Raw genomic sequence first — 115,343 nt, 5'->3', positions numbered from 1 at the left:
TATCCGTCTTGATCGTCAGCATTTCGTTCGCTCGACCTGTGTCGAGAGAGACGATGAGACGTTTAAACGAGCGATCTCCATCCGGGATCGTTGCGCCTGGAGCGATGGCGACATCCTGATCAGGAACCCTGATAATGTTTTGCGTCAAACCACCGATGGTCCCTGCAGTCATTGTCGGCCTCCTGGCGGGCATTTTCTCGATGAAGCCGAAATCTGGAAATGCTTCATCTTACGTTGCGATTAATCTATATAACTTTATAATATTGCAAAAACAAAAGACTTTTCTCACCCGCAGAGAAAAGCCTTTCTTTTCAACAGAATCCCGGCAAATGCCTAGCCCATTGAGGCCCAGGCGGCCCCTGCTCTCAGGACACGCAGATTTGGGGAGCGGCCAGGAGTACCGCTCCATCTCATGTCAGCACCAAAAAAGCCTTGGAATCGCTGACCTTAAAATACGCATTCCGCAAAGGCGGGCAGGACCGAACCGCCCCAGCCGCCATGATAGCGCTCCAGCAGCCGCTCGGCTTGCGTACGGCCCGAGGAGACGATCTCCTCGGCGTAAACGAGATGCTTCGCCTCGTCCTGCCCTGCCCCATCATGATAAGCGCGGCGCTTGAGGCCTTCGCGCGACAAGGCTAGAGCATCGCGCGCGACATCCTGCGCGGAGCGTCCCGCAATCGTCGCCTTCAAGGCGAGTTTCGGCACATCGGCGCGCAATTGCTCGCGCTCAACGGCACTCCAGCCTTTCACCAGCTCCCATGCGCCATCCAGGGCCGTCTCGTCGTAAAGCAATCCGGTCCAGAACGCGGAAAGCGCCACGATGTGCTCAATGTTGCCTACATCCGCACCGCGCATTTCGAGATAGCGCTTCAGGCGCACTTCCGGAAACAGCGTGGAAACGTGGTTCGCCCAGTCGGAGCGCACGGCGCGCTCACCCGGCAATTGCGCGAGCTTGCCGGCGAGAAGATCGCGGAACGATGCGCCGGCGACATTATGATAAGTTTCGTCGCGCTTGACGAAATACATCGGCACGTCGAGCGCCCAATCCACGTAGCGCTCGTAACCGAACCCATCTTCGAAGGCGAAAGCCATCATGCCCGTGCGGTTCTTGTCCGTGTCCAGCCAGATGTTGGAGCGCATGGACAGGAAGCCGTTGGGCTTGCCGTCTGTGAAGGGCGAGTTGGCGAAGATCGCGGTGGCGATGGGCTGCAATGCCAGCGACACGCGAAGCTTCTTCACCATGTCGGCCTCGGACGCATAGTCCATGTTCACCTGCACGGTAGACGTGCGGTACATCATGTCGAGACCAAGCGTGCCGACCTTCGGCATGTAACTCGTCATGATGCCATAACGCTTCTTCGGCATCACAGGCGTCTGCCCGCGCGTCCATAACGGGCTCATGCCGAGCGTGAGGAAATCGATGCCGAGCTTCTCACTGACCGCCTTCACATCGACGATGTGCTGCGCCGTTTCTTGAGCCGTCTCATGAAGCGTCTTCAGCGGCGCGCCGGAGAGTTCGAACTGCCCGCCTGGCTCAAGAGAAATCGCACCGCCGCCCTTCTCGTCGAACAGGCCGATGGGATGGTCGTCCTCCATGATGGGAGACCATCCCGTGCGATCCTGAAGGCCTTCGAGCAGCGCGCGAATGCCTTTGCCCCCGTCATAGGGAACGGGAGTCGTATCGGCCTTGTAGAAAGGAACCTTCTCGTGCTCGGTGCCCAGCCGCCACGCCTCGCGCGGCTTCTCACCTTCAGCGATCCACGCAACAAGCTCGGAACGCGCGCCAATGGGGGTCGTATCGGATACGTCCCGCGCCATACATCACCTCATCCAATAAGCGCGTTCAAGGCGCGCCGACTCAGTTCGGGACTAGATAGGCGTGTTAAGGCCAAGCTGCAATGAGGGGCGGCCCCACAAAATGTGAGACCGCATATGGTGCCTCAGTGGCGGACGACCAGATCCCCGACCGTCTCGGCCGAAAGCCAGTCGACGACGCCGGCGAGGGCATCCCGGCTCGACAGACCGCGTCCGACGGCCTCCGTATAGAGGGTGAGCTGCCGGTCGGCGCTGGTGCCGCGGGCCACGATCCAGCGGGCAAGATCCACCTCGCGCTCGCAGCCGAGCGCCTTGGCATCGCCCTCGATCATGTCGAGAACCTCGTCGAGCAACTCCCGCACGGGCTTGGCGCTGCGGGTCTTCTCGTCCACGAAACTACCGTGGATGCCGTAGCGCATGGCGCGCCAGCAATTCTCATCATTGATGGCGCGGGACGCGCCGGTCTGTCCGGCATTGAGCTTGGTGTCCAGGCTCAGGCGGCGCACGAGGCAGCGATAGAGCGCCGCGATCGCGATGGTGTCGTCCACCCGCGTGCAGCTGTCGGCCACGCGCAGCTCAAGGGTCGGATGCTTGAGCGAGGGACGGATCACCCACCACACATAGCTCGAGTTCTCGATGGCGCGGGCCGCGACCAATGTGTCGATGTAGCGCTGGTAATCCTGAGGCCCCTCGAACAGATCCGGCAGGCCGGTGCGCGGGAGTTCGCGATAGGCAGCAAGCCGATAGCCGAGAAGTCCCGTGCGCTGCGCCTGCCAGAACGGCGACGACGTTGAAAGCGCAAGCAGCAGCGGGAGATAAGGCTGAATGCGGTTCATGATGTCCACGCGCGCGGCGAGATCCGGCACCTCCACATGCACGTGCATACCGCACAGGACCGTACGGCTGCCGAGCATCTGCAGGTCGTGCATTACCTTGCCGTAGCGCGGCTGCGCATTCGGGCGAACCCGCGACCAGACGGCGAGCGGATGCGTTCCGGAGGCCATGATGGACATGTTGTAGTCGCGGGCGATCATGCCCACCGATGAGCGTAAGCTGGTGAGCTGCGAACGGGCCTCGGTAAAATCGACCGACGGCTTGGTGGCGATCTCGATCTGCGGCTCCAGCATCTCGGGCTGGATGTCGTCCGAGAGCTGCTCGCGGCAGGAGGCGAAAAACTCCTTGATTCTTCCCCGCGCCACATCCCGCTTGGCCGCATCATTGACGAAGTATTCTTCCTCGATGCCGAACTTGAAATCCCAGCTCATTTCCCGGTTCCCTCTATTTGTTATTCAGGAATGACCCTTGCGCGCCTGAGGCAGGCCGGATGTCGCACCAAACTCCGCCGGAATGGGGCGCGAGTGGGGCGAATCGGCCTAAAACTGCTAAGCTTCTGGTGCTAGAGGCGTTTCAGCGCTGCGCATTGTCGGGCGTGCGCGTCAGTTCCAATCGCCGAGCATGGACTGAACGATTGCGAGGGCAGCCACTGCGGCTGTATCGGCTCGCAGGATGCGCGGTCCCAACGATACGCAAACACATCTTTCGTGGGCGGCGACAAGCGCTCTCTCCTGATCGGTGAAGCCCCCCTCGGGGCCCACGATAACGGCAACGCCTGATAGATTGTTCCCAAGCTTGGCAGGAGCTTGAGCAAGAGCTTCGACCGGGTTGGAAACGGACGCATCCTCATCGCAGAACACGAGAAGGCAGCCTTTATCCAACCCTTTGATAAAGCTCTCCAAATTCTCTTCTTCCCGCACTTCCGGAAGAGTGATGATCCCGCATTGCTCCGCTGCCTCAATGGCATTACTTCGCATGCGCTCCAGGTTCACCCGCGTGCTCTGGGTCCGGCGGGTGATGACCGGCTGAAGAACGCCTGCCCCCATCTCCACGGCCTTCTGGACCATGTAGTCCAGACGGGCATGCTTGAGGGGAGCGAAGGCATAGACGAGATCGGGCCGGACCGTCTGAGGGCGGGTCTGTTCCGCGCAGACGAGATCGGCGGACTTGCGCCCTTCCACGGAGACTTCCGCGCGCCACTCCCCATCCTGACCATTGAAGATCAGCACGCTCGCGCCATCCTTGAGGCGCAGGACGTTCAACAGATAATTGGCCTGGGCCCGATCGAGAGCGACCCTCGCATTCATTTGAAGCGGCGAATCGACGAACAGGCGGGGAGCGTTGAAATCGTAACCGGCCATAGGACGCTTTGGAGTTGAGCCTTGGGAGTTGAGCCCTGGACCTTTAGCAATTTACCCCTGCCCAGGGGAAGGGACCGATGTCTTCCGCTAACCTGCCGTTCAGGTGCGCCATGGCACAGCTTGGGCCCAAGCGACCAATCGCCCGACCAATCGCCCCTTGGCCTTGGGGGCTGTTACCTGTTAACAGAGCACAGGCCGGCGAGACGTCGCGGGCTTTTTGAAGGGTTCTTGCCATGACGCACATCCGTTTGACCTTGATGGCCACGCTTGCCGCCGTTGGCTTTCTCGCATCCGTTCCTGCCTCCGCGCAGTCGAGCGCCTGCCAGGAAGGGCAGAAGATCCTCATGGAGCGCCAGAGCATCGTCAAACAGATCAGCGTGCTCACCGGCGACGGCAAGAAGAAGCAGATCGATCCCCGTGCCGCCTGCACGGTGTTCGGCAAGCTTGTAACCAACGGCGATGCCGGCCTGAAATGGATGTCCGTCAACAAGGATTGGTGCCAGGTTCCGGATCAGATGATCGAGGGCTTCGAGCAGGACCACAAGCGCGCCCAGACCTTCAAAGGCCAAGCCTGCGGTGCTGTCGCGAAGATGGCCGAGGCCGAAAAGCGCGCCAAGCAGCAGGCTCAGCAGCAGGGCGGTCCCCGCATGGGCGGCGGCCTGACCGGCACCTTGAGCGTTCCGAAGGGCGCCCTCTAAGCAGGACTGATTCCAAGCCATGGAGCGCCCTGGGGCGTCGTCTCTTCCCGATGCCGTTAGCGGCCATTGGGCCGACCGGTGGGCTCCGGTCGGCCTTCGTCCCTATTTGCGCCTCGCGCGGATCGAGCGGCCCATCGGCTGGTGGCTGCTGCTCCTCCCCTGCTGGTGGTCGGCGGCTCTTGCCGCCCTCGTGATGGGGCAGCCCTGGCCCAACCCGATCCATTGCCTGCTCTTCCTCATCGGCGCGGTCGCCATGCGGGGTGCCGGCTGCACCTATAACGACATCGTCGACCGCGATCTCGACATCCGCGTCGAGCGCACCCGCCAGCGCCCCCTGCCCTCCGGCCAGGTGAGCCTGAAAGGTGCCCTCGCCTTTCTGGGGCTTCAGGCGCTCATCGGGTTTCTCGTTCTCCTGCAGTTCAACGGCTTCGCCATCCTCACAGGCTTCGGCTCGCTTGCGGTTGTCGCTCTCTATCCCTTCATGAAGCGCTTCTTCTGGATGCCGCAGATCGTGCTGGGGCTTGCCTTCTCATGGGGCGCGCTGATGGGCTGGGCGGCCGCCTTCGGTTCCTTAAGCCTCCCCCCGCTCCTGCTCTACTTCGCTAGCGTCGCCTGGGTGGTGGGTTACGACACCATCTATGCCCTGCAGGACATCGAAGACGACGAGATCGCCGGGATCAAGTCCTCCGCCCGTTTCTTCGGCGAGCGCGTGAAGATGGGCGTGGGCATCTGCTACAGCCTGACCCTCGCCCTCATGATTGCGGCCTTCATGCAGGCTGGCGTGGGCATCGTCTCCTTCATCGGCCTCTTCCTCTTCGCCCTGCATCTCGGCTGGCAAATCGCCCGCATCGACCGGGCCGACGGCGCGGGCGCCCTGCGGCTCTTCCGCTCGAACCGGGACGCGGGGCTGATCCTGTTCGCGGCCATGGTGATTGATGCCCTGCTGTGAGAGGCGCGACTTTTTCGTGAAGAAACAAGGTTTCTTTGCCTCTCTCCCTGGTATCCCGCACCCATCTCTCCCATCTTGAGACCGATGTTTTCTCCGTCCGCCGATTCCCTTTCATCCCTGGCCGCAGCCATGCGCGATGCGGCGCGCCGGGCTGGCGACTTGGCTCTTCCCTATTTCCGTGCCGGAGAGCAGACGGCCGCGCGGCTCTGGTACAAGGGACAGAGTTCCCCGGTCACCGAAGCGGACATCGCCCTCGATACCTTTCTCAAGGATCACCTGACCGGGCTTCTGCCCGAAGCGGGATGGCTGTCTGAGGAGACGGCGGACGATCCCTCCCGGCTCGAGCGCAGCTATGTCTGGGTGGTGGACCCCATCGACGGCACCCGGGCCTTCGCCTCGGGCCATCCGGACTGGGCAATCTCCATCGCTCTCGTGAAGGCCGGTTCCCCGGTGCTGGGAACTCTCCTCGCCCCCATTCACGACCGTCTCTACGAGGCCGTTCTCGGCAGCGGGTCCTGGTGCAACGGAGAAAGGCTCCAGCTTTCGGACAAAGAGGCTTCGGCTACGCCTCGCGTCGCCGGCCCCAAGCCCCTGATCGACCGTTTCGAGCGTAAAGCCGGGCGGGTCGAGCATCTGCCCAAGGTGCCTTCCCTGGCTCTCAGGCTCGCCCGGGTAGCGGAGGGCTCCATCGATGTCGGGCTTGTTTCCCACAATTCACAGGACTGGGACATCGCCGCCGCCGATCTCATCCTGCGGGAAGCAGGCGGCCTTTTGACGGATTTGTCAGGCGCACCACCGACTTACAACAAGCCCCAGCCCAGCCACGGCGAGATGATTGCCGTTGCGTCACAGTTGCATCCTCGTGCTATTGGAGCCATGAGGACCTGAACAAGGTTTGCATCGCAACGACTATCCCTTTCACACCTCGGCAGAAGAGTTTCGAATTCATGACCGACACGCCTGGCAAGCAGCTCCTTCACCTGGTTTTCGGCGGCGAGCTTGAGAACCTTGAATCCGTTGACTTCAAAGACCTTTCCAAGCTCGATATCGTCGGGATTTTCCCGAACTACGCATCGGCCCATGCCGCCTGGAAGGCCAAGGCTCAGGCCACGGTGGACAATGCGCAGATGCGCTACTTCATCGTGCATCTGCACCGCCTCCTGGAGCCGCAGGCTTAAAGCCTGAAAGGCCACGATGGGTCTGTTCAAACGCATCACGCGCTCGCGACCGGTTCAGGAGACCTTGGGCCTCCTGGTCGCGAGCTATCTCAAGTTCGTGCAGCGCACGAACCGGTTCGTCATGGAACCGGCGGATGCCTATGACCGGATCGAAATGCCCGTGATCGCCGCCATGTGGCACGGGCAGCATTTCATGATCCATTTCGCCAAGCGGCCCCAAGACAGGGCCGCGAGCCTCGTCTCCCGATCCGGCGACGGCGAGTTCAATGCCATTGCGCTGCGCCATCTCGGCATCCGCGCCATTCGCGGTTCGGGCGCGCGCGGTCGCGACATCCGCAAGAAAGGCGGCGTCCAGGCCATGCGCGGCATGCTCAAGGCGCTGGCAGACGGCGAGATGGTGGTCATGACAGCAGACATTCCCAAGATTTCGCGGGTCTGCGGTCAAGGCATCGTGACGCTTTCGCAGATGTCCGGCCGCCCCATCGTGCCGGTTGCCGTGGTGACGAGCCGCCGCATCGATTTCAACAGCTGGGACAAGGCCAGCATCGGCCTGCCCTTCGGGCGCGGCGCGATCGTGCTCGGCGAGCCGGTCCATGTGCCGCGCGATGCGGGTCCTGAAGCGATCGAGACCCTCCGTCTCCAAGTGGAGCGAGAACTCGATACCATTCATGAGCGGGCCTATGCACTCGTGGGCTCCCGGGACCCCGGCGCGAAGCCGGCGACGGCCCTTGCGGGAGGCTCGCGCGCATGAGCATACCGATGCTGTTCAAGGCTTACCGCACCACAACGGCCCTGCTCGAACCGGCTGTGCTCGGACTTCTGTTGTGGCGTCAGCGGAAGGGCCGCGAGGATCGCTCGCGCCTGGGCGAGCGCCAGGGCTACCCCAGCCGTCAAAGACCGAAGGGCCACCTGATCTGGGTGCATGGCGCCAGCATCGGCGAAACCCTGTCCCTGCTTCCCGTCATCGAGCGCCTGACCCAGCGTGGCCTCGCCGTGCTCGTGACCTCCGGCACCCGCACCTCGGCCTCGCTCATCGCGCGCCGTCTCCCCCCAGGCGCTGTGCATCAGTTCGTGCCCCTCGACGTGCCGCGCTATGTGCGCCGCTTCCTCGATCACTGGCAGCCGGACCTCGCCCTCATCGCGGAATCCGAGATCTGGCCCAACACGGTCATGGCTCTCGATGAGCGGCACATTCCGCTCGTGATGGTCAATGGACGCATGTCCGACCGTTCGTTCCAGCGCTGGCAGAAGTTTCCGCGCATCATCAAGAGCCTCCTCGAACGCTTTGCCCTGTGCCTTGCCCAGACCCAGGACGATGCTGAGCGTCTCGCCCGCCTCGGCGCGCCGCGCGTCGTGGTGACGGGCAACCTGAAATTCGATGCCGCTCCACCTCCTGCCGATCCGCGCGTGGTGGCGCATCTTTCCGGCCTCATCGCGGGCCGCCCCGTATGGCTTGCCGCCAGCACTCACGCGGGTGAGGAAGGCGTAATCGCCGCGGTGCATCGCGCGCTCGCGAAGCGGCACCCGCATCTGCTCACCATCATCGCGCCGCGGCACCCGCATCGCGGGCCAGAAGTTGCCGCGATTGCCGCACAAGCAGGACTGCGCGCCAGCCGCCGCTCGGAAGGCATTCACCCCGACCGCGCCACCGATGTTTATGTGGCGGATACGGTGGGCGAAATGGGCCTTTTCTATCGCCTCTCCTCCATCGTCGTCATGGGCGGATCGCTGGTGGCTCACGGCGGCCAGAATCCCATCGAGCCGGCGAAGCTCGGCGCCGCCATCCTGCATGGGCCGCACGTCCACAATTTCGAGGACGTCTATGCCGCCATCGATCTCGCGCGCGGCGCGCTGATGGTGAAGGACTCGACGGCGCTTGCCCGTGCCGTCAGCGAGCTTCTCACAAATACCGCTTTGACGCGCGACATGTCCCGCGCGGCGGGCGAAGCCGTGCAGGCGCTGGGCGGCGCGGTGGAACGCACCATGCAATCGATCGAACCCTTCATCGTGCAGGCCAAGCTCGGAGCACGACGCTGATGCGCGCGCCGGGCTTCTGGTGGCAAGACCGCTCCTCCTTCCTTGCGAAGATCTTACGTCCGATAAGCTCGATCTACGGCGCCATTTCCGGTCGCCGGATGCGCCAGTCCGGAGAGCGCGCATCCCTGCCCGTCATCTGCATCGGCAATTTCACGGCCGGAGGCGCGGGCAAGACGCCCACGGCGCTCGCCATCGCAGAGATCCTGGACGAGGCTGGGGAAAGCCCGGCCTTCCTGTCGCGGGGCTATGGCGGCACACTTCGTGGACCTGTGCAGGTGCAACCACAGCACAAGTCGCTTGAAGTCGGCGACGAGCCCATATTGCTGGCCGCCATGGCTCCCGCCATCATCTCCGCCGATCGTGCTGCCGGCGCGAGACTGGCCCACGAGATCGGCTCCACTGTGCTGATCATGGATGATGGTTTGCAGAATCCATCTCTCAGGAAGGACTGCGCAATTGCCGTCATCGATGGTGCGATCGGCATCGGCAACGGTTTGACACTCCCTGCGGGACCGCTACGTGCGCCCATGGAAGCGCAATGGCCTGCCGTTGATGCGGTACTGATCGTCGGCAAAGGCGCGCCCGGAGAAACCGTTGCGCATCAGGCTGAGCGTTTGGGCAAGCGCGTTTTCAGGGGCGGACTTTCGCCCGATCGAATGCTTTCCGAAAAACTGCAGGGGCAAAAGGTTCTGGCTTTTGCGGGCATCGGACGACCGGAGAAATTCTTCGACACCTTGCGCGCCTGCGGCGCCATTGTCGAAGAGACACGCACCTTTCCCGATCATCACCCTTACAACCGGAGCGACCTCGACAGCCTTCGCAAAGTGGCAGAGGCACGCGGTCTTCAGGCCGTGACGACGGAAAAGGACTTCGTGCGCATCGCCAGCATGAACGGCTCGGAGATCTGGAGGAACCTCATGGTTCTGCCCGTCCGCCTGGAGCTGGACGACGAGATGGGATTGCGCAACTTCATCCTGCGCAAGATCAGCGACAGGCGCCTGCGGCGTCCTTAGTGATTGCCGGAGGACTTCGCGCCGTTGACGCGCGTCATCACCGCCTCGGGAGAAACGTAGGCCTCCTGCAGCTCCACGCTCCAATACTTCAGCTCGTCGAGAGGGATTTCCGCACCCGTGACGGCGCAGCGCACGAAAGCGCCGGGTTTGACGACGCGGAGATTGCTGTCGAGATATTGCACGACGGCCTCGCCGCCGCTGCGATCAAACTTGTTCATCATGCAGGCCAACAGAAAACTGAATGCACCTTATAAGGGCTTGGGCGACGGCTTTTTCAATAAGGGCTCAAAATAATGCGCCCTGCTCTTCCTTCACGACAAGCTTGGGCTTGACGGGCTTCGGCCGCGAGCCGATGCGGCCGCCGGTGGCATCGACCTTGCCGTCCGCGAATTCGAGCACGAGGGGCTGCCCGTCGAGCACCGCATCGGCCGAGCGCAGAGGCTGGCCATCCGCATCGCGCACGAGCGCGAAGCCGCGCTTGAGCACGGACTTGTAGTTCAGGCTGTCGAAGAGCTTCGACACCGCCTCCAGGCGATCGGCCTTGCGCGCGAGCTGGCCCTTCAAGGCCGGAGCCAGACGCTCAGACACGCGCTGCGTGAGTTCGGTCGATTGGGCAAGGCGCGTACGCTCAGCGCGCAGCAGCGTCTCGCGTGAGACGACGAGACGGCGGTCGAGCTGTTTCAGCGTCTCCTCGCGCAATGTCACCAGGCGGCACACAGCGTTGTAGGGACGTGAGCCCACCGCATCGAGCTTAGCACGCATGCGCGCCACGTTCGCCACCGGCGACACATGCGCAAGCTGGCGCGCCACTTTAAGCAGCCGCTCCTCATGGCCGCGTGCATTGCGCGCAAGCGCCGGATAGAGCTTCGCCGCAGCGAGGTCGAGCCGCTGACGCTTGGGCGAGAACAGCGCTTCCGGCGTCGGCAAGGCACGCGCCGTGGCACGTAGGTCCGAGCGGCGGCGCTCGATGAGGCGCAGCATCGTCTCCGTGTGACGGCGGGAGAGATCGTTGACGCCGGCCATCAACTCGACGCGCACCGGCACCACCATCTCGGCAGCGCCCGTCGGCGTCGGAGCGCGCATGTCGGCGGCGTAGTCTATGAGCGTGGTATCGGTTTCGTGCCCCACCGCCGAAACGAGCGGAATATCGCTCTCGGCGGCGGCCCGCACCACGATCTCTTCATTGAAGCCCCAGAGGTCCTCGATGGAACCGCCGCCGCGGGCGACGATGAGCACATCGGGACGCGGAACCCTACCGCCGGGCTGAAGGGCGTTGAAGCCGCGAATGGCGGCGGCGACTTCCGCCGCGCTGGTCTCGCCCTGCACGCGCACGGGCCACACCAGCACGTGACGCGGGAAACGATCCTCCAGCCGATGGAGAATGTCGCGGATCACCGCGCCCGTGGGCGACGTGACGACGCCGACCACCTGCGGCAGGAACGGCAGGCGGCGCTTGCGCTCGGCGGCGAACAGCCCCTCGGCGGTGAGCTTGCGGCGGCGCTCCTCGAGCAGCGCCATGAGCGCACCGATGCCGGCAGGCTCCAGGCTGTCGACGACGATCTGGTACTTGGACGAGCCAGGGAAGGTGGTGATGCGCCCGGTGGCGATGACCTCCATCCCCTCCTCGGGTCGGATCTTGAGCTTGGCGAAAGCGCCTTTCCAGATCACCGCATCGATGCGGGCGTTCTGGTCCTTGATGCAAAAATAGGCATGGCCCGAGGAATGAGGTCCGCGATAGCCCGACACTTCGCCTCTCAGGCGCACGAAACCGAAGGCATCCTCAAGGGTGCGCTTGAGAGCGCCCGCGAGATCCGAGACGGACCATTCCTGAGCGTTGGAGGGTGCTTTTTCTGCAGCGAACATGAGGAGAACCTAATCGCTGCGCCCCTCCTCTGCCAAGGCCAAGAACCTCAGTTGACGCCGCCAATCCTCATGGAAAATTCCGCTATCCACTGCCTGAACGACGCAGGCGGTTTTCGGCCAAGGCTCAAGGCGACAGAAAAACCCAACTCTTCATTTTGCATTCCCCTACGGCATATGGTCGCTCGTAAAGTAATTAGTTACGTTACAGCTTTTAGATACGTTGTATCTTTTCTTGCAGTGCGGTAATGGCATGACAACAAGCCTATGTCTTGGGGAGTTCTGTCATGCCGACGCCCATCACCTCGATCGGCCCCGAGACACGGGTCAACGTCACCACGGCCTCGGACCAGAGGGCCCCAAGCGTAACCGGCCTCGCCGATGGCGGCTGGATTGTGACTTGGCAGTCCGATAACCAGGACGGCAGCGGGTTCGGCATCTACCAGCAGCGCTATGACAAGACAGGCGCGCCCGTCTCCGCCAGCGACATCCGCGTCAACCTCACAACCAACAACCACCAAGCCGATCCGAGCGTCACGGCCCTCCCCGATGGCGGCTGGATCGTCACCTGGGTTTCCCAAGGCCAGGATGTGAGCTGGAACGGCGGCATCTATCAGCAGCGCTACGACAAGAACGGCGTGGCCCTGTTCGCGACGGACAAGCTCGTCAACGGCTCCGTCACGTTCGATCAGTCCCAACCGAGCGTCACGACCCTGTCCGACGGCGGCTGGGTTGTCACCTGGGTGTCAGAAGGACAGGATGGCTCTGGCCCGGGTGTCTTTCAGCAGCGCTACAACGCCTCGGGAACGGCAATCGGCACGGAAGCCAAGGTCAATGCGCTGACCGATGGGAATCAGAACCGTCCTGTCGTCACGGCCCTGAAGGATGGCGGCTGGATCGTCACCTGGGAATCCCATACCACCTCAGGGGCTCATGCGATCTATCAGCAGCGTTACAGCGCGAGCGGTGTCGCCTCCGCAGCCACAGATCTCCCTGTCGAGACGACGGCCTCCGATTACAAAGTCTATCCCAGCATCACGGCACTCGCCGATGGCGGCTGGATAGTCACCTGGACCACCTACAGTACCGGCGGCGATATCGTTCAGCAGCATTTCAACAAGGACGGCGTAGCGCTCTTCTCTGCGCCGCAACGCATCAATGCGACGCTCAGCGGCCTTCAGGAGCCCGCCATCGTCACTGCCCTGAAGGACGGAGGCTGGGTGGTCGTATGGCAATCCGCAGGCCAGGACGGCTCGGGCAACGGCATCTATCTGCAGGCCTTCGACAAGGACGGCAATGCGGCAGGCCCCGCCGACATGCTCGTCAACACCACTACCGCCGGCAATCAGGAGATGCCGAGCGTCACGGCGCTGAGCGACGGCTGGATCGTCACATGGCAATCCGCAGGCCAGGACGGCGACGGCTACGGCATCTATCAGAAGCGCTACTTCACCAACTCGCCTCCCACCGACGTCACTCTCTCGCGCACGATCGTGAACGAGGACGTCACAGGCGTGGTCGCCACGCTGGATGGCGTCGATCCCAACGCGGGAGATACGTTCACCTTCGCGCTGACGGAGGATACAAGCGGCAAATTCGTCGTTGTCGGCAATGAACTTCGCCTGAAGGACGGCGAAAGTCTCGATTACGAGACCGCTACGTCGCACACGATCAAGATCACCGTGACGGATCAGACGGGCCTCTCCTACACGAAGTCCATCACGATCACCGTGAAGGATGTAGCCGAGAACCGCGCGCCCACCGGCGTCACGCTCTCGCGCACATCCGTGGACGAAGACGAGACCGGCCTCATCGCCACGCTCGACGGTGTCGATGCGGATTCCGGAGACAGCTTCACTTTCACGCTCGCGGAAGACGCAAGCGGCAAGTTCGTTATCGTCGGCAATGAGCTCCGCCTGAAGGACGGCGAAAGCCTCGATTACGAGACTGCCAAGACGCATACGATCAAGATCACCGTGAAGGACAAGGCCGGCGATTCCATCACGAAGACGGTTCTGATCACCGTCAACGACATTGCCGACACCAACGATGCACCGACGGACATCCGCCTGAACGGCGGCCTCGGCACGGCCATCGCGGAAGATGCGACCATCGACACCTTCATCGGCGTCCTGAGCGCGACGGACAAGAACGGCGATCCGGTCACATTCCATTTCTCTCCCAGTGGCGATGCGGGCGGACTCTTCGTCATCGATCCCCTGACCAACCAGATCAAGCTCGCGCCCGACACCGTGCTCGATTACGAGGCGCTGGCCTCGGGCAAGAAATACTACACGCTGACGGTCTATGCCGATGACGGCAGAGGCGGCGTCAGCGCTCCGCAGACGATCACCATCGGCATCACCGACGTGAACGAGCGGCCCGATACGGTCATCACGGGCACTGGCCCTGCGGGTGCACTCGTCGTTGAGGAAGGCGCTGTGACCGGGACGCTCGTCGCGTCACTGGCCGGCTTCGACCCGGAAGGCGATGCGATCAGTTACGCGCTTGTCGACAATGCGGGCGGGCGCTTCAAGATCGTCGGCAACGAGATCCGCGTAGCGAACGGCACGCTCCTCGATTTCGAGGACCCCGATGGGGCCGTTCACACTCTGACCCTGCTCGTGATCGACGCCAGAGGCATGACCCAGGTCAAGACCATCACCGTGGGCGTCCTGGGCAAGAACGACGCGCCGACGGATATCATTCTCTCCAAGACAGTCATTGCAGAGAACACGACTGACGGTACCGAAGTCGGCATCTTGAGCACCGTCGATCAGGATGCGGGCGACACGCATACCTATACCCTCGTCGACGATGCCGGCGGCCTTTTCATGCTCGATGCCACCGGCACGAAAATCCTGGTTGCAGACGGCTCCAAGCTCGATTTCGAAGCCGCCTCCTCGCATACCATCCGCGTGCTTGCCACCGACGAGGACGGCCTGACCTACGAGAAGAGCATCGTCATCACCCTGACCGATGTTCCCGAGGAACCCGTCAATCACGCGCCTGTCGACATCACCCTTTCCGGTGGAGCTAAGGGCAACGCTTCGGTGGATGAAAACGCTGGCGAAGAAACCGTGGTCGGCACCCTCGGCGCCATCGATTTCGACAGCGGCGACAGCTTCACTTACACGCTCCTCGACGACGCAGGCGGACGCTTCAAGCTCGACGCCACCAAGACCAAAATCGTTGTCGCCGACGGCAAGCTCATCGATTACGAAGCGGCAACATCCTACACCATCAAGGTCGATGTTGCCGACGGCAGGGGCGGAACCTACACGAAATCCATTGTTATCGCCGTCAACAACATCAATGAAGCGCCGACCGATATCGTCGCCATCGGCGGCCCGGTGGACGAAAACACTTCCAACAATGTCTTCGTCTGCTCGCTGGGAGTCATCGACCAGGATTCTTCCGGCACCTACCTCTACGAGCTTGTCGACAATGCCGGCGGGCGTTTCAAGATCGGTCCGGATGGCAAGTCGATTCTGGTCGCCAACGGCGCGCTTCTCGACCACGAGACGGCCCCCTTCCACGACATCACGGTGCGTGTCACGGACGGCAGCCACTCCATCGAGCGTGTGATCCGCATTACCCTCAACGATATTGCCGAGGCTCCGCCGAATGCGGCTCCGACGGATATCGCGCTCTCGTCGAGATCCGTTCTCGAGAATGCCGGCAACGGCACGATCATCGGAGATTTGAGCGCGACCGACCCGAATGCCGGGGACACGTTCACCTATACCCTGGTCAATGATGCAGATGGGCGCTTTGAGATCTTCGGCGGCAAAATCCGCGTCAAGGACGGCTCCCGCCTCGATTTCGAGAATGCGACATCGCATGTCATCAAGGTCCGCGTCACGGACAAGGGCGGCCTCTCCTTCGAGAAGGAGTTCGTGATCGAACTCACGGACGTGGATGAGTCCACGAGCGGGCCGGCCAATCGCGCGCCTGTCGACATTACCCTCTCCGGCGGAGCCAAAGGCAACGCTTCGGTAGACGAGAACGCCGGCGAAGAAACCGTGGTCGGTAGCCTCGGCGCCGTCGATCCCGATACCGGAGACAGCTTCACCTATACGCTCCTCGACGATGCGGGCGGACGCTTCAAGCTGGATGCGACCCAGACAAAGATCGTGGTCGCGGACGGCAGCCTCATCGACTATGAGGCGGCGGCCTCTTATACGATCAGGGTCGAGGTTTCCGACGGCAAGGGTGGAACCTACGCCAAGTCCATCACGGTTGCGGTCAACAACATCAACGAAGAGCCGACCGGCATCGTACTTTCCGGTGGCCCCATCGATGAAGGAGCAGCCAACAACATCTTCGTCGGCTCTCTGAGCGTCATCGACAGGGATACGAGCGGCACCTATCTCTATGAGCTAGTGGACAATGCCGGGGGGCGCTTCAAGCTCGGAGCGGACGGAAAATCGATCCTGGTGGCGAATGGAGCGCTTCTCGACTATGAGACCGCCTCCTTCCACGACATCACCGTGCGGGTTACGGACGGCAGCCATTCTATCGAGCGTGTAATCAGGATCACTCTCAACGATCTTCCCGAAGCTGCTCCCAATCGTGCTCCGGCCGACATCAGGATTTCCGCGCGCTCCGTCCTGGAGAATGCCGGCAATGGTACCGTGATCGGCCTGTTCGATGCCGATGATGCGGACATTGGAGATGTCCTGACCTATTCCCTCGTCGACGATGCAGGCGGGCGCTTCGAGATCTTCAATGGCAAGCTGCGCGTAAAAGACGGAAGCCGCCTGGATTATGAGGCGGCCAGCTCACACACCATCACGGTGCGCGTCACCGACAAAGGTGGGCTTTCCTTCGAGAAAGAATTCATCATCGATCTCGTCGACGTCGATGATGGCCCCATGGGCGTCCCCGCCAATCGCGCGCCCGTCGACATCACGCTCACAGGCGGCATGAAGGGCAACGGGTCGGTCGATGAGAATGCCGATGCCAATATCGAGGTGGGCAGCCTTGGTGCCATCGACCCGGATATCGGTGACAGCTTCGCGTATGAACTCCTCGACGATGCGGATGGGCGCTTCAAGCTCGATGCCACCAAGACCAGGCTTCTGGTCGCAGACGGCAGCCGGATCGATTACGAATCCGCCACGTCCTACACGATCAAGGTACAGGTCTCGGACGGCAAGGGCGGAACCTTCGTGAAGGTCATCGCCATTGCCGTCAACAATGTGAACGAGGAACCTCTCGACATCATCCTCTCGAGCGGTTCGGTGGACGAAAATGCCAGCAACAACACGTTCGTCGGCTCGTTGAGTGTTCTCGACCGCGATGCCACCGACACTTACACCTATGAGCTTATCGATTCCGCAGGCGGGCGGTTTAAAATCGGAGCGGACGGCAAGTCCATCCTGGTCGCGAATGGCGCTCTCCTCGATTATGAGACGGCGCCTTTCCACGACATCACGGTGCGCGTGAAGGATGGTGGTCATTCCATCGAGAGAGTGATCCGCATCTCTCTCAACGATGTCGCCGAGGCACCGGCCAACGTCTCCCCGAGAGACATCACCCTCTCGACCCTCTCCGTCAATGAGAACGCCAAGAACGGCACGCTCATCGGCTTGCTTGGGGCTGTGGACGATAATATCGGCGACACCTTCACATATACGCTGGAAGACGATGCTGACGGGCGTTTCGAGATCTTCAACGGCAGGCTGCGCGTGAAGGATGGCTCTCGCCTCGATTACGAGGCGGCCTCTTCCCACACCATCAAGGTGCGTGTCACGGACAAGGGTGGCCTTTCCTTCGAGAAGGAGTTCGTGATCCGGCTGAACGACGTGGATGAGACACCGGTCAACCACGCTCCCACGATCCCAACTGTTCCCGGAGACAAGAAGGTCACCAATGCGACGGATAACGGAACGGCGGTAAACCCCTTCAAGGGCGTAACCTTCGCTGACGCGGAGAATGACACACTGACTGCCACCATCAGCTTCAATGCAGCGGATGGTGATCTGGTCGTTCCGGCGGATCTCGTCTCTGGTGGTGGAAGCGCAAGCATATCGGGCGGCATTAAGACCTATACCTTCACCGCCAAGGCCGATGCCCTCGCGCTCGTCATGCGCATGGTCCAGTTCAACCCGACGGACCGGCCGGATGCAAAAGCCGGCACCCTTGTGACGACGACGTTCACGATTAAGGTGAGCGACGCGGCTCATGCGGCAATGCCTTTCGTCAATGAGGATGTGTCGGTGCGCACGATTGTCGCGAACCGTGCGCCGAGGGACATTGGGCTTGACGGCGACAACGCTGTGCGGGAAGCAACCGCCGGCGATGTGGTGGGCACTCTGTCAGCTTCCGGTCAGCCGGGATCGGCCTTCAATTTCACGCTCACCGACTCCGCCGGTGGGCGCTTCCGCCTGGATGGAAACACGATCGTCGCCAACAATTCCCTGCTTATCGATTATGAGCAGGCCACTTCCCACACCATCAAGGTGCTTGTCAGCGACGGCATGTTCACCTTCGAGAAATCCTTCGTCGTCGGCGTCACCGACTGGATGGGTGAGAACGTCACCGGCTCGGCGGGCAAAGACACGATCAAGGGCGGCATCGGAAACGACGTCATCTCGGGCGGTTCCGGCGACGACTTCCTCTATGGCGGCGTCGGAAACGACACCCTGCGCGGCAATGCCGGCAAGGATGCGTTCGTGTTCGACAGCAAGCTCGACAAGAGCAGGAACGTCGACAAGATCGTGGACTTCAACGTGAAGGACGACACGATCCGGCTGGAGAATGCGATCTTCAAAAAGCTCACCAAGACCGGCACGCTGAACAAGTCATTCTTCACCATAGGGCCGAAGGCGAAGGATGCGAACGACTACATCATCTACGACAACAAGAAGGGCATCCTCTATTACGATGCCGACGGCTCGGGCAAAGGCGCGGCGGTCAAATTCGCGACCATCACCAAGAACCTCAAGATGACCGCCGCTGACTTCTTGGTCATCTGACCCCTCCACAGGCCGGACCGGTTCTCCGGAACTGTCTGGCCTGACGCATTTTCGGGGTAGGCGAAAGGCGCCCGAGCAGCTAAGAGCCGGATCGTCTTCACGGAGGGCTTGAAGCCATGAATATCCTTCTCATCGGTTCGGGCGGCCGCGAGCATGCCCTGGCGCGCTCCCTGTCGGCCAGCGCCCTCTGCCAGCGCCTTTTCATCGCCCCAGGCAATCCCGGCACGGCGCAGCACGGCACCAACGTAGTCCTGGACGTGACCAACCATCAGGCGGTGATCGATTTCTGTCGGACGATGGCCATCGGTTTCGTCGTAGTGGGTCCCGAAGCGCCCCTCGTTGCCGGGCTCGTGGACGACCTGACGGCTGCGGGGATCAAGACTTTCGGCCCCAGCAAGGCCGCCGCCCAGCTCGAAGGCTCGAAAGCCTTCACCAAGGATCTGTGCGCCGAGTTCAACATCCCCACCGCCGCCTATCGGCGTTTCACGGACGCGGAAACCGCCAAGACCTATGTTCGCAATTACGGCGTTCCCATCGTCGTGAAGGCGGACGGCCTTGCCGCCGGCAAGGGCGTCGTGGTCGCCACCTCCTTCGAAGAAGCGGAAGCCGCCATTGACATGATGATCGGCGGCGGATTGGGCGCTGCCGGAGCCGAAGTCGTGATCGAGGCCTTCCTCGAAGGCGAGGAAGCGAGCTTCTTCGCGTTGTGCGACGGCGCCAACGCCATTCCGTTCGGCACGGCGCAGGACCACAAGCGTGTGTTCGACGGCGACGAGGGTCCGAACACGGGCGGCATGGGCGCCTATTCTCCTGCAGCCGTCCTCACCCCTCAGTTGCAGGCGCGCGTCATGCTCGAGATCATCGAGCCGACATTGAAAGGCATGGCCGCGCGCGGCATGCCCTACAAGGGCATTCTCTATGCCGGTCTCATGCTGACGAAGGATGGGCCGCAGTTGATCGAATACAATGCCCGCCTTGGCGACCCTGAAACACAGGTGCTGTTGCCGCGGCTGAACTCCGATCTCGTCGAGGCTCTGCTCGCAGCCGTTGACGGCAAACTGAATAGCGTTTCGCTCAACTGGTCCGACAAGGCTGCTCTCACCATCGTCATTGCAGCGAAAGGTTATCCCGGAACGGTGGAGAAAGGCTCCGAGATCCGCGGCATCGACAAGGCCGAAACGCTCGATGACGTTATCGTCTTTCATGCAGGCACAAAGCTTGATGCTGACAAGATCGTCGCGAATGGCGGACGCGTGCTGAACGTCACTGCGCTCGGGTCATCGATCACAGATGCGCAAGCGAGAGCCTATGACGCCGTTTCCAGGATCGACTGGCCGGAAGGTTTCTGCCGCAGCGATATTGGCTGGCGCGCCGTGGAGCGTGAGCGGGGCTGACAAAAGCTTCGTCTCCCCTAAGTTCAGGAATGCTTCCTCTTCACAACCAGTGAGCGGCCATTTCATGAGCAGCGATCTCTTCCCCGGTTTCGAAAGTCACTGGATCGACACGGATATCGGACGCATCTTCGCGCGTTCGAAGGGGGACGGTCCGCCGCTGGTGCTGCTGCACGGATTTCCGCAGACGCATGCCATGTGGCATCACCTGGCGCCGACGCTCGCGGAGACGCACAAGGTCGTGTGCATGGATCTGCGCGGCTATGGCTGGTCCACCGCGCCGAAGGGCGACGCGAAGCACGAAACCTATTCGAAGCGCGCCATGGGCCAGGATGTGATCCGCGTCATGGAAGCTCTCGGTCACGTGCATTTCGCCGTGATCGGTCATGATCGCGGCGCGCGGGTGGGCTACCGTCTGGCGCTCGACCATCCTGGCCGCGTGGAGCGCCTTGCGCTGCTCGACATCCTGCCGACGTACCACGTGTGGGAGCAGATGCGCTCAGGCAAAATTCCCGAAGCGCATTGGGGCTATCTCTCGCAGGCCTATCCGCAACCGGAAGAGGAGATCACCCGCGATCCCATTCCCTATTTCGAGGGATTGATGAAGGCCTGGTCCGCCGCGGGCGATCTCGACGCGTTCGATCCGCGCGCGCTCGATGCCTATTGGCAGAGCTGCAACGAGCCCACTCGCATCCACGCCTTCTGCGAGGATTACAGGGCCGGAGCCACGCGCGACATCGAAGCGGACGAAGCCGACCTCGCGATGGCTAAGAAAATTCAGTGTCCGACCTATCTGATCTGGAGCGATTACGAACTCGTCAGCGGGCCTGTCGGAGACAGCCAGCAGCCTCTTGAGATCTGGCGCAAAAGTTTTGCCCCGCATGCCCACGGCCTCGGCGTGACCTCCGGTCACTTCGTAGCCGAGGAGAATCCAAGCGCGACGCTGGAGGCCTTGCAGGAATTTCTGAAGTCTTAAACGTCCTCCCGGGGCTGCGCAGCAGAACCCGGGATCGCACGACGAGAATGGCTCTCCATTCTGCACACGATCCCGGATCTGCGCTTCGCTTCGTCCGGGATGACTGTCTCCTCAGCGTCGCTCCTCGAAGAACTCCTTCAGCAGCGCCGCCGACTCGCTTTCGCGAATGCCGCCATACACCTCCGGCGCGTGGTGGCAGGTAGGCTGGCCGAAAAAGCGAACGCCATTGTCCACCGCGCCGCCCTTCGGATCGTGGGCGGCGTAATAGACCCGCCGGATGCGGGCGAAGGAGATCGCACCCGCGCACATGGTGCAGGGCTCAAGCGTCACATAGAGATCGCAGCCGGAGAGCCGCTCATCATCCACAGCCTCGCAGGCACGGCGGATGGCGAGCATTTCCGCATGGGCAGATGGGTCGCGCAGCTCCCGGGGTCGGTTGCCGGCCGAGGCGACGATGCGGCCGTCCTTGACGATGACGGCCCCAACCGGCACTTCCCCGCGCCCGGCGGCGGCGCGGGCCTCCTCGAAGGCCACGCTCATCGGGTCGGGCCCGGCTGGATCGGATGGCTTGCGATCGGCGTTTCTCATGTCACTCGCTTCTGTTCCCTTCCTCTGCTATCAGGCTCCTATGACCGACAGCAACGACGATAATCGCAAGGGCCGTTCCTCGGGACGCTCCGACCGTGGCCGCACCTCCGGTGACCGGCCCTTCCGCAAATCCCGCGAAGGCGGCGAGCGCCCCTTCCGTGCCCGGGGAGAGGACGACCGCCCGCGCAAGCCCCACGCCGCAGGCGACAAGCCCTTCCGCAGCCGCGACAACGACGAGCGCCCGCGCCGCCCGAGGCCTGAGGGCGATAAGCCGTTTCGTGCCCGCCGCGAAGATGGGGACCGCCCCTTCCGCAGCCGTTCCGAGGGTGGCGACAAACCGTTCCGTGCTCGCAGCGAGGGCGGTGACCGTCCTTTCCGCAGCCGCTCCGAAGGTGGCGACAAACCGTTCCGCGCCCGCCGTGAAGACGGAGATCGCCCCTTCCGTAGCCGTTCCGAGGGTGGCGACAAGCCATTCCGCCCGCGCCGGGACGAGGGCGACAGGCCTTTCCGTGGCCGTGGCGGCGACGACCGCCCGCGTCGTTTCGACCGCTCGTCAGAGGATCGTCCGCGCCGTCCGCGCGAGGAACGTCCCGAAGTCGCCGTCGAAGCCTCGGAGCCTTCCGAGGAGCGCATCGCCAAGGTGATTGCCCGCGCGGGCGTCGCTTCCCGCCGCGACGTGGAGGCGATGATCGCGGAAGGCCGCGTGACCCTCAACGGCAAGGTGCTGGAGAGCCCGGCCATCAACGTGACCGCTGCCGACCAGATCACCGTGGACGGCGAGCCCCTGCCCACCAAGGAACGCACGCGCCTGTGGCTCTACCACAAGCCGCGCGGCCTCGTGACAACCGCCCGCGATCCCGAGGGCCGTCCCACCGTGTTCGAGAACCTGCCCGAAGACCTGCCCCGCGTGGTGGCTGTGGGCCGTCTCGACATCAACACGGAAGGCTTGCTGCTGCTCACCAACGACGGTGGACTTGCCCGCGTCATCGCCCATCCCGAGACCGGCTGGCTGCGCCGCTACAAGGTGCGCGCCCATGGCGACATCACGCAGGCCGATCTCGACGGGCTTCGCGACGGCATCACCATCGACGGCATCGAGTACGGTCCCGTCGAAGCACGTCTCGACCGCATGCAGGGCGACAACGTGTGGATCACGATGGGTCTGCGCGAAGGCAAGAACCGCGAGATCAAGCGCATTCTCGAACATCTCGGCATGCAGGTGAACCGCCTGATCCGCATGTCCTTCGGACCGTTCCAGCTCGGCGATCTCGAGCAAGGCCTCGCCGAAGAAGTGAAGACGAAGATCCTGAAGGATCAGCTCGGTGCGGCACTCGCCGCAGAAGCCGGCGTCGATTTCGAGAGCCCGGTGCGCGAGCCCATCGCGCCCTTCGGCTCATCGAAGAAAGACCACCGCGAGGAGCGCGACGAGCGCCCTGCCCGCGTCAGTCGTGACCGCGATGAGCGCCCGCGCCGCCGCGACGAGGACGAGAAGCCTTTCCGCGCACGCGGCAAGGAGCGTTTTGGCAAGGAGCGTTTCGAGCGCGAAGAGGAAGAGCCGAAGAAGCGTCCTTCACGTCTCGAAGCGAAGAAGAGCGTATGGCGCGCCGGCGAAACCGACGAGGATGCACCGCGCAAGAAGGCTCCGCGCCGTGGCGCCGATCCGCGTGAGGCGCGCGCCGCCAGCGCGGAACGCAAGCGCGAACGCGTCGGCGCGATTTCTTCGTCCGAAGGCCGCAAGGTCGTGGTGGAGCGCCTCGTGCGTCAGCCGCAGGAACAGGAAGCTCCCGCACCGCGCAGAGGCCGTGGCTCATTCGGCGAGGATCGCCCGCGCCGCCGTGACGACCGCGACGCAGGGCCCGCGCGCCGTGGCCGTGACACCGGCGAAGGCCGCCCTCGTCGCGACGATGGCGAGCGCCCGCGCCGTGGCGGCGACCGCCCGTTCCGCTCGCGCGAAGGCGGTGAGGACCGTCCGCGCAAGCCACAGGGGGATCGCCCGTTCCGTGCACGCAGCGAGGGAGGCGACGAGCGTCCGCGCCGTGGCCCTCCGCGTGGCGATGGCCCCTCGCGCGGCGGACCGCGTAGCGGTGGCTTTAAAGGCGGTCCCCGTGGTTCATCCAAGGGCGGCTTCAAAGGCGGCTCGAAGGGTGGCCCCAAAGGCGGCCCACGCGGCCGTCGTTGATGAGGACTGAGCCATGAGAATTGTGGGCGGGCGCTGGCGCGGCCGCTCGCTCAAGGGGCCGAGCTCGGACGTGATCCGTCCGACATCGGACCGCCTGCGCGAGACACTCTTCAACATCCTGCAGCACGGTTACGATGACCCCATCGAGGGCGCGCGCGTGCTCGACCTCTTCGCAGGCACCGGCGCGCTCGGCCTCGAGGCTCTATCGCGCGGTGCCGCCTTCTCGCTCTTCGTCGATGACGGCGCGCAGGCGCGCGGCATCATTCGCGAGAACGTGGAATCACTCGGCGCCGGCGGCGCAACTCGTCTCTTCCGCCGCGACGCCACCAAGATGGGCGAAGCCACCCCTAACGCACCCTTCTCCGTCGTGTTCTGCGACCCGCCCTACGGCAAGGACCTCGCGCCGAAAGCTCTGCGCTCCTGCGTGGAAGGCGGATGGCTGACACCCGATGCACTCGTGATCGTGGAAGAAGCACAGGGCGTCGAGGTGACGCTGCCGGAAGGCTTCGAGGAGATCGAACGGCGGGATTACGGGGAGACGAAGGTAATGTTCGGGCGGTTCAAAGGTTGATTTGTCTTTAGTTCGGACAGATACGAGGCGAAGCCTCTCTCAGCTTTCAGCTTGGCCTAGCTGTGTATGAATAAAGCTGGGGCATGGTAGGGCGTCATTAGCAGTGATGCCCTAAGCTTGACTGTAACAATAAAACAATAGAGTGTTTTCCTAAGATCATAATCTGGGAAACCAACATGTCACTAGACAACAACCTATTTTCTCTGACTACGGGAAATACAATACCTAACGTATTGATCCAGATCGACCCTTCTCTCGGCGTGCCATTCGACACGAAAGTGTTCAAACCTTTCTTCGGCTCCTATGTTTACGATCCGGATGCAGGTGATGAGATCACGCTTACCGTCAAAATCGACGACCCTGCTAAGGGCACCTTTCTCGGCTATACGGTGGGCTACTACGATTCAACGACCGGAATTTATACGTTCACGGGAACATCGAGCGAAGCATCCGCTGCCTTATCCAGCTTATGGTTCGATCCAAGGGATCGCAATGGCGTTGGAGGTGTCGAAGAAGTCGCCTTCACCGCGACTGTTGTCGACAAGGTTGGCGCGACCCAGACTTCTTCGACCATCCTTAGGGTAAAGACGACAGCGGATAAGCCGCCGACTATCACGCTTCCTGCGGATAGTCCGGTTGTTCCAGATACAGCTCTCGCCTCCCCGTTCGCCGGGATAAAGATCGTTGATCCTGAGAATGCGGTCCTAACAGTATTTCTCTCTCCCTACAGCGCTTCAGATCCCTTTTTCTTCAAGCTTGAAGCAGACGGCAGTCGCACACCTATAGACCGACTGACAGGGACGGCGGCGGAGATCATGGCTGGTCTAGCAGAGATAAAATTCGATCCTGCAGGTCGTAATACATCTGGAAAGTTTCTCGAGACCTACACATTCAGCCTCTGGGTCCAAGACGGAACGCATAGTATCAATCAACCGGTTTATTTAAGTGTCACATCGGCGGGTGGAACTCCCAGTGCCATTCCAAATTTGACGCCTCCTGCTGTAAAAGAAGTCACGATTGCGGACACAGATCTCGCTCGGCCCTTCGCCGGTCTTGCGCTGACAGACGACAGTGCCCTCGTTACGGTAGTCGTCACCTTCGATCCAGCTAAAGGCAAGCTCGTGCGGGGCCTTGGTGAAGAAGACGGAAACTATGATCCCGATACAGGCACGTTCATCGTAACGGCCTCTGTCTCTATGGTAGAAAGAATTCTCCAGAATTTGCAATTCGACCCAAGAGCCCGCCCTGGCTCTGCAGCTGGATCCGTCGAGACCACCACCTTCACGGTCAAGGTGCAGGACGGTGAGCACACGGTCACAAACTCTGAGCTGAAAGTTCATTCGGTGTCCGGAGGCAGCACTTTACCGGATCCTGCCGCTCCTACGAACATCGTGCTCGGCACTACATCGGTTCGCGAGCTCTCTGACAATGGTACCGTTGTGGGTGAGCTTTCAGCAACAGATACCCCAGGCAGCACTCTCACCTACACTCTTGTCGGAGATGGCGCGGGCGGCCGTTTCATGATCCAGGGCAACCAAGTAAAAGTTGCCAATCGTCTTCTTCTCGATCATGAGCAGGCTCAATCTCACACGATCCGCATCAAAGTCACGGATGAAGGAGGCCTTTCCTCCGAGAAAGATTTCACTCTCAATGTGACCGATTGGGTCGCGGAGAAGGCGATCGGCTCCGCTGGCAATGATGCGATATTCGCGAACATCGGCAAAGATACTCTCTCTGGCGGCGCCGGCCACGATACGCTCTCCGGCGGCGCAGACAATGACCGACTTAGCGGCGGCTATGGCAACGACGTTCTCACTGGCGGCAAGGGCAAGGATATCTTTGTGTTCGATGCGAAACTCGGCACGGACAAAACTGACCGCAAGGTGAACTTCGATAAGATTACTGACTTCAATGTGAAGGACGACAGCTTCTGGCTTGAGAACAAGTTTTTCACGAAACTGGGCAAGAAGGGCTCTGAGAAGAAACCAGCCAAACTCAATAAGGAGTTCTTCACCGTCGGCACCAAGGCCGTGGAGAAGGATGACTACCTGATCTACAACAAAAAGACCGGCGTCCTGTTCTATGACAAGGACGGCTCAGGCAAGGGCAAAGCGGTAGAGATCGCCCAGCTTAAGAAAGGCCTTGGCCTGAAGTACGACGACTTCTTCGTTATCTGACAAAGACGAAAGCAGCCTTGAGCGGAGACACCACTCAAGGCTGCATTTGCTCCGGCGCCACCTGACGACTATATCAACCTTTCCCGCTTCGGACGCACGAAAGGCCCGTCATGAAAGCCGTTCTCTTCGAGCAATTCGGTCAGCCTCCACGCGTGCAGAACGTGCCCGATCCGACGCCGTCTGCGGAAGGTGTGGTGATCAAGGTGGAGGCGACGGGATTGTGCCGGAGCGACTGGCACGGATGGATGGGGCATGATCCGGATGTAGTTTTGCCGCACGTGCCGGGGCACGAGCTGGCGGGCACGGTTCTCGCCACCGGCAAGCAGGTTACGCGCTGGAAGAAGGGAGACCGCGTCACGGTGCCGTTCGTCGGTGGATGCGGGCATTGCTTCGAATGCAACTCGGGCAATCATCAGGTCTGCGAGCATCAGTTTCAGCCGGGCTTCACGGCCTGGGGATCGTTCGCGGAATATGTCGCCGTGGACTACGCGGACACGAACCTCGTCTCACTCCCTGAGAGTCTCGATTTCGAAACGGCCGCGAGCCTCGGCTGCCGCTTTGTCACATCGTTCCGCGCCATCGTCGATCAGGGCCGCGTGGGGCCGGGTGATTGGGTGGCCGTGCATGGCTGCGGCGGTGTCGGCCTGTCGGCCATCATGATCGCGGCCGCCATGGGCGCGAATGTGGTTGCTGTCGATCTCACGCAAGAGAAGCTCGACTTCGCCAGGCAGATGGGCGCTGTCGCGACGATCAACGCGCGCGCCGTCGCCGATGTGGTCGAAGCCGTGCGCGAGATCACGAGGGGCGGCGCGCATGTTTCCATCGATGCATTGGGCAGCCCTGTCACCTGCTTCAACTCGATAGCGAACCTGCGTCGCCGCGGACGCCACGTGCAGATTGGCCTCATGCTCGGCGATCACGCGCGCCCCCAGATTCCGATGGATCGGGTGATCGGCTGGGAGCTGGAAATCCTCGGCAGCCACGGCATGCAGGCGTTCCGCTATCAGGCCATGATGAACATGATCGAGACGGGCAAGCTCGCGCCGGAAAAACTCGTCGGCAAGAGGATTCGTCTCGAAGAGGCACCTGCGGCCCTGATGAGCATGGATACGTTCGAGGGCCTCGGCATCAGCGTGATCACGCAATTCTAAAACAATTCCTCGCAGGAGCCACGTGGCATCCTCGCAGCGCCCTTCCCGAGCGATCCGAGCAGGCTTGCTCAAGGACGCAACTTTACTTGCGGCATGTCCGCGAGAAGGTTGTCCTAACGGCAATTTCCTATAACATTACGCCATCCGCATCACATTGTTCTTCCGACCCGGGTGGAGGATCGCCATGGCTCAACCGTTTCTCTGGGGCTCCCCTATCGGCCTCCCTGCCGGCATCAACGACTATGATGTCCTCGCCCTCAGGAACGGCACGTTCCTGGTTTTCGGCAAGGCCGATACGACATTGCTCACCCCGCTCAAGGCTTGCATCTACAATGCCGACGGCTCGATCAAGGAAGAGAGGATCATCGATTCCCCAGCGTTTGGCTCGCCATTTGGCGACCTTCCCTTGACGAACCGTGCTCTCAATCCTTTTGCGACAGAACTTCCGGATGGGCGCATCGCCTTCACATGGACGATTGCAAGCCGCAGCCCCGGACATTTTGGGGCATGGCTGGGGATTTATGGAAGCGATCTGCAGCCGCTCGTAAAACCTTATCCCATTGCCGGTCTCGGAGGCGGTCCCCTCGGCACCTCCGGCCACTTCAAGGCAGACGATGCGATTGGCCTTGCCGATGGAAGCGTTGCTGCCGTCTTCCGGAGTACGGACGGCAAAGCCTTTCTGCGCGTTTTAAGTCGCGATGGAATTCTCTCGGAGACTTTAGCGCTTGGGCCAACTCTCGCATCCGGCGATGAGGACGGGTTCGAGTCCGTGGCCGATCTCGCAGTGTTGCCTGACGGCAAAGTCGTTGCTGTCCTTCGCACGAGCGGAACCGAGAACACGGTTTATGTGCTGGACCCATCTGCTGCCGGCGGCCCTGCTGTCGTGAAATCGTTCACGATCCCCGTGGTTGCAAGTTCGAGCATGATGCCGATTGAGGTGACCGCTCTTGAGGGCGGCAGGTTCGTCGTGACGTGGACGGAGAATGGTGAACTCAGCGCAAGCGGTTCAGAGCCTATCGTCACGGTCCGATACCAAATCTTCACTGCGGAAGGGACTGAAGTCACCAATCCTTTGTCGTTTTACGCAACCGTTGCAGAGGCTGAGGCTGTGGGCACTCCTGATATCGTGGCCCTTCCCGGCGGAGGCTTTGCCCTGGCCGCTCAGGTTGTGACGGACCCATTGCTCAGCACCTCGGAAGTGCGCTTGGCCATCTTCGATGCAGCAGGCGCACGCGTGAGCGACAAGCTGCTGGTCAGCCAACCGATGACGGGAAGCTTGATTTCCCTTGAGGGCTTGTCCCTGATGGCGGACGGGCGCATCGCCGCGTTGATGTCGAACGGCATTCAGATTATCGACCCTCGCGACAAAGCCGTTTCCCTTAAAGGCACAGCAGGCAACGATCACTACATCGGAACCGCCTTCAACGATACGTTCGAGGACAGCGCCGGGGCCGACATCCTGAACGGCGGCAATGGGTTCGATTACGTCTCCTTCGCGCATGCAAGTGCAGGCGTGATTGCCAGCCTCTCCGGCGGCAGCGGAGGTGACGCGGCGGGTGATACTTATATCAGCATAGAAGGCCTTGTCGGCTCTTCCTTCACCGACGTTTTCTTCGGCAACGGCTCAGCCGTCCTGAAAGGCGGTCTCGGCGACGATACCTATCATGTCAGAACCGAAGATATGATTGAGGAAGCCGTCAACGGAGGCCGGGATACGATCATCGTTGGCGGCAGCTATAAACTGGCTGCGGATGCGCAGATCGAGGCTCTCAAGCTCTCCGGGCTCTCAAGCAAGAAGTCGGCCAATCTTACAGGGTCCAATATCGGCAACGAGATCCGCGGCCATTCGGGCGTCAATACGCTGAAGGGTCAGGGCGGAAACGACAAGCTCTACGGCGGCTACGGCAATGACAAGCTGTACGGCGGGAGCGGCAAGGACATCTTCGTGTTCGACACGAAGCCGAACAAGAAGTCGAATGTGGACCGGATCTACGATTTCGATCCGAAATACGACTCGATCCACTTGGAAAACAAGATCTTCACCAAGCTCGGCAAAGGCTCGGCTGCTGGCATGAAGTTCAAGTCGGACATGTTCGTCAAGGGCCCACACGCGCGGGACCGGGAAGACCGCATCATCTACGACAGCAAGACCGGCGCGCTCTATTACGACAAGGACGGCACAGGCTCTGCTGCGCAGATCAAGATCGCGACGCTCAACAAGAACCTGAAGCTCACCTACAAAGATTTCTTCATCATTTGAACGGGGTTCGGGGCAGGTATCTCTCCTTGTCCCTAAAACCGTGGCTCTTCGCCGATAACTGCTATTTCGGCAGCGCATTCGAATACGTAATCATCTGCTCTCGTACCAAGCGATCTGTACCTGCTCCCACGAGAGGATAGGTCGTTGCAAGAAAAACGCTCCCCTCATAGAAATTGCTCACTCACAGTCGAGCTTTCCAAAAGAACCTCAATGATTGTGAAACTGGAGCCAGGCGCATCTCGACATGACCATGCTGCCTGTGCCAGCCTGCCATACAGTTCACTTCCGGAGGACGCCATGGCTTACCAGCCCGCCGCTCATCGCTATGACGAGATGATCTACAACCGTTGCGGTCGAAGCGGCTTGAAGCTGCCCGCGATCTCGCTGGGGCTATGGCACAATTTCGGTGAGGACCAATCGGTGGCGACCGCGCGGGAGATCTGCCGCACGGCTTTCGATCTCGGCATCACACATTTCGATCTCGCCAACAATTACGGCCCGCCTCCCGGCTCGGCGGAGAGCCTGTTTGGCGAGATTCTGCGCAGCGACTTTCATGGGTTTCGCGACGAGCTCGTGATCTCCACAAAAGCAGGCTATCGCATGTGGCCGGGGCCTTACGGCGAGTGGGGCAGCCGCAAATATCTGTTGTCGAGCCTTGACCAGAGCCTCAAGCGCTTAGGCGTCGATTACGTCGATATTTTCTATTCGCACCGGTTCGATCCGGAAACGCCGCTGGAAGAGACCATGATGGCGCTCGATTCCGCCGTTCGACAGGGCAAGGCGCTCTATGTCGGCCTCTCCTCCTACAACAGCAAGCGCACGCGGGAGGCGGTGGCCATCCTGCGCGAGCTCAAGACGCCGTACATCATCCACCAGCCGAGCTATTCCATGCTCAACCGCTGGATCGAAGAAGATGGCCTGCTCGATACGCTCGACGACCTCGGCATGGGCTCCATCGTATTCTCGCCGCTGGCGCAAGGCATGCTGACGTCGAAGTACCTCAATGGCATTCCAGAGCAAAGCCGCGCGGCCGCCGGCAAGTCATTGCGAACGAGCTTCCTCAGCGAAGACAACATCTCCCGCATCCGCGACCTCAACGGAATTGCCGAGCGGCGCGGACAGAGTCTTGCGCAGATGGCGGTCGCCTGGGTGCTGCGCGGAGGCCGCGTGACGACCGCGCTCATCGGCGCGAGCAAGCCCGAGCAGGTGGTGGAATGCGTCGGCGCGCTCAAGAACCTCGCGTTCACGCCGGAGGATCTGGCTGAGATCGACCGCTATGCCATGGAAGGCAATCTCAACATCTGGGCGCAATCGTCCGAGCGGGAAGGCCCCCCGCGTGGGAAGTAGATCTAGCGGGACGTAACGCTGACAGGCACCCCGCGTGAGATCGAGTTACTCACGGTCGATGTTTCTTGCGCCATGCGGATGAGAGCATCGAGATCCGCAGCCTTGTCGGCGGCCTCGACGACAATCTCGATATGGGCCCCCGTTGCACGGAGCGGAGCGCCGTCGAACGTGACTGTCACATCCACGGCAACGTGCTTCAGCGCGATGCCCATCTCATGGGCCACGTAATAGAGATCGTTGCAGAAGCATCCGCCAATCGCCAATGCAAGCAGCTGACCACCGTTGAAGCCGAGCCCCATGCCCCCAGCCTTTCCGTCCGGTCGATCGACAACGACGGAATGGGCGCCCGCCCAACCTATCGAGGCTTCCGTTCCCGGGATGCCGCGCAACCTGACAGCCATCGTCGTCATGAGCCACCTCCTGGCGGCTTAGTATGATCTCTCGTCGAGGCGCGCGCTAGCGTCGTCCGAACAGGCGTTCGATGTCGCTGAGCTTCAGCTCCACATAAGTGGGGCGCCCGTGATTGCACTGGCCGGAGAGAGGCGTCGCCTCCATCTCGCGGAGCAACGCATTCATCTCTTCCGGACGCATGCGGCGTCCGGCACGGATGGAGCCGTGGCAGGACATGCGCGAGAGAACAGCATCGAGCCGCTCTTCGAGCGGGTTGGTTCCCCCCTGCCCCCATTCCGCAAGCGCGTCCGCTACATCCTGCACGAGCGCCTTGATGCTTCCGCCTGCAAGGGCGGACGGCACTTCGCGCACCAGAAGCGCACCATGACCGAAAGGCTCGACGGCAAGGCCGAGGCTCTCCAGCATCGCGGCTTCAGCAAGAACGCGGTCCGCGTCCACTGGGTCGAGATCGACCACCTCAGGAATGAGCAGCAACTGACGTGCGATGCCCGACGATGCGCGCTCGCGCTTCAGGCGCTCATAGACGAGGCGTTCATGCGCGGCGTGCTGATCGACGATGACGATGCCATCCTGCGTCTGAGTGACGATATAGGTGCCGTGCACCTGCGCGCGTGCAGCGCCCAAGGGTGCAGCCTCCATCTCCGGCTCGATCTCGGTGAGCGTCGCGCGGCTGTCGGCGGAAGGCGCTGCGAGATCGGGCAAATGGGCTTGCGCCTCCGCCAAACCGGAAGGCGCGTAACCTTGCGACGGCGGATCGAGCGGTGCCTGCCAATGGGCGAAGCCGCTCGATGGGCGAACGATGGAAGGGCGGTGATGCCCGTAGGCCGGACGCGACGGCTGCATCCCTTGTGGGCGCAGACTCTCCAGCGTGCGCGTGCCGACCGTGGAGGATGCGCGCATGCCGAAACGGTTGATCGCTTCCTTGATCGCGGCCACCACGAACCCGCGCACGAAAGCAGGATCGCGGAAGCGCACTTCCGTTTTCGCCGGATGCACGTTCACATCCACCGCGCGCGGATCGATATCGATCATGATGGCAAGCACCGGATGACGGTCGGAGGCCATCACGTCGGCATAGGCGCCACGCACCGCGCCGAGCAGAAGCTTGTCACGCACGGGCCGTCCGTTCACCACGAAATGAATCGCGGTGGATGTGCCGCGATGATAGGTCGGCAGGCTCGCGAAGCCTGTGAGCCGCACGCCCTCGCGCTCCACGCCGATAGACATGGCGTTCTCGTGGAAGTCGGAGCCGAGCACGCGTGACAAGCGGCGCAAGAAGCCGTGCTCGCCGGGCTCTTCCGGCGGATAGGTGAAGGCGGTGATGTGCTCGCCCGACAGCGTGAAGCGCACAGTTGGATGCGCGATGGCGAGACGCTTCACGATCTCCGCCACGGCCTGCGCCTCGGAGCGGTCGCTCTTCAGGAACTTCAGGCGCGCGGGCGTGGCCGCGAACAGATCCGTCACCTCGACACGCGTGCCCTTCGGCGCGGAGGCAGGCCGCACGGGATGCTTCACGCCCGCTTCCACGACGATCATGGAGCCGGTCTCGGCATCGCTGGTGCGCGTGGTAATAGCAAGACGGGCCACAGCACCGATGGACGGCAGCGCCTCGCCGCGGAAGCCGAGCGTGTTGATGGAGAAGAGATCACCGTCCGGAATCTTGGATGTTGCGTGACGCTCGACGGCAAGCTCCAGATCATCCGGATTCATGCCCTTCCCGTCATCGACGATGCGGATGAGCCTGCGTCCGCCGGCCTCCACCGTGATCTCGACGGAGTTAGCGCCTGCATCCACGGCGTTCTCGATAAGCTCCTTCACAGCTGCCGCCGGGCGCTCGACAACCTCGCCCGCAGCGATGCGGTCGACAAGGATGGGATCGAGGCGGCGGACGAGCATGAGGCGCTTCTATCGAAGGATTCGGAAAGCTTAAAATAGGGAGTGAACGCCGCCGATGCCAGAAGCCGCGACGTTATTCCCACACCAGTCCACCGTCCTCCCGGATCGGCGGAGCCGTCCGGGAGGACGGTGCGAGTTACCCCTGCGCCAGATACTGCTTGGCGAGAATCTTGCCTTCTTCGACGGCGGGCTGGTCGAACGGGTCGACGCCAAGCGCATAACCGGTAAGGATCGTCTCCAGCATGAAATGCATGAGCAGCTCGCCGACGGCGCGCTCATCGAGCTTTTCGATATGGATGCGCCGGGTCGGGCGGCTGTTCTTGGCGAGCGTATCGGCTGTCGCGCGGCCTTGGGCCGCCACGAGATCGCCGATGCGCTTGCCGCCGAAGCCCGGCTCGCCCGCGCGCTTGGAGAGCTTCTCGTCCATGAGCGGGCCCTGTCCCGCCACGCCCGTGGTCATGACGGTAAACAGCTTGTCGTTGGGGCCAGCGAGATAAAGCTGGAGTTGGCTGTGCTGATCGACCGGACCGATGGCGGCCACGGGCTGCGTGCCGTTGCCATCCTTGCCGACGCTCTCGGCCCAGAGCTGCACCCACCAGCGGGTGAACCGTTCGAGACGGTCCGCATAGGCCATGGTGACGGCAATGCCCTTGCCGCTCCGGGCCGCAGCCACGTTGAGCGCGGCGCCGAGCGCTGCTGGCGCGTCCTTGGCGGCGCTCCCATTGCGGAACGGCTCATAGGACTCCGCCGCACCCTGGCGGATGGAGGCGATGTCGAGGCCTAGAACGGCTGCGGGCAGAAGACCCACATTGGTCAGCACGGAATAGCGCCCGCCGATGCCGGTGTGATGCTCCAGGAAGCGCACGCCCTCGGGCTCAAGCAGATCGCGCAGGGCGTTCTTGCCGCCTGCCTTGCGCGGCTCCGACAGGCCGAGGAACATGTCCTTCGGCATGGCCTTCAGGCCCGCCTTCTCCAGGGCAGAGAGCACGGCGATGGTCTGCATCAGGGTCTCGCCCGTGCCGCCGGATTTGGAGATCGACACGAAGCGTGTCGAGGACAGCGGCAGCTTGTGCAGGATGTGGTCGAAAGTGATGGGATCGAGATTGTCGAGGAAGTGAACGCGCGGGCTTTCCGTGAAGCGCCCGACGCCCGGCACCGCATAATCCTTCAGCTGAGCCAGCGTCTGGCCGCCGAGGCTCGACCCGCCGGTGCCGAGAAACACCACATCCGTCGCATCCATCCGGAGCCAGGCGGCGGCCTCTTTCACCGCCGCAAGATCGTCGCTCGTGCGCGGCATATGCAGCAGCGGCAGCCGGCCCGAGACATCGTCCTCCGCCAGCCGCTCCATGGCCTTACCCACAGCCTCAAGGGCAGCCTCGACCGCCGCCCGCGACAGACCGCCCTCCCCGATTGTGGTGTCCAGGGCCAGATCGATCGATTGCTGCAGGGCCATGCGGGTACTCCGACTCGTTCTCGTTCAGAAAAGTGAAGCGGAACTTTAGGGCGTCGCAGGCGGAACGGCTAGGGCCTAGCACCCCTCTCCGAACGAAGAGCTGCGTCACTTTTGGCCGAATGGCTCAGGTTGCGTAACGGAAGATCCCGACCTAACGCTACGAAACGTTACAACAAAAGAGAGCTGCTATGGCAACGGGCATCAAGGACGAAACCAAAACAGGCAATTCGTATATCGACAGCCTTCTTTCCGGATGGCGTTGGGATAATGCACCAGTCACCTATGGCTTTGCCCAGACGCTGGCGTCCTTTCCTTCGACCGATAGCTATTACGAGCCGCAACATCACTTTGCGCCCGTCAACGAGATGATGCGGCAAAATCTGCAAGCCATCTTGAAGGGAGATTCTGCTGAGGCTGGCCGATCCATGACTCTAACGCCAGTCTCAGGCTTCACGAACATCAATCTGGAGCAAACGAATCCTGAAACCACACCTACGGACATCCGCATCGGCATGTCGTCGTATGCAGGCTATGGCATGGCGTATGTGCCTGGTGAATACAACGTCTATGGCGGCGCGGACGGCGATATGTGGTTTGGCCGGTCCGGGTGGCAATCGTACCAGATCCAGCTTGCCGCCAACGGTACTTATGGTGCCAGCCTAGGACTTTGGGGAGTTGGAAAAGTCTTGGGCCTTAAGCATGGCCGGCTCGACATTCCCGACGACAAGGATTTCAAGGAATACACAGTCATGAGCTATAACAGCGCTCCGACTGTAGCAGTGCCGGGAATGGGGCCTGATGCTTTGGCTGGAGGGCACCCTGAAATTGAAAACCTCTCAAGCTACGAACAAACTTTCATGATGCTGGACATCGCTGCTCTGCAGCAGATGTATGGCGCCAACTACAAGTTCCGAAGCGACGATACGGTCTACAACTGGAGTCCTCATACGGGTGAGGTTTTCGTCAACGGCATTTCCAAAGGGAGAGTCGGCGATGGCCTTTCATCGACAAAAGAGCACAATAAAATTCTTCAAACGATCTGGGATGGTGGCGGCAGCGACACTTATGACCTGTCAAACTACGTAACCGATCTCAAGGTTAGTCTAGCTCCGGGCGAATACTCGACGTTCAGCCAAGATCAGCGTACCTATCTCGGCCGCGTTGGCCCCAATGCAGAAAGTTATTCTGCTCGCGGCAATGTCTACAACGCACTCTTGCACAACGACGATCCACGCTCGCTGATCGAGAACGCCAAGGGCGGCTCAGGCCACGACACCCTCTCCGGCAACATCGCCGCCAACCATCTCTGGGGCAACGACGGCAAAGACACCCTCTCCGGCGGCGCAGGCCACGACACCCTCGACGGCGGCAATTCCATCGACACCGCAACCTTCAGCGGCGCCAGGGCCAACTACACCATCACCAAGAACGGCGATGGCAGCTTCACGGTGGCCGACAACAGGGAAGACGGCGAGGGCAAGGACACGCTCATCAGCGTCAACTTCGCCAAGTTCAACGACCAGGTCGTGACCCTGATTGACCCTAGCTTCACGCGCACCGGAACGGCACGCTCCGACCGGCTGACCGGCGATATCGGCAACGATAAGCTCTCCGGCCTGGGCGGCAACGATAGGCTTAACGGCGAAGCCGGCAACGATCGCCTGTCGGGCGGATCGGGCAAGGACGCGTTCGTGTTCACCACGGCTTTGAACAAGAACACGAACGTGGACACGATCAGCGACTTCAACGTGAAGGACGACTCGATCCGTCTGGAGAATGCGATCTTCCGCAAGCTGACGAAGATGGGCGAGCTCAACAAGTCGTTCTTCAAGATCGGCCCCAAGGCTGGAGATGCCAACGACTTCATCGTCTACAACAAGACGAAGGGCGTGCTGTCCTACGATGCGGACGGCTCGCGCGGCGGCGCGGCGATCGAGTTCGCCAAGGTCAAGCCCGGCACCGCCCTCACCCATGCCGACTTCTTCGTCATCTAAAGCCTACTTATCGAGAACAATATCATGTGCATCATTTGCGAACTCAAAGGCTCCAGCGTTAATGCGACGAACAATGATTCGGTTCACATTGCCGGAGCAACAACAGGATCGGTTGGCGCAGCGACAGCAGCGCGCCCAATCGTCGGCATCTATGATTTAAAGGAAACTGGGAATCCTTATATTGACGGCATTATGTCGGGCTACAAATGGCCTTCCGGCACGACAATAAGCTATGGCTTCCCTACGACGAAGGATGCCTACCCGAATCCCTATAATGGTCAGAACGAGCTGGAATCGAACTTCATAAGCGTCACCCCTCAAATGAAGGAAACGATTGAGGCCTTCGTTCATGGCAGGCAAACGGGCGACTTCAAGTCGATGATCCTAACCCCTATCGAAGGCTTCACGAATTTGAAGTTTGTGCAGCACATGGTTCCCGATTCATCGACGCATATGCTCATTGCTTCTACATCCGTGGCGCCGACAGCACATGCCTACTATCCAGGCAGCATGTTTGGGGAGCGTGAGGGCGATATCTGGTTCGGCCAGCAATATCCTGAAGCCTATGGCTCTCCCATCAACGGCACCTACGGCCATATGATCGCAATGCACGAATTCGGCCATGCATTGGGCCTCAAACACAGCTTCGACCTTCATGGGAAAGAAGATGGTGTGACTGTGCCGTGGGACAAGGACTTCTATGAATACTCCATCATGTCCTACAGCAAGGCGCCCTATGTGGAGCCGGGCACCTTCGATCCCGCTTCATCGGGCTCTTCGGGTGGCGAGACAGGCTATGCTTTGCCCTATACCCAGACTTTCATGATGCTGGACATCGCTGCCCTGCAGCAGATGTACGGCGCCAATTATACCTTCCGCAGCGACGATACGGTCTATAAGTGGGATACGAAGACGGGCGAGACCTATGTCAATGGTGCTGCCCAAGGCCGCACCGGCAATGGCATCCATAACGAAAGTTATTTTAATAAGATCCTTCAGACGATCTGGGATGGCGGCGGCATCGACACCTATGACCTGTCGAACTACGCAACCCATCTCAAGGTTAGTCTAGCTCCGGGCGGGCACTCAGCCTTCAGTGACCAGCAGCGAGTTCAGCTAGGATATTTCCCTTATCCTACGGTCTATTCTGCTCGCGGCAATGTCTATAACGCACTCTTGCACAACGACGATCCACGCTCGCTGATCGAGAACGCCAAGGGCGGCTCAGGCCACGACACCCTCTCCGGCAACATCGCCGCCAACCATCTCTGGGGCAACGACGGCAAAGACACCCTCTCCGGCGGCGCAGGCCACGACACCCTCGACGGCGGCAATTCCATCGACACCGCAACCTTCAGCGGCGCCAGGGCCAACTACACCATCACCAAGAACGGCGATGGCAGCTTCACGGTGGCCGACAACAGGGAAGACGGCGAGGGCAAGGACACGCTCATCAGCGTCAACTTCGCCAAGTTCAACGACCAGGTCGTGACCCTGATTGACCCTAGCTTCACGCGCACCGGAACGGCACGCTCCGACCGGCTGACCGGCGATATCGGCAACGATAAGCTCTCCGGCCTGGGCGGCAACGATAGGCTTAACGGCGAAGCCGGCAACGATCGCCTGTCGGGCGGATCGGGCAAGGACGCGTTCGTGTTCACCACGGCTTTGAACAAGAACACGAACGTGGACACGATCAGCGACTTCAACGTGAAGGACGACTCGATCCGTCTGGAGAATGCGATCTTCCGCAAGCTGACGAAGATGGGCGAGCTCAACAAGTCGTTCTTCAAGATCGGCCCCAAGGCTGGAGATGCCAACGACTTCATCGTCTACAACAAGACGAAGGGCGTGCTGTCCTACGATGCGGACGGCTCGCGCGGCGGCGCGGCGATCGAGTTCGCCAAGGTCAAGCCCGGCACCGCCCTTACTCACGCAGACTTCTTCGTCGTCTGATGGAGTAAAACTACCGCCAAAAGAAAAAGGGGAGCCTCGGGCTCCCCTTTTTATTGCAATGTCGAAATGCTCAAAGCCCAGTCGGCCGGCCCGCGATTACGGTCAGCATCTTGCCATCGCCGAAAATCCGTTCTGCGGCTTTGCCGATATCGGCCTGCGTAACGGCGGCGACGAGGGCGTTGCGGCGGCCGATATAGTCGATACCGAGGCCCTCGAAGGCGATCTGCGCGAGCGTATGGGCGATCTTCGTCGAGGTGTCGAAGCCGAGCGCGTAGGAGCCGATAAGGTAATCCTTTGCCTTCTGCAGTTCCTCGTCGGACGGGCCTTCATCCTTGAGGCGCATCATCTCGTCCGCGATCACGTCGAGGCATTCCACCACGCGCTCGTTCTTGGTCGCGGTATAGCCCCAGGTCATCGAGGCTGCGCGATAGCTCACGAGCGAAGTGCCGACACTGTAGGCAAGGCCGCGCTTCTCGCGCACTTCCTGGAAGAGGCGCGAGGTGAAGGAGCCGCCGCCGTAGATGTGGTTGAGCACGTAGGCCGGGATGAAACCCGGATCGCGCCATGCGATGCCCGGCGTACCGAAGCGGATCACCGATTGCGGCACATCGAGATCGACAACGATGCGCGAGCCGATCTTTTCCAGGCCGACCGTCTCGATGATCGAGAGAGGCTTGGCTTCCGGCAGCGCGCCGAAGACCCGGTCGAGCAGCATCGACAGATTGTCGGAGGAAATGGCACCGACGACCGCGATCTTCACACGGCCGCGCGCGATCATGGCGCGATGCATGGCAATGAGATCGTCGCGCGTGATCGCGGCAACGCTCTCCGGCGTGCCTGAGGTCGGAAGACCGTAAGGATGATTGGCAAAGCCTTCTTCGAAGAAACGGCGGGTTGCCATGACGCCCGGATCGTTCTGCTGATAGCGCAATCCCGCGATGGTCTGAGCGCGCACGCGCTCGATGGCGTCCTTATCAAAGCGCGGCTCGACGAGGGCAAGGCGCAGCAATTCGAACGCCTCATCCGCATGTTTCACGAGCGTCTTCAGAGAGCCGCCAATCGCGTCGTTGCCTGCATTGAATGACAGCTCGATGGCGCGCGCGGCCAGACGCTCCTGGAAGGCGTCGGAATCGTACTCACCAGCACCCTCATCGAGAAGACGCGCCAGCATCTGCGCGACGCCGGGCTTGTCTTGCGGGTCGTGCGCGGACCCGCCCTCGAAAATGAAGGAAACGGCGATCAGCGGTACAACATCGGATTCGACGTGCCATGCCTCGACACCGCGTGAAGAGGTCAAAGCCTTCACGGTCGTGGGAGAGGAGGACAGGGTTTCGACGGAAGCGGTCATCTTTACCTCGGATTGGATGCAGGCGGTCAGGATGCCGACTTCTGCAGATAGCCTGTCACGGAGCGGCGGGCGACGAGATAGCGCTCGGCGGCGGAGGCAAGATCTTCCTTGAGCACGCTCTCGATCTCCACAGGCCAGCGGCGCACCTCCTCGATCGTCTCGCCGATGGCGAGCGCCGAGCCATAGATGCGTGCGAGCGACGACTGGCTATCGGTGGAATAAATCGTCTCAGCCACAAGGCGTGTCTTGGCACGCTCGATGGAATCGACATCAAGCGCTTCCGCGGGAACGGTCTTGAGCACCTGATCCACCGCCTCTTCGAGAGCCTGCAGCGAAACGCCTTCAGCCGGGACCGCATAAACACAGAAGCGCGTGTCCTCCATGGCGGAGGACATGTACCAAGCACCCGCATTCACCGCGATGCCGCGCTCCATCACGAGCTTGCGGTAGAGATACGAGGTCGGACCGCCGCCGATCACTTCCGCGAGAAGCTCGAGCGCATAGCAGTCGCGTTGCGTGGCCGTGCGGCAGGACGGCACGAGATAAAGCCGCTGCAGCGTGGGCTGCTCGACCTTCGGATCGGCAACCGTGATGTGGCGCGCAGCCACGGGCTCAGGCTCACGTGGACGCACGCGCACCGGGCGCTTGCCCTGAGGAGCGATGCGGCCATAAGTGCCGTCGGCCAAGCGGCGCACTTCATCGGCGGTCACGTCGCCCGCGACGACAAGAATGCCGTTCTCGGGCGTATAGAAACGCTTGTAGTAATCGAGAGCATGCTCACGGTTGAGCGTTTCGATCTCGTGCATCCAGCCAATGATCGGAATGCCATAAGGGTGATGCACGAAGAGGGACGCAGCCATCGCCTCGGAAAGCTGTGCGGATGGATCGGTTTCCACACGCATGCGGCGCTCTTCCAGCACCACGTCGCGTTCAGGCGCGATCACGGCTTCATCGAGCAGCAGATTGGTCATGCGGTCCGCCTCGAACTCCATCATGACCTTCAGGTTTTCGCGCGCGACACGCTGAAAGTACGCCGTGTAGTCGAAGGACGTGAAAGCGTTTTCCTGGCCACCGAGGCCGGACACCACTTTCGAGAATTCACCGGCAGGATGCTTCTCGGTGCCCTTGAACATCAGATGCTCGAGAAAATGCGCAATGCCGGATTGACCGATCGGATCGTCGGCCGAACCGTTGCGATACCAAACCATATGCGTCACGACAGGCGCGCGGTGATCGGGGATCACGACAACGTCGAGGCCATTGTCGAGCGTGAAGGAAGACAAGTTTGGTCCGCTGCCTTCCGTGCGCCCGAAGGACGAGGCGTCGGCTCTGAGAATGGGCTTGGAGGCAGTCTTCATGACGGTTCAACCTTAAAGACATCAAATCGTTTCGTAGGATAATCCCTACGGGAATAGTCCAATCGGGGAAGCACGCAAGCGAGGCAGGATGCCTTTGAGGTGCGACATGGTTTGCGCCTGAAGGCATGAACAGGCTTGGCTTTGCTAAGCCCCTAGAACGTTTTCAGGCGAAGCGGGGGTACCCGTTCGCCTGAAGAAGGAAGCAATTGGCAAGCTGTTATCGCCTGCGATTCTGCTGCTCAATGAAAGCCTGCGGGCTGTCGGGATTCCCCATCGGGACAGGATCGGCGGTAGCCTTGAGCGCTGCGCCAGGGGCAGCCTTCAGAAGAGTTTGCGGTGGATCGCTCAGATAGCGGCGCTCCAGCCCGTCACCGGACAGCTCCACCTTCTTGTCCGTTGAGAAGGCGCGCAACTCATCCGGCGACATGCGGCTGTTTTCGCCCGAGCCTTGCGGAGGGCCGACACGCTGGTTCGGATTGCGGCCGGCGCGGATCTCGTCGATGGAGAGGCGGTGGCCTTCGTTGAGCTTATAGGCTTCGGTGTTGGTCACAGGCGTCTTGGCCTCGACGGCAGCCCTGCGGCGAGCCGCCACATCCGGGTCCTTGGGCCAGTTGGCATTGGTCGCCTCGGCGCCGTTGGGGGCGACCGGAGCCGGCAGATCCATCTTCGGCGGCAGCACCAGGGGCGCGCGCTCGTTATAGATGATCGGCTCTTTTTCCTTGGGGATGATGCCGATATTGCCGAGCAGGTTCTTAAAGAGCTCGCCCTCCTCGGCCGAAGCGACCGAGGCACCGAGCGCGAGCACGAAAGCACCCGCAAGGCCAAAGATCTTCATTCCCTTCATGGCACACCCACCATTGTTTCTCTTTATACCTGGAACGCCTGATCGCTCTTTGGGGCGAACATAAGGCAGCTTGTCCGGTAGCTTAAGGGCTAGCGCCCCCGCCTCGCCTCCAGGACGAAGGAGTCATAAAGCAATCCAATCACACCCGCAACGATTGCGGCATCCGCCACGTTGAACACGTACCAGGACCAGTTTCCGACCTGAAATTGGATGAAATCGAACACCGCCCCATAGGCCAGCCTATCGATGACGTTGCCGATGGCCCCGCCCACGATCAGGCCCAAGGACAAAGCAAGGAGCTTGGCTTTGGTGCGGCGGATCCAGATGGACAGGCCGATGGCGGCCAGGATCGAGACCACGATCAGCACCCAGCGGCCCAGATCCCCATCCTGCTGGAAGAGGCCATAGGAAATCCCCCGGTTCCAAACCACGATCAGGTTGATGAAGGGGGCGAATTCCACCGGCTCCTTCAGGGGTAGGTCGTAGACGAATAAGGTGTAGAGCTTGGTCACCTGATCGAGGACCAGGGTGATCAGAGCCGCCGAGAAGCCGAGAATCGCGGCAGTCGAGAACCCGGTTTGAGCCGCTTTGATCTTGCCGGAAGCGCGTGACTTGCCCGCAGCGCGGGGGCGCTGCGGAGCGGTTTCAGGAGCATTCACGCCGGAAGCCGGCGCCTGGGAGCCTTCACCTTTGATCATTCCGCAGCCGCCTTCAGCTGGTCCCATTCACGTAAGGCCGCCGCATCGCGGGGTGTGACATCCGGATAGTCAGGATCGCCGCCTACATCCGGCGTGACCTTCCATGAGCGAGCGCATTTGCGGCCCTTGGCGAGTGCCGGCACGACAGTGACGCCCTTCACATCTTCGAGACGGAAAGCCTCAGCGGGCCCCTCGCCCGGCTCCACGGCAATGGCGGAGGTGATGCAGATCTCTGCCATGTCGAGGCCCTGAACGGCCTGGAACAGGCCTTCATCGGCAATATGCACGATGGGCGCCGCCTCGAGGCTTGCGCCGATACGCTTCTGCGCACGCTCGATCTCCAGCGCGCCGGTGACGACGCGGCGCACGCGGCGCACCTTGGCCCAACGCTCGGCCAGCGCATCGTTGCGCCACTCGGCGGGTACCTTCGGGAAGGTTTCGAGATGCACCGATTCCGCGTTCGGGTAGCGCTCGAGCCACGCCTCTTCAGCGGTGAAGGCAAGGATCGGCGCAATCCAGGTTGCCACGCAGCGGAAGGTCTGGTCGATCACGGTGAGCGCGCTCTTGCGGGCAACGCTGGAGATCGGATCGCAGTAGAGCGTGTCCTTGCGGATGTCGAAATAGAACGCCGACAGGTCCGTAGTCATGAACGAGTTCAGCAATGCGACAACGCGCTTGTAATCGTAGGTGCTGTAGGCCTCGCGCATTTCGCCGTCGAGTTCGACGAGGCGATGCAGCACGAAGCGCTCCAGCTCCGGCATGGCGCTTACTTCGACCTTGTCCGTGTCGCGGAAATGCGCGAGCGACCCCAGCATCCAGCGGATCGTGTTGCGCAGCTTGCGGTAGGTTTCCGCCGTCGTCTTGATGATCTCGGGGCCGATGCGCTGATCGTCCCAGTAATCGACAGACGCGGTCCACAGACGCAGGATGTCTGCGCCGTATTCCTTGATGACGGTTTGCGGCGCGACCGTATTGCCGAGCGACTTCGACATCTTGCGGCCCTGCTCGTCGAGCGTGAAGCCGTGCGTGACGACGATATCGTAAGGCGCGCGCCCGCGCGTGCCGCAGCTTTCGAGCAGCGACGAGTGGAACCAACCGCGATGCTGGTCGGACCCTTCGAGATACATGACCTGATCGGGGCCGCCATCGACCTTACGTTTCACTTGCAAATCAGGGCGCTTTTCAAGCGCGAAGGCATGCGTGCAGCCTGAATCGAACCACACGTCGAGAATGTCATTCACCTTCTCGAAGTCGTTAAGATCGTAGCCGCCGGCCTTCAGGAAACGCGAGCCGTCACCGGCATACCACGCATCCGCGCCTTCCTTCTCGAAGGCATCGGCGATGGCCTCGTTCACGCGGTCGTCATTGAGGATCTCGCTGGTGCCCTTCTTCACGAAGACGGCGATCGGCACGCCCCAGGCGCGCTGGCGCGAGACCACCCAATCGGGACGGTTGGCGATCATGCCGTTGATGCGGTTCTCTCCGGATTCCGGCACCCACTCAGTCTTCTCGATGGCATTGAGCGCGCGCTGACGGAGCGTGTCCCCCTTGCCGTCGAGCGGCTTGTCCATCGAGATGAACCATTGCGGCGTGTTGCGGAAGATGAGCGGGCCCTTCGAGCGCCAGGAATGCGGATATTGGTGCTTGAGGCGGCCGCGCGCGATCAGCGCGCCGACTTCCACGAGTTTCTTGATGACCGCCTCGTTGGCGCCCGCATCCTTGCCCTTGTCATCATAGATGCGCTCGCCCGCGAAGAGCGGGATGTTGGGGAAGTAGGACGAATCCGGCGATACCGTGTGCGGCACTTCCAATGTGCCGCAGGCGACGAATACATCGCGGTGCTTCACATAAGTGTTGTAGTCGTCCGCACCGTGGCCGGGAGCGGTATGTACGAAGCCCGTACCTGCATCGTCGGTGACATAATCGGCCGGCAGCATCGGGACAGGGTAGTCCCAATAACCATTGCCGCCTTCGACGCCACGGAACGGATGCGCGCAGCGCTCGATCATCACCGGCAGCACATCCTTCACGCGCTCGTAACCGGCAACGCGCGCAGCCGCAAACACGTCGGCCGCGAGCTTGTCGGCGAGCACGAGGCGGTCGCCCACCTTCGCCCAATTGTCGTCTGCGGCTTCCGTGACCGTGTAGAGGCCGTAAGCGATGTCGGAGCCGAAGGTGATGGCGCGGTTGGCCGGGATCGTCCAGGGAGTCGTCGTCCAGATCACCACCGAAGCATTGTCGAGATCGCCGTCGAGCGTGTTGGTGATCTTGAACTTCACCCAGATCGTGTGCGAGGTCTTCTCGTGATACTCAACCTCCGCCTCGGCAAGCGCGGTCTTTTCCACTGAGGACCACATCACCGGCTTCGAGCCGCGATAAAGCTGGTCGCTCATGGCGAACTTGATGATCTCGCGGGCGATCTGCGCTTCCGCGTCATAGCTCATGGTCAGATATGGGTTCGACCAGTCGCCGCCGACGCCCAGACGCTTGAACTCCTCGCGCTGCACATCGATCCACTTCTCGGCAAACGCCCGGCACTCGCGGCGGAACTCGACGATCGGAACCTCGTCCTTGTTCTTGCCCTTGGCGCGATATTCCTCCTCGATCTTCCACTCGATGGGAAGGCCGTGGCAATCCCAGCCCGGCACGTAGTTGGAATCGAAGCCGAGCATGCCCTGGGAACGGACGATGAGGTCCTTCAGGATCTTGTTGAGGGCGTGGCCGATATGGATGTTGCCGTTCGCATAAGGAGGGCCGTCGTGCAGCACGAAGCGGTCGCGGCCCTTCTGCACCTCGCGCAGGCGCTCGTAGAGCTTCATCTCGTTCCAGCGCTGCAGGAATTGTGGCTCGCGCTGGGGCAGGCCTGCGCGCATGGGGAATTCGGTCTGCGGCAGGAACAGGGTTTCGGAATAGTCGCGAGCGGCGCTCTCGGTCTTATCGGTCATAACGGTCAATCGATCCAAGCGGCCCCTGGGTTAGGGGCTTAAAATCAGGCTGTGTTGCAGGCGAACGGTAGAGATCCCGGACCTTCGCAGATTTAAGCGAGGGCCGGGCCGATAATTCGCGAAGGCCGGATGCCGACCGTGGGTCGAGCCTGAAAATCCATGGGCATGGGAGCCTTTTAGCAGCGCCGGGGCGGATAATAAAGCGTAGTGATTTGGGCCCCGGCTCCCTATATCTGGGACCGGATAACCTGACAGACAGGACTTGCCCCATGGCCGACATGACCACCACGAAGGCTAAGCGCTCGAGCGCCGGCTTCGACCTGACGCCCCCCTCCCCGGACCAGTTCAGCGCCCTCGTGAACAACCTGGATGACGAGGAGCGCCGCGTCCTTCTGGACCACGGCACTGAGCGGCCCTTCTGCGGCATTTTCAACGAGGCCAAGGAGAAGGGCACCTATTGCTGCCGCCTCTGCGGCCTACCGCTGTTCAATGCGGGCGCCAAGTTCGAATCCGGCACTGGCTGGCCAAGCTTCTTCGACCCCATCGACCGCGACCACATCGCCTTCGTGCGAGACACCAGCTACGGCATGGTCCGCACCGAAATCCGCTGCGCTCGCTGCGAAGGCCATCTCGGCCACGTCTTCCCCGACGGCCCTCCCCCGACCGGCGAGCGCTATTGCATGAACTCGGTTTCCATGCGCTTCGTGGCGGAAGGCGATCCGCTCCCCGATGAGCTGGGGCGCGGCGCACCAGAGGGTGAAGTGGCGGGTTGAAACCCACAAGAAACGTCATCCCGGACGTAGCGTAGCGGAGATCCGGGATCGTTTTCAGAATAGAGCGCCATTCTCGTCCAACGATCCCGGATCGGCTTCGCCGTCCGGGATGACGCTCCAATTCTAGCCGATCATCGACGGGGTTCGGTCAGCCTTCAGCATCCGCTTGGCCTCCTCCGAATCCCGGTCCATCTGCGCGATGAGCGCCCCAATCCCGTCGAAGCGCTCTTCGCCCCGAATCCAGCCGATGAACTCCACGTCGAGAACCTTCCCGTAGAGATCGCCTTTGAAATCGAACAGGTGGGTTTCGAGCAACGGCGCGCCGTTGTCGAAGGTCGGGCGACGGCCGAAGCTGGCGACGCCATCGACGGGTTTTCCATCCACGGAAGCGCGCACCGCATAGATGCCGTGCCGCAGGCGGCAATCGTCGGGCAGACGCATATTCGCCGTGGGATAGCCCAGCTCCCGCCCGCGCTTGTCGCCGTGGCGCACGTCTGCTCGAACGAACCAGCGATAACCGAGGAGCTTGTTGGCGGTGGCAATGTCGCCAGCTTCCAAGGCCGCGCGAATGGCGCTGGAGGAAACAGGTTGCGAACCTTCGACAATCGCGGGAGCGATCAGGCATTCGAGCCCGAACCTGTCGCACAATTCGCGCATGCGTTCCGGATTGCCCTCGCGCCCGCGGCCGAAATGGAAATCGTGGCCGATCACGACGCCGGAGAGCTCAAGCTCATGCGCAAGAAGTCTCACGAACGCTTCCGCGTCGCATGATGCCAGCGACTGATCGAAACGCCGCACGAAAACGCCGGCGAGACCGAGCCGCGCGAAAATCTCGAGCTTCACCGGCTCCGGCGTGATGCGAAACAGCGGCTTGTCTGCTTGAAAGAAACTGCGCGGATGCGGCTCGAAGGTGAGCACGGCGGCGGGCTTGCCGGACTTGATCGCCATGTCGATGAGATGGCGGTGCCCGCGATGCACGCCGTCGAAATTGCCGATGGCGGCGACGGCCCCCTTCAGGCTCTCAGGCACAGGCTCTCCATCGCGGCAGACCGCAAAGGAGGATGAGACCGAGTAAAGAGGCTTGTCGGAAGGCATGACCGGGTCTCTACCTCAACCGGCGGCAGGGTCAAGGGAGGCCATAATGGACAGGATGTCATTCCCGGCCGGAGCGCAGCGGAGGGGAAGGGAATCCATAGCGCTGCACCCAGTCGTGGATCCCCTTCCCGGCCCTACGGGCCGCCGGGGATGACACCTGTGCTTCACCAGGACAGCACATCCGTGATGGCGGTCGGCATCACGGGCTGGCGGTCGACCCAATCCTGCACGTGATCGGAGACGAGATCGCCCTTGTGAAGGCCAAGCTCCTCCGCGTGGATACCGCGCGCGATCATGAGAGCGTCGATGCCGAAACCGACCGCCCCCGCTATGTCGGTGCGGATCGCATCACCCACCGCCAGCACGCGCTCCTTCGGAACGGCGCGGCCTGTCAGCTTCGCCGCAACAGTGAGCGCCTTATCGTAGACCGGCGCATGCGGCTTGCCCGCATAGAACACCCTGCCGCCCATCTCCTCGTAAGCGAGACCCAGCGCGCCCGCGCAGGGCAGGATCATGTGGCCTCGCTCCACGATGAGATCGGGATTGGCGCAGACCATCAGAAGGTCGCGCCGCAGCATGGCCTCGAGCCGCTCGCGGTAGTTTTCGACCGTCTCGTTCTCATCGTCGTCAAAGCCGGAGCAGACCACGTAATCCGCCTCCGCGATGGAGCCGAAGCGCACGTCGAGACCATTATAGATCGGCATGTCGCGCGGCGGGCCGATATGGTTCACCACCTTGTCGAGCCGCTCCTCGATGGCAAGCCGCGTCAGGTCGCCCGAGGTGACGATGGCATCGTAGGCCGTGCGCGGAACCTTGAAGCCGTCGAGCTGCGTACCGACCGATGCGCCGGGGCGCGGCGCGTTGGACACGAGGACGACCCGACCGCCCTTCTCACGAAAGCGCGTCAGCGCCTCGCCCGCCGCCTCATAAGCCTTCACGCCGTTGTGCAGCACGCCCCAGACGTCGCACAGGATGAGGTCGTAATTCTCGGCAAGAGGCTTCAGGCCCTCGACGAGAGCGGGACGGGAAGAGGCTGTCATAGGATCTCGCAAGAGCATTTTCGGCAAAGTGGACCCGGTTTGCCGACGAAAAATGCGGCAAGCCATCTCCAGGGATGGAACCGGGCGGGTAGGCCCTCACGGCGCTTAAGTCAACCGGCCCGATCAGCCGGCGCGTCGCAGAAGCGGCTGCGAACCTTCGGCAGCGGATGCCTGAGAAGCGCTCCCCAGAACCTCGGCCTTGACCGCACGGGGCGCGGCAAAGACAAAGCCTTGCGCCAAGGGCACGCCGATCTCGGCGAGCACCGGCACCATCTCCTCGCGCTCTACATGCTCGGCCACAAGCCTGATGCCTTCGCGGCGCAGGGCCGAGGCGAAATCGCGCACGCCGAGTTCCGGGCTCAAATGATGGTCCTCGTCCTGGCCGGCGGCGACCAGAAGCTCGGCTGGCAGCTTCACGAAACGCACGCCGAGATCGGCAAGCTCGCGGGCGTCGAAGCGAAGGTCGGTCGCGGTATCGAGGGAGAGCGGCACGCCCTTGTCGCGCAGGACGGAGAGAGCCTCCTTCCCATCGGCATCGAGTTCGCGCCAGCATTCCTGCGGGAATTCAAGCACGACCTTGCCGAGCGTCTCGGGTGCTGCGTCCATGAGGCCGGTGAGCGACCAGAGGAAGCCCGGCTCGCGGACCGAATGCGGCGTCAGGTTCACGCCCACAATAGCTTCGCTGCCCTTGGTGATAAGATGATAGGCCACGGCCATGGCGCGGTTGAGAACGCGGCGGTCGAATTCCGGCGCGCGGCCGAGGCGCTCCAGGGCGCCGAGGAATTCGGAAGGTCCGAGTAAGGTGCCGTCAGCAAGGCGCAGGCGCGCCAGTGCCTCGTAGAAACGGATCTTGCGCTGGGGCAGCGACACGATGGGCTGGAGGTGCAACTCGATGCTGTCGGCCTCGAATGCCTGCATGATCAGCCGCATACGGCGGATCTCTTCCTCCGCCCTGCGGGGCGCGGGCGGCTGGGCAGGACGGCTCGCAGCAGGAGCGGCGGTCTGCGGCAGCATGACGGGAGCAACCTTCTGCGGCGTATCCTCGCTCTTCGGAGCGGTTGTCAGGCGTCCCTTCAACTCGGCCACGTCGCGGTTCTGGGTAGCGACATTCTTCGCCAGCTCGCGCACGACACCGCCGAGCAAGCCGACCGTTCCCGTAACCTCGGCCATGGTCGTGCGCATGGCAGGCGTGGTCGCGGGGTTTGTTTGCAGGAGCTGCTCGAGCCTGGAGAGCCGCTCATTCACATCGGCCAGATCCGCCCGCGCCAGTTGCGCGTTCAGGTTAGCCTCCTCGGCCTTCTTCCAGGTCAGGACCAGGCCTGCGGAAGCCGCAACGCCCAGGAAGGTAACGAGCGGCAGAACGACTACACCCGGCAAAAAGCCGATGGCAGCCCCTGTCATGGCAAGTGTTGCGAGCGCAAGGGCGAACAATTTCGTCCTCAGCTCCTTATCGATGTGAACCTTATCGGTCACCATGGGTGCCCCCGCTCCCCTGGCTTGGCCAAATATGCGAATCAGTAATGTAACGATGTTGTAACGTGAGGGACTCAGGCCACAAGCGTTGCATTGCAACAATCGACAGCTTTACCGCCTGCCTGTGGCCGGAAGCGCACAGTTTCGAAAGGACCCGCCGATGGAAGAACCTCGCAAGGACCTGCTGATGCAGGTGGACGGCATGACCTGCCAGGGCTGCGTGAACGCGGTCACCAAGGCGATCCAGCGCCTCGATCCCGGCGCCCAGGTCGATGTGGATTTGGAGCATGGCCGCGTGCATGTGGTCACCCAGGCGCAGAGTGTGGAGGTGGCCCGCGCGCTCGATGCGGCGGGCTATGAGGCTCATGCCATGACGGGCTGATGCGTGGCTTGCGCCACATATGCCTCTCGCCCAAAGTTCCTTTGCGGCTTTCGGAAACGGCTGATAGGCTCCGCCACGCCAGCCATTTCCGGGGAATAAAATGACAGCTCAGTCTCGGGCCGCCAACGACATTTCATCACCAAACGATCTGGACGCCTGGTGGCTTCCGTTCACGGCCAACCGGTCGTTCAAGCAGCGCCCGCGCATGATCGCCCGCGCCAAGGACATGTATTATTACACCCCCGACGGTAAGGCCGTGATCGACGGTGCGGCAGGCCTTTGGTGCTGCAATGCCGGCCATAACCGCGACGAGATCACCGCCGCCATTCAGGCACAGGCGCAGGAACTCGATTATTCCCCCGCCTTCCAGTTCGGCCATGCAGGCGGCTTCGCCATTGCCTCTCGCATCGCCCAGCTCGCGCCGGGTGATCTGAACCATGTCTTCTTCTGCAACTCGGGCTCCGAGGCGGTGGACACGGCTCTCAAGGTCGCCCTCGCCTATTGGAACGTGAAGGGCCAGGGTAGCCGGACGCGCCTGATCGGCCGCGAGCGCGGCTATCACGGCGTCGGCTTCGGCGGCATCTCGGTCGGCGGCATCGTGAAGAACCGCCAGTTCTTCGGCTCGCTGCTGGCGGGCGTCGACCACCTGCCCCACACCTATAACCGCGAGCAGCAGGCCTTCACCAAGGGCGAGCCCGAATGGGGCGCGCATCTGGCCGACGAGCTCGAGCGCATCGTGGCGCTGCACGATGCCTCCACCATCGCCGCCGTGATCGTGGAGCCCATGCCTGGCTCGACCGGCGTGCTGCCCGCGCCGAAGGGCTATCTCAAGCGCCTGCGCGAGATCTGCGACAAGTACGGCATCCTGCTCATCTTTGACGAGGTCATCACCGGCTTCGGCCGCCTCGGCACCGCCTTTGCCGCCGAGCGCTACGGCGTGATCCCCGACATGATCACCTTCGCCAAGGGCGTGAATTCCGGCACGGTTCCCATGGGCGGCGTCCTCGTGCGCCAGGGCATCTACGATGCCTTCATGAAGGGGCCGGAGAACATGATCGAGCTGTTTCACGGCTACACCTATTCCGGCCACCCGCTCGCCTGCGCCGCCGCTCTCGCCGCCCAGGACATCTACCGCGACGAGAAGCTGTTCGAGCGTGCCAAGACGCTTGAGCCGGTCTGGGCCGATGCGATCCACTCGCTCAAGGGCCTGCCCAACGTCCTCGACATCCGCAGCATCGGCCTCGTCGGCGCCATCGACCTCGCCTCGCGCCCCGATGCGGTGGGCGCCCGCGCCTTCGAGGCCATGGATCGCGGCTTCCACGAGCACGGCCTGATGATGCGCATCACCGGCGACACCATCGCCCTCTCCCCGCCCCTCATCGTCACCGAAGACCAGATCGGCGAAATCGTCGATAAGCTCGCCAAGGTGATCAAGGCAGTGGCTTAAGCCCCATACCAAAAACGTCATCCCGGACGGCGTGAGCCGATCCGGGATCGTCTTCAGAACAAGGCAAAATTCTCGTCTCGCGATCCCGGATCTACGCTCTGCTTCGTCCGGGATGACAGCGATTGTGGCGGAAATCTCAACAACCCTTGCCCCCCCGGCGCTCACGGGGTAGGACCGCAGCACATCCTTCTCCTGATAACGGCTGCTGTTTCCACCATGTCCAAGGCCGACAAGATCAAGGCTCGCGCGCCGCGCGGCTTTGCCGACCGCACCCCCGCCGATCTCGCGGCTACCGAGCGCATGCTCGCCGCGATCCGCGGGTCCTATGAGCTTTACGGCTTCGAGGGCGTCGAGACGCCCTTCGTCGAGTACACGGACTCGCTCGGCAAGTTCCTGCCCGATCAGGACCGCCCCAACGAGGGCGTGTTCTCCTTCCAGGACGATGACGAGCAGTGGCTGTCGCTGCGCTATGACCTGACCGCGCCGCTCGCCCGCTACGTGGCCGAGAACTTCGACGCATTGCCGAAGCCCTATCGCAGCTACCGCGCGGGATGGGTGTTCCGCAATGAGAAGCCGGGCCCGGGCCGCTTCCGCCAGTTCATGCAGTTCGACGCCGACACCGTGGGCGCCGCCTCCGTCGCGGCGGATGCGGAAATCTGCATGATGGCCGCTGATACGCTCGAAAAGCTCGGGCTGAAGCGCGGCGAGTTCATCATCAAGATCAACAACCGCAAGGTTCTCGACGGCGTGCTTGAAGCCATCGGCCTCGGCGGCGAGGACAAGGCCGGCCAGCGCCTGACGGTGCTGCGCGCCATCGACAAGCTCGACCGCCTCGGCCCCGAGGGCGTGAGCCAGTTGCTCGGCGCGGGCCGCAAGGACGAGAGCGGCGACTTCACGAAGGGTGCGGAACTCTCGGCGGATGCCATCGAGCGCGTGCTTGCCTTCACCGCCGCCAAGGGCGCCGACAATGCCGCGACGGTCGAGGCTCTCCGCAAGGTCGTCGGCTCTTCTGAGCGCGGTCTTGAGGGTGCGGATGAGTTAGCGGAAATCGCATCGCTCGTCGCCTCATCCGGTTATGAGGAGCGCGTGACCATCGATCCCTCCGTCGTGCGCGGCCTCGAATATTACACCGGCCCCGTCTACGAGGCGGAGCTGACCTTCCAGGTGCAGGACGAGGACGGTCGCCCCGTCCGTTTCGGCTCGGTCGGCGGCGGCGGGCGCTATGACGGCCTCGTGGGCCGCTTCCGCTCCGAGCCCGTACCGGCCACCGGCTTCTCCATCGGCGTCTCGCGCCTGCTCTCGGCGCTACAGATGGTCAAAAGCCCCATCGTCTCCGGCTCTCAGACGCCCGGCCCGGTGGTGGTGCTCGTCATGGACAAGGACCAGATCGCTGCCTACCAGCGCATGGTCTCGACCCTTCGTCAGGCCGGCATCCGCTCCGAGCTTTATCTCGGCTCGTCGGGCATGAAGGCGCAGATGAAATACGCCGATCGCCGCCAGAGCCCCTGCGTAATCATCCAAGGTTCCAACGAGCGCGAACGCGGCGAAGTGGAGATCAAGGATCTGATCGAAGGCGCCAAGGCAGCAGCAGCCATCTCCTCCAACGAGGAATGGAAAGCCGCCCGCCCCGCCCAGTTCTCGGTAGCCGAGGACAAGATCGTGGATGCGGTGCGCGAGGTTCTGGCGCGGCATTTCGGCTGAGGCCAAAGCCGCTTGGAACTCTGATGCATTTTTCCGGGTTGTCTCCTGAAGCTTGACTATCAGGAGACAACAATGGCCAAGGCCAAGGACAAACCGAAGAAGAGCAACAAGAAGAGCACGGGCACGAAACTGGCGAAGACTGCCAAGAAATCGGGCCTGATGGATCTCATCAACACGGATCTCGGCCGCGAAATCCTGGCGGATGCGCTGATTGCCGCCGCAGGCGCCGCCGCTGCCGCCCTCACCAAGACCCGCGCGGCCAAGCGAGCCGGCGCTGCCGCCGCTAATGCCGGCTCGCAGGGCGCAGACCTCACCCAAACCGCAGCCGGTGCCGTCGCCAATGTGGTGTCGGAAGCAGCCCGCCATTTCCTGCCCGCCAATCTCACTGGCGAAGGCGAAGAGCGCGGCAAGAGCGAAGCCAAGAAGGTGAAATACGTTCACCGCTCCAGCGACCACAGCAAGCGCAAGACCTCAAAGGCCAAGAGCGATACCGCCCAGAAGGGTTGAGCCCTGCCCTATGGCGTCATCCCGGACGGCGGAGCCGATCCGGGATCGTGCGCAGAATTGAGCGCCATTCTCGTCACATGATCCCGGGTTCCGCTTTGCGGCCCCGGGATGACTACCTTCCTCTTCGTTCACCCTTCCCGCTGAAAACGTTCGCCTTCCTGGCCCGGCATTGCTAGAGAGCATGCCGGATCAAAGGATTGCGAAGCCAGTGACGGAGACGGATGCCATTGTTGCGCTGGTCGCGCTCTTCGAGCGCGAGGGCTATGCGCGTGTCGAGCCGCAGGTTCTGCAGCCGGCGGACGTGTTCATCGACCTTTCGGGCGAGGATATCCGGCGGCGCATGTTCGTGACGCAGGACGCCTCGGGCACGGAATTGTGCCTCAGGCCCGAATACACCATCCCCGTCTGCCTTCAGCATCTCTCCCATCGCGGAGCCCAGCCCTCCGGCTATTCTTATGGTGGCCCGGTCTTCCGCATGCGGCCCAACGAGAGCGGCGAGTTCCTCCAGGCGGGCCTTGAGTCCATAGGCCGGTCGGATGCCGCCGCAGCCGACGCGGAGATCCTCGGCCTCGCTCTTGAGGGCCTTCAGGCCATTGGCGGCCCTGCCCCGCAGGTGAAGCTCGGCGATATGGGCCTTCTCCACGCATTGATCGACGCCCTCGGGGTCGCGCCAGCCGCCAAGCGCCGCGTGATCCGCGCCATCGTGTCCGGCCAGGGGCTCGCCAGCCTCACTGAAACCGACGGCCCGGGCTCCCAGGAACATGCGGGCCTTCTCGCCGCCATCGAGGGTCAGGCTCCTCAAGCGGCCAAGGCCTTCGTTGAGGACATTCTCTCGATTGCTGGCATCGCGACCGTTGGCGGCCGCAGCGCAGGCGAGATCGCCGAGCGGTTTCTCGCTCGCGCCGCCAACCGCACCGGCCTCTCCGACGAGGCCCGGCAGGTTCTGGAGCGCTACCTCACCATCTCCGGCGACCCGGATCAGGCGGCCGATGCCGTGCGCCTGCTCGCCAGGGATGCGGGTCTCGACCTGAGCGCGGCCGTCGGCCTCTTCGAGGAACGCACCGGCTTCATGGCAGCACGCGGGCTCGATGTGAGCGCCTTCTCGTTTGCCGCCACCTTCGCCCGCAATATCGACTACTACACGGGCTTCATCTTCGAGGTGCAGGACCCGCACCGCAGCAACAGTAAGCCTATCGTGGGCGGCGGGCGCTATGACCGGCTGCTGGAGCACCTTGGAGCTGACAGCCCGATCCCGGCGGTCGGCTGCTCCTTCTGGCTCGACCGTATCGTGGGGAGGCCATGATGACCGATTCCCCTCTCATTCTGGCCGTCCCTTCCAAAGGCCGCCTGCAGGAGAACGCAGCTGCGTTCTTCGCCCGCGCCGGCCTCATCTTCTCGCAGTCGCGCGGAGCTCTCGATTATCGCGGCACCCTCAAAGGCGTGCCGGACGTGGAGGTCGCCTTCGTCTCCGCCTCCGAGATCGTGTCTCACCTGGCAGCAGGCACGGCCCATCTTGGCATCACCGGCGAAGACCTGATCCGCGAGCAACTGCCTGATGCGGACCAAGCCGTGGAGATGCTCACGCCTCTCGGCTTCGGCAACGCCAACGTGATCGTCGCCGTGCCGCAAGCCTGGATCGATGTTCGCACCATGGCCGATCTCGACGAGGTCGCGGCTGACATGCGCGCGCGCCATGGCCGCAAGATGCGCGTCGCCACCAAATACATCAACCTGACCCGCCGCTTCTTCGCGGAGCGCGGCATCGCCGATTATCTCATCGTCGAGAGCCTCGGCGCGACGGAGGGAGCCCCAGGCTCCGGCGCGGCCGAGATCATCGTCGACATCACCACCACGGGCGCAACCCTCAAGGCCAATGCCCTCAAGATCCTCGACGACGGCCTGATGCTGCGCTCCGAGGCCAATCTCGTGGCCTCCGCGCGAGCCCCCTGGGGCGATCGCGCCCGCGCAGCCGCCACCGCCGTTTTGACTCGCATCGCTGCGGAGGAAGAGGCGCGAAATAGCCGCGAGATCCGAGCAAGCCTCGATCCGGCCAAGGCTCAAGCGCTCACCGCCCTCGCCCGGGATTTCGGCGCCGTCCAGCCTTTCGGCAATGCGCTCGGCCGGGAGGTGGTGCTCCATTGTCCGGCTTCCGCGATGTTCGACATCGTGGCGGCCCTGCAGGGGATCGGCGCGCAGGACATCACCGTCCGCACCTTCGATTACCTGTTCCGTCCCACCAACACGCTGACCGAGAAGCTCTTGCAGCGGATCGGCTGATCTTTCATGGACTGAGGCCTCCTTCAGCGAGGCTTCAGAAACTCTGTCATAGGACAATATGGCTTCGGGCGTTGCCTCTTACGGCAAGGCCTCTTATGGTTCCGGCGATTTTACGATGAAGAGGTTCCGATGAACGCCCTTCGACTTGCAGCACTCCTCGTGGCCTTCGCCACCTCCGCTTCCATGGCTCATGCCCAATCGGCAAACTATGGCAGGCCTGCCGGCCCGACCCGCCAGGTGGACACCAAGGTCCCGCAGCCGGGCGCACAGGGCAAAGTGTTCCCCCTGGGCTCGTCCTGGGTTGCGCAGAGCCTGAACGGCAAGCCATTCGGCGGCATCGAGCGTCCGAGCTTCAAGCTGGACGATCAGCTTCGTGCAACCGGCTTCTCCGGCTGCAACAATTATTCGACGACGGCTTATCCCTTGCGCGAGCAGGGCCTTGCCGTGGCTCCGTTCGCCCTGACCAAGAAGACCTGCGACAAGGCCGCCATGGCCACCGAGCAGTCTTTCCTGATGGCGCTGCGCACCTCCGGCAAGTGGGACATCCAGGGCCGCACCCTGATCATCAAGAGCCAAAACGGCGAGCTGCGCTTCGAGCGTTCGCTGTAAGCAAGCACGACTTTCTCATGCAAAAGGCCGGCATTTCTGCCGGCCTTTTTGTTTTGGTAAGGTGTCATCCCGGACGAAGCGAAGCGCAGATCCGGGATCGCTTTCCGCATAGAGCGCCATTCTCATCATACGATCCCGGGTTCCGCTACGCGGCCCCGGGATGACGCGGAACGATCACTCCGCCGGCTGTGGCTGCAACATGTCCACGGGGGTCGAGAGCCCGCTCTCCGTCCGCTTCAGATCGATGCGCCGGTCGTGATAGCCGATCAGCGTCGAGCGGTGGCCAATGGAGACGACCGTCGTATGCGGCAGCTTCTCCTTGATCACCTGATAGATCTCGGCCTCAGTGGGCTCATCGAGCGCCGCCGTCGCCTCGTCCAGGAACAGCCAGTCGGGCTTCGCCAGAAGCGCGCGGGCGACGGCAAGGCGCTGCTGCTCGCCGAGAGACAGGGTCTGGCTCCAGGCGCGTTCCTCGTCGAGCCTGTCGGCGATCTGCGGGAGCTTGGCGGCGCGCAGCGCATCCACCATCGCGGCATCGCTATAGGCATCGCCGTGGGCGGGGTAAGCTACCGCTTCGCGCAAGGTTCCGATGGGGATATAGGGGCGCTGCGGCAGCAGCAGCATGGTCTGGCCCTGCGGCACCAGCACCTCGCCCTCGCCGAACGGCCAGATGCCCGCGATGGCACGGAACAAGGTCGACTTGCCGGAACCGGATGGGCCCGTCATCAGCGTGCGCTCGCCCGGACGGAAGGCAAGGCCGTCCGCATGCATGAGCGTGCGGCCATCGGGCAGACCCACATGGAGGTTCTTGAGGCGCAGCTCGCGACTGGCCGCGGGCGTGACCGCGAGCTTGCTCTCGCCGCCTACGCGCTGCGCCGCCGCGATGGCGCCCTCGAAGGTGGTGAGACGGTCGAGCACGGCCTTGTAGTCGGCAAGCGTAGTGTAGATCTGGATGAAGTAGGTGAGTGCCGATTCAACCCGCGAGAAGGCTCCGACAACCTGCTGCATCTGGCCGAGCGTGATCTTGCCGATGAAGTAATAGGGAGCGGTAAGGATGTAGGGCACCACAACGTTGGCCTGAAAGTAAGCGGCGGTGAAGGTGTTGAGCTTGATGAGGCGGACCACGATCCGCATATAGTTGTCGACGATTGCACCGAAGCGCCGCGAGAGCCCTTCCTTCTCAGCCGTCTCGCCGGAAAGGAGCGCCACCTGCTCCGTGTATTCACGCAGACGCGCCAGGGAGAAGCGGTAATTCGCCTCCACCCTCTCCTGCTCGAAGTTGAGCGGGATCAGGGGACGGCCGATGAGATGCGTGATCCATGTGCCGAGGATGGCATAAGCCGCGCAGACCCAGACCAGCAGGCCCGGCACTTCCCAGCTCGTTCCCGGGAAGGTGAAGCCCGCCGAGATCGTCCAGAGGATCGCGACGAAGGATACGAGCGTCGCGGCCTGGTTCATGAGGCCGACGGAGAGAGAATAAGTGCTCTCGACGTACTTGCGCAGGTCTTCAGAGATACGCTGGTCGGGGTTGTCCGCTCCGCGACCGATGAGCTGCATCCGGTAATGCGCGCCATTGCCCAGCCATTCGCCGACATAATGCGTGTTGAGGAACGCGCGCCAGCGAATGGTGAGCACGTTCTGCAAAAGCACTTCCGTCAGTGCGATGGCGACGAAGACCGCAGCCAGCGGCGTGAAGATGACGAAGAGCTGATACCAGAAGGCCGCCGCATCTTTTGCTTCGAGCGCATTGAACATGTCGCGCGAGAAGAAGCTGAGGCGCACGTTGAGCGCCACTTGCATGAGATTGATCGCAATCAGAATGGCAATCATCCATGTGCCGATGGTTCCCTCGCGCGCCCGCACGAGACCGATGAAGGGAATGCGGATGACGCTGTCAGCCTGCGAGTCGAGATAGCGATCCGCGATGCGGCAGACGGTCTGGATCACACGGACATAGGACAGGCCGTAGATGAGCGCGCCGAACGCCGTGGCGCCCAGAGCTGCCGAAGGCGGCGGGACGTAACCGGTATAATCTCCTGTGATCGCCACCAGCACAGCCCCAAGGACGAGCAGGACCAGCACGAGATGCGTGGCCGCCAGCATCACCAGGAAGATGCGCAGAAACTTCGGGATCTGGCGCCCGGCATAGACAATGCCCGCGAGGGCCACGGTGGAGAGCGGCAGATAGAACGGGACTTCGAGGCTCCCGGACAGGGAGCCAGCCAGAACCCCCAAGCCTATAAGTGCCAGGGCAATGCTTGCCTTGATCATTCTTTTCTCCTGCCGGAACACCGTATCCGGCTGCATAGGAACATAAAGCAGCCCGATCAACTGCTCTCATGGCGAAAGAAAGGTGAAATCTCCGCGAGGAACAGGCGGGCCCTGTTTATGTTGTCGCGCCAGCGGGCAAGCGGACTCCTCCCCAGGCAGGTTTGTTCTTCAGAACATACAATCCTGTTTATAGAACATTTCAGTTGACATAGAGAACGCCATCCCTCATGTGTCGTATCAACCCAATAGATGATCCTGAAGCGACCTTTATGAACGCCCCTCTCGGATATTTTGGCGACCAGCCGACCCAGCGCCTGATTCCGGCGGAGCCCATCGTGCGCCTGGAGAAGATCTCCAAGACCTTCCCGGGTCGGGATGGCCAGCCCGTTACAGCTCTGCAGGAGATCGACCTCGCCGTGCCGCAAGGCTCGATCCTTGGCGTGATCGGACGCTCGGGCGCCGGCAAATCCACCCTCATCCGCCTTGTGAACGGGCTAGAGAAGCCAAGCTCCGGCAAAGTGATCGTGGATGGCGCCAACATCGCAGCTTTGCCTGAATCGGCGTTGCGCCATGCCCGCCGCTCCATCGGCATGATCTTCCAGCACTTCAACCTGCTCTCCTCCCGCACGGCGGCGGAAAACATTGCCCTGCCGCTCGAGGTTGCCGGTTACGACAAAGCCGAGATCAGGGCGCGGGTGGAAGAGCTGCTCGCCCTCGTCGGCCTGACCGACAAGCGCAACCGTTATCCCTCGGAGCTCTCCGGCGGCCAGAAGCAGCGCGTCGGCATTGCCCGTGCGCTTGCGACGAAACCGAAGGTGCTTCTGTCCGACGAGGCGACTTCCGCGCTCGATCCGGAAACGACGCGCTCCATTCTCGATCTGCTCGCGAAGATCAACGACGAACTGAATCTCACCATCCTGCTCATCACCCACGAGATGGCGGTGATCCGCAACATCGCCCGCGAGGTCGCAGTGATCGAAGGCGGACGCATCGTCGAGCAAGGCGATGTGTTCGAGGTGTTCACGCGCCCGCAGCATGAGGTAACGCGCTCGTTCCTCGGCGACGAGGCAGGCCGCGTTCTGCCGCCTTACGTGCAGAACCGACTGACGCAAGAAGCCACACCGAATAGCCAGACGGTCATCCGCATCGGCTTCCGCGGCCCGCACGCAACGGACCCGGTTCTCGCCAGGCTCGCGCGTGAACAAGGGATTGAAGCCAACATCCTTTCCGGCGCGGTGGACGAGATCGCAGGTCGCCCATTCGGTACGCTCGTCGTCGGCGTGCCGGAAAGTGCATCACTCAAAACGCTCGAATTCCTGAAACAACACGGTCTCGATACGGAGGTGCTCGGCCATGTCGCCTGAGATGATCCGCCTCATCGCCAACTCCACCGGCGAAACGCTCTACATGGTCGCCGTCTCGGCGCTGATCGCCACGCTCTTCGGCCTGCCGCTCGGCGTATTCCTCGCTACCAGCGCCAAGGGTGAGCTGTTCGCGGCCCCATGGGTGAACCGCATTCTCGGCGTAGTCGTCAACGCCACGCGCTCGACGCCCTTCATCATTCTCGTGGTCGCGATCATTCCGCTGACGCGTCTCATTGCCGGCACCTCCATCGGCACCAGCGCGGCCATCGTGCCGCTGACGATAGCGGCCACGCCTTTCATTGCGCGCCTCATCGAAGGCGCGATCCGCGAAGTCGATCAAGGCCTCGTGGAAGCAGCGCGCGCTTTCGGTGCAACGCCGCTGCAGATCGTGCTGAAGGTTCTGATACCCGAGGCTCTGCCCGGCATCGTGTTGGGGCTCACGCTCGCCATCGTCTCGCTCCTCGGATTCTCGGCCATGGTGGGTGCGGTCGGCGGCGGGGGCTTAGGCGATCTCGGAATCCGCTACGGCTATCAACGCTTCATGCCGGAAATGATGCTGGCCGTCGTCGTGGTGCTCATCGTGCTCGTGCAGGCTGTGCAGAGCATCGGCGACCGCCTCGCCCGGCATCTCAACAAGCGCATTCGTCACGGCTGATCTCTCGTCTCTCTCAGGACCTTGCACACGGAGCACCTCATGTCCTTGAAGACCCTAGGCCTTGTTGCCCTTCTCTCCCTTGCGGCCCTGCCCGCTGCCGCGCAGACACAGGTTGTTCGCATCGGCGCGACGCCCGGACCTCATGCGCAGATCCTGGAAGCCGTGAAGCCGATTGCCGCCCAGAAGGGTCTCGACATCAAGATCATCGAGTTCTCCGACTACGTGGTGCCGAACGCCGCTCTCGCATCGGGCGACATCGAGGCCAACTCGTTCCAGAACCAACCCTACCTCGACAATCAGGTGGCCGACCGTGGCTTCAAGATCGAGAGCGTCGGTCTCACCGTGAATTTCCCGATCGGCATCTACTCGAAGAAGCACAAGAGCCTCGATGCGCTGCCGAACGGCGCAACGATCTCGATTCCGAACGATCCGACCAATGGCGGCCGCGCGCTTCTGCTGCTGCAAGACAAAGGCCTGATCAAGTTGAAGGACAATGTCGGCTTCAAGCCCACTCCCATCGACATCACGGGCAATCCCAAGAAGATCAAGTTCGTCGAAATCGAAGCTGCCCAAGGGCCGCGCGTGCTCGATGACGTGGATGCGGGCATCATCAACACCAACTATGCGACCGCAGGCGGCCTAGACCCTGTGAAAGATCCGATCGCCCGCGAGAACCCGAAAGGGCCTTACGTGAACCTCATCGCCGTGCGTTCCGAGGACAAGAACAAGCCGTGGGTGAAGGCGCTCCTGGATTCTTATTACTCGCCGGAAGTGAAGAAGTTCGTCGACGAGAAGTTCAAGGGCTCGGTTCTCACCAGCTGGTAAGACACATTTCATTTTCTGAGAATGCCGGGCTTCGCGCCCGGCATTTTTACTGCTCTCACAGCAAACGTTTTCAGACCATCCTCGTCATTCAGGACCCCGTACAAGGAGTAACTCATGTCCCTGAAGAAGCTGGGCCTCGCCGCCCTCCTCTCCCTCGCTGCCCTGCCTGCCGCTGCGCAGACTCAAGTGGTCCGCATTGGCGCAACGCCCGGCCCCCATGCTCAGATCCTCGAGGCAGTGAAACCCATCGCCGCCAAGAAGGGCATCGAGATCAAGATCGTCGAATTCTCCGATTACGTGGTGCCGAACGAGGCTCTCTCTTCCGGTGAACTCGAAGCCAACTCGTTCCAGCACCAGCCCTATCTGGACAACCAGAAGGAAGCTCGCGGTTACAAGATCGAGACCGCCGCGCAGACCGTGAATTTCCCGATCGGCGTCTACTCGAAGAAGCACAAGGCCTTCGATGCCCTGCCGAACGGCGCGAGCGTCGCGATTCCGAACGATCCGACCAATGGCGGCCGTGCTCTGCTGCTTCTCCAGGACAAAGGCCTCTTGAAGCTGAAGGACGGCGTGGGCTTCAAGCCGACTATCCTCGACATCACGGCAAATACCAAGAACCTGAAGTTCACCGAGATCGACGCGGCCCAGGCTCCACGCGTGCTCGATGATGTGGACGCCGCCGTGATCAACACCAACTACGCCACGCAGGCCGGCCTCGACCCGGTGAAGGACGCGCTGACACGCGAGAACCCGAAAGGGCCTTACGTGAACATCATCGCCGTGCGCACCGCCGACAAGGACAAGCCCTGGGTGAAGACCCTCGTCGAATCCTACCACACCCCCGAGGTGAAGAAGTTTGTCGAGGAGACGTTCAAGGGCGCCGTTCTCACGAGCTGGTAAGCGCCTCCAAAACATTTTCGGAAAAGGCCGGGCCATGCGCCCGGCCTTTTTTGTTGGGCAATGAACAGGGCACGGCAGGCGCGAGCTTGACAAGGAAGCCGGCTAAGCTCCCTCATGTCACCGTCCCGAAGCGACAGATAAGCCGGAGCGACGAGCCCGGCATTTCAGGAGGAAACCTTATGCGTCACTTACTGGCCGGCGTCGCTCTCGCCGCCACTCTCTGCGCCGCCCCCTTCGCAGCTCAGGCTCAGGAACAGCTCACAGTCTATTGCTCGATCCTGGAGGAGCAATGCCGCGCTGGCGTCGCCGCTTTCGAAAAAGCCTCCGGCATCAAAGTTACGATGGTGCGCAAGAGCACCGGCGAGACCCTGGCGCAGATCCGCGCCGAAGCCTCCAATCCACGCGCCGACGTGTGGTGGGGCGGCCCCGGCGATTCCCATATTCAGGCGGCGGAGGAAGGCCTTACGGTTGCTTATAAATCCCCCGCTCTGTCGGAGCTCTACGACTGGGCGCAGCGCTTCTCCGAGCAATCGGGCAATCGCGCCACGGCCACCTATCTCGGTGCGCTCGGCATCGGCTACAACACCGAAGTTCTGAAGAGCCGCGGGCTGCCGGAACCGAAATGCTGGGCCGATCTGCTCGATCCGAAATACAAGGATGAGGTGCAGGTCTCCGATCCGAATTCCTCGGGCACCGCTTACGTCTTCCTCGCATCACTTGTTCAACTGATGGGCGAGGACAAGGCCTTCGACTACATGAAGGCCCTGCACAAGAACATCAATCAATACACCAAGTCGGGCGCTGCCCCCGTGAAGGCGACGGCCTTGGGCGAAACCGCCATCGGCATCGCCTTCATGCACGACATGGTGACGATGATCGCCGACGGCGCTCCTGTGAAGACCATCGCTCCCTGCGAAGGCACTGGCTACGAGACGGGCTCCGTCTCCGTCGTGAACGGAAAGAACCAGGATGCCGCGAAGAAGTTCGTGGACTGGGCTCTCACGGCGGAAGCCCAGAAGCTCGTGGGCGCGGACCTGAAGATCTATTCGATCCCGTCGACCAAGGCTGCTCCGATCTCGCCCAGCGCGCCGAAGCTCTCCGAAATGAAGCTGATCAACTACGACACGGTCAAATACGGCTCGGTGGCGGAGCGCACGCGCCTGCTGAAGAAATGGGATGCAGAGGTCAAGTCCGCCCCGAAGTAAGCATCGTTGGACTACTTTCCATCATCCAAGGCCGGGTACGTTGCCCGGCCTTTTCTATTTTACAGCCCCCTGTCAGCCCCACCTTGGCAGCAAGCAAACTTAACAATATAAACCTCAGACGATAGAGCTTCTTCAGAAATGAAGCCGCCAGGGGACAGACAATGGCGACGCCGACGCAGAATACCATCGACACAGCGCGCGTTTCTTCTTTCGCTGCGGGGTCTGGCACTGGTCTTCTCTTCGGGGACAAGTGGGGCCCGGGCAAGGCCGGCGCCGGCGTAACCCTCACCTGGAGCGTGCCGCAGGGCACAGCCTGGTACGACAATAACTATTCGTATTACGGCGAATGGAGACAGTGGTACATTTTCTCCGCGACGGAGATCGCGGGTGCTCAGAAGGCGCTCAAGGCCTGGGACCTTGTATCCAATGTCGCTTTCAGGCGCGTTGCGGACGACGCCGCGACGGTCGGCGAGATCCGCTTCGCCAAGACGGCCTACACCATGCCCTACAGCGATGCCCATGGCTACATGCCGGCCGATGTTCCCCGTTCCGGCGACGTCTGGATGAACATCGACAAGTGGAACCTCAACGGCAGCGACGCCAACCGTCCAGGAACCTACGCTTACTTCACGCTGCTCCATGAGATCGGCCACGCGCTCGGCCTGAAGCATTCCTTCGAGTCATCGATCTACAACAACAGCACCGTGCCTTCGACGAATGATCACTGGTTCTTCACGGTGATGAGTTACACGGCTGGTCCATGGTCAAGCAGTGCAAGGCCAGACTTCTTTCCGACGACGCCGATGTATTTCGATTTGCTGGCAATCCAACACCTTTATGGCCGCGACACGACCACCAATACCGGCAACAACACCTACACGTTTCGCGACACGCAGAAATATTGGCAGACGATACATGACGCGGGCGGCAAGGACACCATCGTTGCCAGCGGCAGCATTGGCAGCACTATCAACCTGAACCCGGGAAAATGGAATAAACTGGGCGCGGCCATCATCTTCACCGATGGCATGCAGTCGCGCGATACCGTCATGATCGGTCCGGGCGTGGTCATCGAGAACGCGTCTGGCGGCAATGGCGCGGATGGCATCACCGGCAACTCCTCAAGCAACACGCTGAAGGGCAATGCCGGCAACGATACCATCAAGGGCGGTAGCGGAAACGATATACTTTTCGGCGGGAGCGGAAACGACATTCTCGCCGGCGGTTCAGGCCAGGATCGTTTTTACTTCGACAAGCGCCCCTCCGGTATTGATGTGGACCGGATCACGGATTTCAACGTCAAGGACGATACGATCTATCTCGACGATGCCGCCTTCGGCCTCAAGAAGGGCATTCTCAGCAAGGCGGCTTTTCGGCTGGGTGCGAATGCAAAGGATACGTCCGACCGCATCGTCTACGACAAGGCGACGGGCGCACTCTATTTCGACCCCGACGGCATCGGTTCAGCGGAGAAAATCAAGTTCGCGACACTTCCCAAGAAGCTGGCTCTGACGGTTGCAGATTTCTTGGTTTACTGACCCGTCATTTCTGGCGCGGTTCCTTCACACGCTCGCCTGCCTCCGCCCAATGGCCAGATCTCTTTGATGTGACGGCCTCCAGCAGCGTCCACGCTGCGTTGCGCACTTCCGACTGCACATCGAGATCGCGGTCCAACTCCTCATGGCTGGTCGCATAGGGCTTCCAGTAGCCGATATAGCGGTCGAGTTCGGCAAGGTTTCCGGCGGGTGAGAGATCCATAGCCCGCAGCCAGTCCGACAGGCTGCGGCGGACGCCATTGGTTCCTTCTGCATCGCCGTGCACGATTACCGAGAACAGGCGTCCCGACAGGTGCTTGGGATAATCCCAGCCTTTCAGCTCAAGCTCCTTGGCTTCCTTTACCTTCTTGCCATGGGTCGATGTGGGATCGGGGTTGCCGCCATCGGCGCAGACGAGGCGATCCATCATCAGCTTCAGTGGCGAAGAAGCCTGATACCAATTGACCGGCGTGACGATCATGATGCCGTGAGCTTCCACCCATTTCGGATAGATCTCGTTCATCCAATCATGAACCTGCCCAAGGGAGAAATTGGGGTAGCACGAGCACGGCCAATGACAGAGCGCGGCAGAAGTCGAGAAGCAGGTCTTGCAAGGATGAATGTGACGGCCATATTCCGACGTCAGGCGGCTGAGATCGAGGACTTCGACCTCAACATTCTCCGCGCTGGCAATGACCTGCCGTACGATCTCGACGAGCCGATATGTTTTCGACATCTCCCCGGGACAGGTGTGCTCGCTGCGAGCGGCTGACGAGATCAGCAGGAAGCGAGCAGGACCATCCGCATCCTCATGCCGTTTCTGCGCCAGATCGATGGCTTCCTTGGCGGCGATCCAATCAACCGCGAGATCATAATCCGGATCGAAGAAGCCCGGTCCTGCCTTGCGCGTCTTCGGGCTCTTGCGGTGGTGACTATAAGCATCCCACGCAGCATCCGTGATGTGCTGCAATTCCTGCGTTAGAGGTTCGAAAGCAGGGTCCTGAAACTGCTGCAGAAAACGGCGGCGAAACTCGCCTTCATCAAGTGTGGGGTCGGGAGTACCGGTTCGGGCTTCTGGAATGGACAAAGGGCACTCCCGTTCTTACATCGTGTCAACGCTAAGCTAGGGAACGCCGGGTCAAGTAAGCCGGTTCCGTGGCCAAAGGAACCCTGTAACGGTTTGCCTATCCGACCGGAGGCGCTACCTCCGTTTCGCATTCTTTCATCCAGGAGCCGCTTGATGCCGACCACACCTCCCTTTCGCTTGAACGATGGAAACACGATGCCTCAGCTCGGCTATGGCGTATGGCGTGTTTCGAACGAGGAAGCCGCAACTTCCGTGGTCGATGCCATCAAGGCCGGATACCGCTCCATCGACACGGCCGCGATCTATGACAACGAGGAAGGCGTCGGCAAGGCGATTGCCGCATCCGATGTGCCGCGCAACGAGCTGTTCATCACCACCAAGCTGTGGAACGACAATCGCAGCTTCGACGGCGCGCTGACGGCATTCGATCAAAGCCTGAAGCGATTGAGGCTCGACACCGTCGATCTCTATCTCATCCACTGGCCCGGCGTGAGCGGAGAAGGATATGTCGATGCATGGCGTGCGCTGGTCCGCCTCAAGGAAGAAGGGCGCGTGAAATCCATTGGCGTCTCGAACTTCATGCCGCCCCACCTCCAGCGCATCATCGACGCAACGGGTATCGTCCCTGTATTGAATCAGATCGAGCTGCATCCGCGCTTCCAACAGAAGGAGCTGCGCACTTTCCACGCGCAGCACGACATCGCGACGGAGAGTTGGGGGCCTCTCGGCCAAGGTAGTCTCGTTGCCGATGAGAAGCTCGCCGCCATCGGACGCAAGTACGGTAAGACACCTGCTCAGGTAATCCTGCGCTGGCACCTCGACAACGCTTTCATCGTGATTCCGAAATCGGTCAATCCGTCTCGCATTCGCGAGAATATCGACGTATTCGATTTCGCACTGGATGCGGACGACATGCGCATCATTGAAGCGATGGACGACAAGGACGGCCGCGTCGGCCCCGACCCTGCTATCTTCGGCTGATCGAACGCCCCATCTATAAGCGGTCCTTCGCCGGACCGCTTGCAGCCTCGAACTGATGATAGATCGTCTCGGCAATCGGCAGGAGCTGCGTACGATCGGCTTTAGCCGAGACGACGTAAGACACGCCGTTGTCGATCCATGAGAAGGCCGATATTCCTTCCTTGACCTCGAAGCGGAACGCGGTTTCCTTCTCGTCCATGCTGGAGCGCGCGAAGAGCGTGAGGCGGCTGCCACCTGCGTTCTCGTACATGAAGAGCGCCGCCGCCTCTCCGCCGGATGGCAGAAGCCTTCCGCCGATCAGGCGATAGCCCTGCGCATTGAGATCGGGCGCCTTCAGCGGTTTCCCCACGCGGCGGGACAGCCATTGCACGAGATGCGCCTCCTGCTCGCCCGGCACTTCGACGGGATGCAGGCGCTCGCTCACGTAAAGACGATGAGCCGTAATGGCGCTGTCGGCGACATTCGCTTCCGATGGAGCTCGCCCGTTCCACCAGGCATTGCCTGCCGCACCAAGAAGGCTTCCCAGCACAAGCCATGCCATCGCGGCAGCAATCCCCTTCATCCTGAAAACCGCCGGACTTTTTCGAGTGGCAACGAGATTGGCGATGCGCAACCGCGCGGGGATCGGTTCCTGCATTTTGAAAGCAAGACGTGCACGCAAGGCATCGCGCTGTGCGATTTCCCGTTCCACCCGTTCCGCCATTTCCGGATTGGACGACAGATAGACTTTGACGACCATGAGGCGCGACATTGCTAGTCTTCCATCAATGAAAGCCTGCAGATCGTCCTCACCGATGGGTCGCTCGCCCGTCACTTCACTCTCCTCAAGACGGCATTGCGTCCGTTTTCCATGAACTCCCTCAAGCGTCCACGCGCACGGCTGAGGCGGGACATCACCGTGCCGAGCGGAATGTCCAGAGCCTGCGCAGCCTGCTCGTAAGAAAGATCTTCGACGCCGATGAGAAGCAGCACCGAGCGCTGTTCCTCCGGCAAGGCGTCGAGACCGGCCAGGATATCGCGCAAGCCCGCATGGCTTTCAGGCGTATCCACCGAGGCGGATACGTCGTCCAGCACCTCGACGCCGACCTGAACACCGTGCGTCCTGCGCTTTCTTAACCCGTTCAGAAACAGGTTTCGCTGGATCGTGAAGAGCCACGCCTTCAGGTCCCCGTCGCGGCGGCGCTGGCTCCAATGACGGATCGCCCGTTCCAGCGTGTCCTGGACAAGATCGTCCGCCGCCTCGTCGTCGCGCAGGAGTGCCCAGGCATAGCGGCGCAAGCCTGGGATCTGCGGCTCGAGAAGGGCGGCGATCTCGTCCAATGTCAAACTCTCACGACCTCAACTTCATCAAAGACGAGGTGTACCGGCGTGGCAATGGCTATGGAGTGGCAATGTGCCAGACATTGTTGACGCCATCGCCTGTCACTTCACCCGGCTTCGTGTCCTTCACCCAGAGGTAAAGCGGCTTGCCTTTATGAGCCCATTGCTTGGAACCGTCGTCGCGAGTGACGATGGTCCAATCGCCGGAGGGAGAAGCGCCTGCGGCGGCGATGAGCGGCGGCCAGTTCTGGGCGCATTGACCGTTGCAGTTGGACTTGCCGGCAGCATCGCGGTCGAAGGTGTAAAGCACCATGCCTTTTGCATCGACGAGCGCCTTGCCCTTGCTGGTGTCGGCGACCTTCGCGGGTGCGGCTGTTTGAGCAAGCACGCCTGTCGCCGCCATGAGAGCGCCTGCGAGAAGAGCGGAACCGAAAAACAGCTTCATGGGTGTCCTCCTGATGGTCGTGATGACCTGCTCTTCAAGACACGCAGCGACTGGCTTTATTCCATGAAGCTCGAAATTTCTTCAGCGGCCCATGGCGTTGAAGCTGGCTCTCTCGTCAATGGGCTCGCGCAGCTCGATCCTGTGACGGCCGTTGTCGCGGATCTGCGCCGTGCGGTAACGACCGTCGAGCTCATCCTGCGGCTCCTGCAGCACTTCCACGCCTTTCTTGCGCAGATGCGCGATCTCTTCGTCTACATCGCGCACGATAAGGCTGATCACCGGCACCCGCGTCGCCGCGACATTGCCCGTCGCATGAGGGTCTCCGGTGTCCGGCAAAACGTGATCGACCTCCGTCACTTCGAGCAGGAATCCGCCTCGCTCCAGGACCGCCGTGCGTCCCTGAACGAAGTTCTGGTCGGCGATGAGCCGGAAACCCAGTTTGTCCCGATACCAACGGATGCTCTCGTCGAAATCGGGCGTTCTGATCGCGGTGGAACGCGGTTGCGCTGCCCCTGCCGATTGGGCGGCTGCGAAGGAGGAGCCCGCGAGGATGACAGCCGGGACCGCCAGGATGGCGAGCCCGGCCAGGATGCAGCGCCATGGCTTCAAGAGTGATGAGGAGCATTCTGTCACGGGCTGTCCCTATCGTCCGCTCGAACTTAGCCGTCTCATCTCATGAACGTTTTAGCAGCCTGAATCGTTCTTGGGTTTCATCAGCTTCAGCAGCAAAGCCGCCAACTGCCCGGCCTCCGAGTTAGTGAGCTTGCAGCCAATGCGGCGGTTGATGGCGGGCCCATAGACCGCCCACATGCGCCGCTGAAGCGCCCTCCCCTCCTCCGTGATCTCGACAAGCTGCCGCCGTTTGTCTCCGGGGAAGGGAATGCGGCAAACGAGGCCCTCTGCCTCCATCCGGTCGAGAAGACGCGAGAGATTGTACTGCTCGAAGAGGGCCGCGTCCTCGATCTCCCGAGGGGCAGAACGGCCGTCAGGCTGCTTCTTGAGATGCAGGAGCACGTCGTACCAGGTAAGCCCCGGAAAGCCCGCCGCCTTCAGCTCGGCCTCGATGCCCCCCGCAACCTCTTTCCCGGCCCGGATCAGACTGACCCAGGCATCGGTCACGGCATCGGACGGTTCCTGCATGTCTTGCACCACGGCAAAGCCTTCCCTGTTTCCATGCAATTGCATCATGTTTGACATTTTCATGCAAGTGCATATTAATATTCATGCATTTGCATGGAGCCTTCCGATGCCTACCAACACCTCATCCGCCTATGGCGTTCTTCTCCTCCGCGTCTCGCTGGGCGTTATGTTCATCGCCCACAGCCTGGTCCTGAAGTTCATGACCTTCACGCTTGCAGGCACGGCGCAGTACTTCGAATCCCTCGGCCTGCCGGCCTTCCTCGCCTATGCCACGTTCTTCGCCGAGCTCATCGGCGGCATCATGCTGGTTCTCGGCGTCCAGAGCCGCTGGGTCGCGCTCGCCCTTCTGCCTGTCCTCGCGGGAGCCTTCTGGGTTCATGCCGGTAATGGCTGGGTGTTCTCAGGCGCTGGCGGCGGATGGGAGTATCCGTTGTACCTGATCGTGCTCTCCGTCGCACAGGCACTGCTCGGCGACGGCGCTTATGCGCTCAAGCCCTCCTCCCGCCTTCCGCTTCTCTCCACTCCGGCCGCGCTGAAGCCTGCGCTTTAAAAACCTTCGACAACAACAAGGACCGAAAACATGAAGCTCTACTACACCCCCGGCGCCTGCTCGCTCGCTCCGCACATCGTCGCCCGCGAAGCAGGTCTCAACATCGACCTCGTGAAGGTCGATCTCTCGAAGCACCTCACGGAGACCGGCGAGAACTTCCGCGCCATCAACCCGAAGGGCTACGTGCCGGCCGTGACCCTGAAGGACGGCTCGCTGCTCACGGAAGCCGCCGCCATCATCCAGTATGTCGCCGACCAGAAGCCCGATGCTGGTCTTGCGCCCGCCAACGGCACTACGGAACGCTATCGCCTGATCGAGTGGCTCACCTTCATCAGCTCCGAGATTCACAAGGGCTTCGGCCCGCTCTGGAATCCCGCGACGCCCGACAGCGTGAAAACCTCCACGAAGGAGCGCCTCGCCACCCGCTTCGCCTATCTCGACGAGACGCTGGCCAAGCAGCCCTTCCTGATGGGCGAGACCTTCACGATTGCCGATGCCTATCTCTTCACGGTCGTGAACTGGACGAACTTCCACGCCATCGACATCTCGTCCTTCAAGAACCTCAGCGCCTTCATGGGCCGCGTGGCCTCGCGCCCGAAGGTGCAGGAAGCGCTTGTGGCTGAAGGCCTGAAGCAGGCGGCTTAAGCCTTCAACCGTTCCAAAAGAAAAAGGCCCCGGAGAAATCCGGGGCCTTCTTCTTGAGTGTCACTGCAATCAAGCAATGAAGAAGTCGTCGTGCTTCAGCAGCGTCTTTGGATTCAGCTGCGCGAACTTGACCGCGCCATACTTCTTGCCCGCCCCATCGGCATCATAGAACAGAGCACCGGTCTTATCGTTGTAGATGATGCGGTCGCTCTTGTCGTGCGCCTTCGTTCCGATCCAGAATGCGCCCTTGGACAGCATGCCCTTCTCGATCTTGCTGAAGATCGACTTCGACAGCTTGAGCGAGTCATCGGAATGCGTGAAATCCGTGATCCGATCTACGTTCTTGGAACCGAGCTTGCTGTTGAACACGAACGTGTCTTGCCCTTCATTGCCGGTCAGCTTGTCCTTGCCCAATCCGCCGTTGAGAAGATCGTGACCCTTGCCGCCGACGAACGTATCCGCCTTCTTCCCGCCTTTGAACGTGAGGTTCTTTGCAACCGGGGTTGCAGGCGGCGTATCCGTTGTCGTGGGTGTATCGGATGTCTTGGTGGGAGTGCTTGGCGTCACGGTTCCAATCGGCGGCACAGGCGCGAGCGTGTAAATTCGGTCGCTGAAGAGAGCAAACTCGATACCGCCGAGAATGTCCGTGCCATCGCCCGACGCGCGCTTGTCGGTAATGGTGATCGAGCCTGCTTTAACCGTGATGGTGTAGTCGGAGAATTTGCCGGTAAACACAGCCGTGTCGGAGCCTGCGCCGCCAACCAAGAGATCGTCACCTGCGCCACCACTTAGAAGATCATTGCCGTCATAGCCATCGAGAGTATCGTTTCCGCCATTTCCGATGAGCGCGTTTGCAGCAGCATTACCAATAAAACGATCGTCGAACCCACTGCCGTTCAGGTTCTCGATGTTGCTGATCGTGGCCCAGCTATCACTGCCGGTCTGCTGACGTTCGATAATTCTCAGATCAACTGTAGCGGCAGCGCTGAAATCGAGCGTATCGATACCTTCGCCACCATCAGCAACGTCGGAGCCCTTGCCGAGCCAAACGGTTTCCGATCCATCGCCACCATAAAAGACATCATCACCGGCCCCAAGCCAGACCTTGCCCGTGACCGTCCCGCCGCGACCGTCATAGACATCGTTGTAGTCGCCCAATCTCACATCGCCCTCGATGCGGCCGCTATTGATCACCGTATTGGAACCAATCGTTGATCCCGCGATAGCTCTATGGGTTGCCCCTGTCCCTTTGATAAGCCCGGTATTGTTGACGACCAGAGTCTGATCGACCGTATGACTCGGGCTATACGTATTCGAGAAATTGATTCCTGTCGTTCCATCAATAGTGCCGGAGTTCAACACGATGGCTGGGCTGCCTTCGAGATAGACAGCTGAGTTTTGCGCTGAGATCGTACCGGCGTTGGTCAAGACATTCAGCGGGAAATTTCCGTCATACAGAAAATAGACCCCTAGGAGGCCACCGTGAACGGACCCGTGTTCGCCTATGGTGATCGTTCCTTGCGTTGCGATCCCGTGACTTTGTTCACTGTGAACACGACCATTGATAATGAAGGTATTACCTAAACTACCGCGTATTCCATACGATGAAGCGCCATACGCTGCGATTTCCGCCCCTTCACCAACAATGACGGTATCTCTCATTCCTAACACCAGAGCATGCTGACGGTCCTCATAGGTCGGCGGCAGTGGCTTGGATGAGTCGATAACGTGGATGGGCATGGCTGTTTCCTAGGCTTAATATCCTTTGTTACTATATTTCAATAACTTGAGCAACAGCTTAGCTTTAGACGACAAAAAGCCCCGGAGGAAACTCCGGGGCTTCTTCATTTCTAGCGAGGCGTTTGGACTTAGAAGTCCATGCCGCCCATGCCGCCCATGCCGCCGCCGGGCATGGCCGGGGCGCCGCTGTCGCGCTTCGGCGCGTCGGCGACCATGGCTTCCGTCGTGACGAGGAGGCCGGCCACGGAGGCTGCGTCCTGCAGAGCGGTGCGAACGACCTTCGCCGGATCGACGATACCGGCCTTCAGCATGTCCACGAACTCTTCGGTCTGAGCGTTGAAGCCGAAGGTATCGGACTTGTTCTCGAGGATCTTGCCGACCACGATCGAGCCTTCAACACCGGCGTTCTCGACGATCTGACGGATCGGGGCCTCAAGGGCGCGCAGGACGATGCTGATACCGGCCTTCACGTCGGCATTGTCGCTGGAGAGCTTGGCGACCGCAGCCTTGGCGCGCAGCAGAGCCGTGCCGCCGCCGGGAACGATGCCTTCTTCCACCGCAGCGCGAGTGGCGTTCAGAGCGTCGTCAACGCGGTCCTTCTTCTCCTTCACCTCGACCTCGGTCGCGCCGCCGACGCGGATCACCGCGACGCCGCCTGCGAGCTTGGCGAGACGCTCCTGGAGCTTCTCACGGTCGTAGTCCGACGTGGTCTCCTCGATCTGTGCCTTGATCTGGCCGACGCGGGACTCGATGTCCGACTTCTTGCCGGCGCCGTCGATGATCGTGGTGTTCTCCTTGTCGATGCGAACGCGCTTGGCGCGGCCGAGCATCGGGAGCGTCACGTTCTCGAGCTTGATGCCGAGGTCTTCGGAGATCGTCTGGCCGGCGGTGAGAACGGCGATGTCCTCGAGCATGGCCTTGCGGCGGTCGCCGAAGCCAGGAGCCTTCACGGCGGCGATCTTCAGGCCGCCACGGAGCTTGTTGACGACGAGGGTGGCGAGAGCCTCACCTTCCACGTCCTCGGCGATGATGAGCAGCGGCTTGCCGGTCTGCACAACGGCTTCGAGGATCGGGAGCATGGACTGCAGCGAGGAGAGCTTCTTCTCGTGGATGAGGATGTAGGGATCCTCGAGCTCGGCAACCATCTTCTCGGCGTTCGTGATGAAATACGGCGAGAGATAGCCGCGGTCGAACTGCATGCCTTCCACGACATCGAGTTCGGTGTCGGCGGTCTTGGCTTCCTCGACGGTGATGACACCCTCGTTGCCGACCTTCTGCATGGCATGGGCGATCATCTCGCCGATGTCCTTGTCGCCGTTGGCGGAGATGGTGCCGACCTGGGCAACCTCATCCGACGACTTCACCTTCTTGGCGCGCGCCTGGATGTCCTTGATGGCCTCGGCGGTGGCAAGGTCGATGCCGCGCTTCAGGTCCATCGGGTTCATGCCGGCGGCAACGGCCTTGGCGCCTTCGCGAACGATGGACTGAGCCAGGACGGTCGCGGTGGTGGTGCCGTCACCGGCGATGTCGTTGGTCTTCGAGGCGACTTCGCGCACCATCTGGGCGCCCATGTTCTCGAAACGGTCGGCAAGCTCGATTTCCTTCGCGACCGACACGCCGTCCTTCGTGATGCGCGGAGCGCCGAAGGACTTCTCGATCACGACGTTACGGCCCTTCGGGCCGAGGGTCACCTTCACCGCATCGGCGAGGATGTCGACGCCGCGCAGCATCTTTTCGCGGGCTTCGGAAGAAAACTTAACGTCTTTGGCAGCCATGGGCTTAGCCTCCAGTTAAATTGGAAATCTGTGATGGGATCGAAAGCGGCTTACTTGCCGACGATGCCCATGATGTCGGATTCCTTCATGATCAGGAGATCCTGACCGTCGATACGCACCTCGGTGCCGGACCACTTGCCGAACAGGACGCGGTCGCCGGCCTTCACATCGAGAGCAACGACCTTGCCGCTCTCATCGCGGGCGCCGGAGCCGACGGCGACGACTTCGCCCTCTTGCGGCTTTTCCTTGGCGGTATCCGGGATGATGATGCCGCCGGCCGTCTTTTCTTCGGCCTCGATGCGGCGGACGACGACGCGGTCGTGCAGCGGACGGAACTTCATGGAACTTCCCCTATGACTATTGACGCAGCCCCAATGGCCACGCCCTGGTCTTGAATGCCTTGTTAGCACTGTCGGGAGACGAGTGCCAACGACGAGGGCGAGATAAGGAGAGGCCGAAAGAGAGTCAAGACGTCTCTTCGTAAGAAACTTTGTTACGCCTTGTTTCTGAAGGGATTTTTCCAGATTTCGTTAAGATCCGGATGCTTACCGTCTAGTGGTCATCAGGGCCGCCAAGATGACGAGGAGCCCTCCTCCGAGGGTCGCCCAGGTCGGAACCTCGTTGAAGGCTCCATAGCCGAGCAGGACTGCCCAGATCAGAGCCGTGTACTCCAGAGGGGCGAGGCGCGCCGCTTCCGCTCGGGCATAGGCTGTCACCAGCAGCACGTGGCCGCTGATGGCGAGCACGCCGATCAGGGCGAACCAGGGCAGATGCTCCATCGCGACCGGCTGCCAGACCATGGCGGCGAAGGGAGCCACGAGAATGCCGGGGCCGATATTGATGAACGCGACGATGTGAAGAAGCTTGTCCTTCTGAGCCCGCTGCCGCAGCAGCACGAGGCTGAAAGCATATGTTACGGCCGAGCCAAGGGCCGCCGCCACGCCGGTCCAGGACCGGACAGCCCCGGACTCCTCGCTCTGCCCCGCCACGACTATCAGGGTTCCGCAGAAGCCCAGCAGAATGGCTCCTATGATCCGCAAGTCGACCCTCTCCTTGAGGACCACCACTCCCAGCAGAGCGACGAACATGGGCGCGAGGAACGATAGAATCAGCGTCTCTGCCAGGGGCAATTGTCCAAGCGCATAAAAGAAGCTTAGGGCCGTCACGAAACCGACCACGGCGCGGACCGCGTTGGCCGCGAAGGTCTCGCGGTTCGGCCAGCCCGGCCGCGCGACCGCAAGGACGATACCAATCACCAATCCGCCGAAGGCAAAGCGCATGAACGCGACCTGGAAGGTCGGGTAATAGGCGGACATCCCTTTGATGAACGCATCCAGGACGGAGAGAACAGCGATGGCCGCAGCGGCTCGCAGGGCGGGACCGTATTGCATTGAATCACGACGATGTGAGGAGCACGCCTCCGGGATGGAAGCCCTCATAGAAGAGTGAAGCTCTTACAGCAATTTAAACGCCGCTTCACCCCCCGTTTCAGACAGTCGACAGGAAAGCCCGAGGGAAGCTCCATGTGTGCAAGCGCATGGAGCGAGGCCGTTCATTGGAAACAAAAGCCGCGCTTGCCGTTTATTGAGCGAAACAACAAAATAGGATGCTCCAATGCGCGCTTGGATACCTTGCACCGCAATGCTTTTGTCCGCCCTGCTCCCGGCTTCCGGATCGGCCCAATCCGTCTATGGCGGCGGGTCTTACTACGGCAACACCTATATCGCCCCGGAATATAGTTATTACCCCTATGCTCACACGCAGGACGGCTACAACGAGAGCTATCCGCTCGTGACGCGTCCGGCCACGCGCAGCTCATATCCGTATGCAACCGGCTCCGTGCGCGCCGGCACGCAGGTCGCGACCCTGCCGCAGACCTATTCCGACCCCGGCTACGACAACAGCATCGATTATGCGATCTCACCGGAGTTCCAACGCCAGATCGTGTCCTATCGCGGCAATGAGCGGCCGGGCACGATCGTCGTCGATACCAACAACAAGTTTCTTTATCTCGTGCAGGATGGCGGCCGCGCCCTCCGCTATGGCATCGGCGTCGGCCGCGAGGGCTTCGAATGGAGCGGGCGCCAGACGGTTTCCATGAAGCGCGAGTGGCCGAGCTGGCGTCCGCCGGCAGATATGCTGCGCCGCCGTCCCGACCTGCCGCGCTTCATGGAAGGCGGTCCCGACAATCCGCTCGGCGCGCGCGCGCTCTATCTCGGATCGTCGCTCTATCGCATCCATGGCACGAACGAGCCGCACACCATCGGCCAAGCCGTATCCTCGGGCTGCATCCGCATGCTCAATGAAGACGTGGTCGATCTCTACAACCGCGTGAAGGTCGGTACGAACGTCATCGTGATCTGACCGAAAAGGCTTTCATGAAAGCGCCCGCCAAACGGCGGGCGTTTTGCATTGATGAGCGGAAATTGCTTTTAAGCCCAGTCGCCGTCGTCACCGGCGTCGCCGCCGAAATCGGAGAAGTCGTCGCGGTTCTGCTCCTGATTGCCATAGAGAGAATCCGTAATGCCGGCGAAATCGGAATTGCCGCTCTGATCATTGCCAAGATCAGCAAGCGCCGACTGACCCGCCTCGGCAGATTTTTCATCACCACCGAACGCGTGCGACAGCGCGTTGGCGATCATCATGCCGCCTGCAACGCCTGCCGCAGTCGAGAGAGCCGTCTGCAGGAATCCACCCCCGCGCGGTTGCATCATGCCGCCGCCCCAAGGCCCCGCCTGCGCCTGAGGCGGCATGCCATAGGATTGCTGCGGCATTCCCTGAGGCGCACCCCAGGGCGAGGTGCGTCGCGCGGGCGGCGCGTTGTAGGCGGGCTCCGGCGGACGCGCGCCGCCACCGAAGATACTGGAGAGAAAGCCGCCCTGTTGGGGCTGGCGGCTGGCGTGGTCGAGCTCGGCACGCAAATGCTCGTTCTCTTCCTGCAGCCGTGCCAGTGCCTGTTCCTGCACGAAGATCGCCTGCGCCATCGCATAGGGCGCATAGGGCTGCTGACGCAGCTTTTCGGTGATGAAGCGCTCAGCCTCCGGATCGCGCGGCTGGTTGGCGACCTGCTCGAGACGCCGGAAGATGTCGGCAATGACCTCACGTTCCTGATCGTTCATGGCAAACCTCCTTCGCGCATGGACCATGAACTGAGATGTAAGCGCGGCTTCGCGTATTGTTAGGGGCGCACGAGACCGAGCCGACGCATATTCCGCAGGGCTTCCGGTGCAATGCCCTCAAGCTCCGTCACCGCGCGCCATTCCGCGCTGTGAACCTCTCCTAGGTCGGGGCGAAGGCTGCCCTCTTCCGCCCTGACAATATAGCGGATGTCGTGATGCCAGTGTTCCGGCTCACCCTTCTGAGGACGGGCGGGAATGAGATGGCTGTCGATGTCGATGGGAAGGCCGGACAGCCGATGCCACGGATCGAGAGCCAACCCCTCCGCGCCAGTTTCCTCAAAGGCTTCACGCAGCGCCGCATCCTCGAGGGCTTCCGGCGCCTCGTAATGCCCGCCGGGCTGCAGCCAGCGCCCGAGCGAGCGGTGATGGATCAGCACAATCCGCTTCCCTGCCCCGTCGAGGATGAAAGCCGATGCCGTGACGTGGCCGGGAAAGGTGGAGCGGGAATGAATGTCGTCGCCATTGTCGATCTGCCGCCGCAGAACCGCATGTCGTCCTTCAGCGTCATCGAAGGCGCGAGCGCACTCCTCGAGCAGAGTCCTGACCCGTGAGCGAAAGGCTGAAGCGTCGAAGGTCATGGCAGGCGTTTTCCGTGAGAATCACTGAGCGGTTTGTATTGTAACGATATTCATGTATGGGCATGGGATCGTTCAAGGTCCATCCCGATGCTCGATCCCGATCTGTTCATAGCAGCCCTCTTCTGCGCGGCAATCGCCGGCTATCTCGCCTTCGTCAACCGCCCGCGCCAGCATTATTCGGGGCGCTTCTTTCTCGATGTCCCCCTCGAGAAGGCATGGGACCTGTTGAGCATCAGCCCCGGACGCGTTCACGGCTGGCTGCCGCAACTGACTTCCGTCGAATGGTCGGACGAGAACGCCGGCGAGATCCTCTGCCGTTACGAAGGCGGGCACGAGGCCTATGTGCGTCTCGGTCGGCAGGAGGCGCCTTTCTATGAAGAATCGGACAGCATCCATCGCTGGAACGGCGCAAAGGAATTCAGCGATCTCATCACCTGCCGCATGCAACTCAAACCCGCCGGGGACGGCACCGAGGTCGAGCTGAGCTACGCGGTTGAGCGTCGTGCTCTTTCGAACGGATTCTTCCGCCGGATCAGTTATCCCTTCATGGTCACCACGGTGGCGAAGCTCGTGCGAGCCTATCTGGCACGCGATAACAAGCAGGTTGCACCTGCTCGAAACGCACAGCCCCGGCCGGCAGCCATGCGCCCCGTAACCCAGCTGATCCTCGCGGCTCTTTCCTTCGGAGCCATGTGCTATCTGCTCGGTGTCGTGCCGGGCGTTGCCGCGATGATGACGATCGTCGTTCACGAATACGGCCATGTGCATGCCATGCGCCGTCACGGACACGATGCGTGCTTCTACCTGATCCCCTTCTTCGGCGGCGTTGCCATGGGTAACCGCGCCTATGTCTCTGATGCAGAAGCAAGCGAAGTGCTTCTCATGGGCCCAGCTTTCGGCCTCATGCCGGCGCTCGTATCGCTCAGTGTATTCTGGTTCACGGAGAATCCGTCATGGATGATGGCGGGCTTCGTGGCTCTCGTCGTCAACGGGTTCAACCTGCTGCCCGTGCCGCCGCTCGACGGCGGACGGATCGTGCAGATCCTGCTGAAGCCTCTCGGTGACAAAATCTGGTTTGCGGCATCGGGAATGCTCATTCTCCTGGGCGCTGCATTGGCGGTCTGGATGCACTCGAAAACCTTCCTCGTGCTGCTGGCCGTCTCCGCTATCCTCTGGAGCTTGACTCCGAAACGCTTGCTCAACGTGCGACCGCTCACGGCAACGGAGGGGCTTGTCACCGTTGCCGCCTATCTTGCTCTCATCGTCGCCCATGTCGCTGTTGCGCTCTGGTGCGACGCGTTCTTCAACGGGCATCTCCTGAGAAGCCTCGCGCAGTTCTGAAATTAGCTGGTCACGAGAAGAAATTCTCGGCCATTGACGCGACAGCACGAGGCCGGTACAAACATGCGCATGATCACGAGCCGCACCATCTTCTTCAGCTATTATACGCCGTCCCCATAGGGCGGCTGCGTTTGGTTGCGACCTCACGATCCATGCCGCCGCATTCCGGCGGCGTTTTCATTTCAGGATCGGTCTCCGGTCTGCGGTTTGTCAAAAACCCAGGAGACCACAATGTCAGTCCCACAATCATCTTTCCTGAAGACGCTCGTCGAGCGCGGCTTCATCCATCAATGCACCGATCTCGCTGCGCTCGATGAGACGCTCAGCAAAGGCCCCATCGCGGCCTATATCGGCTTCGATGCAACGGCGGAGAGCCTGCACGCCGGAAGTCTCGTGCAGATCATGGTGCTGCGCTGGCTGCAGAAGACAGGGCACAAGCCGATCATCCTGATGGGCGGAGGCACGACGCAGCTCGGCGATCCGAGCTTTCGTGACGCCAGCCGCCCCCTGCTCGATCATGCGCAGATCGCGCATAACAGCGCCGGGATCAGGAAGGTGTTTTCCCAATACCTCACCTTCGGCGACGGCCCGACGGATGCGGTCATGGTGGACAATGCCGACTGGCTCGATCCGCTGCGTTACCTGCCGTTCCTGCGCGAGTTTGGCACGCATTTCACCATCAACCGCATGCTCACTTTCGACAGTGTGCGACAACGTTTAGAGCGCGAACAGCCTCTGACGCTGCTCGAATTCAACTACATGGTGCTTCAGGCCTTCGACTTCCTGGAACTATCGCGCCGGCAAGGTTGCGTGCTGCAGATGGGCGGGTCGGATCAATGGGGCAACATCGTCAACGGCATCGAGCTGGCGCGCCGCATCGACCAGCGGCAACTCTTCGGCCTGACGACTCCATTGCTGACGACGTCATCCGGCGCGAAGATGGGCAAGACCGCGAACGGCGCGATCTGGCTCAACAGCGAGCGTTTGAGCCCTTACGAGTTCTGGCAGTTCTGGCGCAACACGGAGGACGACGATGTCGCGCGCTTCCTGCGTCTCTTCACGGAGCTCCCGCTCGATGAAGTGCAGCGTCTGGGCAAGTTGCGGGGTTCGGAGATCAACGAGGCGAAGCGCATTCTGGCAGACGAAGCGACGCGTCTCGCCCATGGCGTAGACGCAGCTCGGGAAGCTTCCAAGACGGCCCATCGAACGTTCTCTGAAGGTGCATCGCCTGAGGGCTTGCCGAGCATCGATGTTCCCTCTTCCGATCTCGATAAGGGATTATCCGTCGCAGCCCTCCTGCACAGAGCAGGCCTCGTCACGTCGCGCAGCGAGGGGCGGCGTCTTATCAAAGGTGGTGGAGCAAAGCTCAACGGCGAAGCCGTCATCAATGAGGAAGCACTGGTGACGAAGGCCGACCTGCGCGACGGCGCCCTGATGCTGACCGCAGGCCGCAAGCGGCACACGCTGGTGAAGGCGATGTGAACCTTGCGTGCACAGCCCTAAAAGCAAAAGCCCCGCTGGAGCGGGGCTTTTGTCTTATTCGGCATCCGTGGATTTCAGCGGATGAACGTTCGTTTCGACCTCGTCTTCCTCGATGAGGCCGACATCGTCCTCCTGCGCATCGAGGCGGGTCTTCTTGCGCAGCGCGATGTACTTCTTCTGGATCTTGATGCGGCTTTCGCGCGCAATCTCCAGGGCGCCCTGCACGAGCGAACGCTCGGCCTTCTCATTCTGCAGCTCTTCCGTAAGGCGGCGGTTGGCGGCCTCGAGAGTGCTGCGATCCTGCTCGAAGCGCTTGGTGAGCTGGTCGATGCGCTCGGTGAGGCTCGTGAGCTTGTTGTCGGAGCTTTCGATCTGGAAGTCCTTGGCGGCGATGGCCTTGTTGAGCATCTCGACGCGCTCCTGCAGCTCGATGCGCGAGCGCTGGAGTTCGTTGACCATGGCCACCTGACGCTCGACTTCCTGCTGGGTCGCTTCGAGACGGCGGTCGAGAGTGTTCTTCTCGATGGTGGTCTCTTTGAGGTTGCGCTCGACGGAGCGCAGCGCCTCGTTCTTGTCGCGCAGCTGGTCGCGGGTATGCGACAGGATCTTGTCGGTAGCGCCAAGACGCGAGTTGAGACCCTCGATCTTCATGTCGAGCGCCGAGAGATCGGTCTGGTGCGAGGAGCGCTCGGAATCGAGCTGCGTCTCCAGGCGCTGGCGCAGCACCTGCTCGGCCATGAGCTTGGTCTCGAGTTCGGAAGCGCGCTGGCGGGTCGCCTCGAGCTGAGTCTCGATCTCGCCGTAGCGGTTGGTAAGGCTGGAGAGACGATAGTTCTGGTCTTCCGCCACCTTCTGCAGGCGCTTCACCTCATGGTCGAGGAGGCCGTTGCGCTCGCGGGTCTCGATCAGCTCGCGCTCGGCGCGGGCGACCGTCTGGTCAGCTTCCTGCGCCTCCAGGCGAAGAGCCTGGTTCTCTTCCGTGATGTTGCGGGCGCGCTCGGTCTCGATGGAGAGCTGGTTCTCCAGGTCGGCGACCATCGCCTCCTTGTCCTTCACGTTGAGGCGCAGATCCTCGATGAAGGATTCCTGCTCGCGGGTCTTGGACTCGGCCTTGCGCAGCTGGGAGACCGTGGCGGCCAGATCGTCCAGGTTGCGGGCGTGAACCGTGTTGAGATCGTGCAGCTCGCGGCGCAGCGAGCTGGTCGTCTCGCTTTCCTGCTTGAGCACGGCCTCCGTCTCCAGCAGGCGCGACTGGAGCTGGGGATAGCTGCGGATGAGATCGCTCACCGGCTCGCTCAGGAGGGCGAAATCCTCCTTCAGGCTGCGGATTTCCTCCAGCCGGTCGATCATGTTGGCGAAGCGAACGCGAATCAGCTCGTTCTTCTGCCCCACGGAATCGAGAGCCCCGTTGGGGCGCACGACGATGGGCTCCCCTTTTTCGGGAGGAGCAGCAACGGCAACAGCCGCCGCAGATGCCGAAACGTCACCCTGAACAGGCAGGACGCCGACGACCTCTTCGCCCGGCTTCTTGCCGCCGAAACGGTTTCTGAAAGACGTCCAACCCGAAGACATGGTGCCGCCCCTTCGCCTTTAAATGTCACACTTTGGGCATCTTTTAACCCAGAGTCAGGCAGGTTGAAAACAAAATTTCGTTTCTACCGGCTGTGACAGAGTTACTCGGCTGCAATGGTTAACGGCTGCGCGAGGCGAGCCTGAAAGCCTGCTTTCTCAAGGTTTTTCGGCATGGGGCCGCCGGTCGCCCAGTCGAGAAGCTCGACCGTATGGACAATCGGAATTTCGGTTCCCTTCCCGATCTGGGTCATGCAGCCGATATTCCCGGTGGCGATCAAGTCGGGTTTCGTGCGCTCGATATTGGCGACCTTTCGGGCCCGGAGCTGGTTGGCAATCTCGGGCTGGAGCAGGTTGTAGGTACCGGCCGAACCGCAGCAGATATGCCCTTCCGGCACGTCCTTGACGATGAAGCCCGCCTTCTTCAGCAGGGTCTTGGGCTCGGTGCGGATGGCTTGGCCGTGCTGCATGGAGCAGGCCGAGTGATAGGCCACCACGAAATCGGTCTCCCGCACCGGCTCGATGAGATCGAGGGTCAGGGCATATTCGGTGATGTCCTTGGCAATAGCGGAGACCCGGGCCGCCTTCTCGGCATAGGCCGGGTCGCCCCGGAACATGAAGCCGTAATCCTTGATCGTCGTGCCGCAGCCTGAGGCGGTGATGATGATGGCGTCCAGCCCCTCCCCGTCCATCTCCGCGATCCAGGCATCGATATTGTTCTTGGCGAAGGCGTGGCCCTGCTCCTCGCGGCCCATGTGATGGACGAGAGCGCCGCAGCAGCCCTCGCCCTTCGGCTGCACCACATCGATTCCGTGCCGGTTGAGCAGGCGGATGGCGGCTTCGTTGAAGCCGGGCTCGAGCACCGGCTGCGCGCAGCCGGACAGGATAGCCACGCGTCCGCGCCGCTCGCCCGCGGCCTTGAACGTGCCCGGCTGATCCAGAGGCGAGTGGGCGGGCATATGGGTCGGCGCCAGATCGATCATCGCCCGCAGCCGCGTGCCGAGAACCGGCAGGGCGCCGATCAACCCCTTGAAGGGCTTCGCCAGAATTGCCGCGCCCATGGCGACGCGGAAGCGCTTCGGATAAGGCAGGATGCGCGCCAGCAGGCCGCGCAGGAGCCTGTCGTGCCACGAGCGCGTATAAGTCTGCTCGATATAGGCGCGGGCATGATCCACGAGATGCATGTAATGCACGCCCGAGGGACAGGTGGTCATGCAGGACAGGCAAGACAGGCAGCGGTCGATATGCTTGACCACTTCCGCCGAGGCGGGCTTGCCGCTCTCCAGCATGTCCTTGATGAGATAGATGCGCCCGCGTGGTGAATCGAGCTCGTCGCCGAGCAGAAGATAGGTCGGGCATGTCGCCGTGCAGAAGCCGCAATGGACGCAGGTCCGGAGAATTTTCTCCGAGGAGGCGGTTGCGGGATCTTTCAGCTGATCGGGCGTGAAGTTCGTTTGCATCACTTTATCTCAGGTCGCCGATTGCCATTGATTGATGGCCTCGATCGGATGGATCAGCATGATGATATTGAGGGCGAGATTGTCGCGAATCCAGTACCCGACAAACAGCTCCATCAGCACAGCCAGAAGCACCGTCACCCAGACCGGAAGGGTTCGCGCCAAAAAGAACCCGACGATCATGGCGAAAATATCGGACACCGAGTTGATGACGCTGTCGCCGTAATAATCGAGGGCGATATTCGTTGCACGATAACGTTCGATCACCATGCTCGTGTTCTCGGCGATCTCCCACGCGGCTTCCACGCCGATGGCGATGAGCAGTGCAACGCCGAGCGGCAATGGCTTTCCGCGTAACAGCCCGATGAGCCATATTCCCATATAGAACAGGAAGCCGTGGATGATGTGAGACGGCGTGTACCAATCGAGCAGATGCTGCGAGTTGCCGGAATCGCGCACCACGCCATGCCAGAGCTCCACCGTGCCGCATTTGCAGATGGGCGTGCGACCCATGGCAAGAAGGATCGCGGCGGTCGAGGCGACAAGCGCGACAGCAAGGGCGGCATAGACGGCAGGCCTTACACCGCTTTTATCGGCAAGAGGATTCAACGCGGCAGTACCGGTCATGTCAAACGCCTGCATACATTCGGCCCGGATTGAGAATCCCGGCTGGGTCGAAGGATGCCTTGATACCTTTTGTCAGCGTCATCAAGGCTTCGTTCTGCGGCTCGAACACATCGATGATTGAGCGGATCTCGGCGGGTGCGCGCACAAGCGTCGCATGGCCGCCGAGCGCTTGCGTGGCCTCCCGCAATACGGATGCACCAGCATCCTCGCCGACCGGCGTCGAGATCCAGATGAGACCGCCGCCCCAATCGTAAAACCATTGCGCCTCAATCGACTGGACAATGCGCTTGGTGAATTCAGGACCTTTGGTCGGTGCAGTCGAGACGCGCCAAATCGCGCGGTCCGCACCATTGGTGAGCACGGTCGCACCGCGCACCGATTGCCACACGGCCTCCGCCGCCCTGCCCTCGAAGATATCCGTGGAGACGCTGACGCGCTTGAGCAGACGGCGCAGCTCGCCGAGGCGGTAATCGACCGAACCGGAGAAACCTTCGAGCCGGATCAGCGTGCTCGCTCCTTGCCGGTCGCGTGCCGGAATATGCGCCGCACCCGTCACGTCGAAGGGCGAGCCCAGCGCCTGCGAGAGCGCCTCGATGGCCTGCGCATCGTTGAGACCGCGCAGCACGAGCGTCGTCATGCGCTCCTGCTTCGGCAATACCTTGAAGGTCACCTCCGTCAGAAAACCGAGCGTGCCCCAGGAGCCTGCCATGAGCTTCACGAGATCGAGGCCGGTGACGTTCTTCATCACCCGTCCGCCGGATTTCACCACCTCGCCGCGTCCATTGACGAAACGCACGCCGATGAGGCTATCACGCGCGGCACCCGCCATGATGCGGCGCGGGCCGGAGATGTTCATGGCCGCCACCGCGCCGATGGTGGGTTCTCCCCGGGTGCCCAGCAGCGGACGGTAATCCATCGGCTCGAAGGGCAGGAGCTGTCCCTTCTCGGCAAGCGTGCGCACCACCTCCGACACGGGCGTGCCGCTACGCGCGGAGATCACCATTTCCGAAGGCTCGTAGAGCGTGATGCCGTTAAGCGCGCTGGACGAGATCGATGCGTCCGTCTGGTTGGGCCTGCCCATATCGGCTTTCGTGCCTTGGCCGGAAAGACTGAGCAGAATGCCCTTCGCGGACGCATCCCGAATGACGTCGGATGCGTCCTGCTCGTCGCGGGGAAGATAGTTGGTCACGCAGCGAGCCTTCCTTCCAGGGGAAACACTTTGGCTGGGTTGAGCAGCCAGCGCGGATCGAACACGCCGCGCACGCGCATCTGCTGCGCGAGATCAGCCTCGTTGAACTGGCACGTCATGAGATCGCGCTTTTCGATGCCGACACCATGCTCGCCGGTAAGGCAGCCCCCGACTTCCACGCAAAGCTTGAGGATATCCTCGCCAGCCTTCTCAGCTTTTTCCATCTCGCCGGGCACGTTCGTATTGAACATGACGAGGGGATGCAGGTTGCCATCACCCGCATGGAACACGTTGGCGACGCCAAGCCCGTAGGATTTCACGATCTCGTCGATGCGCTTGAGCACATGCGGCAGCTGGCCGGTGGGAATCGTACCGTCCATGCAGATGTAATCGGCGATGCGTCCCGTTGCGCCGAAGGCCGACTTGCGGCCCTTCCAGATCGCGGCGCTCTCTGCCTCCGATTGCGAGACCTTCATGGTCTTCGGCTTGAACGGATCCGCAATCGCCACGATGCGCCGGAGCATGTCGTCGATCTCCTGGTCGGAGCCTTCGACCTCCACGATCAGCATGGCTTCCACATCGAGAGGATAGCCTGCATGCGCAAAAGCCTCGCAGATCTGAATCGCGGGCTTGTCCATGTATTCGAGCGCCACCGGAATGATGCCTGCACCGATGATCGCCGCGACGCAGGCGCCTGCATCCTCCACCGACGAGAAGCCCATGAGCGCGGGACGCGCACCTTCCGCAGCACGCAAAATCCGCACCACCGCTTCCGTGACGACGCCGAGTTGCCCTTCGGAACCGCAGATGAGGCCGAGCAGATCGTAGCCAGGCGCGTCGAGATGCTCGCCGCCGATCTCCACCACCGTGCCGTCGAGCAGCACCATGGTGACGCCCATGAGGTTGTTGGTGGTCACGCCGTATTTCAGACAATGCGCGCCGCCGGAATTCATGGCGATGTTGCCGGCAATGGTGCAGGCCAGTTGGCTAGACGGATCAGGGGCGTAGAAGAAACCCTCGTATGCTACCGCCTGGCTGATGCCGAGATTGGTGATGCCGGATTGCACCCTTGCCGTGCGGCCCTCAAAATTGATGTCGATCACCCGGTTCATCTTGGCGACGCCGAGAACGATGGCATCCTCCTGGGGGATCGCACCGCCACAAAGCGAGGTTCCCGCCCCACGGGGCACCACCTTCACTCCATGCTCATGGCAGAAGCGCATGACGGCCGAGACCTCCTCCGTGGTGGAAGGCAGCACCACGGCAAGCGGCATCTGGCGGTAGGCGGTCAGGCCATCGGTCTCGAAGGCCCGGCGCTCGTCCTCGGAAACGATGAGGGCCTCGGAGGGGACGAGCCGTCCCAGCCCCGCGATGATTTCCTTGCGGCGGGCCAGAATGGCCTCATCCGGCTTCGGGAATGCGATCGTCATGACACCCTCCCTGGGCACATTCTTGCTGCCTCCAAGACATGGCAGCTCTCCCCACAAGGTAGCTGGCCTTGAGAGATATTTCCAATAATGTAGAGCCTGTCTAAAGTGGGACATTCGTCCAGAAAAGGAGTTTTTGATGCGTGCCTTGGTTCTCTCAGCCGCAATCCTGCTTGCCGGGTTCGCTCAGGCTCAGGCACAGGATGCCGCCGCGGGCGAAAAGGTCTTCGCCCAATGCCGAGCCTGCCATCAGATTGGCCCGAGCGCGAAAAACGCCGTTGGGCCTGAATTGAACGGCCTGATCGGCCGCCATTCCGGGTCGGTCGAAGGCTATAACTATTCGCAGGCGAACAAGGATTCCGGCATTACCTGGGATGAGGCGACCTTCAAGGAGTATATCCAGAATCCGAAGGCCAAGATTCCCGGCACCAAGATGATCTATGCGGGGCTCAAGGACGAGCAGAGGATCAACGATCTCGTGGCTTATCTGAAGCAGTTCGACGCCAAGGGCCAGAAAGTGCAGTGACACGCAGTTAAAGCCGCCGCTCATGCAAAGGCCGCCTTCACAGGCGGCCTTTTCCGTAACAATGGCGGATGGAAACGCCTTACCGGTACGTCCATACCCACTTGTATTGCGGGGCGCCGGGCATGTTGCTGATGATGCCCATGCGGGCCTGATGCTGAGAGGCCAGCATGTTGCTGATCATCTGCGTCTTCATCTGGTCCATCATCACCTTGCGCTGCGCCGCCTTGTACTTGTCCAGATCGGGATTCCCGGTTGAAGGCTCGGGTGCAGGCTCAGGAATGGACCGAAGAGCAGCCTCGATTTCAGCCGCCTTCTTCTCATCGGCCCTCTTCACGTCTTCCTGATACTTGTTGAAGATGTCCATCATGCTCCGCTCGCCGGAACCGGAGGAAGACGCCTGCTTCTCGCTCGGCAGCGGGGGCATTTGCGCGACAGCCTCCGGATAGAGTTTCTTGGCCTGTTCCCTCCAGGGGCGGCGATGCCCGTTACGTTCGCTCTCCGACATGCTCGGCCAGCCATGTTGAATCTCCGCCCATTGGCCCATGGCGTGGACGGTGGCCTTCTGCTCCTCCGCCGACAGCGACGGATAGCTCTCGGCCAATTGCTTCTTCAACGCATCGAGATCGAGCCGGATGACGCCGCCGGAGCCCTCGTCCAACGTGAACTGCACATAGCGCGCCTTGGCGTCTGCGATCTCCTCGCTTAAGGGAGGATGGCCCTTGGCCAGCATTTTGTGCTGGCGCAGATAAGCCGTCATCACGGCATTCACGTCCGGAAAATGGCGGTTGGCATCCATCAAGGGCCAGAACTGGGAGAAGTATCTGTTGCGCATGCTGACGGCCTCGCCCTTCGGCATGCGCTTGACGCGCTCATAGATGTCGATGGTGTTCTTCGCATTCCGATAAGCAGTCTCGTTGGAGCCGAGCCATTCGTCGCGGAAGACGGCGAGCACCTGCTCCTTCTCGGCATTGGAAAGCCTGACGTCGTAAACCCACTCTGTGAAAGCCACGAAGGTGCTCTCGACCTGCGGGGTCAAGGGAGCGCGGTCGGCCGCAGCGGCGGGCAGGACGGCAAAGCCGAGCAGCAAAGCTCCGAGCCGCAGAATCGAGAGAGGCGAGGACATTTCATAAAACCCAATGCTTGCAAGGTGCTGGCGTCGAAACTTACGTCTATATCAGACGATATAATATCGCATTATCCTATTTCACATATTGTGCGCCCTGTCACATCCTCGCTATGCATGCGGCAGCGTTTCATTTGAGCAGCCAGAAGCAATGCCAAGCTCCGCCGCAATGGCCTTATGGTGACGCTCGAAGAAGGAAAGATGTGAAGCAGTGGATGCATCGCCCTCTCAATTGCGAATTGGCCTTTTCGTAACCTGCCTCGTCGACCTGATGCGCCCCTCCGTGGGCTTTGCCGCCGTCAAGCTTCTTGAGGATGCGGGCTGCATCGTGGAGGCGCCCGTGCAGACCTGCTGCGGTCAGCCTGCCTACAATTCAGGCGACCGGGGAACCTCGAAGGACTTGGCCATGCGGATGATCGAGACCTTCAAGGATTTCGATTACGTGGTCGCTCCTTCCGGCTCCTGCGCCGGCACGATCAGGAAGCATTATCCGGAACTGTTCGAGGACGATCCGAACTGGCGCACCAAGGCCGATGCCCTCGCTTCCAAGACCTACGAGCTGACGAGCTTTCTCGTGGACGTTCTCGGCGTCACGCAAGTCGACGCAGCCTTCGACGGCACCGTCACCTATCACGATTCCTGCTCCAGCCTTCGTGAGCTGCACGTGAAGAAGCAGCCGCGCAAGCTGCTGGCGAGCGTGAAGGGCCTCACCCTCGTCGAGATGACCGACAGCGACGTATGCTGCGGCTTCGGCGGAACCTTTGCCGTGAAGTACAGCGACATTTCCGGCGCCATCGTCGATGCCAAGGCCAGGAACGTGGACGCCACGCATGCACCGACCCTGCTTGCGGGCGATCTCGGCTGCCTCATGAACATGGCGGGCAAGCTCAGCCGTGACGGCAAACCCATCGCCGTGCGTCATGTGGCGGAAGTTCTCGCCGGCATGACGGACGAACCCGCTATCGGCCTCGCCAAGGATGTGGGGCGCAAGTAAAATCAGCCATGAACGTTCACTCCACATCCCCCCAGTTCAAGCAGAACGCCGCCCGCGCCCTCCACGACGCTCAGCTGCAAAAGGCGCTGAACAATGTGAAGCAGGGCTTCATCGACAAGCGTAAAGCCGCCGCCGACAAGCTGCCCGAGTTCGAGGCGTTGCGAGACTCCGCCCGCGACATCAAGAACCACACGCTCGAACATCTCGACCTCTATCTCGAGGCTTACGAGAGCAAGGTGAAGGCGTCCGGCGGGCACGTGCATTTCGCCCGCAATGCGGAGGAAGCGCGCGAGATCATCTTAGAGATCTGCCGTGAGGCGGATGCCAAGACGGTGACCAAGGGCAAGTCGATGATCTCCGAGGAAATCGGGATCAATCACTACCTCGAAGCCAACGGCATCCGCCCCATCGAGACGGATCTCGGCGAATACATCATCCAGCTGCGCAACGAGCTGCCGAGCCACATCATCGCGCCTGCCGTGCATCTCAACGCCACGCAGGTCGAGCAGGATTTCCGCCGCGTGCACACGCATCTCGATGCGAAGCGCGACCTGTCGGAGCCTGTGCAGCTTCTGACGGAGGCGCGCGCCGTGCTGCGTGAGCGCTTCCTTGCCGCGGATGTGGGTATCACCGGCGCGAACTTTCTGGTGGCGGAGACCGGCACATCGATCATCGTCACCAACGAAGGCAATGGCGATCTCACGCAGATCCTGCCGAAGACGCATATCGTGCTCGCTTCCCTCGAGAAGCTGGTGCCGACGCTGGAGGACGCGAGCCAGTTGCTGCGCGTGCTCGCGCGCTCGGCCACCGGCCAGGAGATGTCGGTCTACACCACGTTCTCCACCGGCCCGCGCCGTTCCGGCGATGCGGATGGGCCTGAGAATTATCACGTGGTGCTCATCGACAACGGGCGCTCCTCCATGCTCGGCACGAGCTTCGAGGAGATGCTGCGCTGCATCCGCTGCGGCGCCTGCATGAACCATTGCCCGGTCTATCATGCGGTCGGCGGACACGCTTACGGCTGGGTCTATCCCGGTCCCATGGGCGCGGTGCTCACGCCCTCGCTGATCGGTGTCGACCAGGCAGGGCATCTTCCCAACGCTTCCACCTTCTGCGGGCGCTGCGAGAGCGTGTGTCCCGTACGCATTCCCCTGCCGAAACTCATGCGCCATTGGCGCGAGAGGGAATTCGAGCGGCATCTCACGCCCGCCTCCGTGCGTTCGGGCTTGAGCTTCTGGGGCTTCTTCGCCAAGCGCCCTGCTCTCTACCGCCTTGCCACGCGCGCTGCGATGGCAGGCTTGGCTTTTGCCGGACGTCAACGCGGTCGCTTCACATGGCTGCCCTTCTCGAAAGGCTGGACGAAATATCGCGACTTCCCCGCACCGCAGGGCGAGACATTCCAGGCGCGCTGGCAGCGCGAGCGTAAAGGAAAAACCGCATGAGCGCGCGCGACGAGATTTTCGCCAATATCCGCCGATCCCTCGGCGTGAAAGGCAACGAAACCATCCGCAAGCAGATCGTGCAAGACCGGTTGGAGCGCGCTCCTCGCGGCGTCATCCCGACCCGTGGACAGGTTTCCGGCGAGGAGCGTATCGCCCTGTTCAAGACAATGGCCGAGGCGTCACTTGCGACGGTGACGGAGGTCTCTTCCGCAGCCGATGTGCCGCAATCCATCGCACTGTTCCTGCGCGATCACAACCTGCCGGCGACATTGCGCATGGGTGACGATCTTCGCCTCAAGGCGATGCCCTGGGGCGAGACGACGCTGGAGATCTCGCATGGCCCGAGCGAGGGCGGCGATCTCAACGCGGTCAGCCATGCCTTCGGTGGCGTGGCCGAGACCGGCACGCTCGCCATGATTTCGGGGCCGGAAAACCCTTCCACGCTCAACTTCCTGCCCGATAACCACATCATCGTGGTCTCGGCCAAGGACATCGCAAGCGATTACGAATCCGTGTGGAACCGAGTGCGTTTCGCCTTCGGCAAGGGCAGCATGCCGCGCACGGTGAACTGGATCACCGGCCCGTCCCGCTCCGGCGACATCGAGCAGACCCTTCTGTTGGGCGCGCACGGCCCGCGCAGGCTGCATGTGGTGGTGGTGCGAGAGCAATAGGCGGACTCGAAAAACCTGCACAGTGGCATATCCTTTGACTGTGCAGCTTGGAGGCCCCCATGTCGTCTCGCCCCCTGATCTTCCGCACCATCCGCTGGTCGGCCTGGGATGGTTGTGAGGCTGGCCTTGAGCAGGTCGATATACGGCCGGCGGATGGCGGGCTCGCGATCTCCGGCGTCGTCATCGGCAAAGAGGAAGAGGCGAAGTTCGGGCTGCATTACCGGCTACGCGTGGATTCATCCTGGCGCACCAGATCGGTGCATCTTCAAACCACGGCGGGCCATGTGCTCGATCTCGAGAGCAACGGACAAGGCGCCTGGATTGAGAACGGCAAGCCTCGGCCCGAGCTTCAGGGCTGCATCGATGTCGATATTCAGGCAACGCCTCTCACCAACACCCTGCCGATCCGGCGGCTGGAATGGCAGGCTGGGCAATCTACCGATATTCGCCTTTGCTACATCGCCATGCCGGACTTGAGCGTATCCGCTCGTGATCAACGTTACACTGCTATCGAACCCGGTTCGCTCTATCGTTTTGAGAGCCTGGAGAGCGGCTTCACAGCGGACTTGCCCGTCGATGAGGACGGGTTCGTACGGGACTATCCTGAATTGTTCAGACGCCTCGCCTGACGGATTCTCGCAGGCGTGACAACTCGGCGCGTCAGGAAGCACTGGCGCAGGCCTTTAAATTCCGCTAAGTGTTTGAAATCAAACATAGTTTTTAATAATTCTAAACTAGCACTCCTTATGATCGTCTGTTCCTGCAACATCCTATCCGATGGCGATGTGAAGGCCTGCCTCAAGCCGGGGCCGGAATGCCCGCGCACGCCCGCGCAGGTTTATCGCTGCCTCGGCTGCAGCCCCAATTGCGGGCGTTGCGCACGCACCATCCGGGCCATCATGGACCAAGCCCTGCTCGATGCGGGTGTCGAGCCTCTTGCCGCTTGTCAGCGCGGGTGCTGCCCAGCCTCCTTGGAAAAAGCAGCCGCTGAACCGACCCTTTGAATATTAGGGCTTCCCTCCTACTTCATAAGTATTCTAAACAGGGCCTACCCGGCGCTCCCGGGTGCTGTTTAAGACGAGGGTAGGATGAAGGGCGATCCGAAGGTTATTGAGTATCTCAATCGCGGCCTGCGCAGCGAGCTGACGGCGGTCAACCAATACTGGCTGCACTACCGTCTCCTCGACGACTGGGGCTACAAGGAACTTGCCAAGGCCTGGCGCAAGGAATCCATTGAAGAGATGCATCACGCGGATCGCTTCATCGAGCGCATCATCTTCCTCGAAGGCTTCGCCAACCTGCAGGTTCTCGATCCCCTGCGCATCGGCCAGAACATCCAGGAAATTCTCGAGTCGGACCTCGCCGCCGAGTATGACGCCCGCAACCTCTATGGTGAGGCCGCCGCCTATTGCGACAGCATCGGCGACCGGGTGTCGAAGAACCTCTTCGAAGAGCTGATGGCTGACGAGGAAGGCCATATCGACTTCCTGGAAACGCAGCTCAATCTTGTCCAGCAGGTCGGTGTCGAGCTTTACGCTCAGAAGCATATCGGCGGCCTCGACCACGATCACTAAGGCTCCGCCTTTTCGCCAGAATATGACGGCCCGCTCTGAGAGCGGGCCGTTTTGCATTTAAATCGGCTCCACCAGTTTTTCGGGCTCTTCGATGGAAGCGATGGGCAGGGTCACGAGGCGCAATTCCGGATCATCCGGGTCGATGCGCACGGAGAAGCCGAGATTGCGGCACATGTCGAGCATCGTGGTGTTCTCGCGCAGCACCTGCCCTTCCACCTCACGCAAACCTTCCACCTTCGCCCATTCGATCATGAGACGCATGAGCGTCCAGCCGAGGCCGAGGCCTTTCAGGTCGGAGCGCAGGAGAATGCCGTATTCGCCCGTCTCGTGGTTCGCATCCGCATGCACGCGAACTGCGCCCATCATCTCGCCGGTCTCCCAGTCGAACGCCACGAAGGCGATGGCGCGGGCATAATCGAGTTGCGTGAGACGCGCGAGGAAGGTGTGGCTGAAATCGCGGACGGGCGCGAAGAAGCGAAGGCGCAGATCTTCCGGCGTGATCTTTTCGAAGAAGCGCTTGAACGCTTCCTCGTCCTCCGGCCTCACGGGCCGGATGAAAGCCGAGCGCCCATTGCGCAGGGTGACGATGCGCTCCCATTCGGTCGGATAAGGCCTCACCGCAAAGCGCGGATGCCCGCTGCCCTTCCGGGTCTCGGGTGCGACGAGCACGCGCGCATCCACCGCGATGACGCCCGTGTCGTCCGCGAGCAAGGGATTGATGTCGAGCTCGCGCACCTCCGGCACATCGGCGGCGAGCTGCGCGAGTTTCACGAGGGTGAGCGCAATCGCACGCTCGTCGGCTGCAGGCACATCGCGATAGGCCTTGAGACGGCGCGACACGCGGGTGCGGGCAATGAGATCGTCCGCAAGTTTCAGGTCGAGCGGAGGCAAGGCGAGTGCCCTGTCGTTGATGACCTCCACCGCCGTGCCGCCGCGCCCAAACACCACGACAGGTCCGAAGGACGGATCATCGGCAAGACCGGCGATCAGCTCGCGTCCCTTCGCCCGGCGCACCATGGGCTGAACGGTGACGCCCTTGAGCGAGGCATCAGGACGAAGACGCGCAGCTCGCTCGAAAATATCGGCAGCCGCCTTACGCACTGCTTCTTCCGTGGGAAGATCGAGCTGCACGCCCCCGATGTCGGATTTGTGCACGATGTCGGGCGAGAGCACTTTCACTGCCACTCTTCCGCCTTCGGCAAGGAAAGGCCCTGCTGCCTTTGCGGCTTCATCGGGCGTCTTTGCCAGAACAACGGGCGCGGTCGGAATGTCATAGGCCCTGAGCAGCGCATCGACTTCGAGCGGATCGAGCCAACGGCGGTTTTGCGCCAGTACCTCCGCCACGATGGCGCGGGCCACCTCGGGTTCGGGTAAGAAATCGTGCGGCAGGTTATCCGGCGTTTCCATCAACTGCGTCTGCGCCTCGCGATAGCGCACGAGCTGAATGAAGCCGCGCACCGCGTCGGCTTCCGTTGCATAATGCGGAATGCGCGCCGCCTCGAACACACGCGCGGAATCCGGATCCTCGCCGATCCATGCGGCAAAAACCGGCTTCTGCTGATAGCCCTTGGCGCGATGGCGCTTGACCACGTCCGCGACGGCCCGCGCCACATCGGCAGCGCCAGCGACCGCCGTCGGCACGTTCAGGATGAGAACCGCATCATTCTGCGGATCGTCGAGCAAGGCCTCAAGTGCGCCTGCATAACGCGCCGGATCAGCATCGCCGATGATGTCGATCGGATTGCCCTGCGACCATGTATCGGGGAGAATGGCATTCAGCTTTTCGAGCGTTTCCGGCGAGAGGCCGGCGAGGGTTCCGCCCATGTCGATAAGCCGGTCGGTTGCGAGAACGCCCACGCCGCCGCCATTAGTGAGAAGCGCAAGGCGATTGCCGGGGAACGGCTTCTGCCGTCCGAGCGTCTCGGCGGCGGCGAAGAGCTGATCGAGATCGAGCACGCGCAGCAGGCCCGCGCGGCGGAACGCAGCATCGTAGACGGCATCGGATCCTGCCAGGGCGCCCGTATGCGTGGCGGCTGCCCGTGCGCCTTGCGCGTGGCGGCCGGCCTTGATCACCACAACAGGCTTGATGCGTGCGGCAGCGCGCGCCGCCGACATGAACTTCTTCGCGTTGTCGATGGACTCGATATAGAGAAGGATCGCGCGCGTGCCGGCGTCAGCAGAGAAGAAGTCGAGGCAGTCGCTGAAATCCACGTCGATCTTGTCGCCGAGCGACACGATGGCGGAGAAACCGACCTGACGTTGCGCCGCCCATTCCACGAGCCCCACCGCAACCGCGCCCGATTGGGAAATGAGCGCGAGATCGCCTGGTTTCGCATCATGGGCCGCGAAACTCGCATTCATGCGCGCGCGGGGGGACAGAACGCCAATGCAATTCGGCCCCACGATGCGCAGGCTGTGCCGCCTCGCGGCGAGCCTGACTTTCTCGGACAAGGAATCCGCGCCATGGCCGAGACCGGCGGTCGCGATGATGGCGGCGCCGACACCGCGCTTACCCGCATCCTCGATCACGTCCAGCACGTTGCGCGGCGGCACGGCGACGACGACGAGATCGGGCGTCTCGGGAAGCTTGGCGATGGAGGAAAAGCACGGCAGATCCTCGATCTGCCTGTGATGCGGATTGACGGGATAGATCGCTCCCGCGAAACCGCCATGAATCAGGTTCTTCAAGAATGTGAGCCCAAGGGAGCCGGGCCGAGGGCTTGCCCCGACGACGGCGATGGACCGGGGCGCAAACAGCGTATCGAGGCGATAGGTGGACATTGACGATCCTTCGTCTCGGAAGGCCTTGGGAAACAGTCCCCAAAGCTAATGCTTAAAACGAAAGGGTCAAATATCCCGTGTCCAATTCCGCCCTGAAGGAAGACGCTACTCTGCCAGAACCCTAGTCGGCGGGAAGATCACTTCGACAAGCGTGCCCTCGTTGGGGTTGCTGGAGATCTGCAAGGCACCTCGGTTGGCTTCCACGAGAGCCTTGGTGAGCGGCAGGCCCAGACCGGTCCCGCCGGTTCTGCGGGACGTGGCGATCTGGCGGAACGGTTCGAGGGCGGCCTCGACCTCCTCCGCCGTCATGCCGATGCCGGTATCCCGCACGCGGAAGGCGACCTCGCCGCGATCCGTCACTGCCGTCGAGACGATCACCTGCCCGCCCGCATCGGTGAACTTAATGGCGTTGGAGACGAGGTTGAGCACGATCTGGCGCACGGAGCGCTCATCGGCCACCACCGGCGGCAGCTTGGACGCGAAGCTCGTACGCATGACGATGCGGTCGCGCATGGCCTGCGGCTGAAGCAGCGTAACGCAGGACGCAACGAGCTCGTTGAGGCTCACGCCGGTGAACGACAGTTCCAGACGCCCTGCCTCGATCTTCGCCAGATCGAGAAGATCGTTCACGAGACTGATCACATGCGAGCCAGAGGCGTGAACGTCGCGCAGGTATTCCTTATAGCGGTCGTTACCGATGGAGCCGAAGCGCTCCTCCAGCATCACCTCGGCAAAACCGATGATGGCATTGAGCGGCGTGCGGATCTCGTGGCTGATCTTGGCGAGAAGATCCGATTTCTGCGCGCTCGCCTCTTCCGCCGCGCGCTTGGCGCCCACGAGTTCGCCTTCGGCTTTCTTGAAGGTAGTCATGTCGCGCAGCACGGCGCAGAACTTGCGGTTCTCGCCTTCGCTCACGCGCCCCATCGTCATGAACAGCGGAATGGTGCCGCCCTGCCGCTCGCGGCCAAGCACCTCGCGCCCGTCGTTGAGCAGGCTTGCAACGCCCGGCGAGCGCAAGCCTTGGAGATAATCGAGAACCTCCTTATGGCTTTCCGGCGCGAGCAGGACCGTGATGGCATTGCCTGCCACTTCCCGCTGGCGATAGCCGAAAAGCGCTTCGGCGGAACGGTTGATGGAGAGGATGCGGCCCGCCTCGTCGAACATGACCACGCCGTCGGTCGCCGTGTCGAGGATCGACTCCAGCTCATGCACGCGATCATCCTGCGGAGGCTGCGCGTTGTTCTGTCCAAAGGTCTTGCGAACGAGCATGACCTGCGCAGGCTCGCCGTTCCACTCCGCATCGGACGTGCGGATGCCGACGGGAACGCTCTCGCCGTAACGGCTCGTGAGAGTGAACCCCGTGTCGTTCTCCGCCGATTGGCTGAGCGCGGGCGAGCCACGGAAAAGCTGCACGAGACCACCGTCACTCGTGATTTTCTCGGCCGTCTCGTAGCCTGTCAAATCGAGAAGAAAGCGGTTGGCGAAGAGAATGCTCCCGTCGCGATGAACCAGAATGCCGACCGGCATGCGGTCGAGAATGCGGTCGGCATCATTCGGCGCTGCGGGAGCGGCAGGTGCAGCCTCCGGCTTCTCGTCCGCCGCTGTGTCTTCGTCGCTGAAGTCCTGTTGCGCGACGGCTTCATCCGCAGGCGCAGAGGCGACTGAATTCTTTTCCTCCAGCCGCGCGCCCAAGGCGCGCGCGATCTCGCGGAAGGCATTGCGCTCTGCGGAGGACAGGCTTGATGCCGGGGCCGGACGCTCCGGCATCTGAGCGGGTTCATTGCGCTCGGCCTGCTTCTCCGCGGGCTTCGTGCTGGCAAGTGCTTCGGCTACCCGGTCGCGCAGCTGGGCAAACCAACTTTCCTCCTCGCCGGGAGGCGTCTCTGCCGCATCCTGTCCTTCGGACTGCATCTCCTCCGGGGGAGCGAAAGGCAAAGCGGCATCTGTCAGGAAGGCCTCGACATTAGGATTGTTCGTGGATTGCGCTTCGCGCTCGCGCATCTCATCCATGCGCAGCAATCCAAAGCCACGGAAGCCGATGATTTCACGGTCCGCGCCGAAGACCGGCATTCCGGCCCAGTCGACCGGGACCTCCATGGGCCGATTGTCCATCGCCCAATAGATCGTGCGCCCGCTCCAGGTTTCCCCACGGGCGAGAAGCCCTGCAACGGCGCCTTCAGGGTCGGAGACGATCGTGCCGACCAGCTCATCCCATGTTTGCCCTACGATACCCCCTGCCCGCGCGCCGACGGCATCGGCCAGAGTGGGCGATACCTGCGTGAACGTCGCCCGCGCATCGGCATGCCAGACGAAGCGGATAGAGCCGCGCGGCTTTTCCTGCGCGGCGGACGCCTCGTCCGTATGCGGGACCGGGCGCTCGGAAAGCATCTGGCGTTCCGGGACAGGTGCATGCGCACGCTCGAATCCGGCTGGAACAGGCCCGAGAAGAGCGGTGACGAGAACCTCCTCCCCATTCTCCAGCACCGCCAGACGGCAAGCGCACGGAACAGGCTGCCACGGGCGGACCGGGTTGAGACGTAGCCTTTCCAGCCGAGCGCCCTCCCGGGGAGCGCCTCCGGCCGCCAAGGCCTTCAAGCGGTCGCGGGCGCGAAGATCGGGGTTGAGGCTGCCGTTATCCTTGAAGGCCTCAGCAAGGCCTTCCGCCGCAGACGAGGCCCAGAGCAGGTTTTCGATGCCGCGGTCCCAGACGAGCACGGGCGCTCCCGGCCGGGCCATGAGGGCCAGATCCGGCTCGGCGGCAAGCCGCGCGATCAGCGTTTCGTACTGGTTGGGAGCCCCGTTCATGGCGGCCTCGATCTCACACCTACACAGAGTGACCTTATTCAAAGGGTTTTAGACCAATGTTGGCAAGGAGGCAGCAAGCTTGAGCCCTTGAATCCGTTTACTTTCAGGTAACCTTAATGGGCAGGTCTCAAGGCAGTTGATTTTGCATCGCACAATGTGATATTGCACTGCACAATAGAACTTACAGGAGAGCGACCCATGGCGACGAATCCGAACCAGAACTACGAAATTCCGGCTGAAATGCGCGACTTTGCCGAAAAGAGCGTCGAGCAGGCCCGCAAGGCCATCGATGGCTTCATGGGCGCTGCCCAGAAGACCGTCGATACCTTCGAGGGCTCCGCGAACACGGTCCAGGCCAGCGCAAAGGACGCCACCCGCAAGACCTTCACTTACGCCGAGCAGAACCTGACGGCGGCTTTCGACCTCGCCCAGCGCATGGTTCGCGCCAAGGACGTCCAGGAAGCCATGCAGATCCAGGCCGAGTTCGTCCGCAGCCAGTTCGAGGCGATGCAGACGCAGATGAAGGAATTCGGCTCGATGGCCCAGAACGCCATGAAGCAGCCGGGCTCGAAGAAGTAAGCACCTTCCCTCAAGGACATCATCGCGAGGAAGCACGATGACGGAAACCAAGAAGACCAGGGCCCGCACTCCCAAGGGCGCCTCAGCCGATGCGCCGAAGGCGGATCTCATCGAACTGGCGGCAGAGCCTGTCGCCGCGCTGAGCGAGATCGCACCGGCGGAAGCCGCGCCTGCAAAGAAGGCCTCCGTCTCCACCGAGACAAAGACCAAGGAGAGCGAGCCCTTTACCTTCTCTCTCCGCGATCAGGGCGAGACGATCCGTCAGGCCGTGCGCGAGACGGTCGTTGCTTCCGCTCACGGCGTTCTCGAGGTGAACGACAAGATCATCCAGGCTTTGAGCGTTCAGGGCCATGCCGCCCTCGATCTCTGGCGCACGGCCATCGACAACTCCCGGCAGCCTGACGGCTTCAACGCCCAGACGGGTGCAGCGCGTCAGGCTTTCGAGACGGCTTCCGCCCATTGGAAGGATGTGGCCGAAACCACGGCCCGCTGGATGACGAAGAGCGCGGAGCCGCTGCAATCGGCGATCCTGCGGCAGGCGCGCTGATCGTCTGCTATCGAAAGTCAGCCTCATGCGATAAGGCTTGGTCATGACTGGCCAAGCCTTTTTTCATGCGCCCTCCCCTGTTCCCGCTGTGATCGCCGTCGTGATCCAAGAGGGCCGCGCACTTCTCGTGCGCAGAGCCAACCCGCCGGATGCAGGGCTTTGGGGTTTTCCAGGCGGCAAGATCGAATTCGGCGAGACGGTCATGGCCGCCGCGGCCCGCGAGCTTCTGGAGGAGACAGGCGTCACGGGCGAGGCTCAGGACGTCATCACGACGCTCGACATCCTCGTGCCCTCCGAGGATGGCGGCATCCATCACCATTATATTCTGATCGCCGTGCGCTGCCGCTGGCTGTCCGGCATTCCGCTCGCCGCCGACGATGCGCTCGAGGCGCGCTGGTTTCCTCTCGGCGAACTCGATCCCATAACGCTGCCCATGAGCGCGGATGTCGATGTGATCGCGAAGCGGGCGGAGACCATGAGCCGATCCGTCGGCAACACTTAAAGAGCTTGGAAAAAGACAAGAAAAAGCCCCGCCGAAGGCAGGGCGAAAGTTTCTTATGTCTCTAGGCTTTCGAGTCGGCTGGTCTAACTCAGAACGCCATCCCTACTCGAAAGATCTGCCATAGCAATCACCCAGGCGCCTCATGGTTTATGAGAAGTAAACGTTCATAAATCGTCAAGCATGACGCCAGCAAATCCAGGCAATCATATTGCAGAGGTACCCCTTTGGAGCTTATTACACCGGGGACAGGCAAGAAATGCCTAGCGTGTTTTGTTGTTCAAGAATGGAATGAATGTAATGCGTAACTCCTCTCTCGCTCTTCTCGCTGCCAGCGCAGCCCTTGCCATTGCCGCATCGACCGCCCAGGCAGCCGACCTTCCTTCGCGCTACGCTCCGGCTCCCGCCTACAACGCCATGCCCGTCTTCACGTGGAGCGGCTTCTATGCAGGCGTGAACGCCGGCTACGGCTGGAGCACCGGCACCAGCCGCTACTATGACCCGGCCTTCGGCGTGCCCGGTCGCGGCAAGGGCGGCTTCGTCGGCGGCGCTCAGGCAGGCTACAACTATCAGTTCGGCATGTTCGTCATCGGCGCCGAGACTGACCTCCAGTACGCCGCTGTCGGCAACAAGGGCTCGTCCTACGGCAGCACCTATTATGCCGGCGACTCGGACGGCTACTTCGGCACGATCCGCGGTCGCGCCGGTGTCGCTTTCGACCGCGCTCTCGTGTTCGGCACCGCAGGCTTCGCTTACGGCGACATCGGCGGCAACAAGGCCCTCGACACCGAGCTCGGCTTCCATCGCGGCAACAGCAACAACTGGGGCTGGACCGTGGGCGGCGGCGTCGAATACGCCCTCACCAACCAGTTCACCGCGAAGGTCGAAGGTCTCTACGTGAACCTCGACACCAGCGACAACTACACCCAGGCCGACCGCGTGAACATTCGCCGCGACACGGAATTCGGCGTGGTGCGCGCTGGCCTGAACTACAAGTTCAACTAAGCCATCAAGCATCTTAAAATTGAAAAGGCCCGGCGTTTTCGCCGGGCCTTTTTGTTTGCCGAAGGCTCGACTTCAGAGATCACACGATATTCCGTTGCTTCGATGAGACCCGCACGCCATTATGCTTTTTGAGGGTTGCATCGCGGCAAGGGACGACGTCATAATTTACCGCATTGACAACACTGGACATTCACCCTGCTTGAGCGCAGGACAGATCAAAACCAAGAATAATTTTTCTCAGTCCCTAGGCTGCGAATAGTTTCAAGAGTGCCGCTTCATGCGTCTTTGGGGTCATTCATGGCTGCGTCAGCGCTTATCCAGCACGCGTGAGCAGCTCCACATCCAGGATGAAACTCCCCTCTCCTTTGGGCTGTCGAACTATGCGCGCGCGTTCGTGGAAAGTACGTCGGACTGCCTTTTCTTCCTCGACAGCGATTGGCGCTTCATATTTTTCAATTCACGGGCTGCAACAGAGCTGAAATCCGGCACGGACATGCTCGGTAGCTGCATCTGGGAGAGATTTCCCGAAGCGCGCGACACGATCTTCGAAGAGAATTACCGCCGTGCCATGGCGGACCGCACGCAGCGGATCTTCGAAGCCTATTTCGAACCATTGTCGGCCTGGTATGAGGTGCAGGCAACGCCCGTGGGCAGCGACCTCATGGTGATCTTCCGCAACATCACCGAACGGCGCGCCGCCGACGAAGCCCTGCAGACCAGAGAGAGGCAGCTTGCCACCGTCTTCGGACAGACCATGGTGGGCATCCTGCACCGGGATCTCAATCATCGGGTGCTGATGGTCAATCAGCGCTATTGCGACATCGTGGGACGCAGCCGGGAGGAGTTGGACGGACTGCCGATGCGGGCCTTCACCCACCAGGAGGATATCGGTTGGAACACGGCCATCTTTCTGAAGCAGCTGGAAAAAGCCGAACCGTTCCAAATCGAGAAGCGTTATGTGCGCCCCGACGGCACAGCCATATGGTGCGCAGTCAATGTCAGCTTCGTGTGCGACGAGGCAGGACGGCCAGTCTCGACGATTACGGTCGCCGAAGATATCCACGACCGCAAGACGGCGGAAGACAAGGCGCGCGAGAGCAGAAACCTGGTTCAGGTTGTCATCGACAGCATCCAGGATCTGATTTTCGTGAAGAACCGGGAAGGCCGCTTCGTGTTCTCCAACCGCCGCTTGAGTGAAATCATCGGACCAGTCGAGGGAGCGGTCGACAGAGAAATCTTCTCGGACGATCCAACCGACATTCATCCCCAGTCCGACCGGCATGTGCTGGCCACGGGCGAGCCGATCACCATCGACGAAGTGATTTCCGTGCGGGGAACGCCCCGTCAATTCCAGACCGTGAAGGTGCCATGGCGACAGAATGACGAGATCGTCGGCGTGGTCGGCATCTCCCGCGACCTGACGGAGCGCCTGCAGGCAGAGGCCGATCTCATCGAGAGCAAGCGCCAGCTCGATACCCTCATCGATAACCTCCCGGGCCTTGTCTACCAGTGCAGCATCGCCGCTCCGTGGCCCTTCACCTTCATCAGCGAAGGCGCGGAAGCGTTGAGCGGTTACGCCGCCAGCGAATTTCTGGAGAACAAGCTCACCTGGGGCGAAATCATTCATCCGGATGATGTGCGAATGACCGAGGAAGCGATCCTGGAGAGCATTCCGAGGAAGCAGGTCTTCAACATCACGTACCGCATCACGACCCGAGCGGGGGAAGTCCGCTGGGTGGCCGATCGTGGGCAATGCATCTATGACGCCTCCGGCGAGCCGCTCTTCCTGGAGGGCATCATCAGCGACGTCACGGCGCAGAAGGAAGCCGAGGAGAAAATCATCTGGGCAGCCCATCACGATCACCTGACGCGATTGCCCAACCGCGCGCTTTTCCAGATCCGTCTGAACAAGGCCCTTGAGGAATCCACCGGCAAAGGACGCAAGCTCGGCCTGATGATCCTCGATGTGGACCACTTGAAAGAGATCAACGATACTTTGGGCCACGACGCAGGCGACGCGGTGTTGCAGGCGGTTGCAAATCGTCTGAGCGCAACTGTGCGCCCCATCGACACCGTTGCCCGCAATGGCGGCGATGAATTCGCCATCATCCTTCCCAACATCGACGGCGAGCAGGACGTCAAGGCCATCATCGCCCCGATCCTGGAGCAGTTGCAAAGACCCCTGCCCTATGCGGGGCGCATGCTCGATTGCCATGCCAGCATCGGCGCCAGCATCTGGCCGGATCACGCTGAGGAGACGGTCGACCTTCTCAAGCAGGCGGATGTTGCTCTCTACACGGCTAAAGCCACGGGCCGGGACAAGGTGATGATCTTCGAGCCGTCCATGCGAACGGAGGCTCAGCAGAAGGTAGAGATGCGCAACAATGCGCGCGGAGCCATCGATGCACGCAGCATCGAGCCCTTCTATCAACCCAAGGTCCACCTGTCCTCCGGCACGCTTGCAGGTTTCGAGGCGCTCCTCAGATGGCGCAATCCTCGCGCGGGCATCGAGCTGCCGGGCAGCATTCAGGCAGCCTTTGACGATCCGCATCTTGCGGTTGCCCTGAGCAAGCAGATGCACGACATGGTCTTCGGTGACATGCGCCGCTGGCTACAGGACGGCGTTGCCTTCGGACATGTCGCCATCAATGCGTCCGCAGCTGAATTCAGAGGCATGGAGTTTGCAGACCGCATTCTGGAGCGTCTGCGGACGGCTGACATTCCGAACCATTGCCTCGAGATCGAGGTTACCGAGACGGTGTTCCTCGGCCGGGGCGCGGAATATATCGAGAAGAGCCTGCGCATGCTGAGCGAGGAGGGCGTGAAGATTGCGCTCGACGATTTCGGAACGGGCTATGCCTCGCTCTCGCATCTCAAGCAGTTCCCGGTCGACATCATCAAGATCGACCGCTCCTTCGTGAACGACCTCGCAGGCAATCCCGACGATCCCGCAATCCTTCAGGCCGTTCTCGGGCTGGGCAAGAGCCTTGGAATCGTCACGGTCGCGGAAGGCGTGGAAACGGCCGTGCAGGCTTCGTTCCTGAGAAGCCAAGGCTGCGACATCGGCCAGGGTTTTCTTTTCGGCATGGCAAGCCCGAGCAGACTCATCCCGGACCTGGTGTCCTCCTGGAACCCGCGTCAGCTCAACATCCCCGAACTCGACGGATTGTTTCCAAAAGCCAGGAAGAGACGCGGATAGCGTTTAACGCGAGGATCTTTTCCGACGCGCCATATCCGTCTCGCTCTGCTTGAGAGCAAGGAGGCGCCTGGCCGCCGTGCCTCCCGATTCCGAGGCGTAGAGCCTGTCGTTCAGTACCTCGATTTGCCAGCGCTGAAATTCGAGCAGCGCTTTCAGCCCCCGGACGTGGGCTCTGAGTTCGAGGGCATCTTGCAAGGGTTCTGGTCCGCAAGTTTTCATGGGACCACCCCTGATGGCTTTGGGATGAATCATGGCTGAATGCGAAACTTCAAAGGGAATCGAAGTCGTGTAAGGCAATGGAGACGGATCGACAGGAATTTGTCTGCCGCTCGGAACGAGGTCCGACCAGCATCGCGACGCAATGACTGAAGGCTGGCATGAAGAGGAAAACAGGTCACGAAAGAGCCCGTTGGCGACACGCTTCCCGCTCTTAATGGAACTGTCTTACATTTGACGCGCGAGCGCAAGGCGCACCTTGCCGCATAGCCAAGCTTTTCGACATAACGTTTCGCCCAGGAACCCCGGCTCATGCCTGGCTGTTGGAGAAACTGACACAAGAGTTTGAGGAGAAAGCTCCATGCCCGACAAGCACCACGAAGCGGAAGCAGAAAAGATTCTTGCTGCACTCGCCAAAAAGGATCAGGCAGCGGCACTGCAGACACGTCTTCTTCTTGCGCAAGCGTTGGAGCAGGCCGAACAGCGTGGCCGCGAGATGTTTGCAAACCTTAAAGAATCGAGCGGCTAAGCTTTCTCCACAACTGAGAGCTTTTCTTCCTGCGACATCGACGGCAGGAACGGGTCACGGATCGCGCACGTTGCCTTCATGTGTGATATGGCACAGCGGCAAGACCTCGGGCGTGGTGATCTCCGGGCGTTGGAGGACAGATCGATGCGAGCCTTGGTAGTGGCATCCCTGCTCAGCACTCTCGGAATCTTTTCAGCTCACGCCGAGGAGGCTAACACGCGTGTTGCCGCCATGCCCTATTCCGAGTGCCTTTCCATTATTGCAGAGACGGCTCAGGAAATGGGTGAGGCCCCGGTTCAGCTCGTCAACAATGACGAGGAAACGACCGTGCGGATCAATGCCTCTGACGGTTTCGTCACGGTCTCTTGCAGCCGTGCCGACAAGATCGTTCTGACCAAAAGTCCGGTTCCGGAAGCGGCCGGAATGACGGCGGCCCGATAAGTCAGCTGGTGCTCAGACTCTTGGTTGCGCAAACTCCGATCACGACCTGATAATCGGGATCACGGATCTTGAGTTCATCCTCCTTGAGGTCTTCGCTCGCCAAGCCGTGCAGAAGAGCGACTGCGGCAACAATGTTGCCGTAAGTGTCCAGCGAAATATTTTCCTTGGAAAAAGCTTCCTCGAAGATTCTCTGGCCGCTTGCGCTCGTGAAGCGCCAGAAATCGCCCCATTTCTCCATATCGATGCGACTGATCTGTGTAATCCCTGGCAATGTCGCGATAACGCACCCGCCCGGCTTGAGAATGCGATGCAGCGTTTGAACCGCGGCCGGAAGGTCGTAGATCATCTGCATCGTTTGAGTGAAGATGATGCAATCAAAGGACTCGTCGGCAATGTGAGGCGCATCGGTCAGATCGGCAACGATGGTTGCGCAAGGATTTCCCGGCACGGCGTGAAGCACATCGATGGATGTCACCTTCCCGTTCCCGAAACGCTTTGTGTAGGTATCCTCAGCAATCTCGAGGACGGCTCCCTGGATGCGCGGGGCATTGCGCTCGAGATAGTCTTCGATGAACACGCGGTCGACGGGCTTGCCACGGTCGTAACCGAACCAGCGGCTGACCGGAATCGGACGGCGCAGAGTAGCCCAATCGACCGATCCAATGGGGGGTTCCGTCATAACCCTCAGCACATACTCGCCCAAGCCAAAGCCAGCCGCACGCCGTAGCAAAGGCCTGATGAAAGGTTTGCTGATCATAGAGAGCCCCGCCTAAAGATACCGAAGTTCGATAGGTTTGTTCGATGTTATCAGCGTTCGGATGGGGCGAACTGTCAACATACCTCTATTTTGCCATACCTCGCTTTTGCCAAAGCAGGTGACTGAAACCTCCTCGAGTAACGGCACAGGCGACAACCGCAATTGATCCCGCTACTCCCGAAGAGCTTGGCAGTATCGGAGGCTTTCTGAAACAGGCGGTGCCATCTCAAAGCCATGAAGCGCTCATGGCAATAAAAAAGGCCAGGGCATCGCGCCGCTGACCTCGGTCTGTCCCTCGAAGAGGATGGTACAGCCGCCCCGGCTCGAACGGGGGACCCCCAGATCCACAATCTGGTGCTCTAACCAACTGAGCTACGGCTGCACGTGAGGCAGGGTGTAATCGCGGCTGCGATCAATTTCAAGGCTTCTTTGCGGTCGCAGGGGCAGAAATGATAACGGCGGACCAAAGGGCCCGCCGTTTCAAAGGGTTAGACCGAAAAGCCTTACTCGGCCGAGGCTCCGGCGGCCTTGAGGACCGGGGTCCAACGGGCCACTTCGCTGTCGACGAGCTTTTGGAGGCCTTCTGGGGTCTTCTCCTCGGCGCTCGGCAGAACGCCGCCCAGCTCCAGCAGGCGCTTCTTGGTGTTCTCGTCGTCGAGAGACTTCACGAGAGCCTCATTGAGCTTCTTCACCACATCCGGGGGCGTGCCCTTCGGAGCGAACACGGCATTCCAGGCGCTGACCTGATAATCGCCGAGGCCGGCTTCCTTGGTGGTGGGCACGTTCGGCAGAACGGGCGAACGCTCAGGAGTCGCGATGGCGAAGGCCTTGATGTTGCCGCCCTGGATCTGCGGAGCCACGTTGACGATCTGGTCGGTCATGTAATCGACCGTGTTGGCCATGAGATCGTTCAGGGCCGGGCCCGTGCCGCGATAGGCCACCATGGTGGGTTTCACCTTGATGATCGAATTGAACAGGATACCCGTCGAGTGGGAGACCGAGCCCACGCCTGCATGGGCCATGTTCACCTTCTCGGCATTGGTCTTCATGTAGTCGAGGAAGCCCTTCAGATCGTTGGCCGGGAAGTCCTTCTTGGCCACGATGACAATGGGCGTGCCTGCGGCCATGCCGATGGCGGCGAAATCCTTCGTCGGATCGTATTTAAGATTGGGATAGAGGGCGGGAGCAGCGCCGTGCGTGCCCATGTGACCCATCATGATGGTGTAGCCGTCGGGCTGCGACTGGGCAGCACGGGTGATGCCCGTGGTACCGCCTGCTCCTGCCACGTTTTCGATCACGATCTGTTGACCGAGCGTGCGGGACATGTGGTCGGTCACGATACGGGCTACGACATCCGTCGGTCCACCGGCCGCGAAAGGCACGATCATGGTGATCGGGCGCGTCGGATAGTTCTGAGCCTGCGCGCCCGTTGCGGCGAGACCGGCCACAGCGGCGAGAGCCAATGCGATTTTCTTCATCAAGTTCCTCCCTAGGAAAGTTATGGGCTTACATTGTGGGCAGCATGGCCCCGAAGGCAAGCTACTCCGTGAACACCTCGTCCCTCCCCTTTCGTATGGAGGGCAGGAGCGCGATGACCAGCAGAATTGCGGAAACAGCGAGCAGGCCCGCGCTGACCGGGCGCTCGATGAAGGTTTCCAGAGACCCGCGCGAGATGATGAGCGCGCGGCGCAAATTCTCTTCCATCAGCTTGCCCAGCACGAAGCCGAGCAGCATGGGAGCAGGCTCGAAGCCGAACTTCATCAGCGTGTAGCCGACGAGCCCGAAGAGCGCGATGAACATCACGTCCGTCGGTAGCGAGTTGATGGAGTAGATGCCGATGCAGCAGAACATCAGGATCGCTGGGAACAGCAGGCGATAAGGCACCTTCAGCAAACGCACCCACATGCCGACGAGCGGCAGGTTGATGATGAGCAGCATCAGGTTGCCGACCCACATGGAAGCGATCATGCCCCAGAACAGGTTCGGGTTCTTGGTCATGACCTGTGGGCCCGGGATGATGCCGTGGATCGTCATGGCGCCGACCATGAGTGCCATGACCGCATTTGGCGGAATGCCAAGCGTGAGCAGCGGAATGAACGAGGTCTGCGCGCCCGCATTGTTGGCGGATTCAGGCCCTGCTACGCCTTCGATGGCGCCGCGGCCGAAGCGGCGCGGATCCTTCGCGAGCTTCTTCTCCAGCGTATAGGACGCGAACGGCCCGAGCACGGCGCCGTTGCCGGGCAGGATGCCGAGAATGGCGCCGATGATCGTGCCGCGGATCGCAGGCTTGTAGGCTTGCTTGAAGTCGTCCTTGTTCGGCAGCAGACGTCCGATGGACTGGCGCACCACGTCGCGATGCTCGGTATGGTCGAGATTGCGCATGATCTCGGCGATGCCGAAGATGCCCATGGCGAGCACCGCGAAATCAATACCGTCAGACAGGAACGGAAGACCGAAGGTCATGCGCTCCTCGCCCGTCTCGAGATCAAGACCGACCGTGGAGAGCAGAACGCCGACGAGGATCATCGCGATGGCTTTGAGAATGGAGCCGCGTGCAAGCACCACAGCGAAGACAAGGCCCATCACCATGAGCGAGAAATACTCGGTCGGCCCGAAGAGCAAAGCGAGACCGGTGAGCGGTGCGCCGAGCGCCGCGATGACGAGGGTTGCCACCGTGCCTGCAAAGAACGAACCGATGGCGGCAACGCCGAGCGCCACGCCGGCGCGGCCCTGACGCGCCATCTGGTGCCCGTCGAGAGCGGTTACGACGGAGGTCGCCTCGCCTGGAATGTTGACGAGGATCGCGGTGGTCGAACCGCCGTATTGCGCGCCGTAATAAATGCCCGCGAGCATGATGAGCGCGCCGGTCGGATCGAACCCGAAGGTGATCGGCAGCAGCATGGCGATGGTCGCGATCGGACCGACGCCGGGCAGAACGCCGATCAGGGTGCCGACGAGACAGCCGAGAAAGGCGAGAAGGATGTTCTGCAGGGTGAGAGCGACGGAAAAGCCGAGGCTCAGGTTGGAGAGAAGATCGCTCATCAGATTCTCCCGCTATGGTCGGCAACGTCGATGGCGGTCTTGCGCGAGCCCCGCGTGGTGAAGAAAACCACGAGCGCGGCCACGACCAGAACAGCTGCCATGAGCCGCATGATCGCCTTTTGCGACCAGTCGGCCGGAAAGAGGCTTGCCATCGCTTGCGGGAAAATCGGGATAGGCAGGTTCAGGAGATCGCCGAAAAGCACCATGCAGAAAGGCGTCAAGCTGAGCGCCAGGATGAGAAGATCCCTGAAGCGCGCCTCATTCGTCGCATAGCCGCCGAGAATGATGGCGAGCGGCCCGGCCACCAGAACGCCGAGGCCCGGAATGGTGAGCGAGCCGAGGGAGAACGGCCTGATCGTCACGGCGAAGGCCAGGATCGCAAGAATAACGAAGAAGGGACCGCGCAGGCTCCAGCGCTCAAGCGGCTCGCCGTCGCGAATGAAGGCGAAGGCGATCAGGGCCAAACCCGACAGGCCGACGCCGATGGCGAGCCAGCGCGGCAGCATGGCCGGACCCATGGCGTTCAGGGTGCCCTGGTCGAGATCCCGCGTGAGCCAGAGCGCCAAGGCGGCAAGCGCGATGAGCAGGATGCCGCCGGCGATCCCTTGCGGTGCGCGAACCGGCCCACGGTGCCCGGAAACGCCCGAGCCTTCGTGAGAAGCAGGCATGAATGACCTCCCGATGGGCGCCAGAAGCGCCCTCATTTTTCCGCTCGATTTGTGCCCAAGGCCTGGGCCCTGATCAAGCTTTTGTCGTCAAAACCCCAAGGCTTCTCAACAGATGCCCCGTCCACCTTTGACCCGCCCCGTGGAACGAAGCGTGGCAAAAAACCTTATATGGCACAGGCGCATCATTGGAAGCATGGGCGGCATGACTTGATAGACTGACCCAGGTTGGCTAGATGATCGCCCTTATAGCCAGGCCGGGCCCCTCTGGTCGCTCATACTTTGGGCGGCGATGTCGGACTGGATGAACCAGGGTGGCCTGGATTCGTTCAGGAAGACGGTTGAGCCTGCATCATGCGCAAGGGCCGTCAATCCGGCCACGCCGATGCGGGACAAGCGTCTCCTTGAGAGTATCGCACGCGCTGCTCTTCAATCGCCAACGAGGCACCGCATGTTTGAGCTCTCCCAATTTTTCCCTCCCGAGATCGTAGCCTTCCTGATGGTGGTCGGCATCGACCTGGCACTGGCCGGCGACAACGCCATCGTCATCGGCCTTGCCGCTGCGGGCCTGCCCAAGGAGCAGCGCAACAAGGCGATCCTGCTCGGCGTTCTCGCGGCCACGGTTCTGCGCATCATCTTCGCCCTCATCACGACGCAGCTTCTGGCGATCGTGGGCCTGTTGCTCGCCGGTGGCATCCTGCTGCTGTGGGTCTGCTGGAAGATGTGGCGCGAGCTGCGCACCACCCACGAGCAGGAAGAGGCCGCCGAAGAGGCGCTTGAAGGCAAGGACCTCAACGAGGACGGCACCATTGCCGGCGGCGCTCCGCGCAAGACCTTCTCTCAGGCAGCCTGGCAGATCGTGATCGCCGACGTGTCGATGTCCCTCGACAACGTGCTCGCCGTGGCCGGCGCGGCACGCGAGCATCCTTACATTCTGGCCTTCGGCCTTCTTCTCTCCATCGCCCTCATGGGCATCGCCGCTTCCTACATCGCCCGCCTGCTCCAGCGTTATCGCTGGATCGCCTATGTGGGGCTGGCGATCATTCTCTACGTGGCGCTCAAGATGATCTACGAGGGCTTCCATGAGATTTATCCGTTCCTGAACGGTGCGGTCGGCTAAGAACGCTTCGATACTCAACCTTCGTCACCATTGACGGCGGGGATGCTGGAGGGCAGAGAGCTTAATTCTCATGTCCTCCTCGCCCCGCCCTTTCTTTTCCATGGCAGGCTTTCGCCACGGCGCGCGTGCCTCGCTGCCTGCTTTTCCCGGCTTCATCATGTTCGCCGTCGCCTTCGGCACGGCCGCGTCCCAGAAGGGATTGTCCTTCGCGGAAGCCGTGGGGTTGAGCGCCTTCGTCTATGCCGGCGCGTCCCAGATGGTGGGTCTCGAAATCTGGCAGAAGGTTTGGACGCCAACCACCATTCTCACCATCATGACGGTCACCGCCGTCGTGAATTCGCGCATGATCCTGCTGGGCGCGACGCTCCAGCCGTGGCTGCGCAACGAGCCCCTCGCCCGCAGTGCGCTCAATCTCTTTCTCATCACGGAAGCAGGCTGGCTCATCGGCACGCGTTACTACAACGAGGGCGGACGCGATGTGGGCGTGCTTCTCGGCGCGGGTGTCATTCTCTGGGTCGTGTGGCTGATCGCGACCATCGTCGGTTTCTTCGCGGGCGCGCTCGTGCCCGAGCCTAAGACCTTCGGCCTCGATCTCGTGATGCCGATCTTCTTCAGCGTCATGCTGGTGCCGCTCTGGAAAGGCGCCCGCCCTGCCCTTCCCTGGCTTGTGGCGGGCATCGTGTCATTCATCACGCACGCCCTGCTGCCGGGCTACGGCTACATCGTCGCCGGCGCACTCGCGGGCGTCATTGCAGGGATGCTGATCGAATGAGCGAGTTCATCGCAAGCCCGTGGGGCGCCGCCGTCGCCATTGCGGGCATGACGCTCGTCACGTTCCTGTGCCGCATCGCGGGCGTGGTTCTCATGAGCCATGTGCGGATCACGCCGCGCGTCGAACGCGGACTTCGCGCATTGCCGGGCTCCATCATTCTCGCAACGATCCTGCCCGTTGCCATCGACAACGGATGGCCTGCGCTCGTAGCACTTGGCGCCGCCATCACCGTCATGGCCGTAACGCGCATCGATCTCCTCGGTCTCGCCGCGGGCCTAGGCACCCTCTCCGTGATCCGGGCTCTTCTGTGAACTCTGCTTGAGCCGCATGCGAATGCGATACATCAGGCCGTCGCGAATGTTGCGATAAGCATCGAGCATGTGTTCGCGCGAACCTTGCGTGATCGTCGGGTCCGGCGTCGGCCAATATTCCACATCCGCCGCGATGGTGCGCGTCAGTTCGAGCGCAGCGTGATGCGCCTCCGGCGAGAGGGTGATGATGAGATCGAAGTTCAATCCCTCCCACTCCTCAAGCTCCTCCAGCGTGCGCGGCTTGTGCTTGGAAGCATCGATTCCGATTTCTGAGAGCGTGGACACCATGAAGCCGTCCGGCTCGCTTTTGCGCACGCCTGCGGATTGCACATAGATGGACTTGCCGAAGTAGTGGCGCGCAATCGCCTCGGCCATGGGCGAACGGACGGAATTCATCGCGCAGACAAACAGAACCGAATGGATTCGTCTCAAAGGCGCGCCTTCCACGCGTCAGCCCTTCCAGTGAAGCGCGAAGATCAGCGTGAACAGGCGGCGTGCCGTGTCGAAATCGACCATGAGCTTTCCGTCGAGACGCTGCCGCAACACCTCGGCCGCCTCGTTGTGCAGCCCCCTGCGCCCCATGTCGATGGCCTCGATCTGCGCGGGCGATGCGGAGCGGATAGCCTGGTAATAGCTGTCGCAGATCATCTCGTAATCGCGGATCACCTTTCGGAACGGCGTCAGCGACAGATGATGCGAAACAAGATGCGCGCCGTCCTGCGATGAAACCTCCAAGCAGAGTTTTTTCTCGATCAGCGAGATGCGCAGCACATAAGGGCCGCCGTCATAGTTCGGCAGCGAGAAGGTGTTCTCCTCGATAATGTCGTAGATGGCGATGGCCCGCTCATGCTCCTGATCGGGATTGCCGCGGCCGATGGATGCC

At 61.6% G+C, this 115,343-nt stretch carries 99 protein-coding genes, 1 tRNA gene and 1 pseudogene (2 of these 101 cut by a window edge); 55 read left to right on the top strand and 46 right to left on the bottom strand.

The genetic code is table 11. The features are described from left to right. From MHY87_RS05065 to MHY87_RS05050, 4 genes are all read right to left on the bottom strand, one after another. Positions 1–172, bottom strand: partial view of a hypothetical protein gene (locus MHY87_RS05065; RefSeq protein WP_239350046.1) — the 5' end (the start) only. It extends 2,288 nt beyond the left edge of the window; 172 of the gene's 2,460 nt are visible here — the first part of the coding sequence; it begins with the start codon at positions 170–172; the stop codon falls past the left edge of the window. Between the two features lie 275 nt (positions 173–447). Further along, a complete protein-coding gene (locus MHY87_RS05060) occupies positions 448–1,818 on the bottom strand; it encodes a glutamate--cysteine ligase (RefSeq protein WP_239350044.1) in 1,371 nt (456 codons plus the stop codon). A gap of 122 nt (positions 1,819–1,940) precedes the next feature. Then, positions 1,941–3,080 carry a carboxylate-amine ligase gene (locus tag MHY87_RS05055; protein WP_239350042.1) on the bottom strand — a complete coding sequence of 380 codons (1,140 nt, stop codon included), beginning with the start codon at positions 3,078–3,080 and terminating at the stop codon, positions 1,941–1,943. A gap of 171 nt (positions 3,081–3,251) precedes the next feature. After that, the gene (locus MHY87_RS05050; protein ID WP_239350040.1) at positions 3,252–4,010 is read right to left on the bottom strand and encodes a 16S rRNA (uracil(1498)-N(3))-methyltransferase; all 759 of its coding nucleotides are present in this window, start codon (positions 4,008–4,010) and stop codon (positions 3,252–3,254) included. Between the two features lie 233 nt (positions 4,011–4,243). On the opposite strand from MHY87_RS05050, the gene MHY87_RS05045 reads away from it, so the two are divergent. The 7 genes from MHY87_RS05045 (at position 4,244) to lpxK (ending at position 9,885) form a co-directional block, all read left to right on the top strand. After that, positions 4,244–4,708 carry a hypothetical protein gene (locus MHY87_RS05045; protein ID WP_239350038.1) on the top strand — a complete coding sequence of 155 codons (465 nt, stop codon included), beginning with the start codon at positions 4,244–4,246 and terminating at the stop codon, positions 4,706–4,708. Between the two features lie 19 nt (positions 4,709–4,727). Then, positions 4,728–5,657, top strand: a complete 930-nt coding sequence (ubiA, locus tag MHY87_RS05040; protein WP_239350036.1) for a 4-hydroxybenzoate octaprenyltransferase — start codon at positions 4,728–4,730, stop codon at positions 5,655–5,657. A gap of 84 nt (positions 5,658–5,741) precedes the next feature. After that, a complete protein-coding gene (locus tag MHY87_RS05035) occupies positions 5,742–6,545 on the top strand; it encodes a 3'(2'),5'-bisphosphate nucleotidase CysQ (protein ID WP_239350034.1) in 804 nt (267 codons plus the stop codon). A gap of 59 nt (positions 6,546–6,604) precedes the next feature. Next, on the top strand, positions 6,605–6,835 hold the full coding sequence (locus MHY87_RS05030; protein WP_239350032.1) for a DUF4170 domain-containing protein: 231 nt from the start codon (positions 6,605–6,607) through the stop codon (positions 6,833–6,835). A gap of 16 nt (positions 6,836–6,851) precedes the next feature. After that, positions 6,852–7,586 carry a lysophospholipid acyltransferase family protein gene (locus MHY87_RS05025; protein ID WP_239350030.1) on the top strand — a complete coding sequence of 245 codons (735 nt, stop codon included), beginning with the start codon at positions 6,852–6,854 and terminating at the stop codon, positions 7,584–7,586. Beyond that, positions 7,583–8,872 (top strand): 3-deoxy-D-manno-octulosonic acid transferase, encoded by a 1,290-nt coding sequence (locus MHY87_RS05020; RefSeq protein WP_239350028.1) that lies wholly within the window; start codon positions 7,583–7,585, stop codon positions 8,870–8,872. The genes MHY87_RS05025 and MHY87_RS05020 overlap by 4 nt, the downstream gene beginning before the upstream one ends. Continuing rightward, positions 8,872–9,885, top strand: coding sequence for a tetraacyldisaccharide 4'-kinase (lpxK, locus tag MHY87_RS05015; protein ID WP_239350026.1), 1,014 nt, complete (start codon positions 8,872–8,874; stop codon positions 9,883–9,885). Before MHY87_RS05020 ends, lpxK begins: the two co-directional genes overlap by 1 nt. On the opposite strand, the gene MHY87_RS05010 is transcribed toward lpxK, so the two are convergent. Together MHY87_RS05010 and xseA are read right to left on the bottom strand one after the other, a co-directional pair. Next, a complete protein-coding gene (locus MHY87_RS05010; RefSeq protein WP_239350024.1) occupies positions 9,882–10,106 on the bottom strand; it encodes a DUF2093 domain-containing protein in 225 nt (74 codons plus the stop codon). The genes lpxK and MHY87_RS05010 overlap by 4 nt on opposite strands. Before the next feature lie 64 nt (positions 10,107–10,170). Further along, on the bottom strand, positions 10,171–11,748 hold the full coding sequence (gene xseA / locus MHY87_RS05005) for an exodeoxyribonuclease VII large subunit (RefSeq protein WP_239350022.1): 1,578 nt from the start codon (positions 11,746–11,748) through the stop codon (positions 10,171–10,173). Between the two features lie 284 nt (positions 11,749–12,032). On the opposite strand from xseA, the gene MHY87_RS05000 reads away from it, so the two are divergent. From MHY87_RS05000 to MHY87_RS04990, 3 genes are all read left to right on the top strand, one after another. Next, entirely contained in the window at positions 12,033–18,728 is a 6,696-nt protein-coding gene (locus MHY87_RS05000; protein ID WP_239350020.1) for a cadherin domain-containing protein, read from the top strand. A gap of 116 nt (positions 18,729–18,844) precedes the next feature. Continuing rightward, on the top strand, positions 18,845–20,122 hold the full coding sequence (purD, locus tag MHY87_RS04995) for a phosphoribosylamine--glycine ligase (protein WP_239350018.1): 1,278 nt from the start codon (positions 18,845–18,847) through the stop codon (positions 20,120–20,122). Positions 20,123–20,186: 64 nt separating this feature from the next. Continuing rightward, positions 20,187–21,095: an alpha/beta fold hydrolase gene (locus MHY87_RS04990; protein WP_239350016.1), complete on the top strand. Its 909-nt coding sequence runs from the start codon at positions 20,187–20,189 to the stop codon at positions 21,093–21,095. Between the two features lie 111 nt (positions 21,096–21,206). Here MHY87_RS04990 and MHY87_RS04985 read toward each other — a convergent pair whose 3' ends face one another. Continuing rightward, positions 21,207–21,683 (bottom strand): nucleoside deaminase, encoded by a 477-nt coding sequence (locus MHY87_RS04985; RefSeq protein WP_239350014.1) that lies wholly within the window; start codon positions 21,681–21,683, stop codon positions 21,207–21,209. Positions 21,684–22,314: 631 nt separating this feature from the next. Here MHY87_RS04985 and MHY87_RS04980 point away from each other — a divergent pair. The 6 genes from MHY87_RS04980 to mgrA all read left to right on the top strand — a co-directional run bounded on the left by MHY87_RS04980 (position 22,315) and on the right by mgrA (position 31,368). Further along, entirely contained in the window at positions 22,315–23,862 is a 1,548-nt protein-coding gene (locus MHY87_RS04980) for a pseudouridine synthase (protein WP_239350696.1), read from the top strand. Positions 23,863–23,875: 13 nt separating this feature from the next. Further along, positions 23,876–24,433, top strand: a complete 558-nt coding sequence (gene rsmD / locus MHY87_RS04975; protein WP_239350012.1) for a 16S rRNA (guanine(966)-N(2))-methyltransferase RsmD — start codon at positions 23,876–23,878, stop codon at positions 24,431–24,433. Positions 24,434–24,609: 176 nt separating this feature from the next. After that, the gene (locus tag MHY87_RS04970; RefSeq protein WP_239350010.1) at positions 24,610–26,610 is read left to right on the top strand and encodes a cadherin domain-containing protein; all 2,001 of its coding nucleotides are present in this window, start codon (positions 24,610–24,612) and stop codon (positions 26,608–26,610) included. A gap of 110 nt (positions 26,611–26,720) precedes the next feature. Next, complete coding sequence (locus MHY87_RS04965; RefSeq protein WP_239350008.1) at positions 26,721–27,761, top strand: zinc-dependent alcohol dehydrogenase family protein; 1,041 nt, start codon at positions 26,721–26,723, stop codon at positions 27,759–27,761. A 184-nt stretch (positions 27,762–27,945) separates the two neighbouring features. Beyond that, positions 27,946–30,021 carry a calcium-binding protein gene (locus MHY87_RS18835; protein WP_304611109.1) on the top strand — a complete coding sequence of 692 codons (2,076 nt, stop codon included), beginning with the start codon at positions 27,946–27,948 and terminating at the stop codon, positions 30,019–30,021. Positions 30,022–30,318: 297 nt separating this feature from the next. Continuing rightward, entirely contained in the window at positions 30,319–31,368 is a 1,050-nt protein-coding gene (mgrA, locus tag MHY87_RS04950) for an L-glyceraldehyde 3-phosphate reductase (protein WP_239350006.1), read from the top strand. 2 nt (positions 31,369–31,370) lie between these two features. On the opposite strand, the gene MHY87_RS04945 is transcribed toward mgrA, so the two are convergent. The 3 genes from MHY87_RS04945 to MHY87_RS04935 form a co-directional block, all read right to left on the bottom strand. After that, positions 31,371–31,778: an OsmC family protein gene (locus tag MHY87_RS04945; RefSeq protein ID WP_239350004.1), complete on the bottom strand. Its 408-nt coding sequence runs from the start codon at positions 31,776–31,778 to the stop codon at positions 31,371–31,373. 46 nt (positions 31,779–31,824) lie between these two features. Beyond that, positions 31,825–33,675: a DNA mismatch repair endonuclease MutL gene (gene mutL / locus MHY87_RS04940; protein WP_239350002.1), complete on the bottom strand. Its 1,851-nt coding sequence runs from the start codon at positions 33,673–33,675 to the stop codon at positions 31,825–31,827. Positions 33,676–33,811: 136 nt separating this feature from the next. Next, positions 33,812–35,128 carry a glucose-6-phosphate isomerase gene (locus MHY87_RS04935; protein ID WP_239350000.1) on the bottom strand — a complete coding sequence of 439 codons (1,317 nt, stop codon included), beginning with the start codon at positions 35,126–35,128 and terminating at the stop codon, positions 33,812–33,814. A 188-nt stretch (positions 35,129–35,316) separates the two neighbouring features. Here MHY87_RS04935 and MHY87_RS04930 point away from each other — a divergent pair, with 188 nt between their 5' ends. Then, on the top strand, positions 35,317–37,122 hold the full coding sequence (locus MHY87_RS04930) for a M10 family metallopeptidase C-terminal domain-containing protein (protein WP_239349998.1): 1,806 nt from the start codon (positions 35,317–35,319) through the stop codon (positions 37,120–37,122). 192 nt (positions 37,123–37,314) lie between these two features. After that, complete coding sequence (locus MHY87_RS04925; RefSeq protein WP_239349996.1) at positions 37,315–39,078, top strand: M10 family metallopeptidase; 1,764 nt, start codon at positions 37,315–37,317, stop codon at positions 39,076–39,078. A 70-nt stretch (positions 39,079–39,148) separates the two neighbouring features. Here the strand turns inward: MHY87_RS04925 and MHY87_RS04920 are convergent, their stop codons facing one another. The 5 genes from MHY87_RS04920 to ileS all read right to left on the bottom strand — a co-directional run bounded on the left by MHY87_RS04920 (position 39,149) and on the right by ileS (position 46,271). Then, positions 39,149–40,426 (bottom strand): pitrilysin family protein, encoded by a 1,278-nt coding sequence (locus MHY87_RS04920; RefSeq protein WP_239349994.1) that lies wholly within the window; start codon positions 40,424–40,426, stop codon positions 39,149–39,151. A gap of 26 nt (positions 40,427–40,452) precedes the next feature. Further along, positions 40,453–41,784: a pitrilysin family protein gene (locus tag MHY87_RS04915; RefSeq protein ID WP_239349992.1), complete on the bottom strand. Its 1,332-nt coding sequence runs from the start codon at positions 41,782–41,784 to the stop codon at positions 40,453–40,455. Positions 41,785–42,001: 217 nt separating this feature from the next. Then, positions 42,002–42,628: a hypothetical protein gene (locus MHY87_RS04910; protein WP_239349990.1), complete on the bottom strand. Its 627-nt coding sequence runs from the start codon at positions 42,626–42,628 to the stop codon at positions 42,002–42,004. 89 nt (positions 42,629–42,717) lie between these two features. Continuing rightward, positions 42,718–43,221 (bottom strand): signal peptidase II, encoded by a 504-nt coding sequence (gene lspA / locus MHY87_RS04905; protein ID WP_370644862.1) that lies wholly within the window; start codon positions 43,219–43,221, stop codon positions 42,718–42,720. A 101-nt stretch (positions 43,222–43,322) separates the two neighbouring features. Next, positions 43,323–46,271, bottom strand: coding sequence for an isoleucine--tRNA ligase (gene ileS / locus MHY87_RS04900; RefSeq protein ID WP_239349988.1), 2,949 nt, complete (start codon positions 46,269–46,271; stop codon positions 43,323–43,325). 269 nt (positions 46,272–46,540) lie between these two features. On the opposite strand from ileS, the gene msrB reads away from it, so the two are divergent. After that, positions 46,541–47,044, top strand: coding sequence for a peptide-methionine (R)-S-oxide reductase MsrB (msrB, locus tag MHY87_RS04895; protein ID WP_239349986.1), 504 nt, complete (start codon positions 46,541–46,543; stop codon positions 47,042–47,044). A 123-nt stretch (positions 47,045–47,167) separates the two neighbouring features. Here msrB and MHY87_RS04890 read toward each other — a convergent pair whose 3' ends face one another. The 3 genes from MHY87_RS04890 to MHY87_RS04880 all read right to left on the bottom strand — a co-directional run bounded on the left by MHY87_RS04890 (position 47,168) and on the right by MHY87_RS04880 (position 50,655). Then, the gene (locus MHY87_RS04890; protein ID WP_239349984.1) at positions 47,168–48,139 is read right to left on the bottom strand and encodes a bifunctional riboflavin kinase/FAD synthetase; all 972 of its coding nucleotides are present in this window, start codon (positions 48,137–48,139) and stop codon (positions 47,168–47,170) included. A gap of 164 nt (positions 48,140–48,303) precedes the next feature. Then, the gene (locus MHY87_RS04885) at positions 48,304–49,179 is read right to left on the bottom strand and encodes a TIGR01459 family HAD-type hydrolase (protein WP_239349982.1); all 876 of its coding nucleotides are present in this window, start codon (positions 49,177–49,179) and stop codon (positions 48,304–48,306) included. Positions 49,180–49,302: 123 nt separating this feature from the next. Next, a complete protein-coding gene (locus MHY87_RS04880; protein ID WP_239349980.1) occupies positions 49,303–50,655 on the bottom strand; it encodes an EAL domain-containing protein in 1,353 nt (450 codons plus the stop codon). A gap of 157 nt (positions 50,656–50,812) precedes the next feature. Here MHY87_RS04880 and MHY87_RS04875 point away from each other — a divergent pair, with 157 nt between their 5' ends. The 7 genes from MHY87_RS04875 (at position 50,813) to MHY87_RS04845 (ending at position 57,575) form a co-directional block, all read left to right on the top strand. After that, on the top strand, positions 50,813–51,034 hold the full coding sequence (locus MHY87_RS04875; RefSeq protein ID WP_239349978.1) for a heavy-metal-associated domain-containing protein: 222 nt from the start codon (positions 50,813–50,815) through the stop codon (positions 51,032–51,034). A gap of 100 nt (positions 51,035–51,134) precedes the next feature. After that, positions 51,135–52,481, top strand: a complete 1,347-nt coding sequence (locus MHY87_RS04870; RefSeq protein WP_239349976.1) for an aspartate aminotransferase family protein — start codon at positions 51,135–51,137, stop codon at positions 52,479–52,481. A 216-nt stretch (positions 52,482–52,697) separates the two neighbouring features. Further along, complete coding sequence (gene hisS / locus MHY87_RS04865; RefSeq protein WP_239349974.1) at positions 52,698–54,182, top strand: histidine--tRNA ligase; 1,485 nt, start codon at positions 52,698–52,700, stop codon at positions 54,180–54,182. Positions 54,183–54,254: 72 nt separating this feature from the next. After that, positions 54,255–54,689: a hypothetical protein gene (locus MHY87_RS04860; RefSeq protein ID WP_239349972.1), complete on the top strand. Its 435-nt coding sequence runs from the start codon at positions 54,255–54,257 to the stop codon at positions 54,687–54,689. A gap of 181 nt (positions 54,690–54,870) precedes the next feature. Continuing rightward, positions 54,871–55,992: an ATP phosphoribosyltransferase regulatory subunit gene (locus MHY87_RS04855; RefSeq protein ID WP_239349971.1), complete on the top strand. Its 1,122-nt coding sequence runs from the start codon at positions 54,871–54,873 to the stop codon at positions 55,990–55,992. After that, positions 55,992–56,966 carry an ATP phosphoribosyltransferase gene (gene hisG / locus MHY87_RS04850; RefSeq protein ID WP_239349970.1) on the top strand — a complete coding sequence of 325 codons (975 nt, stop codon included), beginning with the start codon at positions 55,992–55,994 and terminating at the stop codon, positions 56,964–56,966. Before MHY87_RS04855 ends, hisG begins: the two co-directional genes overlap by 1 nt. A gap of 129 nt (positions 56,967–57,095) precedes the next feature. Beyond that, positions 57,096–57,575 (top strand): META domain-containing protein, encoded by a 480-nt coding sequence (locus tag MHY87_RS04845; RefSeq protein ID WP_370644841.1) that lies wholly within the window; start codon positions 57,096–57,098, stop codon positions 57,573–57,575. Positions 57,576–57,749: 174 nt separating this feature from the next. Here the strand turns inward: MHY87_RS04845 and MHY87_RS04840 are convergent, their stop codons facing one another. Then, positions 57,750–59,846 carry an ABC transporter ATP-binding protein/permease gene (locus tag MHY87_RS04840; RefSeq protein WP_239349969.1) on the bottom strand — a complete coding sequence of 699 codons (2,097 nt, stop codon included), beginning with the start codon at positions 59,844–59,846 and terminating at the stop codon, positions 57,750–57,752. A gap of 269 nt (positions 59,847–60,115) precedes the next feature. Between MHY87_RS04840 and MHY87_RS04835 the strand changes: the two genes are divergently transcribed. The 6 genes from MHY87_RS04835 to MHY87_RS04810 all read left to right on the top strand — a co-directional run bounded on the left by MHY87_RS04835 (position 60,116) and on the right by MHY87_RS04810 (position 66,333). Beyond that, positions 60,116–61,210, top strand: a complete 1,095-nt coding sequence (locus tag MHY87_RS04835; RefSeq protein ID WP_239349968.1) for a methionine ABC transporter ATP-binding protein — start codon at positions 60,116–60,118, stop codon at positions 61,208–61,210. Continuing rightward, positions 61,200–61,865 (top strand): methionine ABC transporter permease, encoded by a 666-nt coding sequence (locus MHY87_RS04830; RefSeq protein ID WP_239349966.1) that lies wholly within the window; start codon positions 61,200–61,202, stop codon positions 61,863–61,865. Before MHY87_RS04835 ends, MHY87_RS04830 begins: the two co-directional genes overlap by 11 nt. 39 nt (positions 61,866–61,904) lie before the next feature. Further along, positions 61,905–62,690 (top strand): MetQ/NlpA family ABC transporter substrate-binding protein, encoded by a 786-nt coding sequence (locus tag MHY87_RS04825; RefSeq protein WP_239349964.1) that lies wholly within the window; start codon positions 61,905–61,907, stop codon positions 62,688–62,690. A gap of 114 nt (positions 62,691–62,804) precedes the next feature. Beyond that, entirely contained in the window at positions 62,805–63,590 is a 786-nt protein-coding gene (locus MHY87_RS04820; RefSeq protein WP_239349962.1) for a MetQ/NlpA family ABC transporter substrate-binding protein, read from the top strand. Between the two features lie 179 nt (positions 63,591–63,769). Beyond that, entirely contained in the window at positions 63,770–64,795 is a 1,026-nt protein-coding gene (locus MHY87_RS04815) for an ABC transporter substrate-binding protein (protein ID WP_239349960.1), read from the top strand. Positions 64,796–64,956: 161 nt separating this feature from the next. Next, positions 64,957–66,333, top strand: a complete 1,377-nt coding sequence (locus MHY87_RS04810; protein WP_239349958.1) for a M10 family metallopeptidase — start codon at positions 64,957–64,959, stop codon at positions 66,331–66,333. Between the two features lie 4 nt (positions 66,334–66,337). On the opposite strand, the gene MHY87_RS04805 is transcribed toward MHY87_RS04810, so the two are convergent. Continuing rightward, positions 66,338–67,417, bottom strand: a complete 1,080-nt coding sequence (locus MHY87_RS04805; protein WP_239349956.1) for a flavodoxin family protein — start codon at positions 67,415–67,417, stop codon at positions 66,338–66,340. Positions 67,418–67,570: 153 nt separating this feature from the next. On the opposite strand from MHY87_RS04805, the gene MHY87_RS04800 reads away from it, so the two are divergent. After that, positions 67,571–68,398: an aldo/keto reductase gene (locus tag MHY87_RS04800; RefSeq protein ID WP_239349954.1), complete on the top strand. Its 828-nt coding sequence runs from the start codon at positions 67,571–67,573 to the stop codon at positions 68,396–68,398. 13 nt (positions 68,399–68,411) lie between these two features. Here MHY87_RS04800 and MHY87_RS04795 read toward each other — a convergent pair whose 3' ends face one another. The 5 genes from MHY87_RS04795 to MHY87_RS04775 all read right to left on the bottom strand — a co-directional run bounded on the left by MHY87_RS04795 (position 68,412) and on the right by MHY87_RS04775 (position 71,303). Continuing rightward, a complete protein-coding gene (locus MHY87_RS04795; protein WP_239349952.1) occupies positions 68,412–69,212 on the bottom strand; it encodes an anti-sigma factor in 801 nt (266 codons plus the stop codon). Further along, positions 69,209–69,718: an RNA polymerase sigma factor gene (locus MHY87_RS04790; RefSeq protein WP_239349950.1), complete on the bottom strand. Its 510-nt coding sequence runs from the start codon at positions 69,716–69,718 to the stop codon at positions 69,209–69,211. The genes MHY87_RS04795 and MHY87_RS04790 overlap by 4 nt, the downstream gene beginning before the upstream one ends. A 58-nt stretch (positions 69,719–69,776) precedes the next feature. After that, a complete protein-coding gene (locus MHY87_RS04785; protein ID WP_239350692.1) occupies positions 69,777–70,121 on the bottom strand; it encodes a hypothetical protein in 345 nt (114 codons plus the stop codon). A gap of 123 nt (positions 70,122–70,244) precedes the next feature. Next, on the bottom strand, positions 70,245–70,796 hold the full coding sequence (locus MHY87_RS04780; protein ID WP_239349948.1) for a VOC family protein: 552 nt from the start codon (positions 70,794–70,796) through the stop codon (positions 70,245–70,247). Positions 70,797–70,847: 51 nt separating this feature from the next. Further along, positions 70,848–71,303, bottom strand: a complete 456-nt coding sequence (locus tag MHY87_RS04775; RefSeq protein WP_239349946.1) for a MarR family winged helix-turn-helix transcriptional regulator — start codon at positions 71,301–71,303, stop codon at positions 70,848–70,850. Positions 71,304–71,409: 106 nt separating this feature from the next. Between MHY87_RS04775 and MHY87_RS04770 the strand changes: the two genes are divergently transcribed. Further along, positions 71,410–71,853: a DoxX family protein gene (locus tag MHY87_RS04770; RefSeq protein ID WP_239349944.1), complete on the top strand. Its 444-nt coding sequence runs from the start codon at positions 71,410–71,412 to the stop codon at positions 71,851–71,853. 30 nt (positions 71,854–71,883) lie between these two features. Next, positions 71,884–72,498, top strand: coding sequence for a glutathione transferase GstA (gene gstA / locus MHY87_RS04765; protein WP_239349942.1), 615 nt, complete (start codon positions 71,884–71,886; stop codon positions 72,496–72,498). 69 nt (positions 72,499–72,567) lie between these two features. Here the strand turns inward: gstA and MHY87_RS04760 are convergent, their stop codons facing one another. From MHY87_RS04760 to MHY87_RS04745, 4 genes are all read right to left on the bottom strand, one after another. Beyond that, complete coding sequence (locus MHY87_RS04760) at positions 72,568–74,238, bottom strand: calcium-binding protein (protein ID WP_239349940.1); 1,671 nt, start codon at positions 74,236–74,238, stop codon at positions 72,568–72,570. A gap of 128 nt (positions 74,239–74,366) precedes the next feature. Then, entirely contained in the window at positions 74,367–76,013 is a 1,647-nt protein-coding gene (gene groL / locus MHY87_RS04755) for a chaperonin GroEL (RefSeq protein WP_239349938.1), read from the bottom strand. Positions 76,014–76,063: 50 nt separating this feature from the next. Continuing rightward, positions 76,064–76,354, bottom strand: a complete 291-nt coding sequence (gene groES, locus MHY87_RS04750) for a co-chaperone GroES (protein ID WP_239349936.1) — start codon at positions 76,352–76,354, stop codon at positions 76,064–76,066. Positions 76,355–76,558: 204 nt separating this feature from the next. After that, the gene (locus MHY87_RS04745; RefSeq protein ID WP_239349934.1) at positions 76,559–77,404 is read right to left on the bottom strand and encodes a DMT family transporter; all 846 of its coding nucleotides are present in this window, start codon (positions 77,402–77,404) and stop codon (positions 76,559–76,561) included. A 250-nt stretch (positions 77,405–77,654) separates the two neighbouring features. On the opposite strand from MHY87_RS04745, the gene MHY87_RS04740 reads away from it, so the two are divergent. Next, positions 77,655–78,377 (top strand): L,D-transpeptidase, encoded by a 723-nt coding sequence (locus MHY87_RS04740; RefSeq protein WP_239349932.1) that lies wholly within the window; start codon positions 77,655–77,657, stop codon positions 78,375–78,377. Between the two features lie 68 nt (positions 78,378–78,445). On the opposite strand, the gene MHY87_RS04735 is transcribed toward MHY87_RS04740, so the two are convergent. Both MHY87_RS04735 and MHY87_RS04730 read right to left on the bottom strand, forming a co-directional pair. Next, complete coding sequence (locus MHY87_RS04735) at positions 78,446–79,132, bottom strand: DUF2076 domain-containing protein (protein ID WP_239349930.1); 687 nt, start codon at positions 79,130–79,132, stop codon at positions 78,446–78,448. A 59-nt stretch (positions 79,133–79,191) separates the two neighbouring features. Continuing rightward, positions 79,192–79,770: an NUDIX hydrolase gene (locus tag MHY87_RS04730; protein ID WP_239349928.1), complete on the bottom strand. Its 579-nt coding sequence runs from the start codon at positions 79,768–79,770 to the stop codon at positions 79,192–79,194. 87 nt (positions 79,771–79,857) lie between these two features. Here MHY87_RS04730 and MHY87_RS04725 point away from each other — a divergent pair, with 87 nt between their 5' ends. Both MHY87_RS04725 and tyrS read left to right on the top strand, forming a co-directional pair. After that, entirely contained in the window at positions 79,858–81,111 is a 1,254-nt protein-coding gene (locus tag MHY87_RS04725) for a site-2 protease family protein (RefSeq protein WP_239349926.1), read from the top strand. Between the two features lie 231 nt (positions 81,112–81,342). Then, positions 81,343–82,593: a tyrosine--tRNA ligase gene (tyrS, locus tag MHY87_RS04720; RefSeq protein ID WP_239349924.1), complete on the top strand. Its 1,251-nt coding sequence runs from the start codon at positions 81,343–81,345 to the stop codon at positions 82,591–82,593. Between the two features lie 54 nt (positions 82,594–82,647). On the opposite strand, the gene MHY87_RS04715 is transcribed toward tyrS, so the two are convergent. The 5 genes from MHY87_RS04715 to MHY87_RS04695 all read right to left on the bottom strand — a co-directional run bounded on the left by MHY87_RS04715 (position 82,648) and on the right by MHY87_RS04695 (position 88,865). Then, positions 82,648–84,165 (bottom strand): chromosome partitioning protein ParA, encoded by a 1,518-nt coding sequence (locus MHY87_RS04715; RefSeq protein ID WP_239349922.1) that lies wholly within the window; start codon positions 84,163–84,165, stop codon positions 82,648–82,650. 101 nt (positions 84,166–84,266) lie between these two features. Next, on the bottom strand, positions 84,267–85,622 hold the full coding sequence (glcF, locus tag MHY87_RS04710; RefSeq protein ID WP_239349920.1) for a glycolate oxidase subunit GlcF: 1,356 nt from the start codon (positions 85,620–85,622) through the stop codon (positions 84,267–84,269). A 9-nt stretch (positions 85,623–85,631) separates the two neighbouring features. Then, a complete protein-coding gene (locus MHY87_RS04705; protein ID WP_239349918.1) occupies positions 85,632–86,246 on the bottom strand; it encodes a DUF2585 domain-containing protein in 615 nt (204 codons plus the stop codon). Between the two features lies 1 nt (position 86,247). Beyond that, positions 86,248–87,435, bottom strand: coding sequence for an FAD-binding protein (locus MHY87_RS04700; RefSeq protein ID WP_239349916.1), 1,188 nt, complete (start codon positions 87,433–87,435; stop codon positions 86,248–86,250). Further along, positions 87,432–88,865 (bottom strand): FAD-linked oxidase C-terminal domain-containing protein, encoded by a 1,434-nt coding sequence (locus MHY87_RS04695; protein ID WP_239349914.1) that lies wholly within the window; start codon positions 88,863–88,865, stop codon positions 87,432–87,434. The genes MHY87_RS04700 and MHY87_RS04695 overlap by 4 nt, the downstream gene beginning before the upstream one ends. 136 nt (positions 88,866–89,001) lie before the next feature. Between MHY87_RS04695 and MHY87_RS04690 the strand changes: the two genes are divergently transcribed. Beyond that, the gene (locus tag MHY87_RS04690; protein ID WP_239349912.1) at positions 89,002–89,388 is read left to right on the top strand and encodes a cytochrome c family protein; all 387 of its coding nucleotides are present in this window, start codon (positions 89,002–89,004) and stop codon (positions 89,386–89,388) included. 79 nt (positions 89,389–89,467) lie between these two features. On the opposite strand, the gene MHY87_RS04685 is transcribed toward MHY87_RS04690, so the two are convergent. Then, on the bottom strand, positions 89,468–90,511 hold the full coding sequence (locus MHY87_RS04685) for a hypothetical protein (protein WP_239349910.1): 1,044 nt from the start codon (positions 90,509–90,511) through the stop codon (positions 89,468–89,470). Between the two features lie 211 nt (positions 90,512–90,722). Between MHY87_RS04685 and MHY87_RS04680 the strand changes: the two genes are divergently transcribed. The 6 genes from MHY87_RS04680 (at position 90,723) to bfr (ending at position 95,192) form a co-directional block, all read left to right on the top strand. Further along, positions 90,723–91,505: a (Fe-S)-binding protein gene (locus MHY87_RS04680; protein WP_370644840.1), complete on the top strand. Its 783-nt coding sequence runs from the start codon at positions 90,723–90,725 to the stop codon at positions 91,503–91,505. A gap of 8 nt (positions 91,506–91,513) precedes the next feature. After that, complete coding sequence (locus tag MHY87_RS04675; protein WP_239349908.1) at positions 91,514–92,947, top strand: LutB/LldF family L-lactate oxidation iron-sulfur protein; 1,434 nt, start codon at positions 91,514–91,516, stop codon at positions 92,945–92,947. Beyond that, the gene (locus tag MHY87_RS04670; RefSeq protein WP_239349906.1) at positions 92,944–93,618 is read left to right on the top strand and encodes a lactate utilization protein; all 675 of its coding nucleotides are present in this window, start codon (positions 92,944–92,946) and stop codon (positions 93,616–93,618) included. The genes MHY87_RS04675 and MHY87_RS04670 overlap by 4 nt, the downstream gene beginning before the upstream one ends. Before the next feature lie 59 nt (positions 93,619–93,677). Further along, a complete protein-coding gene (locus tag MHY87_RS04665; protein WP_239349904.1) occupies positions 93,678–94,247 on the top strand; it encodes a putative glycolipid-binding domain-containing protein in 570 nt (189 codons plus the stop codon). Between the two features lie 117 nt (positions 94,248–94,364). Beyond that, positions 94,365–94,622 (top strand): bacterioferritin-associated ferredoxin, encoded by a 258-nt coding sequence (locus MHY87_RS04660; RefSeq protein WP_239349902.1) that lies wholly within the window; start codon positions 94,365–94,367, stop codon positions 94,620–94,622. A gap of 84 nt (positions 94,623–94,706) precedes the next feature. Beyond that, positions 94,707–95,192, top strand: a complete 486-nt coding sequence (gene bfr / locus MHY87_RS04655) for a bacterioferritin (protein ID WP_239349900.1) — start codon at positions 94,707–94,709, stop codon at positions 95,190–95,192. Between the two features lie 57 nt (positions 95,193–95,249). On the opposite strand, the gene MHY87_RS04650 is transcribed toward bfr, so the two are convergent. Beyond that, positions 95,250–97,973 (bottom strand): bifunctional acetate--CoA ligase family protein/GNAT family N-acetyltransferase, encoded by a 2,724-nt coding sequence (locus tag MHY87_RS04650; protein ID WP_239349898.1) that lies wholly within the window; start codon positions 97,971–97,973, stop codon positions 95,250–95,252. A gap of 105 nt (positions 97,974–98,078) precedes the next feature. Then, positions 98,079–100,778, bottom strand: coding sequence for a PAS domain-containing sensor histidine kinase (locus MHY87_RS04645; RefSeq protein ID WP_239349896.1), 2,700 nt, complete (start codon positions 100,776–100,778; stop codon positions 98,079–98,081). 198 nt (positions 100,779–100,976) lie between these two features. On the opposite strand from MHY87_RS04645, the pseudogene MHY87_RS04640 reads away from it, so the two are divergent. The 7 genes and pseudogenes from MHY87_RS04640 to MHY87_RS04610 form a co-directional block, all read left to right on the top strand. Then, positions 100,977–101,339, top strand: a pseudogene (locus tag MHY87_RS04640) (phasin); the annotation flags it as partial. Positions 101,340–101,394: 55 nt separating this feature from the next. Next, a complete protein-coding gene (locus MHY87_RS04635) occupies positions 101,395–101,904 on the top strand; it encodes a phasin family protein (protein ID WP_239349894.1) in 510 nt (169 codons plus the stop codon). A gap of 43 nt (positions 101,905–101,947) precedes the next feature. Then, positions 101,948–102,406, top strand: coding sequence for an NUDIX hydrolase (locus MHY87_RS04630; protein ID WP_239349892.1), 459 nt, complete (start codon positions 101,948–101,950; stop codon positions 102,404–102,406). 297 nt (positions 102,407–102,703) lie between these two features. Further along, complete coding sequence (locus MHY87_RS04625) at positions 102,704–103,408, top strand: outer membrane protein (protein WP_239349890.1); 705 nt, start codon at positions 102,704–102,706, stop codon at positions 103,406–103,408. Positions 103,409–103,685: 277 nt separating this feature from the next. Then, on the top strand, positions 103,686–106,607 hold the full coding sequence (locus tag MHY87_RS04620) for an EAL domain-containing protein (RefSeq protein ID WP_239349888.1): 2,922 nt from the start codon (positions 103,686–103,688) through the stop codon (positions 106,605–106,607). Positions 106,608–107,184: 577 nt separating this feature from the next. Further along, positions 107,185–107,352, top strand: a complete 168-nt coding sequence (locus MHY87_RS04615) for a hypothetical protein (RefSeq protein WP_239349886.1) — start codon at positions 107,185–107,187, stop codon at positions 107,350–107,352. 144 nt (positions 107,353–107,496) lie between these two features. Continuing rightward, positions 107,497–107,793, top strand: coding sequence for a hypothetical protein (locus MHY87_RS04610; protein WP_239349884.1), 297 nt, complete (start codon positions 107,497–107,499; stop codon positions 107,791–107,793). Position 107,794: 1 nt separating this feature from the next. Here MHY87_RS04610 and MHY87_RS04605 read toward each other — a convergent pair whose 3' ends face one another. From MHY87_RS04605 to MHY87_RS04585, 5 genes are all read right to left on the bottom strand, one after another. Continuing rightward, entirely contained in the window at positions 107,795–108,472 is a 678-nt protein-coding gene (locus MHY87_RS04605; protein ID WP_239349882.1) for a class I SAM-dependent methyltransferase, read from the bottom strand. A 383-nt stretch (positions 108,473–108,855) separates the two neighbouring features. Continuing rightward, positions 108,856–108,932 (bottom strand) — tRNA-His (locus MHY87_RS04600). A 121-nt stretch (positions 108,933–109,053) separates the two neighbouring features. Beyond that, entirely contained in the window at positions 109,054–110,028 is a 975-nt protein-coding gene (locus MHY87_RS04595; RefSeq protein WP_239349880.1) for a tripartite tricarboxylate transporter substrate-binding protein, read from the bottom strand. 61 nt (positions 110,029–110,089) lie between these two features. Beyond that, positions 110,090–111,592 carry a tripartite tricarboxylate transporter permease gene (locus tag MHY87_RS04590; RefSeq protein WP_239349878.1) on the bottom strand — a complete coding sequence of 501 codons (1,503 nt, stop codon included), beginning with the start codon at positions 111,590–111,592 and terminating at the stop codon, positions 110,090–110,092. Further along, complete coding sequence (locus MHY87_RS04585) at positions 111,592–112,260, bottom strand: tripartite tricarboxylate transporter TctB family protein (protein ID WP_239349876.1); 669 nt, start codon at positions 112,258–112,260, stop codon at positions 111,592–111,594. The genes MHY87_RS04590 and MHY87_RS04585 overlap by 1 nt, the downstream gene beginning before the upstream one ends. A gap of 448 nt (positions 112,261–112,708) precedes the next feature. On the opposite strand from MHY87_RS04585, the gene MHY87_RS04580 reads away from it, so the two are divergent. The 3 genes from MHY87_RS04580 (at position 112,709) to MHY87_RS04570 (ending at position 114,460) form a co-directional block, all read left to right on the top strand. Then, positions 112,709–113,377, top strand: coding sequence for a TerC family protein (locus MHY87_RS04580; protein WP_239349874.1), 669 nt, complete (start codon positions 112,709–112,711; stop codon positions 113,375–113,377). Positions 113,378–113,447: 70 nt separating this feature from the next. Continuing rightward, the gene (locus MHY87_RS04575) at positions 113,448–114,149 is read left to right on the top strand and encodes an AzlC family ABC transporter permease (RefSeq protein WP_239349872.1); all 702 of its coding nucleotides are present in this window, start codon (positions 113,448–113,450) and stop codon (positions 114,147–114,149) included. Continuing rightward, positions 114,146–114,460 carry an AzlD family protein gene (locus tag MHY87_RS04570; protein ID WP_239349870.1) on the top strand — a complete coding sequence of 105 codons (315 nt, stop codon included), beginning with the start codon at positions 114,146–114,148 and terminating at the stop codon, positions 114,458–114,460. The genes MHY87_RS04575 and MHY87_RS04570 overlap by 4 nt, the downstream gene beginning before the upstream one ends. Here MHY87_RS04570 and MHY87_RS04565 read toward each other — a convergent pair. Beyond that, on the bottom strand, positions 114,425–114,883 hold the full coding sequence (locus tag MHY87_RS04565) for a low molecular weight phosphatase family protein (protein ID WP_370644861.1): 459 nt from the start codon (positions 114,881–114,883) through the stop codon (positions 114,425–114,427). The genes MHY87_RS04570 and MHY87_RS04565 overlap by 36 nt on opposite strands. Positions 114,884–114,910: 27 nt before the next feature. Then, positions 114,911–115,343, bottom strand: the 3' portion of a protein-coding gene (locus MHY87_RS04560; protein ID WP_239349868.1) for a UPF0262 family protein. Its footprint extends 53 nt past the window's final position; only the last 433 of its 486 coding nucleotides appear in the window; its start codon lies off the right edge, out of view — the gene reads right to left on this strand; it ends in the stop codon at positions 114,911–114,913.

The sequence above is a fragment of the Microvirga sp. ACRRW genome (genome assembly GCF_022346925.1).
Lineage (GTDB): Bacteria > Pseudomonadota > Alphaproteobacteria > Rhizobiales > Beijerinckiaceae > Microvirga.
This window is presented reverse-complemented; position numbering and strand designations above follow the sequence as displayed.

Bases quoted from the DNA above. Each gene is read 5' to 3' on its own strand.
- MHY87_RS05060 (WP_239350044.1), bottom strand. From the start codon at position 1,818: ATGGCGCGGGACGTATCCGATACGACCCCCATTGGCGCGCGTTCCGAG.
- MHY87_RS05055 (WP_239350042.1), bottom strand. From the start codon at position 3,080: ATGAGCTGGGATTTCAAGTTCGGCATCGAGGAAGAATACTTCGTCAAT.
- MHY87_RS05050 (WP_239350040.1), bottom strand. From the start codon at position 4,010: ATGGCCGGTTACGATTTCAACGCTCCCCGCCTGTTCGTCGATTCGCCG.
- MHY87_RS05045 (WP_239350038.1), top strand. From the start codon at position 4,244: ATGACGCACATCCGTTTGACCTTGATGGCCACGCTTGCCGCCGTTGGC.
- ubiA (WP_239350036.1), top strand. From the start codon at position 4,728: ATGGAGCGCCCTGGGGCGTCGTCTCTTCCCGATGCCGTTAGCGGCCAT.
- MHY87_RS05035 (WP_239350034.1), top strand. From the start codon at position 5,742: ATGTTTTCTCCGTCCGCCGATTCCCTTTCATCCCTGGCCGCAGCCATG.
- MHY87_RS05030 (WP_239350032.1), top strand. From the start codon at position 6,605: ATGACCGACACGCCTGGCAAGCAGCTCCTTCACCTGGTTTTCGGCGGC.
- MHY87_RS05025 (WP_239350030.1), top strand. From the start codon at position 6,852: ATGGGTCTGTTCAAACGCATCACGCGCTCGCGACCGGTTCAGGAGACC.
- MHY87_RS05020 (WP_239350028.1), top strand. From the start codon at position 7,583: ATGAGCATACCGATGCTGTTCAAGGCTTACCGCACCACAACGGCCCTG.
- lpxK (WP_239350026.1), top strand. From the start codon at position 8,872: ATGCGCGCGCCGGGCTTCTGGTGGCAAGACCGCTCCTCCTTCCTTGCG.
- MHY87_RS05010 (WP_239350024.1), bottom strand. From the start codon at position 10,106: ATGATGAACAAGTTTGATCGCAGCGGCGGCGAGGCCGTCGTGCAATAT.
- xseA (WP_239350022.1), bottom strand. From the start codon at position 11,748: ATGTTCGCTGCAGAAAAAGCACCCTCCAACGCTCAGGAATGGTCCGTC.
- MHY87_RS05000 (WP_239350020.1), top strand. From the start codon at position 12,033: ATGCCGACGCCCATCACCTCGATCGGCCCCGAGACACGGGTCAACGTC.
- purD (WP_239350018.1), top strand. From the start codon at position 18,845: ATGAATATCCTTCTCATCGGTTCGGGCGGCCGCGAGCATGCCCTGGCG.
- MHY87_RS04990 (WP_239350016.1), top strand. From the start codon at position 20,187: ATGAGCAGCGATCTCTTCCCCGGTTTCGAAAGTCACTGGATCGACACG.
- MHY87_RS04985 (WP_239350014.1), bottom strand. From the start codon at position 21,683: ATGAGAAACGCCGATCGCAAGCCATCCGATCCAGCCGGGCCCGACCCG.
- rsmD (WP_239350012.1), top strand. From the start codon at position 23,876: ATGAGAATTGTGGGCGGGCGCTGGCGCGGCCGCTCGCTCAAGGGGCCG.
- MHY87_RS04970 (WP_239350010.1), top strand. From the start codon at position 24,610: ATGTCACTAGACAACAACCTATTTTCTCTGACTACGGGAAATACAATA.
- MHY87_RS04965 (WP_239350008.1), top strand. From the start codon at position 26,721: ATGAAAGCCGTTCTCTTCGAGCAATTCGGTCAGCCTCCACGCGTGCAG.
- MHY87_RS18835 (WP_304611109.1), top strand. From the start codon at position 27,946: ATGGCTCAACCGTTTCTCTGGGGCTCCCCTATCGGCCTCCCTGCCGGC.
- mgrA (WP_239350006.1), top strand. From the start codon at position 30,319: ATGGCTTACCAGCCCGCCGCTCATCGCTATGACGAGATGATCTACAAC.
- MHY87_RS04945 (WP_239350004.1), bottom strand. From the start codon at position 31,778: ATGACGACGATGGCTGTCAGGTTGCGCGGCATCCCGGGAACGGAAGCC.
- mutL (WP_239350002.1), bottom strand. From the start codon at position 33,675: ATGCTCGTCCGCCGCCTCGATCCCATCCTTGTCGACCGCATCGCTGCG.
- MHY87_RS04935 (WP_239350000.1), bottom strand. From the start codon at position 35,128: ATGGCCCTGCAGCAATCGATCGATCTGGCCCTGGACACCACAATCGGG.
- MHY87_RS04930 (WP_239349998.1), top strand. From the start codon at position 35,317: ATGGCAACGGGCATCAAGGACGAAACCAAAACAGGCAATTCGTATATC.
- MHY87_RS04925 (WP_239349996.1), top strand. From the start codon at position 37,315: ATGTCGGGCTACAAATGGCCTTCCGGCACGACAATAAGCTATGGCTTC.
- MHY87_RS04920 (WP_239349994.1), bottom strand. From the start codon at position 40,426: ATGACCGCTTCCGTCGAAACCCTGTCCTCCTCTCCCACGACCGTGAAG.
- MHY87_RS04915 (WP_239349992.1), bottom strand. From the start codon at position 41,784: ATGAAGACTGCCTCCAAGCCCATTCTCAGAGCCGACGCCTCGTCCTTC.
- MHY87_RS04910 (WP_239349990.1), bottom strand. From the start codon at position 42,628: ATGAAGGGAATGAAGATCTTTGGCCTTGCGGGTGCTTTCGTGCTCGCG.
- ileS (WP_239349988.1), bottom strand. From the start codon at position 46,271: ATGACCGATAAGACCGAGAGCGCCGCTCGCGACTATTCCGAAACCCTG.
- msrB (WP_239349986.1), top strand. From the start codon at position 46,541: ATGGCCGACATGACCACCACGAAGGCTAAGCGCTCGAGCGCCGGCTTC.
- MHY87_RS04890 (WP_239349984.1), bottom strand. From the start codon at position 48,139: ATGCCTTCCGACAAGCCTCTTTACTCGGTCTCATCCTCCTTTGCGGTC.
- MHY87_RS04885 (WP_239349982.1), bottom strand. From the start codon at position 49,179: ATGACAGCCTCTTCCCGTCCCGCTCTCGTCGAGGGCCTGAAGCCTCTT.
- MHY87_RS04880 (WP_239349980.1), bottom strand. From the start codon at position 50,655: ATGGTGACCGATAAGGTTCACATCGATAAGGAGCTGAGGACGAAATTG.
- MHY87_RS04875 (WP_239349978.1), top strand. From the start codon at position 50,813: ATGGAAGAACCTCGCAAGGACCTGCTGATGCAGGTGGACGGCATGACC.
- MHY87_RS04870 (WP_239349976.1), top strand. From the start codon at position 51,135: ATGACAGCTCAGTCTCGGGCCGCCAACGACATTTCATCACCAAACGAT.
- hisS (WP_239349974.1), top strand. From the start codon at position 52,698: ATGTCCAAGGCCGACAAGATCAAGGCTCGCGCGCCGCGCGGCTTTGCC.
- MHY87_RS04860 (WP_239349972.1), top strand. From the start codon at position 54,255: ATGGCCAAGGCCAAGGACAAACCGAAGAAGAGCAACAAGAAGAGCACG.
- MHY87_RS04855 (WP_239349971.1), top strand. From the start codon at position 54,871: ATGCCGGATCAAAGGATTGCGAAGCCAGTGACGGAGACGGATGCCATT.
- hisG (WP_239349970.1), top strand. From the start codon at position 55,992: ATGACCGATTCCCCTCTCATTCTGGCCGTCCCTTCCAAAGGCCGCCTG.
- MHY87_RS04845 (WP_370644841.1), top strand. From the start codon at position 57,096: ATGAACGCCCTTCGACTTGCAGCACTCCTCGTGGCCTTCGCCACCTCC.
- MHY87_RS04840 (WP_239349969.1), bottom strand. From the start codon at position 59,846: ATGATCAAGGCAAGCATTGCCCTGGCACTTATAGGCTTGGGGGTTCTG.
- MHY87_RS04835 (WP_239349968.1), top strand. From the start codon at position 60,116: ATGAACGCCCCTCTCGGATATTTTGGCGACCAGCCGACCCAGCGCCTG.
- MHY87_RS04830 (WP_239349966.1), top strand. From the start codon at position 61,200: ATGTCGCCTGAGATGATCCGCCTCATCGCCAACTCCACCGGCGAAACG.
- MHY87_RS04825 (WP_239349964.1), top strand. From the start codon at position 61,905: ATGTCCTTGAAGACCCTAGGCCTTGTTGCCCTTCTCTCCCTTGCGGCC.
- MHY87_RS04820 (WP_239349962.1), top strand. From the start codon at position 62,805: ATGTCCCTGAAGAAGCTGGGCCTCGCCGCCCTCCTCTCCCTCGCTGCC.
- MHY87_RS04815 (WP_239349960.1), top strand. From the start codon at position 63,770: ATGCGTCACTTACTGGCCGGCGTCGCTCTCGCCGCCACTCTCTGCGCC.
- MHY87_RS04810 (WP_239349958.1), top strand. From the start codon at position 64,957: ATGGCGACGCCGACGCAGAATACCATCGACACAGCGCGCGTTTCTTCT.
- MHY87_RS04800 (WP_239349954.1), top strand. From the start codon at position 67,571: ATGCCGACCACACCTCCCTTTCGCTTGAACGATGGAAACACGATGCCT.
- MHY87_RS04785 (WP_239350692.1), bottom strand. From the start codon at position 70,121: ATGGCGGCGACAGGCGTGCTTGCTCAAACAGCCGCACCCGCGAAGGTC.
- MHY87_RS04775 (WP_239349946.1), bottom strand. From the start codon at position 71,303: ATGCAGGAACCGTCCGATGCCGTGACCGATGCCTGGGTCAGTCTGATC.
- MHY87_RS04770 (WP_239349944.1), top strand. From the start codon at position 71,410: ATGCCTACCAACACCTCATCCGCCTATGGCGTTCTTCTCCTCCGCGTC.
- gstA (WP_239349942.1), top strand. From the start codon at position 71,884: ATGAAGCTCTACTACACCCCCGGCGCCTGCTCGCTCGCTCCGCACATC.
- MHY87_RS04760 (WP_239349940.1), bottom strand. From the start codon at position 74,238: ATGCCCATCCACGTTATCGACTCATCCAAGCCACTGCCGCCGACCTAT.
- groL (WP_239349938.1), bottom strand. From the start codon at position 76,013: ATGGCTGCCAAAGACGTTAAGTTTTCTTCCGAAGCCCGCGAAAAGATG.
- groES (WP_239349936.1), bottom strand. From the start codon at position 76,354: ATGAAGTTCCGTCCGCTGCACGACCGCGTCGTCGTCCGCCGCATCGAG.
- MHY87_RS04745 (WP_239349934.1), bottom strand. From the start codon at position 77,404: ATGCAATACGGTCCCGCCCTGCGAGCCGCTGCGGCCATCGCTGTTCTC.
- MHY87_RS04740 (WP_239349932.1), top strand. From the start codon at position 77,655: ATGCTTTTGTCCGCCCTGCTCCCGGCTTCCGGATCGGCCCAATCCGTC.
- MHY87_RS04735 (WP_239349930.1), bottom strand. From the start codon at position 79,132: ATGAACGATCAGGAACGTGAGGTCATTGCCGACATCTTCCGGCGTCTC.
- MHY87_RS04730 (WP_239349928.1), bottom strand. From the start codon at position 79,770: ATGACCTTCGACGCTTCAGCCTTTCGCTCACGGGTCAGGACTCTGCTC.
- MHY87_RS04725 (WP_239349926.1), top strand. From the start codon at position 79,858: ATGCTCGATCCCGATCTGTTCATAGCAGCCCTCTTCTGCGCGGCAATC.
- tyrS (WP_239349924.1), top strand. From the start codon at position 81,343: ATGTCAGTCCCACAATCATCTTTCCTGAAGACGCTCGTCGAGCGCGGC.
- MHY87_RS04715 (WP_239349922.1), bottom strand. From the start codon at position 84,165: ATGTCTTCGGGTTGGACGTCTTTCAGAAACCGTTTCGGCGGCAAGAAG.
- glcF (WP_239349920.1), bottom strand. From the start codon at position 85,622: ATGCAAACGAACTTCACGCCCGATCAGCTGAAAGATCCCGCAACCGCC.
- MHY87_RS04705 (WP_239349918.1), bottom strand. From the start codon at position 86,246: ATGACCGGTACTGCCGCGTTGAATCCTCTTGCCGATAAAAGCGGTGTA.
- MHY87_RS04695 (WP_239349914.1), bottom strand. From the start codon at position 88,865: ATGACGATCGCATTCCCGAAGCCGGATGAGGCCATTCTGGCCCGCCGC.
- MHY87_RS04690 (WP_239349912.1), top strand. From the start codon at position 89,002: ATGCGTGCCTTGGTTCTCTCAGCCGCAATCCTGCTTGCCGGGTTCGCT.
- MHY87_RS04685 (WP_239349910.1), bottom strand. From the start codon at position 90,511: ATGTCCTCGCCTCTCTCGATTCTGCGGCTCGGAGCTTTGCTGCTCGGC.
- MHY87_RS04675 (WP_239349908.1), top strand. From the start codon at position 91,514: ATGAACGTTCACTCCACATCCCCCCAGTTCAAGCAGAACGCCGCCCGC.
- MHY87_RS04670 (WP_239349906.1), top strand. From the start codon at position 92,944: ATGAGCGCGCGCGACGAGATTTTCGCCAATATCCGCCGATCCCTCGGC.
- MHY87_RS04665 (WP_239349904.1), top strand. From the start codon at position 93,678: ATGTCGTCTCGCCCCCTGATCTTCCGCACCATCCGCTGGTCGGCCTGG.
- MHY87_RS04660 (WP_239349902.1), top strand. From the start codon at position 94,365: ATGATCGTCTGTTCCTGCAACATCCTATCCGATGGCGATGTGAAGGCC.
- bfr (WP_239349900.1), top strand. From the start codon at position 94,707: ATGAAGGGCGATCCGAAGGTTATTGAGTATCTCAATCGCGGCCTGCGC.
- MHY87_RS04650 (WP_239349898.1), bottom strand. From the start codon at position 97,973: ATGTCCACCTATCGCCTCGATACGCTGTTTGCGCCCCGGTCCATCGCC.
- MHY87_RS04645 (WP_239349896.1), bottom strand. From the start codon at position 100,778: ATGAACGGGGCTCCCAACCAGTACGAAACGCTGATCGCGCGGCTTGCC.
- MHY87_RS04635 (WP_239349894.1), top strand. From the start codon at position 101,395: ATGACGGAAACCAAGAAGACCAGGGCCCGCACTCCCAAGGGCGCCTCA.
- MHY87_RS04630 (WP_239349892.1), top strand. From the start codon at position 101,948: ATGACTGGCCAAGCCTTTTTTCATGCGCCCTCCCCTGTTCCCGCTGTG.
- MHY87_RS04625 (WP_239349890.1), top strand. From the start codon at position 102,704: ATGCGTAACTCCTCTCTCGCTCTTCTCGCTGCCAGCGCAGCCCTTGCC.
- MHY87_RS04620 (WP_239349888.1), top strand. From the start codon at position 103,686: ATGCGTCTTTGGGGTCATTCATGGCTGCGTCAGCGCTTATCCAGCACG.
- MHY87_RS04615 (WP_239349886.1), top strand. From the start codon at position 107,185: ATGCCCGACAAGCACCACGAAGCGGAAGCAGAAAAGATTCTTGCTGCA.
- MHY87_RS04610 (WP_239349884.1), top strand. From the start codon at position 107,497: ATGCGAGCCTTGGTAGTGGCATCCCTGCTCAGCACTCTCGGAATCTTT.
- MHY87_RS04605 (WP_239349882.1), bottom strand. From the start codon at position 108,472: ATGACGGAACCCCCCATTGGATCGGTCGATTGGGCTACTCTGCGCCGT.
- MHY87_RS04595 (WP_239349880.1), bottom strand. From the start codon at position 110,028: ATGAAGAAAATCGCATTGGCTCTCGCCGCTGTGGCCGGTCTCGCCGCA.
- MHY87_RS04590 (WP_239349878.1), bottom strand. From the start codon at position 111,592: ATGAGCGATCTTCTCTCCAACCTGAGCCTCGGCTTTTCCGTCGCTCTC.
- MHY87_RS04585 (WP_239349876.1), bottom strand. From the start codon at position 112,260: ATGCCTGCTTCTCACGAAGGCTCGGGCGTTTCCGGGCACCGTGGGCCG.
- MHY87_RS04580 (WP_239349874.1), top strand. From the start codon at position 112,709: ATGTTTGAGCTCTCCCAATTTTTCCCTCCCGAGATCGTAGCCTTCCTG.
- MHY87_RS04575 (WP_239349872.1), top strand. From the start codon at position 113,448: ATGTCCTCCTCGCCCCGCCCTTTCTTTTCCATGGCAGGCTTTCGCCAC.
- MHY87_RS04570 (WP_239349870.1), top strand. From the start codon at position 114,146: ATGAGCGAGTTCATCGCAAGCCCGTGGGGCGCCGCCGTCGCCATTGCG.